The following is a 115343-nucleotide window of genomic DNA, read 5'->3' on the forward strand; positions in this document are numbered from 1 at the left end:
TGATCAATTAGAATTAATATCTTCTTTTCAAACCGCTATTGAAGCGAATTCATTTTTAAAAAAAAATACAATCGATTTAGTTTTTCTAGATATTAACTTACCTGACATCTCTGGATTAGACTTTATAAAAACAGTTCAAAATCCACCACAAATAATAATTACAACAGCCTATCCTGATTACGCCTTAGACAGTTTTGAATTAGATACAATTGTAGATTATCTGGTAAAACCATTCTCTTTAGAACGTTTTTTAAAAGCTATTAGTAAAGCCGAAAAACGTTACCAATCAGAAAGTAATTATTCAAATTCTGAAACTATATTTCTAAATATTGATAAGGCTTTACACAAAGTAAAGATCGAAGACATTTTATACATAGAATCTGACAGAAACTATTTGACTTTTGTTACCGAAAAACAAAAACTATCTGTAATTGATTCTTTGAAAAATTGGACAGAAAGTTTGAGTAAACATCAATTTATTCAAGTCCATAAATCTTATTTAATAAATCTAAAAAAAGTAGATAAAGTAATTGGAAATATACTTTATATAAAAGAACAAAAAATTCCTATTGGTAGAACTTATAAATCTAATTTTATAAATACTATTCAATAACTGCTACTTCCCTACTTTATCATGTACTTTGGTAGGTTCATGATTGTTCCAAACCGTTAAAATATCGGTAGCAACACTTGCTCCACTTCCTGCCGCAATAGCAAACTGACTACGCCAACCAGCAATGGTTCCGCAAACATATAATCCTTCTTTTATTAAGTGATTAAAGTTTCGTAATTGTATGCGATCTTTCATGGCGTTGGCACGAATATGACGCTCAACATATTGCTCTAATCCAGCTATTTCAAAAGGTTTTGCATAATTCAAAGCAACTACAGCTATTTTGGTGAGATACTCATTTTTATTGGTAATTACTTTATATCCTTGCTCATCTTCTAAAACAGCTTGTACTTTTTCATTTTCAATCTGATTCACTTCAGGATATTGTTCCGCCAGTTGCTTTTTCCCTTGTTCTAAAATATCTTTTCCTAAAGTACCCGCAGGTAATCCTAATACATTATTAAACAACGCATTTTGTAAATGCGATGTTCGCTGATGCATAATTATTCCTACCTTTTTATCTTTTGCATAAGCTTTAGTATGAGCTGAACCTAATACCATAGCGCATTGCATACCCGCAACACCACCTCCAATAACTAAACAATCAAAAATCATTACGCAAATAACATTTTAATATTGGCAGCAAAAAGTTTTACTGCAATCGCTAATAAAATTACCCCGAACACCTTTCTAATAATTTTAATTCCGTTAGGTCCAATAAATTTTTCTATTCTCGAAGATGTTTTCAATACTATGTAAATCAATAAAACATTTAATAAAATGGCTATTAAAATGTTTTCAAAAGCATATTCAGCACGTAACGATAATAACGTTGTTAAACTACCAGGACCTGCAATTAAAGGGAATGCTATTGGAAAAACTGATGCGTTTAAAGCCTCCTCTTCATCTTCTTTATAGAGCGTAATTCCTAAAATCATTTCTAAGGCAATAAAAAATAAAATAAATGCACCTGCTACTGCAAACGAATTCACATCAATACCAATAAGACCTAATAACCGTTGTCCTAAAAACAGAAACACGATCATAATTACTCCAGCAATTACCGAAGCTTTTTCTGACTGAATATGACCAACCTTTTTTCGTAAATCGATAATAATAGGAATATTACCTATAATATCAATTACTGCAAATAATACCATAAAGGCTGTAACGATTTCTTGTATGTTAAAATTCATAATTATAAGGTTTTCGAAAACAAAAGTAGATAAGTAAACTTACAAACTACTATTTTTGCATTTAAATATACATTAAGTTTGCTTTAATAGAGCAAACAATTTTTAGTAACTTTTATAATACCATATGTTTCAATTAGGAAAAACAATTGTGTCGGAAGATATTATTGAAAAAGAATTTGTTTGCAACCTATCTGCTTGTAAAGGTGCTTGTTGTATTGATGGTGATGCTGGCGCTCCTTTAGACAAAGAAGAAACAAAAATTTTAGAAGAAATATACCCTAAAGTAAAACCCTTTTTACGTAAAGAAGGTATCGAAGCTATTGAAAAACAAGGCACTTGGATTACCAGCGATTTTGGTGAGTTAGAAACTCCTTTAATTAATGATGCTGATTGTGCTTATGTAATTTTTGATGAAAAAGGTACTGCTTTATGTGCTATTGAAGAAGCATACAACCAAGGAATAGTAGATTGGAAAAAACCTGTTTCTTGTCACTTGTATCCTGTTCGTGTAAAAGATTACAGTGAGTTTTCTGCTGTAAACTATCATAAATGGGAGATTTGTGATGATGCTTGCTCTTTAGGTGCCGAATTACAAGTACCTGTTTATAAGTTTGTAAAACAAGCTTTGGTAAGAAAATTCGGACAAAACTGGTACGATGAACTTGAGGTAATGGCGGAAAGCAAAAAAAAGTAGTTTAAAATGTTTACCTCATTTTATTTTCAACACTAACTTACGAACTATAAAACGAAATAAAATGAAAACAAGAACATTAATTAAATCGGCAGTGTTATTATTAACTATAATAGCGTGTTCTAACAATTCTGAACAAGAACTCCCTGATGATTTTAAAAACCAAACTACCATGAAACAAAAATTTGCAGGTAAAAGCGCCAGTGAAGAGCCTAATCAAGACAACACGTATTTTGAAGAAGATGTACACGCTTACTACATCGAAAACACACTAACAAAACAATATCTGTTAAAAAAGGAATTAGTAGCTCAAATAGAAGAAGGTAATGATGAAGCTATTGAACAATTAGAGCAACTTCAACAAGAAATTAAATTAAACGAACAGATTAAAAAGTATTTATTTGGTGTACGTCCTCCTAAACTACCTGGTTTTCCACCTCCACCAAAACCTTGTGATGAAAAAGAAATCAACTGTAAATTACCTTTAACTAATATTCAATATTTATTATTGACTCAAAACTCTGAAAACATTTCAGTTACTATTAAAACTATTGAAGGAGAAACTATTGGAACAAATGAAGGACTATTTTCAGCAGATAATTTTGATGGATATCCAGCTACAACTTTAGTAAGAGAAAATTATTCTGGTGAAGTAGTTCTAACTATTACAAAGTTCTTTCCTTTTATGGAACAAGAAATAACTTACCAAGTCAATGCTATAATTGAAAAATAAATAGTTTAATATACTTTGACTATTTATAAGGTTTTAAAGTCAAATCACACAAAATTATAACATTACATATTTAAAATTAGTAGTTTAGTAGCTCAACAACCTACTGAAATGAGAACTAAACTACTTTTTTTATTTCTTACCCTACATTCTTTTTTTATCGTATCTCAAAACGATTCTATTAATATAAAAAAGCTAGAAACTGAATTTTATAAGGCATATCCACACATATATTCAAATCAAGATAGCGCTTATATTTACTTTAATAAAGCACTTACTATTTCTCAGCAAGAGAAATGGCATGACCAAAGTGCAAATATTCTTTCTTATATAATATTTACGAGTAGTTATCATTATAATTTGCCTGTAATGAAAAATAATCTTGATAATTTAGGTTCATTACTTATAACTCAGAAAGATTCTTTAAAAAAACAAAAAGTTTATCATGTTGCTAACTCTCTTTATCAACTTAATTTAGGAAATTATTATTATAAACTTAAAGATTATAAAAGGGCTAAACCTTGGTTTCTACAACTTAAAAACGAGTTAAAATCGGCTAATACAACGCAAGAGAATATTGATAAACTACATAGTGTTTATTCTTTTTTAGCTGTAATTTATACAAATGAAAACAAATACGAATTAGCCAAAAATTATTGTAACAAAGCTCTACAGCTTTTAAACAATTATCCTGATTTCTTTGAAGACATCTCTTCTAAAAAAATGCTATTAAATAATTATTTGGCTAAAATTTATAGCAATCAAAAACAATACGATTCAGCTATAAATTTACTAGAGAAATCCGTTAATTTTTATCAAACCAAAAAAACTTCAGACTATACTAACTCCTTAATTTCTTCTTATCAAGCATTAATCAATAATTATATACTTTCTAACAATTCTGAAAAGGCTTTAAGCTTACTTCAAAAATCAGAATCTAGTTATCGTAAAAATGATCCTTTTTATAAAGTTCTTCAAGAATTGTATGGTGACATTTATTTACAGCAACAAAACTTTGACAAAGCATTGCTAACCTATCAAATTTCATTAAAGTTGTTTAAAACCTACAGAAATAATAAAAAGCATATTGATATTGCTTTAATTTATAAGAAAATTTCAGAGGTATACATAAAAAACAAACAATTCGATAAAGCTTATATCAACATACAAAATGCCTTACAAAACTGTACATTTTCTTCTACTTCTTTTTCGGACGAAAATCCGTTAATCTCTAATCTCATTACCAATAGTGACGTTCTAGAAATACTACATACCAAAGTAATTGTTTTAACTGGGTTGTATAATAAAAATCAAAACATTTCTTTTTTAAAAAAAGGATTACAAACTAGTTTACTTGCACTCGATATTTTAGATATTTTAAAGCCTACTTTAGAAAATAAAAATGACAAACAATATTTAATTGACAAAGTATATCCGCTTTACGAAACTACTTTAAATCAACTACATATACTACATCAAAAAACAAATGACAAGAAGTATTTAGACACTGCTTTTACTGTTTTAGAAAAAAGTAAGTCAACACAATTATTAGAAGCTGTAAACCTATCAAAAGCTATAAAGTTTAAGAATATCCCTGAACAAATTATAGACAGAGAACAGCAATTATTAGCAACTATTAACAGTATTGAAACAGCTATTTTTACTTCAGAAAGCACAGAAGAAAAGTATCAAAAACTTAACACCGCTAAAGAACAATATAACTCGTTTTTAGATTCTGTAAAAGTTACATATCCTAAATACCATAAACTCAAATACGATTATACGACTATTTCTTTAGAAACCGTTTTAAACAACACTAAAACTAATGAAGCTAAGGTTTCTTATTTCTTCGGAAAACACTACATATATATCTTTTCGATAACGAAAAAAAATATTGACTTTTCACGGATTGTAAATTCAGAATCTCTTCAAAAAGAGTTAACGACTTTTTACGCAACAGTTTCTAACTACAAAAAAAAATACAATCCAACCTTAGGGTTTAGTTTATACAAAAAACTTCTTCCTTTAAATGTTCGAAATAAAACTTTACTAACTGTTGTACCAGATGGTTTTCTAAACTACATTCCTTTTGAAGCTTTGAGCACACAAAATCAAAATAATAGTTATTTAGTACAAAATGCAGCCACTGTCTACGAAAACTCTTTTACATTATTAAATGAACAAGAAAAACTAACACATAATAATGAAGAAAATACAATTTTAGCTATTGCGCCAGAGTTTTATAAAACAAGTTCTAAAAATGTAACTAGAGCAGATTTTACGCCATTAATTTTCAATAAAAGAGAAGTACGGAATATTGCTTCTGTTTTTAATACTGATACTATTTTGGGTAAACAAGCTTCGTTATTAAAATTGAAAAACAGGTTCAGTAAGTATCCTATTTTACATTTTGCCACCCATGCTTCGGCAAATGATGAGTTTCCTGATTTTTCATATTTGGCTTTTACTCCAACAAAAAATGAAGCAAATTTATGGTATGTAAAAGATATTTATAATACAGAATTAAAAGCTAATTTAGTAACGCTTAGTGCTTGCCAAACAGGTATTGGAAAATTAGAAAAAGGAGAAGGAAACATTAGTTTAGCTAGAGCTTTTTCGTATGCCGGTGTTGGAGCTTTAGTGAAAAGTTTATGGAAAGTAGATGATAAATCTTCTTCTAAACTTATGAGTGATTTTTACAAAGAATTAAGTTTAGGAAATAATAAAACTACTGCTTTACAAATAGCAAAAAACAATTATTTAAAGAATACTGTTAAAGAGTTAAGTCATCCTTTTTTTTGGGCAGGGTTTGTTCTTAATGGAAACCCCCAAGCAATTGCAAATTCACCTACAAACTACGTTGTATGGGTTATTGCTCTAATATTTATAATTCTATTTCTTTTTAGAAAGAAATTAGTTCAGTTTTTTAAGTAACTCTTTGGCTTCTTCTTTCTTAAATTCTTGGTTAGACAACACTACTTTTTCTAGCCATTTTTTTGCTTCTGGTTTATTATCAGAATTCAAATTTGCTAAGGCTAAATACCAAAAAGTTTGGGTTTTATATTTAGGATTCGTTTCTAAATAGTTATTAAAAGTATGTATTGCTTCTTCTGTGTTTTTAGTCTCTAATAATGAAATCCCTTTGTATAATAACAAATCATTTGTTTTAGTCTCTTTATACGCTTCAGTAAACAAACTTACTGCCCTAGTATAATTATTAGTTTCATATGCTAAAAAAGCATCGTTTGTTAAGCTTGAATTATCATCTCTCACTAATGGATGTATTACATTTTCATATGGTGTATAATAAGTATTATATAATTCTTGATTAGACATCATACTCTCTTTTACCAACAGTAAATAGCTAAAACTTGCTAGTAATATTATTACTGAAGCAGCTGCCAACCACTTTCTTGAAAACCCTTTCCTTTTAGTAGTAATGGTCGTATTTTCTAAATTTTGTAATTCTTTCTTTAAGCGTTCTCTTTCATTACTTTTTATAGCAAATTGAACATCTTTTTGATATTGAAATTCCTTTTGAAATTCAGAATCATTAGAGAGTAAACTATCAAACTCTTTTTTTTCTTCGGCAGATAAACTGTCTTCGAAATACTTATCTATTAAGGGGAACTTAGAAATCATTAATAATACTTTTTAACTGTTTTAAACATCTTGACTTTTGGCTTTTTACTACATTCTTATTTTCATAATTTAAATGATCAGTTATTTCATCAATCGTAAAACCTCTATAGTAAAAAAGATGCAATACTTCTCTACATTTTTTACCTAGCTTTTGTAACCCCTCTTTTAATTTCAGCTGTTGTTCATTAGCCTCTTCATGGTAAGAAACCTCAACAACAGCTACTTCTTCTTGAGGAGCAACATGTAAAATCGTTCTGTTATTTTTCCTTGCTTTTTCGTACATCATGTATTTACCAATTCCGAACAAATAGGTTTTTAAAGAGCTTTTTAAATCATCTAACTTACCTTTAATTGCTTGTTCTTGTATAGCAATTATTGCGTCTTGATAACAATCTAAAGCATCTTCGTTATTCACAGAAAATTTCTTAGAAAAAGCCAAAAACTCGGTTCTATACATTGTATAAACCTCTTTTAACGCTTTTGTATCTCCTTGTTTAAGATGCAAAACAATATTGCTCTCACTCATTGATGTATATTTTTTTTAAAGGTAAACATTTCTGCAAAAAATAATTTTTAAAATAAATGTTAACCTTTTTGTTTTTAAAGCATAAATAGTAAAACTCACTAATTATGAAAACAAATAAAACAATAACAAGTCTGGTATTTCTATTCTTTTTAATAGGAATTAACACAAGTGGTCAAGCACAATTTTGGAAAAAACTAACTAAAAAAGTTCAAAAAAAAATAGAACAAAAAGTAGAAAACAAAATTGATAAAGAAACCGACAAAACAATTGATAATGCTTTAGAAGGAAATAACGAAAAAGAAAAAACCGTAGAAAAAAAACCTCAACAACAAAACACAGTTACTAACGAAAACTTTAAAAGTAAAGGAGTCGCTTCTATAAACCATTCGAATGAATTCGGAATGGTAAACATTAACGAAATTGATAAAGTTACCGTTACAAAACAAGGAAATACCTATCGCATATATGGTAATTGGATTACTACAGGAATAGATGTTTTTGATGGATTTTCTATTGAACTTAAAAATGTAGAAAACACAAAACAGCTAAATTCTAAAACCTTTAAAATTCCTGAAGAAGCGACACTCCATTTAGGGTATGAATCTCAGCCAAAAGGAAGTTATGAAGGTGAATCATCTGGCAAAGGTCAAAGTTATGATTTAAAAAACGGAAGTATTTCTGTAAACTTTCAAAAGGATAAAAACTTCAGCTTCAACTTTAATGGAAATGCCGATTTAACTGTAGGATACCGAAAGGTTAAAAACCAAGATTATGAAGAACCTATAAAACAAAATGCACAGGTTTCTGGTAATGGAAACATAAATAATCCAATATTTAAAATTGAAAAAAGTTTTAATACTTCTAATAAAACTAAAAACAAGGAAGTTTCTGATGCTGAGATTGAAAAAATGATGCAAAAGGCTTCTCCAACAGTTAATATTCCTAGCTCATTTTCATTCAATAAAAGTATTGAATTAGAAATTACAGATAATGCTGGAAAAAAGTTTCCTATTGAATTTTTATTAGGTAAATATCCCGATATCTACGGAATGTTGGTTGCTACTAAAGAAATGAAAGGGCAAGGAAAAGTTACTATGGTAATGACACCAAAATCATCTACTATGTTTATGAACATAGCTGGTATGAAGATGAAAAAAACTACTTCGTTAGATCAAATAGGGCAACAATTTAAAGGATCTCAAAACATTCCCGATGCAAGTGATTATTCTTACAAAAAAACAGGTGCTACCAAAACAATTCTAGGTTATACATGTCATGAATATAAAGTAACCTACAATCATGAAGGAAATAAAGGAACTGCAAGCCTATGGATTTCTAAAAAGTTTCCAATTCAAAATAAAGAATTACCAATGTTGGGTATGAAAATGAACAATCCGTACTTCTCTGGTTTTGTTTTAGAAATTAATTCAACTCATCAAGGTGAAAACTACAACATAAAAGTTACCAATATTTCTAATAAAAATGTAACAATTAACACTAAGGATTATAGAAACATGGGGTTCTAAACCTGCAATCATTTTTAAAATAAAAATTATGAAATCAATATTCAAAATAACCGTTTTGTGTTGTTTATCTGTACTTTTTGTGTCTTGTTTTGGCGATAAAAAAACAGCTATTGGCACAGACTTTAACGATACTTCTTTTGTAAATAAAAGCTTCAAAAACAATAAAGTCAATTTTTCGAATTTAAATAACAGCTGTCAATTTGTATCTAAAAATCAAATTGCAAAGCTCTACAATGTCACTGAAGATAAAGTACAAATTATAGGAAATGAATTATCTAAATCTTGTACAATTCGCGTATTAATTTCTGATAATAATTTCGACTTTTTAACTGGCGCTATTTCTTTTTATAAAACTCCAGATAAACTAGATGACGGAAGTACTTGGGTAGATTCTTGGCAGCTAAAAAAAGGACTATCTAAAAGTTCTGTTTGGATAAAAAACATGGGGAAAGCTGCATTATACAACGCTAAAAAAAGAACGCTCTTTATTAAGTTTAACAACTACACTATGGAACTTATAGCTCCTGGTTCTGACTTCAACCAAATAGAAAAAGCTAAAAAAAGAGATTACAAAACTATTGCCTTAACCTTAGCTAAAAACACACCACTTTTAAACTAAACATCATGAAAAAATACGCTTTAATTATAATCCTATCCTGTCTAAACCTTACGTTGTTTGGGCAACAAAAAAAATACTTTTTAGAAATTACTTTTTATGATGGAGACTTTAAAGGAACACATGTTTTCTATCCTGAAAAAGGTAATTATATGAGTCAGATAAACCTAGAATATTTCGAAGGAACTAGCAATTTAAATGCGTCAAAATTGATTGCCGATAACGGAATGCAAATTCATTATATAAACCGTCATTTTAAAGGTGAAGCGACTCTAGGAAAACACAATGCAAAAAAATACACTTCTGGTTGTGGTAGTTTTAATTTTATTGATATAAAAAACAATCAACCATATAAAAAAATTGATGGTGATTTTTCAGGATGTACCTCAACTACCATAACCAAAGTTAGCAACTGGAAAAAAGGAATTGTAAAAAACAAACGTACTGTTTCTGGAAATTTCACTGACACTGTAACTTTTAAATACAGAATGGATAATGGAAGTAAAAAAACCATAAACACTAAGGTTAGCGTAAAATTTAAAGCACGAGAATCAAGACGATTTTAAATAATAGAAATTATGAAAACAAAAATATTTTTATGGCTCTTAGTTATATCTTTTGCTGTAAATGCCCAAATAGATAATACTCAAACATGGGAGCTTTTTTATCCAGGAGTTAAACTAACATATCACATTAATGCCTGCGCTAATAACGAACCCGAACCTAATACAAATGAATACTTTTGGTGCGATGGCCCAGATAGAGTTGTTGTAGAAAGTTTTGGTCTTACTCATGGAAACGTAATCGCATCACACGAATTTAAATTCAATAATGAAGATTATGTTGTTTTTACCACCACTAAAGGGATTTCAATTTACAATAACACACATAAAAAATGGAGAAATCTTCCTTTTGTTGCTTTTCAAGGAGATAATGTAGTTACTCAGTTTTTTGGTGCAATAGACGACGGAAGTGGAAATATTATTTTCCACGGAGCAAACAAAGGAACCTTTAAATACGATTTAACTGAAAACAAAATTACCCAGATAAGTAATAAAAATAATGCTTTTGAAAAATTCAAAAAGAATGAAAATGAAGGTAATTTTCAAAATAGTATTTGGGCTATAGCACATGAAGGAAGTATTTTAATGAAATATCATAATAATGTTTATACCGAATATAATATCTCGTCTGGAAATAAAATAAAAGGAATAGACATTGCTTCTGATGATAAAGTTTATTTAGCAGTAGATAATGAAGGTGTTGTTGTTTTTAATCCTTCAAACAATACTACAACTACAATTTCTGAAGCAGAAGGTTTACCTTCTAAATTCTTACAAGATTTAGATTTTGATTCAAACGGTAATTTATGGATTGCCTACAGAGGTAATAATAACTCAGAAATTGGTGTTGCTAAATGGGATATTGACAATAACACTTTTGAAAAGTTTGAACGTCAAATTGGTAATACCAAAATTCGCTTTAACCGTGTAGAAGCAGTAAATAACGAAATATGGTTAACATCAAATGTAAGTACTAACAACTTAGCAGGAGTACATGTATTAACATTAGACAGTAGTAATAATCCTAACTGGAAGCATTATGATGAAGCTTTTTTTCAAGAAAAAGGTTTTATACAACATTTTTTTAACTACGGAATTCATAGAGGCATCTACGATTTCTCTTCATACAAAAATAAGCTTTATATGTCTACGACTGGTAATGGAACCATAACTTATGAGAATGGAAAATGGAATCATTTTAATTCATTAAAAAACAATATTCCTACAGGAAACCAAAGAAAAATAGGATACTTAAAACAAGATAAAACAGGTGGTGTTGTATTTAATACTCACACAACAAATAATGCTGGAAAAGATCTTTTAGTAATATCGAAGCTTAAAAATGGAGTTATAGAGAATTATCCTTTAGGTAAGGGAGTGTTTCCTGTAACAGTATTTATAGAAGATGGTCAGGTAGATGAAAATGGAAAAATATATGGTCAATACCTTATTAATAAAAACGGCAGTTCATCAAATGAGTTTTCTGTTTTAAACTACCCTTCTTTCAATAATTTACTAGAAGGGTACTCTCTTAATTTAACTGATAGATATGCTGTAGAAGGATTTAATAAATGGTATTTTGATAAAAATAAAGGCGGTCGATTAACGAATTTAGATACAAAAGCTACCTATACTTCAAACAACTCTAATTTTAATTTTAAAACAACATCTTTATCATACTTAACAGAATCTAGAGATGAACGTATTTGGTCTATTTCATCTCATGGAATACAGTGGTATGACCCTATAAGTGATACTAAAGGAGAGTTTACACTTGATAATTTAAACTTAAACAATCATTCAGAAATTGGCTTAATACATAAATTACTCTTTGGTGTAAATGCTAATGAAATGTGGTTAATTGGTAGAGATGGTGTTATCTTTATTAAAGATAATGCAGAGGTTCATAAACTATTAAAAGCGGATTATACTACATTAAACTATATTCGTGATGCGAAAGTAGATGCTAATAATAATCTTTACACTATTAGTTCTACAGGGATTTTGAAAATTTCTAACGTCGCTAATTCATCACCTACTATTAAAGAATTTAAGCACACAAATGTTGAAGGCCCAGAAATTATCAATTTTACAAAAATTACGATTGATAATGATGGAAACAAATGGCTTACTTCTAATAGTGCTTTACCTAAATTATTAAAATTTAAAGAAGTTAACGATGCTGCTGGTGTAGTAAATGGAGCTCAAACAAGTAATTTACGAGGAAAAGTATCAGGAAAAGTATTTGCCGACATTAATGAAAATGGAGTTTTCGATGCTAACACAGATACGCCCGTTTCAAATCAAGCTTTAAACGTCCAAAATGGAAACTCTTCATTTATTGTCTATACAGATAGCCAAGGATTTTATTCTTTTCCTGTATACGTTGCCAACCAAACTTATAAAATGGCAATAACTTCTACCGATGGCTTTTCATATTCTTCAAAAAGAATTTATAAAACTGATGTTGGTAATTTAGACCAAGACTATTCTAACATTAATATTCCATTAGTTATTGAAGATACCAAGAGTTTATACATTAAAGGTTCTCCTAAAGAAGGAGCTTGGGGTTTTACACGAGACGGTTTTGAAAATCGCTTTGTTTCTGCTATCGCTAATACCTCTAGTACTAAAACTTTTAACAATGTAAAACTAAGATATCAATTTATAAATACGAATTCAAACGCTACAAATTATAGTATTAACGACGTATCTTCTATTATTATTCACAAATTAAAAAACAACTCGAATAGCCATATTATTAATAAAGTTGCTATTAGTCCTGGTAGAAAACAATTATGGAATGTTAATTTAACTGACAATCAATACACAAAAACAACTGATAATTCACCGACTTTTACCGAAACGAATAACGAAAGAACCAAAACGTTAGAAATTGAATTAGGTAATATAAATCCATACGAAACATTTATTGTAGAAATTTTAACTACAGTATTTGACCCAACTGCTATTGGAGATGATATTCAATACGGACCAACAGCAATTTCTTCTTCTAATTGGGAAAATGCCACAAGTGGAAAAAATCAAAATTCTCAAAATAATTGGATAGATACTACTCCAGAAAGTACAGATACTAGAGCAGGAAGAAACGAAGATTTTTCACCTTATATAGAACCAGACGATGTATATCAAGATGAAGATGATGTGTATAGAGAACCTGATGAAGTTTATAGTGATTCACCATATTTTACACCCGTTTTTAGTTCTTACGACCCAAATGATAAATTAGTTACACCTGGTGTGCCAGATAAATTAAACGAAGTAGATATTGATAAAAAATGGCTTACCTATACCGTAAGATTTCAAAATAATGGAAATTTCTCAGCAAAGGATATTTATGTATTAGATACTATTGATAATGATTTAGATAAAAATTCTTTTCAATTTATAGAAAGTAGTCACAACCTTAAAATATCAGAAGTAGGTAATGAAACCAAGAGTATAAAAAAATTCTTTTTTGAGAATATATTTTTACCAGACAGTTTATCTAATCCCGATGGAAGCCAAGGCTATTTTAAATATAAGATAAAAGCAAAAAAAGATATTCCTGAAAACACAATTGTTGAAAACACAGCATATATCTATTTTGATCAAAATCCTCCAATAATTACGAATACAATACAGAATAAGTTTAGAACTCCTGCCACTGCATCAACAAATCAAGTTACATTAAAAGAGCAAACTTTTCTGTATCCAAACCCTGCAAAAGATTTGGTGAAGATTCAATTAAAAAATAATGAGGTAATTGAAGACGCTACTTTGTATAACCTTATGGGACAACTAATCTATCGGAAAAAAGAAAACCAAAATCAGCTAATAGAAATCCCCCTCCATCAATTTTTATCAGGAATTTACTTGGTAAAAGTTAAAGCCGAAAACAAAATTTATACTCAAAAACTAATAGTTGAATAATAGTAGTTTTTAATTTGTTTTCATTTATTCAATGATAGCCTCACAAAAAAGTGAGGCTTTTTTTATTCGAAATGTTAACCTTAAAAAATTAAACACACTAACTCATGTAATAAAATTATAAACTATAAAAAAATGAAAAAATTAACATTTACTGTTTTATTCTTAATCCTTAGTGCAACAGCTTTTTCACAAACAAAACTTGGTGCGCAATTAGTGTATGGTACAAATACCGAGTTTGGTGCTGGTGCCAAAGCTATTTTTAGCATTACAGATAAAATTAACCTATCTCCAAGTATTAATTATTACTTCGGAAAAAGCGCTGCAGGTGTTGCTAGTACTTCTTTCTTTGAAGTTAATGCTGATGCACATTACTCTTTTGAAAGTGACGATAAGTTAACCTTTTATCCACTTGTAGGATTAAACTATACCCGTTCAAAAGCATCAGTATCTGTTCTTGGTGTAAGTGCTTCAACTTCATCTTTTGGTGTAAATCTTGGTGGCGGATTAAACTATGATTTGTCCTCTTCTATCACTGGTTTAATAGAAGCTAAATATGTACTGGGTAATTTAGACCAGGCAGTATTTACTGCAGGTGTTCTTTTCAACTTATAATCTAATTCTAAATAAAAACAAATTATGAAAACATTAAACAAACTATCGTACTTATTAATTTTAGTAATCAGCTTTTCATTAATTTCTTGTGGAGGGAATGATGAAAACGTACAAGAAGAAGAGCAACTTTCATCAGTAGTAATGAAAGATTTTAAAGAAAAAGTTAGTGCAATGCAGCTTCCTTCAACAATGCAAAATTCAAGCAATCAATATGCCCAACAAGCTAATGCTCAATTTAACGCTGTAAAAGGATTGTCTCAAGGCTATATAACTTTATTAACAATACCTGCAACAGCAACTTCTAGCTCAGTAAACGATAATTTACAAGCTAAAAGTGCTAGTAACTCAAAAACCTATACTTGGACAGCTAATGGTGTAACAATAAAATATATTATTTCTGAATCTTCAGATAGATATACTTTTAGTTATACTACAACATACAATGGTACAAGTACAAAACTAATGGACGGATATCAGTTAAAAAACGGGAGTTATGCTGAAGCAAAATTATACGATAACAATACTGTAGTTGGTACTCTTAAATGGTGGGTGAATGGTGACGTTGCTAAAATTGAAATTAACAGTGACAACATCAAACTTGTTTTAGAAACCAACACCAAAAACAAATCAGGATTTATTAAAGTATACGAATATTCTAACTTAGTTGAAGAATTTATATGGAACACTGACGGAAGTGGAACGTATAAGAATTACAACACCAATGAAACACATTCTTGGTAAACTTTATTAAAACATCACATAAAAAAACCTAACCGAAATGGTTAGGTTTTCTTTTTATTTATTCATTAGGTCTTCTATCTCATCAACTTCAATAGGTATGTTACGCATTAAGTTAAACGGCTCTCCTTTTTCTTGAATTACCACATCATCTTCTAAACGAATTCCAAAACCTTCGTCTGGCAAATAGATCCCTGGTTCAACAGTAAACACCATGTTTTTTTGCATTGGTTCATGAAGTAAACCATAATCATGCGTATCTAAACCAATATGGTGAGAAGTACCATGCATAAAATACTTTTTATATGCTGGCCAATTAGGATCTTCGTTTTGAACATCAGCTTTATCTAATAAACCTAATCCTAATAATTCTGAAGTCATAATTTTACCAACCTCAACATGATAGTCTGCCCAAATAGTTCCAGGTACTAGCATTTTTGTAGCTTCATCTTTCACTTTATTTACAGCATTGTACACTGCTTTTTGTCTATCAGAAAAACGACCAGAAACTGGTATTGTACGCGTCATATCTGCTGAGTAGTTTGCATACTCTGCACCAACATCCATTAAGATTAACTCACCTTCTTTACATTGTTGATTGTTTTCAATATAATGTAAAACATTGGCATTATTTCCTGATGCTATAATTGGTGTATAGGCAAATTTCTTAGATCTGTTTCTAATAAACTCGTGAATGTATTCTGCTTCAATTTCATATTCCCAAACTCCAGGTTTTACAAAATCTAATACACGTCTAAATCCTTTTTCGGTAATATCACATGCTATTTGCATTAAATCAATTTCTGCTTGATCTTTTACCGAACGTAAACGTTGTAAAATAGGATTGCTTTTTGCTACCGAATGTGCAGGATATTTATTTAATAACCACTTTGTAAAACGTGCTTCTCTAGTTTCAGTTTCAACAGTAGCTCTGTAATGCTCGTTGGTATTTATGTAAACAGTATCTGCCAAAGCCATCATTTCAGCTAATACTTTTTCTAAGTCTTGTAACCAAAAAACAGTTTTTATACCACTTGTTTCAAATGCTTTTTCTTTGGTTAATTTCTCACCTTCCCAAACAGCAATATGTTCATTTGTTTCTCTTAAGAATAATACTTCTCTTAAGTTTTCTTTTGGGCAATCAGGAAAGACAACTAAAATACTTTCTTCTTGGTCTACACCACTTAAAAAGAAAATATCTCTATGTTGTTCAAAAGGTAAAGTACTATCTGCACTTACCGGATAAATATCGTTTGAATTAAAAACTGCTAAACTATTTGGCTTCATTTGCGCCATAAAGTTTTTACGGTTCTTAATAAATAAGTCTTTATTAATAGCGTGGTATTTCATAATCGTTAATTAAAGTAATATTATTGACTCAAAAATACGGAAACAAATTGTGCAAATATTAGCCATTTGGCACTATTTTATTAGCTTTCTAATTCTACTCATATGCCGATTAGAAATTCCTAAAAAAGAAGACAAATAATGTAATGGAACTTCTTGAAGTAAATTAGGTTCGTTCTGCAACATCTTTTTGTAACGTTCTTCTGGAGTAAGCGTTAGTAAATCAATTCTATAATTATCAATTAAAAAAATTTGATTTTCAATTAAGTTAAAATAAAACTGATGAAAGGCTTTATTATTCTTTAACAAGCTTTTAAAATCGTTACTTTTTATTACCCAAAGCCTACAGCTACTCAATGCTTTAATGTTTTTTCTTGAAGGAATTGTATGTAAAAAGCTTTGCAGAGCAGCAGTACACGAGTTTTTTAATGCCAAATAAGTAGTTTTCTCATTTCCATCTACGTAAATAGCGTGTTGTAAAATACCTTCTTCTAAAAAACAGAAATAATTACAAACATCGTTTTCTTGTACTAAGAATTCATTCTTCTTCAAAGAAAGAAACTCAAAAGAGTTCACAATTTCTGGAATTAAAATTTCTAACGAAGCGGAATCAATTATTTTAGATAAATATTCTGTTAGTTTTTCATTCGATTTCATTTTCAACAAATCAATTATTTAAAATAAAGGTATAAAAAAAGGATGCTTTTCAGCACCCTTTTAATGTTTTTACACGAACTTTTATTTAGACATAGCTCCTTTAATTAATCCGATAATTACCATTAATACTCCTCCACCAACGCCACCACCGGCAATACTACCTACAATACCTCCAAGGTCTATACCAAGCATATCCAAAAGTTGTGCTCCTAAACCTCCTCCAAGAATTCCAACTACAGAATTCCATAAAGTACCCATAGAGTATTTTTTTAATAAAGCTCCAGCTAAATTTCCGCCAACAGCGCCCGTAAGCAAACTGATAATTAATTCCATATAAACAAAGTTTTAAATAGTTAATTCAGAATAAATTAACGAAAAATAAATTAGTAAAACAAATAAAATCAACTATTTAGAATTTCACCTATATGAAACAATGCGTCTCCCATATTAATGATTGGAAAGTTATTTTTTGCAATAATATAACCGCTCGTAGGGGCTTTTACTGGGAATTTAGTTTCTCCGTAAGTGTCCATAATATTTCCTAAAAGTTGTCCTTTTTCGACCTTAGCTCCGTTTTTAATTGTAGCATTAAAAATTCCTGCAACTTTAGCACGTATCCATTTTCGTTTATGCAACTCAACACTTGGTTTTGCATTTGGAACGACTACTTCTTTACTAATCATGTTAAAATGATGTAGAATACGAAGTGTACCATTGATTCCCTCTTGAATTGAACACTCATCTAATCGTAACGATTCTCCTCCTTCGTAAACTATTACGGGTATATTATTTTTAAAACATTCATTTCTAAAAGACTTTGCTATTAGTTTAGAACCAAATGTTAGTGGTGCATTAAAAATATTGGCAAGTGCTTTTCCTCTTTCATCTTCTGGAGTATAACGAATTTGTGGATAATTACTTCGTTGTGCTCCTCCTGTATGAAAATCAATAGCAAAATCTACATTCTGAGTTAGTTCTTTCATTAAGTAATATGCCATTCTACTTGCTAATGATCCTCTTTTTGATCCTGGAAAACTTCTATTTACATCTTTTCCATGCATATCTCTAGAAAGATTCAAAAATCCAAAAACGTTTAACAACGGAACAACAATTACGCAACCCCTATAAATTTTATACGATTTATCAATAAGCATTCTTCTTACCAACTCCACGCTATTTACCTCATCTCCATGCAACCCTCCTTGTAATAGAACAGTAGGTCCAGGTTCTTTTCCATTAAAAATATAAACAGGAATTTCAATAAGTGTTCCTGTTGGTAATCTATCTACAGGAATTTTTATCAATCTTGATTCTCCTAATGCTATTTTCTCTCCTCTAATTTCTACGAGGTTGTTTTTAAACTTTTTGCCGAACATTCTTCTTCTAAAAATTTAACTATTGCTTTTGCAATATTATCTCCTGTATATGCTTCTATTCCTTGTAAACCTGGGGTTGAATTAACTTCAATTAGTAATGATCCTCTTTTAGAGCGAATTAAATCTACTCCCGCAACAGGTAACCCTAAATGATGAGCAGCTTTAATAGCAATTGCTTCTTCTTCTTCAGTTAATTCAACTTTAGAACCGCTTCCCCCTCTATGAATATTCGAGCGAAAATCATCGTCTACTCCTTTACGTTTCATTGAAGAAACCACCTTTCCTCCTACTACCAAAACTCTAATATCTTCGCTATTACTTTCCTTTATAAACTCTTGCAATAAAATACTCGTATTGGTACTGTACATCGTATCTATAATAGATTTTGCCGACTTCTTAGATTCTGCTAAAATGACCCCAGAACCGTGAGTTCCTTCTTGAAGTTTAATAATTATTGGAGCTCCTCCTAACAAATCGATTTGCTCACCAATGTTTTCAGGATTTACCGAAAAAACCGTGTTGGGTATTGGTATGTGTTTACGATTCATTATTTGTAATGTTCGCACCTTATTTTGAGCTCGTAAAATGCCTAAAGACCGTGCTGTACTGTAAACTCCATTCATTTCAAACTCTTTAACAACTGCTGCTCCATGTCGAGTTGCCGATGCTCCAATTCTAGGAATAATTATATCAACATCGTCTATAATATTCTTTCCTTCATAGATAATTTCGGGTTTTCCTCCACTAAGTTTTATAGAGCATTTTAAATGATTTACAACTTGTACATTGTGTCCTCGTCGTCGAGCTTCTTTATATATTCTCTGCGTTGAGTAAATATAATCTCCAACCGAAAGTATAAAAATGTTCATAGCTAAAAATAGTTGCTTACTCACAAATCTACTCTTTTTATTCTTAACAAATTGGCAAAAAATGTTGTATGGTTGTTAATTTTTTTGATTTGATTTTATCTTGTAGTAATTTCATCAATTCTTAAACAAACCAACTAATGAAAAAACTTTACACTGCAATTCTTGCAACATATTCTTTAGCAACATTAGCACAACAACCCGCTACTTCTTCCGAAGTAATAAAAAAAGCATTACAACAAAAAGAAGCCTTAACACAAACGTCACTTGTTAAAAATATTCCTTTTGAAAATATCGGACCAACAGTTATGAGTGGTCGTGTGGTTGATATAGCTGTAAACCCTAACAATCCAACCGAATTTTACGTGGGATACGCTTCAGGAGGGCTATGGTACACCAATAACAACGGAACAACTTTTACATCTGTCTTTGATAATGCACCGACTCAAAATATTGGAGATATTGCTGTTGACTGGAAAAACGGAACTTTATGGGTAGGTACAGGAGAAAACAATTCTTCTCGATCTTCATATGCGGGTATTGGTATTTTAAAATCTACTGATAAAGGTAAAACTTGGGAAAATGTTGGCTTATTCGACTCTCAACATATTGGTAGAATTGTTATCAATCCAAACAATCCGAACGAAATTATTGTGGGAGTTTTAGGTCATTTATATTCTCCTAACAATGAAAGAGGGATTTACAAAACTACCGATGGTGGTAAAACATGGAAAAGAACCTTATTTATAAATGACAGTACTGGAATTATTGACCTTGCTATGGCTCCTAATAATTTTAATGTTTTATATGCTGCCTCTTGGGAGCGAGACCGCAAAGCATGGCATTTTGACGGTGACGGAACGAACTCTAGTATTTATAAAAGTACAGACGGAGGAAATACTTGGAAGAAAATTTCTGAAAATAACGGATTTCCAAACGGTAATGGTGTAGGAAGAATCGGTTTAGATGTTTTTGATGAAAACACTGTATATGCTTTTCACGATAATCAATTCCGAAGAAAAAAGGAAAAAAAGAAAAAGTCTGATTCTAATGCGCTTACCAAAGATGATTTTAAAAACATGACGGTAACCGAATTTTTAGATTTAAAAGATAAAAAACTAAACACCTATTTAAAACTTAATGGGTTTCAAGAAAAATATAGAGCTGCCAATGTAAAGCAAATGGTACGTTCTGGCGATGTAAAACCTGCCGATTTAGCAAGCTACTTAGAAAATGCCAACTCATTATTATTCGATACTCCTGTGATTGGAGCAGAAGTTTTTAGAACAGATAACGGGGGGAAATCTTGGGAAAAAACTCACGAAGGATATTTAGATGATCTTTATTATTCATACGGATATTATTTTGGTGAAGTTCGTGTAGACCCTCAAGACAAAAATGGTATTTATGTATTGGGAGTTCCTATTTTAAAATCGAAAGATGGTGGGAAAACATTCATTTCAATTAGTAAAGAAAATGTACATGCCGATCATCAGGCATTGTGGGTAAATCCGAATAGAAAAGGTCATTTAATTGATGGAAACGACGGTGGATTAAACCTTTCTTACGATGACGGAGAGAGTTGGACAAAACTAAATGTTCCTTCTGTGGGGCAGTTTTATTCTGTGTATGCCGATAATCAAAAACCATATCGTGTATATGGTGGATTACAAGACAACGGAGTTTGGGTTGCAAAACACACCGCAAAAATTGATAAAAGTTGGAAACAAACTGGTGAAAACCCATATAAGTCGTTAATGGGTGGTGATGGAATGCAAGTAGCTGTTGACGATAGAAATCCAAATATTGTGTATACAGGATATCAATTCGGGAATTACTTTAGAATTGACAGAGAAACTGGTAAACGAAAGTATATTCAACCAAAACATAAATTAGGAGAAAAGCCATATCGCTTCAATTGGCAAACACCTATTTTACTTTCAAAACACAATCAAGATATTTTATATTTAGGAGGAAATAAATTACACCGTTCTTTAAATCAAGGAAATACTTGGGAAACAATTTCAAATGATTTAACCAAAGGAGGTAAAAAAGGAAATGTGGCTTATGGTACACTTACTTCTATTTCAGAAAGTCCTTTCCAATTCGGAGTATTATATGTAGGTTCTGACGATGGTTTGGTACATTTATCAAAAAACGGTGGTGGTACTTGGGAAAATATTTCAAGCTCTTTCCCTAAAGATTTATGGGTAAGTAGAGTAATTGCTTCTAAACATAAAAAAGAGCGTGTTTATGTTACGCTAAATGGATATCGTTGGGACGATTTTACGCCATATGTTTTTGTTTCTGACAACTACGGAAAAACATGGAAAAATATTGGAAGTTCAATTCCAGTATCACCCGTTAATGTAATTAAAGAAGATTCTAAAAACGAAAATGTTCTATATATAGGAACCGATAACGGATTGTATGTTTCTTTAGACAAAGGAACTACTTGGCAACCGTTTACCAAAAACTTACCCAATGTTGCTGTGCATGATTTGGTAATTCAACCACAAGCAAAACATTTAGTGGTAGGTACTCATGGTAGAAGTATTTACAAAGCAAACATTGCTCCGTTGCAAGAATTTAATTCAGTAATAGCGAAAAAAGATGCGCATATTTTCAAGGTAAATCCTATTAGAAAAAGTAATTTCTGGGGAAGTTCTTGGAGCAAGTGGTTACAACCAAATACGCCTAAATTATCTATCTCTTTTTACAGTAATACCGCTAAAGAAGTTAGTGTAAATGTTTATTCAAAAGATATTTTGGTGAATAGTTTTAAAACGAAAGCTGTAAAAGGGTTTAACGAAACCATTTTCGATGTTTCTTTTTCAGAAAAAGGAAGAAAAAACTATATAAAACAACATAAAGACACACCAATTAAAAAAGCCAAAAACGGAAAATATTACTTGCCAAAAGGCACTTACACTGTACAAATAAGAGATTCTAAAGAAACTTTTAAGGTAAAGTAAGTACTTTTGTCGTTGTAATAAATAGTACACCTCTTAAAACAATTTAATTTGGGAATAATACAAGTAAATAATATTCGTCTTTTTACTAATCATGGATGTTTAGATGAAGAAGCAAAAATAGGTTCAGAATATCGAGTTGATCTTGAAATTAAAGCCGATTTACAAAAATCTGCCAATACAGATGAGCTTTTAGATACTGTAGATTATGTACATCTAAATCATATTGTAAAAGAAGAAATGGCTATACGTTCTAAGTTATTAGAACATGTAGCAAAACGCATTATTGATCGCATTTTCAAGGAAATACCTTTGGTAGATTATGCAAAGATTGGAGTTGCTAAATTAAATCCTCCTATTGGCGGAAATGTTTCTGAAGTAGTTATTATTTTAGAAGATGAGCGTAAAAAGTAAAAAAAGCTTGCAGTAAACAAGAAAAAATGTAAATTTGCAGTCCTAATTAAAAGGTGCCGTGGCCGAGTGGCTAGGCAGTGGTCTGCAACACCATGTACAGCGGTTCGAATCCGCTCGGCACCTCAAAAAGCCTTGATAACATAATCGTTATCAAGGTTTTTTTATTTATATATCTTTTTTCTATTTAGCTTTCGGTAAAAAAATCTTTTATTCAGTAAAAATTAACGAATAAGAAGACATTTATATATAACAAGTTAGCAAATATCAAGACCCAAAATACTCAATAATAGGTATTGACTAAAAACAGTAACTTCCTTATAATTGAAAATTAAATACTTCTAAAATGAAAAAGCTCTTTTTTATCTTACTTGGAATTCTATTCTCTACTTCTAGTTATGGACAGTCTAAAAATGGAAAAGCAGCAAACAACTGGGATGAATGTGTAGCTCTATCTCAAACTGAATTTAAAAACTCATGTTTAGGAGATGATCGAGAAAAAGAATTGCTATCACCACACGCAACTATAACCAATAATTGTGATCAAAAAATAAAAGTGGTCTGGGAATATAATGGTAAAGTTAAACCAAATGGAAATGCTGTAACAAACGGAACAGTATATATAAAACCAAATAAATCTAAAGTAGTTTATGTATGTAATGCTATTGCAAATGGAGGTACAATACAAGTTACAAACGTAGAATCTGCTGACTCAAATTACACATCAAATTCAAACAATAATTCTTCTTGGAACGAAAACACAAGTGCTTTAAGTGATGAAAGTAAAAATTACATAAAAAACTCAGGAAACTACAATTATGAATCCATCTACGAGAAGCGCAGAAAAGAAGCCGAAGCAAGAAAGCTAAAATATCAAAGAGAAAGTAATAGACAGCAAAGATTAGAAGAACAAAAAAAACTAGAAAGAGAAAGAATGAAGAGAGAATTTGAAAGACAAGATAAAGAGAACGTTAAAAATTATAAAAATGCTGTAAATAAATTTAATAACGTATTAGAAGGTATGGCTAGAGCTAAAGAAAATCAAAGAAAGTTTGAAGAACGAGAACTTAAAAGAATAGCCGAAAAAAAACGTTTACGTAAATTAAGATGGGAGGAAGAAGAACGTAGAGAAAAAGCCGAAAGAAAAAGAAAAGAGAAAATCAAAAACTCTAAAAAAGAGTTTATGAATACTCTTTCAGATGCAAAAATACCATTGAGTTACCCAAATGCTACTGCCTATTTTATAATCATAGCAAAAACAGGCGAAGAGAGTATAAAATTGTCAAAACTTATTTTATATAAAAATTCTAACAACCAACTACCGTATAAGCAAGACGTTATCAAAAAATTCAAAAACAAGTACCGACTTAATAATATTTATATTCAAGGACCTTTTACTTCTAAAGCATTGCAAGAAAGAGAATATCAAAATATAAAAGGTTATGCTCGTTCAAGCTATATTAAAGTTGGTAATGACATAAACTTCTCTTATGGTACAAAAGGAAAAGCCAAAGTAAATTCTAATACAGACTTTTGGGGTAAAAAAAAGAAAACAACTACTAAAAAAACAAAAAAGAAAGATTTTTGGAATTAAAAACAAGTTAAGAATGAAAAAAAACATCTTTATTATAATCAGTTTAATTGCTTCAGCTACTATAGCTCAAACTAACGAACAATTTGCACAATCTTATTTTTTAAAAGCACAAGAGACATATAGCGAGGGTAATAACAAAGCCTCTTTAGAAAATTTAGATAAAACAGTAAAATACCTAGGCAATACAAATCCAAAAATTGAAGCTCTTTATGTAAAAATAGAAATAGCGAATAACAATTACATTAGTGCAGAAGAACACTTAAAAACGTATTTTGATACAGCTGACACTGACCATAGTGATTATAATAACATGTTATCGCTTATGATAGATGTTAAAGAAAAGGCAACTGCTCAGAAAATTGAAGTTAAAAAACAAGAAGAAAAGAAGAAAAAAATTGAAGAATATTATAAAGAGTACTATAAGAAATATGGCCCTGATGTTCCTTTTGCAATTATAGAATTCCCTCCAGTATATCCAGGTTGCATAGGAGATAGAAAACAAATGGCTTCTTGCTTTAGTTCAAAAGTTAGAGAATTTTTAAATATTAATTTTGATAAAACTCTAGCAAATAAGTTAGGACTTTCTAGCGGGAAAAAAAAAGTTTGGTTAAGTTTTAGAGTTGGACCTGAAGGTAAAGTAGTAGACATCAGAGCTAGAGCTCCCCACCCTAGTTTAAAAAAAGAAGCTATTAGAGCGGCAAGAGCTTTACCTATCATGAAACCCGCAAATCATAATGGAAAACAAGTTGGCATGAAATATTCTGCTCCTATTAGTTTTACTGTTGATTAAAATTAATTTGATAAGTAGAGTAATATTGGCTATAAGTAATTGCTTGTTCTTTCTTTTTTCTGAAAACCCTTACAGGCTTTCAGTTTAGTGTGTACTTGCAAAGTTTAATATAAACCACACAACTACTCATAGCCGAGACCATCCAACAAACACATAACCCATCTCAAAAGAAAAGCATATCAAAATTCTGGTATGCTTTTTTAATTTTCCTTAACAAAAAAAGTCGTTAAAATTCTGCATCTTTGTAGCTATGCGAATTTATCCTATAGAAACAGGTAATTTTAAATTAGATGGAGGTGCTATGTTTGGTGTGGTTCCTAAATCTATTTGGCAAAGAACAAATCCTGCCGATGAAAAGAACATGATTTCTATGAGCATGCGCTGTATGCTTATTGAAGATGGAGATCGACTTACTTTGGTTGATACAGGAATTGGCAACAAACAATCCGACAAATTCTTAGGGTATTATTACTTATTTGGCGATTTTTCGTTAGATACTTCTTTAGCAAAATACGGTTTTCATAGAGATGATATTACCGATGTGTTTTTAACACACTTACATTTTGATCATTGTGGTGGTGTAATTCAATGGAATAACGACCGAACGGGATTTATGCCTGCATTTAAAAATGCTAAGGTTTGGAGCAATGAACGTCATTGGAACTGGGCAGTAAAACCAAATGCTCGTGAAAAAGCATCATTTTTAAAAGAAAACATCAATCCTATTGAAGAAAATGGTCAATTAAACTTTATTCATAGAAATGCAAAAGACCAAGTTGGTTTCGATGTATTGTTTATGGATGGTCATACCGAAAAACAAATGCTTCCGAAGATAGAATATCAAGGAAAAACTATTGTTTTTATGGCAGATTTACTACCTACCGTTGGTCACATTCCATTACCCTACGTTATGGGATACGACACAAGACCTTTACTTACTTTAGAAGAAAAAAGAGTGTTCTTAAACGAAGCTGCCGACAAAGAATTCTATTTATTTTTAGAGCACGATGCATACAATGAACTATGTACTGTGCAGCATACCGAAAAAGGAGTTCGCTTAAAAGAGAGTTATAAATTTACAGATATATTTAATTAAGATAGAGAGATTATGAGAGTTTTAAAACCAGTGTTTTACTCGGCAGTAGCTATTGCTACTTTGGCAAGTTGTAAATCAACGCACAAAATCCCTGTACCAACAGGACCAAATACAGTGGTTAATATTCCTGCTAAAAAAGCAGAGTTAACTAAATTCCAAAAAGAAAACTGGCAACATTTAGATTTAGCTACCGATTCTATTCCTGGAATGAGTGTAGATAAAGCGTATGAGTTTTTAAATGGTAAAAAAGGAGTTGAAGTTGTTGTTGGAGTTGTTGACTCTGGTACAGACTTAAAGCACGAAGATTTAGTAGATGTTGCTTGGGTAAACAAAGATGAAATTGCTGGTAACGGTATTGATGATGATAAAAACGGTTACGTAGACGATATTAACGGTTGGAACTTCTTAGGTGATTCTTATAAAGAACATTTAGAGTACGAGCGTATTTTAATGAATCCATCAATTGCTGATGCTGAAACTTTAGAAGAAGTAAAGAAGTATCAAGCAGAAAAAGTTGAAGGAGCTAAGAAAAATAAGGAGCGATATGGAGCAATGCGAAAGAGAATTCTTGCTGCAGACAAAGCTATTAAGAAACAATTAGGAAAAGATAAATATACTTTTGAAGAAGTAAAAGCTATTAACTCTAACGATCCTGATTTAATTCAAGCTAAAGGTGTAGCTTCTTTTGTAGAAAGCATTGGTCGTACTATGGATGCAGTTCCAGACGAATTAAAAGGATTAATAGAAAGCGCTGAAAAAACAATTAACGGAGATAATTTAAAAACTGATTACCGTAAAGTTGTTGGAGACAACGCTTATGACATTAATGATAAACCAGGTTCTGGTAATGGTAATACTGGACATTCAGAAAAAGGTGAAGCTCATGGGTCTCACGTTTCTGGTATTGTAGGTGCTTCTAGAGATAATGGTAAAGGAATGAAAGGTGTAGCTAATAACGTAAAAATTATGGCGGTTCGTTCTGTATCTGACGGAGATGAGTACGATAAAGATGTTGCTTTAGGTATTCGTTATGCGGTAGATAATGGTGCTAAAGTAATTAACACAAGTTTTGGTAAAGGATTCTCTCCTAACAAAGAGTGGGTTTACGATGCTATTAAATATGCTGCAGATAAAGACGTATTAATCGTTAATGCTGCTGGTAACGACGGAAAGAATATTGATGTTGAAAAAACATTTCCTAACGATGCTCCAGATTTAGCTAATGAAATTGCAGACAACTTCTTAACTGTTGGTGCAATGAGTGCTAATTACAATAAAGATTTACCTGCTGGTTTCTCTAACTACGGTAAATTAAATGTAGATGTATTTGCTCCTGGTGTTCAAATTTATTCTACAACACCAGAAGGAGAGTACAAGAAATTTAACGGTACTTCTATGGCATCTCCAAATGCTGCAGGTGTAGCTGCTTTAGTTCGTTCTTACTATCCACAATTAAGTGCGAGTCAAGTAAAACACATTTTAATGAACTCTGGTACTAAAATTGATTTTGATGTTGTAAAACCAGGATCAAAAACAAGAGAAAATCAAGATGGTGAATTAGTTCCTTTCTCAGAATTATCGGTTTCTGGTCGTGTTGTTAATGCATACAATGCATTAAGAATGGCTGATAGAATGGTAAACGGAAGAAAATAATTCTTTTCACTAAACTATAAATTAAAAGAGCATTCTTTAGTAATGCTCTTTTTTTGTTAAAGCAATTATGCAGTTAGAATTTGACAAGCAATTAAAAGAACTTACAATAAAAGACGATGTACCAATGTATTCAAAAGTCGTCCTCTTTTTAATGTCTATAAATATTGTAAATTTAGGACTTCAATTATACTCGATGAGTTTTGAAAAAAATGAAGTTATTTATTCGGTTTTATCAACAGTAACTATTATTTCTATTGCAGTAATCGTATTTTATTTTTTTAAAAAATCTTGGAAAACAAAATATAAGCTTGCTGAAATAAACGGTGTTGAAACAAAAAAAATGTTTGGTAGAGATCGTATTTCATTATTATTAAAAAATGGTAGAAAACGAAGTTTTCAAGCTCTTAAAACCGACAAAGACGTTACAAAACTTAAAAAGACTTTGTCTAGTATGGGAATAAAGTCTGTATAAAATAATTACATGAACACTAAAAATTAAATGAACGAATGAAAAAAATACTACTGGGAATATCATTACTATCGGTATTTGCTTGTGCTACTACAAATAAGAAAGTGGCCAATACAAATGCTCCGGAAAGCAAACCGACATCTGCAGGATATTGGCAACAACATGTGGATTATACTATGGATATTGACATGGATGTAAAAACATATCAATACAAAGGAAAACAAAAGTTAGTGTACACCAATAACTCACCTGATGCGTTAAATAAAGTGTACTATCACTTATATTTTAATGCCTTTCAACCAGGGTCTCAAATGGATGTTCGTTCAAGAAACATAAAAGATCCCGATCGTAGAGTTGGTGACCGTATTAGTAAGTTAACTCCTTCTGAAATCGGTTATATTAAAGTAAACTCTTTAAAACAAAATGGTTCGGCAGTTAAACACGAAACTGTAGGTACTATTTTAGAAGTTACTTTAAACACTCCTATTCAACCAGGAGAAAGCGTTACTTTCGATATGTTATTCGATGCTCAAGTACCAAAACAAATTCGTCGTTCGGGTAGAAATAGTTCAGAAGGTGTTGCTTTATCTATGACGCAATGGTATCCTAAAATGGCTGAATATGATTTTGAAGGTTGGCATACTCCTCCGTACTTAGGAAGAGAATTCCACGGAGTTTGGGGTAATTTTGATGTTACACTTCATATTGATAAAAGCTATACTGTTGGTGGTACTGGTTATTTACAAAATCCACAAGAAATTGGTCATGGTTATGCAAAAGAAAACACTCCTTTAAACTTACCAAAAGGAAATAAATTATCATGGCATTTTAAAGCTCCAAACGTACACGATTTTACTTGGGCTGCAGACCCTAATTATGAGCACGATGTATTAACAATGGAAAATGGTATTGTATTACATTTCTTATACAAGGATAATTTAGAAAGAAATTACTTAGCAAACTGGAAACAATTACCAGGAAAAACTGCTGAGTTAATGGAATATTTCAGCAAGCATATTGGTCCGTATCCATATAAGCAATACTCAGTTATTCAAGGTGGAGATGGTGGTATGGAATACGCAATGTGTACTTTAATTACTGGGCAACGCAAATGGGGAAGCTTATTTGGAGTTACAGCACACGAATTAGCGCACACTTGGTTTCAATTTTTATTAGCAACTAACGAAAGTAAACACCCTTGGATGGATGAAGGATTTACTACCTATATTTCTAACAAAGCTGAAAACGAAATTTTAGGAGAAAGAAAAGAAAATCCGCACAAAGGTTCATATAACTACTATAATTACGTAGTAAAAAATAAGTTAGAAGAACCGCTTTCTACCCATGCAGATAGATACCATACTAACATGGCTTACGGAATGGGAAGTTACTCGAAAGGAAATATTTTCTTATCTCAGTTAGAATACATAATCGGTGCTGAAAATGTAGCAAATACATTAAAAAAATATTATACAGATTTTGTATTTAAACACCCAACACCAAACGATATTAAGCGTACTGCAGAAAAAGTTTCAGGTATTCATTTAGATTGGTATTTAAACGAGTGGACGCAAACTACTCATAATATTGACTATGGAATAAAATCGGTAAACGGAAAAGAAATTACCTTAGAGCGTATTGGTAAAATGCCAATGCCTATCGATGTAGAAGTAACATACACAGATGGTTCTAAAGAAATGTTTAACATTCCATTACGTATGATGCGTGGTGAAAAACCATCTTCTGCAACTAAATTAAAAGATTGGACATTTGCACATCCAACTTATAGCTTTAACGTTTCTAAAGATGTAAAGAGTGTAGAGATTGATCCTTCTAAATTAATGGCAGATGTTAATTTAGAAAACAATACTTTTTCTTCAGCTAAGTAAAAAATAAAAATTAGCACAGTTTTAACCCAAGAAATAATATCTTGGGTTTTTCTTTGCACTAAACGTAACAAAAATGAAAATTACTAACAGAAGTCTTCACAGAGATTTAGCTTATTTTTATGTAGGTCTTATTATTGCCTTTTCTTTCTCTGGTATTATTTTAAACCACCGTCAAGATTGGTATCCTATGAATTATACCTATGAAAACAAACCATTTACCTTAGAAATTCCTTCGGAAGAAAAGCAACTTACCAAAGGATATATTACAGAAAAAACTAAAGATGTTGGTAAATATGATGGTCATCGTGTTAGAGACGGAAAAATTAGAGTATACTTTAAAAACAACATCATTTTTGATGCAGATGCAACAACAGGAAAAGGCTCAATTGAATACAAAAGAAAAGTACCAATTATTGGTCATTCTATGTACTTACATAAATCGACCAATAACTTTTGGATTTGGTATTCAGATATTTTTGGTGTTGCTATGTTAGTTATTGCCATAACAGGAGTTTTAATTCCACTTGGTAAAAAAGGATTTAAAGGAAGAGGTTGGAAATTAGCTGTTGCTGGCATGTTATTTCCGCTACTATTCTTATTTTTATTTGCATAACAAAATCTATGGAACAAATTACTCTTGATATTAGCTTACCAACTATTGTTGATGTTTTATCAATAGCAACTGCGTTAATGTTAGGAGTTTTGTTTTGCACTTTACAATCAAAAAACAGAAGAGCTAATTTATTTTTAGCTTTGTTTTTATGGTCTTTAACTTTTGAAGTTTTTCAAGCTTTTTTGGCTGGTATTAACTTTAAAAATATTGAAATTACTGTCATACAAACTTCATTAGCTACCATACCTTTATTGTTATTATATGTAAAATCTACATTACATCAAAAAGTAACTTTTAAATCATTGGCTTTATTTATTCCTTTTATATTCTTTAATCTTTTAGAAATTCATGAGGAAGAGGTAAAATATTTTGAATATTTATTCAATATTTCATTATTGATTTACATATTAAATCTTTTAAAAAAACATCAGTCAAATATTGTAGAATATTACTCAGATATTGAAAACAAAACACTGCAATGGATTAAAACTATCGTTTATATATTTCTTTTTTTTCATGCTTTTTGGATTATAGAAGATATTGTTGGTTTTAATAACGATTCTATTGTTTTGTATTTTGCATATACCTCTTCAATACTCACTTTTTTTATGATTTATTGGATAGGTTATAACGGATTTACACAACAAGAAATCTTCACATCTTCGGTATTTGAAACAGTCATAAATACTAGAGAAGAAACTACAACAAATACAAAAAGTAATTTTGATAATGTTGTAGCTATTATCAAAACTCAAAAACTATACTTAAACAGTAATTTAAACTTACGGTTTCTATCAGAAAATGTTCAAATTAAAGAGCGAGAACTTTCTAAACTAATCAAAGAACATACTCAAAAAAACTTCTATCATTTTATCAATCAATTTAGAGTAGATGAATTTAAAAAATTAGTCTCATCTCCAAAAGCTTCTCAACTTTCTTTATTGGGGTTGGCACAAGAAGCTGGTTTTTCATCTAAATCTACTTTTTATACTGCTTTTAAAAACCTCGAAGGAATTACTCCAAAACAGTATCAAGATCAGCTTAAAAAGTCCGAATAACTGTAACTCGGACTCATACGAATAGCCAAAACATACTTTTGGACATAGTTTTGCGATTCATTAGTTAAACAAATAAGTTAATGAATTTAAAACGCAGAATTATGATTAAAAAAATGTTCACCCTAAGCGCTTTTATAGTAATAATAGTTGTTTCTAGTTGTATTTCATGTTCTAAAAACGATACTATAATAGGTGTAAATCCAAGCGATACAAACTCCTTAGAAGCATACTTAAAAGCAAACGCAGATTATGTACATAACATTAATGGTTTTTATATAGTAGGTAGTGCTACAAAACCAAAAGAAGCATCTCCAAGTACAACAACTGGTAAAGATATTTTTGATCATAGTATTCGTTTATTCAGTAGTTTTTTAGATCAAAATAACGATGGAATAATTGATGATGATAAAAAAGAACTTAATAAATGGTTAGCTCAAAAGTTAGTTTTTATTTCTGGTCCATTATCTATGGTTGACAAAATATCTGAATCTAATCAGGTAGCAGGAAAAGGATTATATGGTATGAGTATGCAAACTGACAATTGGCCTTATGTAAAAGGGTACAATGGTAAAGGTTGGACAATAAACAAGCTTATTTCATCTACTTGGAGACCCAATAATATGAATGCATTATGGGAAGAAGTTTTTCATACCATTACCGAAGCTTATAGTAGAGTAGATTCTGAATTTAAATTTACAACTGGAGGTGCATTACGTACTTATATGGACGATGATATTAACGCAAAAACATATGATATTTCTGAGCAAAATGCTGCTGAAAATGGTAATTATGATAAAGTTACAGCTGTAAACGAATATATACACCAAATCTGGGCTATCAATTTTGCAGGTCAAAACCAAAGTTTAAACTCGCATCAAAAAAAGGCTTTAGAATTTATGAAGAAAAAAAATGTGCCTATGAGTGTAAATGCTAATTATTCTAAAATGTTAGGAACAAAAATTAAATAATATAAAAATCAATATATGAAATTATTAAAAAACATATCTCTTATAGCCTTAAGCATATTTGTAATAGGATGCATATCATGCTCTAACAATAACGACATTGCTGGTTCAGGAACAATAAACGAAGGTAATGACCCAAATTTTAAAATTGTAAAAAATACAGATGCTGCTTTTTCTAATTTTCCTAAAAAAATAACAGTTTTCGATATTCCTATCTATGCTGTTTCTGGTGTAGAAGATGTAAAACTTTTACACGCAGCAAATGTAATGGCTCAATATTTAGATAATAATGAAGACGGAACTGTAGACAATCCAACGGTATTAAATACCATGAAAGCAAATAAGGCATTTTTATTCATGTGGAAAAGTCAATCAGACATGAATAATATGAATCCACCAAACGGATATACAGGTCAAGATTTAGGGGCAGATGAAACAAATCCAACTTATGTTTCTAGTGGTAAAAAAGGTAGGTTCGATGCTTCTTTAGAAGAAGTATGGCACTTAATTACACATGCAGGGTATTCAAAAGCATATCCGAACGCTTTAGGTGAAAACGCAGGAACTACACTTACCAATGCTATGGATAAAGCTAGAGGAGGAAAGTTTACAAGTATTCCTAGTTCTTATCCAGCTGGAGCTTGGTATACTTACGACGATTCAACTTGTACTTACGATTGTCAAGCAACCGAATACTTTTATTGGGCTATGACCTCTATTTTAGGAGCTCAAGACACTCGTTTAAATGAAATTCAGCAAGAATGGAAATTAAACACAAAAGCTAAGGTACAAGCTACCGATAAAGATGTTTACGCACTTTTAACAGATGCACAATATAAATTCCCAACTGTTTTACCAGACGGAACTTATAAAAGATAAAGTAGGGTTTTATTAGTTTCAATTGTTTCTTTTAAAAGAAATAATTGAAACTATTTTAAAACTCAAAAAATGATTAAAAAAATACTTTTTTTTCTGCTTTTCTATTCGGCTTTTTTACACGCTCAAGATTATAAAGAAATAATTCAAAAAGGAACTTATACACTTTCAGAAATTCAAAAAAAAGCTAATGCTTATTTCAAGTTGAAAGGTAAAGGAAGAGGTTCTGGCTATAAGCAATATAAAAGATGGGAATATAATGCTATTAGGCTACAGTCTGAAGAAGGAAAGCTACTATCTAATCATTATTATGCTCGAGAATTTTCTCGTTTCAATTCTTATTTAAATAAATCAAGAAGTAAATCTCAATCTCCTTCTGGTTTATGGGAACAATTAGGTCCTACAAACTACACAAATGGTGATGGAGGTTATAACCCTGGGGTAGGAAGAATAACTTCAATAGCTATACATCCAAATAATTCTAATATTATAATTATAGGTGCTGAAACTGGTGGTGTATGGAAGTCTACTGATAAAGGCAATACTTGGAATCCTTTAAGCGACCAATTTTCTACTATGAAAGTATATGCGTTAACTATAGACCCTCAAAATCCTGATATTTACTTTTGGGGATCTGATCAAGGAAAAATTTACAAATCAAATAATGCAGGAAACACATGGCAGCAGTTAACTACTATTGGTCACAATAAGGTTAATAAAATTTTAATTCAACCTAACAACAATCAAAAGGTATTTGCTTCTGTTAAGGGTTCTGGTATTTTTAAATCAAATAATGGAGGAAGTTCTTGGAGCAGAATAATTTCTTCAGAAGATAATGGCTTTGATATTGAATTTAAACCTGGAGATTTTAACACTATTTATGCTTCTGGTGAAAAATTTCATAAATCCTCCGATGGAGGAAATTCTTGGACTACTATTTCTGGTTTTGATAACACAGGAGTTAAAATGATAGGAGTGTCTCCTGCCAACAAAAATATAGTATATGTTCTTGAAGCTAAAAATAGTTCTAGTTCTTTTAATGCTATATACATCTCTAATAACAGTGGTACTAGTTTTATAAAGAGAAATCACTCTGATAAAAATTACTTTGGTTATGCTGTAGAAGGAAATGATTTAGACGTTGGGCAAGCTCCAAGAGATATGGCTATTGCTGTATCTCCTACAAACAGTAATGAAGTACATATCGCAGGAATTAATAGCTGGCGTTCTTTAAATGGTGGTATATCATTTTCACCAACATCTAATTGGAATTTACAAGGAGCACAAAATTCAAACCTAGGATATTGTCATGCAGATGTAGACGATTTATTGTTTAACGGAACCGACCTTTATGCTGTTACTGATGGAGGAATTTTTATAGCAACCAAATCTGCTGAAGCCATTACTACTAATTATTATAAAGATATAACCTCTGGTTTAGGAATACATCAATTCTATAAAATAGGAATTAGTCAAACAAATCCTGTAGTAATTTCTGGAGGTTCTCAAGATAATGGTACCACTGCATTTATAAATGGAAATACGTGGAAACATTGGGTAGGTGCAGATGGTATGGAATCTTTTATAGATAAAAAAAATAAGCAAATCTTTTACGGAACTCAACAGAGTGGTGCTTTGGTTAAATCAATCGATAATGGTGATTCATATGAAGAATTAAATGCTCCTGAAAAAGAAGGTAATTGGATTACTCCTTTTGAACAAGACCCTATTCTTAATAATACTATATATGCTGGATATACTAAAGTATATAAATCTACAGATGGAGGCTCTAACTGGAATAGTATTTCTCAAACTTTTGATCTTCCATTAAATCAATTAAAAATTGCATCATCTAATAATAAGATAATGTTTGCTTCTTTAGATGAAACTCTTTACAAAACTACTAGCGGATCTGGTAATTGGACTGAGATTAAAGGATTTAAAGGAACCATTAATTCAATTGCAATTAACCCTAGAAACCCAAATAAGGTAGCTATAGCCACTACAAGTGACGATAAAGTTTATATAACCACAGATGGAGGGAATACTTGGGTAGCTAAAAAAACCGGACTACCAAATTTAGCTGCTCTTTGCTTAGTTTGGCAAAACAACAATAACGATGGTCTTTATCTTGGAATGAATTACGGAGTTTATTATACAGACAATACGCTTAATGAATGGAAACCTTTTTCTAATTTACTACCAAATGTTATGGTTAATGAATTAGAAATTAATTATGCCGATAAAAAACTATATGCTGCAACCTATGGTAGAGGAGCTTGGAGGACACCTTTATATGATAGTGAAACTTTATCGACAACTAAAGTGAGCTTATTAAACGATATAAACGTTTATCCAAATCCAACAGCTTCAAATATCACAATTAATTGGAAGCTGTTGGATAAAGCTGAGATAAGATTATTTAATATTAGTGGTCAATTAGTACATCTTAAAAAGAATGTCCTTTTAAATAATTATAAAATAAATGTTGAGAATTTACCTACTGGAGTTTACTTTTTAAGAATTAACTCAGTTAAAGGAATCTTAACTAAAAAAATTATTAAAAAATAAATTGTAACTATTTTATTGAATTAGCGTCAAACTTATAGTTCTAATTAAAAGCTTACTCTTCTAACATAAGGAAGAAATTGAGAGAGTAAGTATATTTATGGAAAACAACTCCATATACCTTATCTAAAAATGATAGGTGTATGGAGTTTTTTTATGTTTAATTTTAAAATAATATCAAATGAAAAAATTAATAATTGGTCTTGCAATTTTTTTAACTATTGGAGTAATAACATTTTTTGTTTTTCCTCAAGTTTACTTTTCAACAAGTTTAGGACAAAGAATAATGATGAAATTAATGGGAGAACAAACTGCAAAGTTTCACTTTAATCCAACATCAAAAACTAAAGACACTTTATTTATGAAAGGAGTTATTTACTCAAACACACTTAAAGATATTAAAGAGGTTTTAGATGAAAATCCGCAGGTAACAACTTTGGTTATGCAAGAAGTTCCTGGTTCTATAGATGATGAAATTAATTTACTAGCGTCAAGAGAAATTAGAAAAAGAAATATAAACACATATATTCCTAAAGACGGTATGGTAGCTTCAGGAGGAACAGATATGTTTTTAGCTGGTGCATTAAGAAATGCTCACAAATCAGCTAAAATAGGAGTTCATTCATGGTCAGATGGCGAGAAAGGAGGCAATGAATATCCTAAAGACGATTCATCTCATAAAAAATATTTAGACTATTATAAAGAAATGGATATTCCAACAGACTTTTACTGGTATACATTAGATGCTGCTGATGCAGACAATATTCACAATATGACTAAAGAAGAAATTAAAAAATACAATATTTTAAAGTAGGGTAAACTCATTTTTATCTGTTATATAATAAAGCACGGTCTTTATTGTAAGTTATATTTCATCACTGAAGAAGAAATTGGAAATATAATTTTTACCCCTTTGTGTTTAAGCACATACTTCAGTAATTTCTATAAAAGTTATTACTAAAGTATGTGCTTTTTTTATGTGTAATTTTTAAAAATCTATATAACATGAAAACAAAAAAATCATTCATTGTAGTTATAATACTAAGTATAATATTTTTAAGCTGCAGTAATAATAACGATACAATCGTTCCTAATTCTAAGACAGTTTTTGGAATCTTTAAAGTTTTGGATGACAAAAAAACGGTAGAAATGAACGGAACCATAAACAGTAATTCCTTAAAGAATTTTAATACTCTTTATACTGCTTACCCTACCATAAAAACTATACACATTAAAAATTGTGATGGCTCATCAGACGATCAAGTAAACCTACAATTATCTAAAAAGGTGCATGATTTAAACATAATTATTCATCTTTTAAACAATGCTGAAATTGCTTCTGGTGGAGTAGACTTCTTTTTAGCAGGCAAAAAACGAACTCGTGGTACTGGAACAAAAATTGGTGTTCATTCTTGGTCAGACGGAAAAAACGAAGCTACAGATTTTCCTGTAGGTCATGCTAATCATTTACCTTACATTAACTATTATAAATCTATTGGTTTTAGTGATGCAGATGCAAAGGCCTTTTATTACTTTACAATTAATGCAGCAAAAGCAAGTACTATACATTGGATGACAGAAGCAGAAATTAAAACATATAAAATGCTTACATCATAAAATATAACAAGCTTTTAATCATAATAAGTTTATAGAAATCACCTCAACAATTTTGCGTAATTTTGCACTTTCAATTTACTAAGAAAATGTCAGAAGAGAAGAAATCATTAAACTTTATTGAGCAAATCATTGAAGAAGATTTAGCAAACGGAATGTCTAAAGACAAATTACGTTTCCGTTTCCCTCCAGAGCCGAATGGATATTTACACATTGGTCATACAAAAGCTATTGGTATTAGTTTCGGATTAGGAGAGCATTATAATGCACCAGTAAATCTACGTTTCGATGATACCAATCCTGCTAAAGAAGAACAAGAATATGTAGATGCTATTAAGCGTGATGTTTCTTGGTTAGGATACCAATGGGAAAACGAATGTTATTCATCTGACTATTTTCAACAGTTATACGATTGGGCTGTTCAGTTAATAAAAGATGGAAAAGCGTATATAGATTCTCAATCTTCTGAAGCAATGGCTGAACAAAAAGGAACGCCAACCGAACCTGGTATTGCAGGTCCATACAGAGACAGGAGTGTTGAAGAGAATTTAGACTTATTTACACGTATGAAAAATGGTGAGTTCAAAGAAGGAACTCATGTATTACGTGCCAAAATAGATATGACTTCTCCAAATATGCTAATGCGTGATCCAATCATGTATCGTATTTTAAAGAAGGAACATCATAGAACCGGAAACGATTGGGTTATATATCCAATGTACGATTGGACACATGGTGAAAGTGATTATATAGAGCAAATTTCACACTCTTTATGTTCACTAGAATTTAAACCTCATCGTGAGTTATATAACTGGTTTAGAGACAATGTATACGAGTATAGTAAAACAGAATATCCTCAAGTACCAAAACAAAGAGAATTCTCTCGTTTAAACTTAAGTTATACAGTAATGAGTAAACGTAAGTTAATGAAATTGGTAGAAGAGGAAATTGTTTCTGGATGGGACGATCCGCGTATGCCTACAATTTCGGGTTTACGTCGTCGTGGATATACGCCTGAATCTATCAAAAATTTTATTGAAACTGTAGGAGTATCTAAACGTGAAAATGTAATTGATGTAGCGTTGTTAGAGTTTAAAATTCGTGAAGATTTAAATAAAACTGCTAATAGAGTTATGGGAGTTTTAGATCCTGTAAAAGTGGTAATAACTAATTATCCTGAAGATAAAGAGGAAATCTTAATTGCTGAAAACAATCCTGAGATGGAAGCTGGTACAAGAGAAGTTCCATTTTCGAGAGAAATTTACATCGAAAGAGAAGATTTTAGAGAAGAAGCAAACAAGAAATTCTTTAGACTAAAATTAGGAAAAGAAGTTCGTTTAAAGAACGCTTATTTTATCACTGCAAATAGTTGTACAAAAGATGCTGATGGATATATTACTGAAATTCAATGTACTTATGATCCATTAACAAAATCTGGTAGTGGTACTGAAGAAAGTAAGCGTAAAGTAAAAGGAACGTTGCATTGGGTTTCTGTAAAGCATGCTGTAAAAGCAGAAGTTAGAGCCTATGATAGATTGTTTTTAGATGAAGCTCCAGATTCTCATAAAGACAAAGACTTTATGGAGTTCATCAACCCAAGTTCTTTAGAAAAAATTGAAGCTTTTGTTGAACCAAGTTTACAAACAGCCAAAATTGGAGATAGATTCCAGTTTCAACGTTTAGGATATTTTAATGTTGATGATGATTCTACACCAGAAAAATTAGTCTTCAACAAAACAGTAGGACTACGAGATAATTGGGCAAAAAAGAACAAGTAAACAATTATAAAAAACAAAAAACCGAAGTATTAAATACTTCGGTTTTTTTATATTTTAAAGATTAATAATCTTAACCTTTTAAACTTGCTTTTAAGAATTCAGTATTCATACGAGCAATGTTTTCTAAAGAAATTCCTTTCGGACATTCAATTTCACATGCTCCGGTATTAGTACAGTTACCAAAACCTTCTAAATCCATTTGAGCTACCATGTTTTTAACACGTTCAGTAGCTTCTACTTGTCCTTGAGGTAATAAAGCATATTGAGATACTTTAGCTCCAACAAATAACATTGCAGAAGAGTTTTTACAAGTTGCAACACAAGCACCACAACCAATACAAGTTGCAGCATCCATAGCTTTATCAGCATCTTCTTTTGGAATTAAAATAGAATTTGCATCTGTAGTATTTCCTGAAGTGTTTACCGAAATATATCCACCAGCTTGTTGAATACGTTCGAAAGAAGTTCTATCAACTACTAAATCTTTAATTACTGGGAATGCTGCGGCTCTCCAAGGCTCAATAGTAATTGTGTCTCCGTCTTTAAACATACGCATGTGTAACTGACAAGTAGTTACACCACGATCAGGTCCGTGAGCTTCACCATTAATATACATTGAACACATTCCGCAAATTCCTTCACGACAATCATGGTCAAAAGCAACAGGCTCTTCACCACGGTTGATTAATTGTTCGTTTAATACGTCCATCATTTCTAAGAAAGACATATGCTCAGAAATATCCGTCACTTTATAGTCGACCATTCTTCCTTTATCGTTCGCTCCTTTTTGTCTCCAAATTTTTAGCGTAAGATTCATATTGCTCATATTTTTTTTCTTATTTGTATGAACGTTGTTTTAGTTCAATATCGTTAAACTCTAATTCTTCTTTGTGTAAAACAGCATCTGCTGGCTCTCCTTTATATTCCCAAGCCGCTACATATGCAAAGTTTTCATCATCACGTTTTGCTTCACCTTTTTGAGGACCATCTAATTCAACAGATTCTTCTCTAAAGTGACCTCCACAAGATTCAGTTCTATTTAATGCATCTTTTGCGAATAATTCTCCTAACTCTAAGAAATCAGCTACACGACCTGCTTTCTCTAATTCAGGATTCATTTCATTAGCATCTCCAGGTACAGTTACATTTTTCCAGAAATCTTCACGTAACGCTTTAATTTCTGTCATTGCTTCTTTTAAACCTTGTTCGTTACGAGCCATTCCACATTTTTCCCACATGATTTTTCCTAATTTCTTGTGGTAATAATCTACTGAATGTTCTCCTTTATTATTGATGAAGAAATCGATACGATCTTTTACAGCATTTTCAGCTTCTTCAAATTCTTTGGTGTCTGTAGAAATTTTTCCTGTACGAATATCGTCTGCTAAATAATCTCCGATAGTGTATGGTAATACAAAGTATCCATCCGCTAAACCTTGCATTAAAGCAGAAGCCCCTAAACGGTTAGCTCCGTGATCAGAGAAGTTTGCTTCTCCAATAGCATAACAACCAGGAATGGTAGTCATTAAATTATAATCTACCCAAATACCTCCCATGGTATAATGCGTTGCAGGATAAATCATCATTGGTGTTTTGTATGGATTGTCATCAACAATCTTCTCATACATTTGGAATAAGTTTCCATATTTAGCTTCAACAATTGCTTCACCTAATTCAGTAATTTTAGCAGCAGAAGGGTTTTCAATTCCTTTTAACTTTGCTTGTTCTTTACCGTAACGCTCAATTGCCGATTTAAAATCTAAATAAACAGCTTCACCAGTTGCATTAACTCCGTAACCAGCATCACAACGTTCTTTTGCTGCACGAGAAGCAACATCACGAGGTACTAAGTTACCAAAGGCAGGATATCTTCTTTCTAAGTAATAATCTCTTTCTTCTTCAGACAAATCAGTAGGTTTTTTACGACCTTCTCTAATTGCCATTACATCGTCCATATTCTTAGGAACCCAAATACGACCATCGTTACGTAATGATTCAGACATTAACGTTAATTTCGATTGGTAATCTCCCGAACGAGGAATACAGGTTGGGTGAATTTGTGTATAACAAGGATTTGCGAAAAACGCTCCTTTTTTATGAATTTTCCATGCAGCAGTAGCATTAGAACCCATTGCGTTAGTTGATAAGAAATATACATTTCCGTATCCACCAGATGCAATAACTACTGCGTGAGCTGAATGTCTTTCAATTTCTCCAGTAACTAAGTTACGAGCAATAATTCCACGCGCTTTTCCATCAACAATAACAACGTCTAACATTTCGTGGCGATTGAACATTTCAATCTTACCACGAGCAATTTGACGGTTCATTGCCGAATAAGCTCCTAATAATAATTGCTGACCTGTTTGCCCTTTCGCATAAAAAGTTCTCGAAACTAATACACCACCGAACGAACGGTTATCTAACTGACCTCCATAATCACGTGCAAAAGGAACTCCTTGTGCAACACATTGGTCGATAATATTTGCTGAAACTTGTGCCAAACGATACACGTTTGCCTCACGAGAACGGTAATCTCCACCTTTTACAGTATCGTAAAATAAACGGTAGAAAGAATCCCCATCTCCTTGATAGTTTTTAGCAGCATTAATACCTCCTTGAGCTGCAATAGAGTGTGCTCTACGAGGTGAATCTTGATATGCAAATGCTTTTACATTATATCCTAATTCGGCTAAAGTTGCAGAGGCAGAACCTCCAGCTAAACCTGTACCCACAACAATAACATCAATTAAACGTTTGTTAGCAGGGTTTACTAAATCGATATGATCTTTATAATCTGTCCACTTATCTTTTAATGGACCTTTTGGTACTTTTGAATCTAAAATTGCCATATTATTTAAGTGGTTTTATTAGTGGTTGAAATGGTGAAATAATGCAATAATGATAAATCCTACAGGAATACCAATTGCGTAAACTTTACCAAAAGTTTTCAATCCTCTTGTGTATTTGTTGTTAGCTCCAACTGATTGGAACGCAGAATTAAACCCATGCAATAAATGTAATGCTAAGAATACAAAAGCAACTACATATGCAGCAACTCTTACTGGACTTAAAAATTTATGTTGTAATTCGTGGAAATATCTAAACTCTCCATCGTGCAATCCACTCCAATCTCCTTGAATAAATTTAGTATTGATTTCTGGGAACCAAAAATCAATGAAGTGTAATACAATAAAAGCTAAAATTGCAGCTCCACTAAAAATCATATTTCTACTCATCCAAGTAGAATTAGCAGCTCCATTATTTTTAGCATACTTTACTTTACGTGCACTGTTGTTTTTAATTTCTAAAATGAATCCCATTACAAAGTGAAATACCACACCAAAAATTAATACAGGTTGCATTACATATTGAATTAATGCATTAGTACCCATAAAATGTGACAACTTATTAAAAGTTTCACCATTATCAGGAAAAATTGATGTAAGGTTAATTGCAAAATGTTGTAGTAAGAAAAACATTAAGAAAAATGCCGAAAGTGCCATGGCAAATTTTCTTCCGATAGAAGATTTTAATAATCCGCTCATTATTTTGTTTATTGATTAAATAATAAGCACAAATTTAATGGCTATACACTACTTGCACAAACTTTACGAATTCTTTTCTTAAATATTTAGAATGGGTATAAATAGAGTTTTCACTTAAATCTCCTTATTTATAATTAGATTTCACTAGGCATTTATCATTCTCCCATTTCCCTTTTAGTTTTTCTTTTGAGATAAGAGCCCCGTCACAAGTTAAAAAACGACCTTTCTTATCTTTTTTAATTACTCTTAATTTCCCTGATTTAATTGCATTGATAATTCGATATACCAGTCCTTTTTGAGATGTTTTATTTCCTTTTATAGCCAACGAAAGCCCTATTTCATTGTTAAACAGATCCATTTCAGAAGAAACTTTATCAGGAATAACTCCATCCTCTAATTTTCTCTTTTTATACGTTTGATAATTCTCTTTTTCATGCGCTTTCCCTAAACTTCTTGCAGCACTCTCACCTATTTCTTGTCGTAAACATGCCATCCAATAAGCATGACGAAAAGCATCTACCTGCCCACCTGCTCCATCTTTATCTAACAAAGGGGAGTTTTTTATAGAGTCGGAAACTCGATTTGCTTCACGTGAAACATTCAATGCTTTTTTTGCTTTAAACGGATGAAAAAACACCCACATTTTTTTAGGTCCAGAAAGATTTTTAAACTTCTGCCAGTTTGTTTGTCCAAAACTACCTATTGAAACTAAGAATAAAAGAAAGAAATACTTTTTCATCTTTTTAATTATAGTACTCAAAAATACTTCGTGTATTTTGTGTTAGCAAATTGTTTTTTTTCGACCAATAAAAAAACTATATAGATAATGGCTGTTCAAAATATAACTTCTTACGCTTATAAAGACATATTTAGTTTACAAACGGTTCAATTTGAAAAAGCTTGTGTGGTAAATAAGCCTAAACAAATAGAAAACTATAAAATATTTTGGATTAAAGAAGGAACAGGCACTTATCATATAGATTTTGAAAGTTATTCATTTAACGGAAATGTACTTTTTTTCCTTTCTCCTGGTCAAGTTTTTTCAGTTGATTCTGAAAAGATAAAAGAAGCGTATCAATTAAGTTTCAATCGTGATTTTTACTGTATTCAAACACACGATTCAGAAATATCTTGTAACGGTGTTTTGTTTAATAATGTTTATGAAACTCCTCTTGTTGCTCCTTCTGAAAAAGATGTAAAAAAGCTCAGTTTTATCATTGATTGTTTGGTAGAAGAATTTCAATTAAATGAAGCTGCACAGTATGAAATGTTACAATCATATTTAAAACAATTTATTATTCATTCAGTTCGAATTAAAAAAGAACATTCTTTTGTAAAAGAAGATTCTGAAACTAAGCTTTTTAAAGATTTTAGTTTATTAGTAGAGCAAAACTTTAAACAGCTACATAGTGTTACCGATTATGCAAATAGACTAGGGGTTTCACCTAAATCATTAACAAAACACTTTCAAAAAATAGGCTCACAAACTCCAAGTGATTTTATTAAAAATAGAATTATCACTGAAGCTAAAAGACAACTTTTATATTCTAATGAAAATGTAAAACATATTGCTTTTGAATTAGGATTTAATGATCCTGCGTATTTTTCAAGATTCTTCACAAAAGCTACAGGTAAATCTCCAAAGAAATTTCAACAAGAAAAGGAATTATTTTTTGCTTAAAAACAAAAAAACTCGCAACTTTTGGGGGCTACGAGTATACGGGGTTATTATTAAGGGAAATAAATATAGGGGATATAATTATTTCATAATCACGTTTCAAATATAAGACGCTTTTTCCTTATATTTCTTAACATATGTTAAGAAATGATTTTTTTGCATAAAAAAACTCGCAACACTTTTAGGGGCTACGAGTAGTTAGTTCTATCTTATAGGGGGAATCATATAGAGAAATGTATAATCCCTTCACTTATTATACACTACAAATATACACTTACTATTACTATTTACCTATTAACATAGGTTAATAAATTACCTATGTGCAAGTACTAGGAACTTCTGTCCATTTTTTAAGGTCTATTCTCGTCGCATCTTTGTACCAGAATTTTTAATCATTCTTTTTTGAAGAATATAAACACTTAAAAAGATGAAAGAAACACAAAATTATCAATGCCCTAATTGTTGGGGATATCAAGAATACGATGCTCAATTTCCTGAAAGAGAAATTTGCAACTGTAACAATAATAATTAATAATCTTAAAAAATATAACCATGAGTACAAGAATTGAAACATTAAATCCAGAAACAACAACTGGTGAAGCAAAAGAATTATTTAACGCTGTACAAAACAAGTTAGGTTTTATACCAAACTTAATTAAAGTTTTCGGTAACTCACCAGCTACTTTAAAAAGTTATTTAAGTTTAGGAGAATTAACCGCTAGCGGAAACTTTTCAAACAAATTTAGAGAGCAATTAGCTTTAGCTATTGCAGAAGAAAATGAATGTAACTATTGTTTATCTGCTCACACTGCTATTGGTAAAATGAACGGATTAACCGAGGCAGAAACTGAGCAAAACAGACAAGGAGTCTCTAACGATGCCAAAACTCAAGCAGGTTTAGAGTTTGCTAAACTAGTAACTAAAAATCGTGGAAACGTAACTTCAGAGCAACTTTCGGCAGTAAAAGAAGCAGGTTATAACGATAGTGACGTTTTAGAAATTGTTTTAAACGTTGTTTCTAATACATTAACAAATTATGTAAATCATATTGCTGAAACTGAAATAGATTTTCCAAAAGTTGAAGCAGGAAAATTTACTGTAAATATTTAAAAACTGTTTTGGTTTAAACGAGTAGTGTTTTAAAGTTTTACACGGGAGTTTGTCTTAAAAACACTACTCAAAATCAAAAGAAATTGTAACATCAAATTAACTTAAATAAACATGAAAAAATTAATCGCAATTGTAGTATTCGTATTAGGTTTTGCTTTTCAAGCAAACGCACAAGAAGTAAAAACTGTAAGCTTAGAACAAACTAAAGGTGAGTTTACTCAAAAGTCTATAACATTAGATGAAGGAACCTATGTTTTTGAAATTTCTAATAAAAATGTAGGACATGATGTAGGTTTTGTGTTAGCTCCGAAAGGAAAAACCGACCAAAAGCATCATATTAAAAATGCATATGTTACTTCTTTAGTTAAAAATAATAAGAAGTCTACATCAAAAAAGGTAGCATTAAAAAAGGGCGAGTATGTATATTTCTGTCCGTTAAATCCAACGCCACAATATACACTACTTGTTAAATAGGTAGATTTTAGATTAATGCTCAATCCCGCCAATTGGCGGGATTTTTGCTTATAAATTATATAATATTTCCTGTTATTTTTTTGTGAAGTCTAATTGCAAATCCGTCTGATAAACCAGCTACATAACTGCATATTTGCATAATTCTATCGTACACATATTCTTTTTCTTGCTGATATTGATCTGGTAATAAGTTCAGCACCAATTTATCGTAATTAGACATTTTGTTATCATGCTTATTGTTTAATGCAGTAACAAAAACATTTAGTAAATCGGCAATAATTTTATAACCTGCTACCTCCTTCTCTACCACTTCTTTACTCTTGTATATTTTTTCTACACAAATAGCTATAATATCATTTATTTGAGCTTCGTATTGACATTTATCTAACAATCCTCTATCAAATTCTCCTTTTAAAATAGCATCTTCATTATCTAAAAATATAGTAACAGCTTCTTCTATTAAAGAACCGATGGCAATAGCACGTAAATAAGCTGTACGATCTTTTTTATGTTGAAGCGCATAATACTTATCTCTATTAATATTCTTGGTTAGCTTAGACATGTATTCTAAAGCATAACTTTCGTCTATTAATCCAAGGTTTATACCATCTTCAAAATCGATTATTGTATAGCAAATATCATCTGCTGCTTCTACTAAATATGCCAATGGATGACGATAATACGAAACTCCAGAACTTTCTTTTTTAATCAATCCTAAATCAGAGACAATATCTAAAAATGCTTCTTTTTCGCTTTGAAAGAAACCGTACTTCTTATCTACAATATGTGGTGTTGGTTTCTTTGGTAAAGACTCTTTTGGATATTTTATAAATGCTCCTAAAGTTGCATACGATAAACGTAAACCTCCTTCGATTCCTTCTCTACTTTCAGTTAGAATTTTAAATCCGTTTGCATTTCCTTCAAAATCAATTAAATCTTGATACTGCAAGTCGGTTAACTCATTTTTATACAGAAGTCCTTTTCCTGTTTTAAAATACTCGCCAATCGCTTTTTCTCCTGAATGTCCAAAAGGTGGATTTCCAATATCGTGCATTACAGAAGCTGCTGCTACAATAGCACCAAAATCGTTAAAAGTGTAACCTAATTCTTTTAAGTTCGGATGACGTTCTAAAAGTACCTTTCCTACTTTTCTCCCTAATGTACGCCCAACTACAGAAACCTCTAAACTATGTGTTAAACGCGTATGAACAAAGTCGGTTTTAGAAAGCGGAATTACCTGTGTTTTATCTTGTAAACTACGAAATGCCGATGAAAATATAATTCTATCATAATCTACCTCAAAACCTAAACGAGTTTCGTCTTGTGCTGCTCTTTCTCTTTTTTGAGTATCTCCGTGTTTTTTTAACGATAGGAGTTGTTCCCAGTTCATCATCTTCTAAAATTTTGTCGAAAATACGAAAAAAGAGAAGCCTTTAGACCTCTCTTTTAACTTAATAATTATGCCACCTTCCAAAAAGTTTTTATCTCTCTTGCAGTATCTTTAATTTTTTCTAAAAAAAAGAATTTATTTTTGGGAGAAGAAATCATTCTACCATCAAAAACATCTAAAGAAAAACATAATTCAGGTAAAATTTTTGCTCCATAATCATCTCCAATTACCTTTAAGTATTCTTCAATTAAAAAAGATACTTTTTGAGAATCTTCTAAGCTAAACACATTCCTTTTCGATATGTGTATTTTTATTCCACCAATATATTTTTCTTCATTATATATTATAGTAAAAATAACATCTGGAGAAACTAAAACTTCAACTCCTTCTATAAAAATTGATTTTATTTTTGGTTTCTTAATAATATCTATTTTATGATTTCTTAAAATACTAGGTATTTTTATTTTCATATACCTTTGGATTGCCTCAATAGAAATAGTTTTGTTTAATATTTGCCTAGGTTTAACAGGCATCCTACTCTTAAGTCTTTCTAACCCTTCTATAATAGGTTTATTATCTCCATTGTTTGCCAATGATTTTTTAATACTAGCCCTTGAGGTTTGATATAATGATATCATAAATTTATTAGGCTCTTTTTGTTGCCTTATTATTCTTTTCTTTTTAGACTCTGTCCCTTTAGAGAAATCTACAAATTGATTGATTGAAATGAAATATTCCATAAATTATATTGTTTTTTAACTTATTAACTTTTTGTTTTTTTGTTAATAAGTCGGTTCGCAAGCCTAGAAACAAGGCCATAAAACTTGTTTTAAGCTCTTATAAAATTTAGAAAAATAACTTGGTGAAAAGAATACTGTTTTGTAAGTTTGAAGAACAAAGAAAGAGATGAGTTAATCTCAATACTCTTTTTCTTTAATAATTTTTACTCCCGTCCAAAGGAAAAAATTAAAATATTTTACCAAGAGCGATATTTCCAGTATCGCTTTTTTTTATGTTTTGTTTCTACTCTATATATTTATTTTTAAAATTTTCTTTTAAAAGAGAAGCCTTTCGACTTCTCTTTTGCTTTAAAATTAACTTACTTTCGCCCTTCAATGAAAGCATTTAATAACTATTTTTAAGAACCACACATTAAGCAGTCGTCTGGTCCTTCTGCATTTTTAGAAGCATCAACCATTGCCTTAAATTCTTCAGCACTCATTGGCTTATCTTCTTCTTTCTTTTTTACATCTAAAGTAAACTGTTTTGCATTTACTGCCGACTTAGTACGTAAGTAGTACATTCCTGTTTTTAAGCCACTTTTCCATGCATAGAAATGCATTGAAGTAAGTTTACCGTAATCAGGATCTTTCATAAATAAGTTTAACGATTGAGATTGATCGATAAAATATCCTCTATGGCGAGCCATATCAATAATATCTTTCATACTCATTTCCCAAACTGTTTTATATAAGTCTTTTAGGTCTTGTGGAATTTCTTCAATATGTTGAATAGATCCGTTTGCACGCATAATATCTTCCTTCATATTATTATCCCATAAGCCTAATTCTACTAAATCTTCTAATAAGTGTTTGTTAACAACAATGAATTCACCAGATAATACTCTACGCGTATAAATATTAGAAGTATATGGTTCGAACGCTTCGTTGTTTCCTAAGATTTGAGAAGTAGATGCTGTAGGCATTGGCGCAACTAATAACGAGTTACGAACTCCGTTTTCCATTACTTCTTTACGTAATGATTTCCAATCCCATCTTCCGCTTAATTCATCATCTTGAATTCCCCACATGTTGTATTGGAATTCTCCTTGAGACATCGGTGAACCTTCGAACGTAGAATATGCTCCTTTAGCTTTAGCAACCTCCATAGATGAAGTAACTGCTGCGAAATATAAGGTTTCGAAAATTTCTTGATTTAACTTCTTTGCTTCTTCTGATGTAAACGGTAAACGTAACATGATAAATGCATCTGCTAATCCTTGAATTCCTAATCCTACCGGACGATGGCGCATGTTAGAATTCTCTGCTTCGATTACTGGATAGTAATTGCGGTCGATTACAGTATCTAAGTTTCTAACCACTTTTTTAGTTACATCGAATAATTTTTGGTGATCAAAGAATTTATTTCCGTTTTCATCTTCAGCAACAAACATTGGTATTGCTATCGATGCTAAGTTACATACTGCTACCTCATCTTCGGCAGTATATTCCATAATCTCCGTACATAAGTTCGATGAACGAATAGTACCTAAATTCTTTTGATTAGACTTACGGTTTGCAGCATCTTTATATAACATGTATGGAGTTCCTGTCTCAATTTGAGATTCTAAGATTTTCTCCCATAAATCACGTGCTTTAATCGTTTTTCTTCCTTTACCAGCCGCTTCGTAACTTGTATATAAACGTTCAAATTCTTCTCCGTAAGTATCGTATAAGTGTGGGCACTCGTGCGGACACATTAACGTCCATTCTCCATCTTCTTGAACACGTTTCATGAATAAATCAGAAATCCACATTGCATAGAATAAATCACGCGCACGCATCTCTTCTTTACCATGGTTCTTTTTTAAGTCTAAGAAATCGAAAATATCGGCATGCCAAGGCTCTAAATACATTGCAAAAGAACCCTTACGCTTTCCTCCTCCTTGATCTACATAACGAGCTGTATCGTTAAATACACGTAACATTGGAACAATTCCGTTTGATGTTCCGTTTGTTCCAGCAATATAACTTCCGGTAGCACGAATGTTATGGATAGATAATCCGATTCCTCCTGCCGATTGAGAAATTTTTGCAGTTTGCTTTAATGTATCATAAATACCTTCAATACTATCGTCTTGCATTTGTAATAAGAAACAAGATGACATTTGAGGTTTTGGTGTACCTGAATTAAATAATGTTGGTGTAGCGTGTGTAAAATATTTTTTACTCATTAGCTCGTATGTAGCAATAGCTTCGTCTATATCTTCTTTGTGAATTCCTATAGATACACGCATTAACATTTGTTGCGGACGCTCAACAATGTTACCGTTTAACTTTAATAAGTAAGATCTTTCTAACGTTTTAAAACCAAAATAATCGTAGTTAAAATCTCTACTATAAATAATTGTTGAATCTAATTTATCAGCATTTTTCATGATGATTTCATATACATCATCTGCTAATAACGAGGCGTTTTTTCCTGTACGTGGATTTACATATTCATACAAATCCGTCATCGTTTCAGAAAAAGACTTCTTAGTATTTTTATGTAAGTTAGATACGGCAATACGAGCTGCTAATTTTGCATAATCGGGATGCGCAGTTGTCATAGTAGCGGCAATTTCTGCTGCTAAATTATCTAATTCAGAAGTTGTTACTCCGTCATAAATTCCTTCAATAACCCTCATGGCTACTTTTACCGGATCTACAATATTGTTTAATCCGTAACACATCTTTCGTACACGAGCTGTAATTTTATCGAACATTACTGGCTCTCTTCTACCGTCTCTTTTCGCTACATACATATTTTGGTTTGGTTTTAAATAAGGTTAATTTGTGTGATTTTTTGTTATTCTTTTTAATTTTTCATTTGCTTCTTTTGAAACAATATACGTCCTGTTAAAGCAGCAAGTGCTTTAATAATAAACCGCATGTAGGGGATAGCAGTATTGAAATTATTTTTTAGAAATCAGCGTCGAAACTAATACTTCCAGTTCCTCCTGATTTTACTCCCGCTTTTTGATATTCTGATACTCTTTTTTCGAAGAAATTTGTTTTTCCTTCTAAAGAAATCATTTCCATAAAATCGAACGGGTTTGTTGCATCGTATTCTTTTTCGCAACCAAACTCTAATAATAAACGATCGGTTACAAATTCTAAATATTGCGTCATTAATTTTGCATTCATACCAATTAAACTTACTGGTAAAGATTCGGTGATAAACTCACGCTCAATATCTAATGCATTTACAATAATTTCGCGAATACGTTCTTTCGGCACTTTATTTATAATGTGATTGTTGTGCAAGTGTACAGCAAAATCACAGTGCATACCTTCGTCACGAGAAATTAACTCGTTAGAAAAAGTTAAACCTGGTAAAAGCCCACGTTTTTTAAGCCAAAAAATAGAACAGAAAGATCCTGAAAAGAAAATTCCTTCTACTGCAGCAAAAGCAATTAAACGCTCTGCAAACGAATCAGACTCAATCCATTTTAACGCCCATTCTGCTTTTTTCTTAATTGCAGGAAAAACTTCTATTGCCTTAAATAACTTATTCTTTTCCTCTTCATCTTTAATATAAGTATCTATTAATAATGAATAGGTTTCAGAATGGATATTCTCCATCATAATTTGGAACCCATAAAAGAATTTTGCTTCTGAATACTGAACCTCGTTTACAAAGTTTTCTGCTAAATTTTCATTAACAATTCCGTCTGACGCAGCAAAGAATGCTAAAATGTGTTTAATAAAGTAACGCTCATCGTCATTTAATTTATTATTCCAGTCATTTAGGTCAGAGTGCAGGTCAATTTCCTCTGCAGTCCAAAAACAAGCTTGTTGTTTTTTATACCATTCCCACAAATCATTATGTTGAATAGGAAAAATAACAAAACGGTCTTTGTTTTCTTGTAAAATAGGTTCGATTACAGACATTTTTTTTGGCTAAAAGGTTGTTTTATTTTTCGTTTTCTAGGGGAAAAACAAAGATTGAAAAAATTGCTAAAAATTGAAAGTTATACTTATTCACAAATCCCTTGAAGTTTTTAACAAAACACGTTTTCATCATAAAAAAAACTAAAAAACACATTTTTTCAAAAACCTAATAACCAACTGATTAAAAATAAAAAATTAGCTTACGTAGTGATAAACACTGAGTTTCTTATTTGAGTTTTTTGCATAAAAAAAATGACGCTGTTGGCGTCATTTTTTTTAATGCTCATAGTGGTTAATTACCCCTTAAAATACCAGTATGATTTCTCTTTCAGTTTCTAAATATTGTTATTAATAACAATTTTCGAGTGCAATATACATTACAAGTCTAATTTTATAAAACAGTAATGTATAACTGGTATTTTTAAATGTATATTCCGCTTATTTTTTTACTTTTAAAACATCAGCAATAATCTGTTCTATTTGTTTTTTAGGCAATGCTCCATGTGCCATTTGCGGTTCTTCTCCTACAGGGCAAAACAACATAGAAGGTATACTTCTAATACCAAATGCAGCAGAAAGTTCTCGTTCTGCTTCTGTATCTATTTTGTAAATATCAACTTTACCTTCATATTCTTTACCTAATTCTTCAAGTACAGGAGCCAATGCTTTACATGGACCACACCAATCTGCATAAAAATCAATTAATGCCGGTTTATCTCCTTCAAACTTCCACTCTTTATTTTCCTCGTAATTAAATACCTTTTCAAAAAAGGTTTCTTTAGTTAAATTCTCTGTCATTATTAATTGTTTAGTTATTTCTTTTCCTAGAAATAAATTGAGTATAAAGGTAGTCGTTTTTATTTCCTGTTCTTACAAGATTACATTTTAGTGTTAAAATCCTCTTAAAATGTAACATTTCTCGCTTTTTTTCTTCTAATTTTGAAAGCATTAACTAACTCATTTAAATAATGAAAAAACTAATATTCCCTATTCTGGTTGCCAGTACATTAATAATATCTTGCAAAAAAACAGAACTTAAAAAAAGTATAGAAGTGAATTACCCCGAAACAGCTAAGAAACCAGTTGTAGATGAGTATTTTGGAACCAAAGTAACCGACAACTACCGTTGGTTAGAAGACGATCGTAGTAAAGAAACCGAAGCTTGGGTAAAAGCCGAAAACGAAGTAACCTTCGATTATTTAAGTAAAATACCTTATCGTGAACAATTAAAAGAACGTTTGTCTGAACTATGGAACTACGAAAAAGTGGGAACTCCATTTAAAGAAGGTGATTTTACATATTTCTATAAAAATAATGGTTTACAAAACCAATATGTTTTATACAGAACAAGTAAAGAAGGAAAAGAAGAAATTTTCTTAGATCCTAATACATTTTCTGAAGACGGAACGACATCTTTAGGCTCAGTAAGTTTTTCAAAAGACGGAAGTATTGTAGCGTATTCTATTTCTGAAGGTGGTAGCGACTGGAGAAAAATTATCGTGATGAATGCCAAAAACAAAGAAATTGTTGGCGATACAATAGTAGATGTAAAATTCTCTGGAATTGCATGGAAAGGTAACGAAGGTTTCTACTATTCTAGTTACGACAAACCAAAAGGAAGTGAACTTTCAGCAAAAACCGATCAGCACAAATTATACTATCATAAATTAAACACACCGCAAAGTAGTGATGAAGTAATCTTTGGAGCTACTCCAGAGGAAAAAAACAGATATGTAGGAGGTTACTTAACCGAAGATGATAAATATTTAATTATTTCGGCATCAACCTCAACTTCTGGTAATAAATTATTCTTAAAAGATTTAAGTGCACCTAATAGTAAATTAGTAACTGTTTTAAACAATTACGATAGCGACACTTATGTTATTGATAATCGTGGGGAAACATTATACTTAGTAACAAATTTAAATGCTCCTAATAAGAAAGTAGTTACTGTAAATGCTAAAAGTCCAACTCCAAAAAACTGGAAAGATTTCATCGCTGAAACAGAAAACGTTTTATCACCTTCTACAGGTGCAGGATATTTCTTTGCAAAGTATATGGTAGATGCTATTTCAAAAGTAAAACAATACGATTTTGATGGAAAATTAATCCGTGATGTAAAACTACCAGGTGTAGGATCTGCAGGTGGATTCGGCGGAAAAACAAACGCAAAAGAATTATATTTTTCTTTTTCTAATTACAGTACTCCTACTTCATCATATAAATTCAATCCAAAAGAAGGTACGTACGAATTATATTGGAAACCTGCTATCTCATTCAATCCTAATGATTATGAAAGCAAGCAAGTTTTTTATACATCAAAAGACGGCACAAAAATTCCTATGATTATTACGTATAAAAAAGGAACAGAAATGAATGGTAAAAATCCAACTATTTTATACGGTTATGGTGGTTTCAATGTTTCATTAACGCCATCATTTAGCATTACCAATGCAGTTTGGATGGAACAAGGCGGAATTTACGCTGTACCAAACTTAAGAGGTGGTGGTGAATACGGAAAAAAATGGCACAAAGCAGGAACTCAATTACAAAAACAAAATGTATTTGACGATTTTATTGCAGCAGCAGAATATTTAATAAAAGAGAATTACACTTCTTCAGACTATTTAGCAATCCGTGGAGGTTCTAATGGAGGATTATTAGTTGGTGCAACTATGACGCAACGACCAGATTTAATGAAAGTAGCTTTACCAGCGGTTGGAGTGTTAGACATGTTACGTTACCATACATTTACTGCTGGTGCAGGTTGGGCTTACGATTATGGAACTGCAGAACAAAGCAAAGAAATGTTCGAATATTTAAAAGGATATTCACCAGTACACAACGTAAAAAAAGAAGCATATCCTGCAACTATGGTTACTACAGGAGATCATGACGATCGTGTTGTACCAGCCCATAGTTTTAAGTTTGCTGCTGAATTACAAGACAATCAACAAGGAGACAACCCTGTATTAATTAGAATTGAAACCAATGCAGGTCACGGAGCAGGAACTCCAGTTTCTAAAACTATTGAGCAGTATGCAGATATTTTTGGATTCACATTATTCAATATGGGGTTTGAAGCATTACCAAATCCACCGAAATCAAAATTAAAGAGTTAAAGTGTAACATTTTTTTAATTTAAAGCACTAATAGAACATACAACTAACCGAATTTAAACTGTTATGGAAATTGTTTCACTGATTAAAAAAGATGAATTATTAACTAAAAAGTCTTTTGAAAAGAATTTTAATAAACTAACATTCCTTTTAGAAGTGTTGAGAACAAAAAATTTATCTAGTGAAACAATTTCTATAATTAATAAGAAGATAGAAACTATAAATTCTTTTGAAGGAAAACCTCATAAATACAGCACAAAACTAGTTGTTCAGCATCATAATATTACAGAATTAGTTCGTAAGCAACACGGATTGGTAACTGAAAAATATTATCAAAATCAATGGATGGCTTTAGGAATGACAGTTTTCGGATTACCTTTGGGAGTCATTTTTTCTACCGCTTTAGGTAATATGGCTTTTATAGGGATTTTCTTTTTACCAGGTATGTTTATAGGAGCTCAATACGGAAAACAAAAAGACAAAAAAGCGCTACAAGAAGGAAAGCAATTAATATTAAGTACTGAAAAATCATAAATCAATATACAATGAAAACCATTCACAAAGTCTTGTTTGCATCAGCAGTAGCTTCTCTGGCTATTACTTCTTGTAAAACAGACAAAAAACCTGAAGAAAAAGTCCAGGGTATCATTTTAGAAAACATGGATACATCTGTAAAACCCACAGATGATTTCTTTAGATATGTTAACGGAGCTTGGTTAGATAAAACAGAAATTCCTGCCGATAGAACTTCTTGGGGAGGTTTTGGTGAGCTACGTAAAAAAACAGATGCAGATGTTTTAGCTATTTTAAACGATGCAATCGAAAAAAGAGATTTTCCTAAAGTAAAAGATGCTAACGGAAACGAAATAGATTCAGATCAAGAAAAGGCAGTAAACTACTACCAAACTATTATGGATACGGTAGCAAGAAACAAAGCGGGTAAAGCACCTGTTAAACCTTTCCTTAAGAAAATTGATGAAATCAAGGACTTAAACGGCGTACAAGAGTTTATTACAAATATGGCTCCTTACGGTGGTGGAGGTTTTTATGGTTTTGGTGTTTTCAACGACCTTAAAAACAGTAATATGAACGCTGGTTACTTAGGTGCTGGTGGTCTTGGATTATCAAGAGATTATTATGTAGATGCTAAGGTAAAGGACAAGCTAGAAAAGTATCAAAAATTTGTAGCTAAAATGTTACAAGAGTTTGGTGATGATGAAGCTACTGCAAAGAAAAATGCAGCAACAATTGTTGCTTTCGAAAAGAGCTTAGCAGAACCAATGATGACTAAAGAAGAGCGTAGAGATACTCGTAAGATGTACAACCCAATGACTATTGAGGAACTAACTACTTTAGCTCCTACTATCGATTGGGCTGCTCACTTAAAAGGAATTGGAGTTAACGATCTTGAAAAAGTAATCGTTACAGATCCAGGTTATTTTAAGGCTATGAGTGAAACCCTTAAAAACCGTCCGGTAGAAGACATTAAATTATTATTACGTTGGAATGCTATTAACAACTCTTTAGGTTTATTATCTACTGATTTAGAAAAAGCTAACTGGGAATTCTACAGCAAAGAAATGCGAGGAGCTAAGCAACAACGTCCAAGAGATGAGCGTGCTTTAGGTAACTTAAACGGTGCTATTGGAGAAGCTTTAGGTAAATTGTATGTAGATGCTAAATTCCCGCCAGAAGCTAAGAAGAAAGCTAAGGAAATGATTGACAATGTAATGAAAGGTTTCGAAAACCGTATTGCTCAATTACCTTGGATGAGTGAAGAAACTAAGAAAAAAGCCCTAGATAAATTACATAAGTTAACTGTTAAGATTGCGTATCCAGATAAGTGGAAAGATTATTCTGCTTTACAAGTAAAAGGATTAAAAGACGGAGGAACTTATTTTGACAATGCTATTAACGTTTCAAAGTGGAATTTTGAAAAGAACATGGCTAAATTAGGTAAAGAAGTTGATAGAACTGAATGGGGAATGTCTCCTCAAACAGTAAACGCTTACTTTAACCCAGTAAACAACGAAATCGTGTTCCCAGCAGCAATTTTACAACCTCCTTTCTATAACTACAAAGCAGATGAGGCTGTAAACTACGGTGGAATTGGAGCAGTAATTGGTCACGAAATTTCTCATAGTTTTGATGATTCTGGAGCTCGTTTCGATGGTGATGGAAACCTTAAAAACTGGTGGACTAAAGAAGATTCTGAAAAATTCAAAAAAGCTGGAGAGAAGTTAATTAAGCAATACAGCGATATTATTGCTATTGACAGCATGCACTTAAACGGTGAATATACTTTAGGTGAAAACATTGGAGATTTAGGTGGTGTACAAGCTGCTTACGAAGGATTAAAAATCTACTTAAAAGAGCACGGAAATCCAGGGAAAATTGATGGATTTACTCCAGAGCAACGTTTCTTCCTTTCTTGGGGAACAATTTGGAGAACTAAAATGCGTGATGAGGCTCTTAAAAACTTAATCATGACTAACACTCATGCTCCAGGTCAATACAGAGCTTATATGCCTCTTAAAAACGTTGATGCTTTCTACGAAGCGTTTGATGTAAAAGAAGGTGATAATATGTATTTAAAGCCAGAAGAAAGAGTTAGAATTTGGTAAGGTCGCAGACCTTTTAGGCATGATTTTCTTTATAGAAATCGTCAAATAAAATTTTAAAAACCGATACAGAAATGTGTCGGTTTTTTTCATCTAAAACGTCATTGCGAACAAAGTGAAACAATCTCAACAAATAAAATTTTAAACTTCTATTTCTAAATAAATAACTGGAAGCATTACTTTTGTTTTATGCTACAAGTAAACAATATTTCATTTTCATATTCTAAAAAAAAAGAAACCCTAAACAACATCAATTTTTCTTTACAAAAAGGAGAACATTTATGTGTTATGGGAGAAAGTGGTTGCGGAAAATCTACACTGCTAAAAGCTATTTACGGATTGTTAGATTTAGATAAAGGTTCATTATTTTGGAATGATATTGAAATTTTAGGTCCTGCACATCATTTAGTTCCTGGAATGGATTTTTTTAAATACGTAGCTCAAGATTTCGATTTAATGCCATTTATTTCAGTAAGTGAAAATATTAAGAAATTCTTGTCTCGTTTTTATCCTGTAGAAGCCGAAGAAAGAACCCAAGAATTATTAAAGGTTATTGAAATGACTGCTTTTGCCAACACTAAAGTTAAAAACTTAAGTGGCGGACAACAACAACGTGTTGCTATTGCTAGAGCCTTGGCTAAAGAACCCGAATTATTGTTGTTAGATGAACCGTTTAGCCAAATAGATAATTTTAAAAAGAATTCTCTACGTAGAAATTTATTCAATTATTTAAAAGAAAAAAACATTACCTGCATTGTAGCTACTCACGATGGCAACGATGCGCTATCCTTTGCAGATACACTTATTGTTATTAGAAACAATTCTGTTTTAGCAAAAGATACGCCTCATAATTTGTATAAAAATACTACCGATAAATATGTAGCTTCACTGTTTGACGATGTAAATGAATTAACAATTAATAACGAACAATTACTGCTATATCCGCATCAACTAAAAATTGCTGAAACTTCAAAATTTAAAGCAACCGTTATTAATACTTATTTTAAAGGTTTTTATTGGTTAATAGAAGTGCATTTTAATAATCAACGCTTGTTTATAAGTCATTCTGAAAAATTACATACGGGAGAAGTTGTTTGCTTTAATATTCTTAATGAATAGCTACTATAGAAAACTCCTTTCCATTAAATAAAAATTGTTCTCCAGTCTTTTTTCCTAATAATTGTCTACCAATTGGAGATGCAGGAGAAATTGCAAAGTAATTCTTCTTATCTACGTTTAAATTACCAGCACTAATACTTAAAAAATAATTATGTGAAGTTGTAGTTATGATACTTCCTAAACAAGCAATTCTATTTTCTTCTGAAGCATTAATTTTAGCAAGTGTTTCTTTCATTTGTTGAATTCCTACTAACTGCTGACTTGCCTTTTCCATTTCTAACTGTAACATCGCTCTACCAGTTTCATGTTTATCACCAGCAGAACTTTTAGTTTCGCTTTCCAAAGCTTTTTGATTCGAGCTAATCGTAGCTTCAACAGTTGCCAATCGTTTGTTTACAAACTCTAAACATTGTAGATATAATTTTTCTTTTAAGCTCATATTACTCTAATAGTTCTCCTAATTCTTTTCCAACTAAACTGCCAATGGCAACACCCATTCCTCCTAATCGAACACCGCAATATATATTGTTTGAAAGCTGTTTAACAATCGCTTTTTTCTGATTACCAACACCCATTATTCCACTCCAACGATGGTCAATTTCAAAAGAAGTATTTGGTAAAATGGTTGTTTTTAACAACTCTTCTAATTTATTTTTAATTAAATCCGTTTCACCAAATTCAGCAGTATTTTCTCCATTAAAATCTAAATTTCTACCACCTCCAAACAAAATTCTATCGTCTATATTTCTAAAATAGTAATAGCCTTTGTCTAAATGAAAAGTTCCTTTAATATGTAGGTCTTTTATCGGTTTTGTAATTAAAACTTGAGCTCTTGCAGGTTCAACATTTTCGTTCAATAGTTTTTTTGCAAAACCGTTGGTAGCAATAAACACTTTCTTTGTTTTAAAAGAAACTGAATTGGCTTTTATTTCTACAAAATTTCCTAATTCTTCCATAGCAATTACATCGGTAGAATTAATAATTTTTACACCTAACCTCTGAACTTTAAACAATAATTCAGCAATCATTTTACCAGTATCTATCTGTCCTTCAAACTGATTTGTTATATAATTTTGATGTATGTTTTTAAATCCGAATTTATTATCATCTACAGTAAAAACGTTCGATTTAAATAATGGTTGTAATAACTCATTTATTTTTAGAGTTTGCTCTAAACAATCTTCATATAATTCTTCCTCTAAGAAAAGTTCGTATCCTTTATTTTGCTGAAAATCAATATTGTTATCTCCAAGGTTTTTCCTTAATAACTCTAATCCTTTCCAGCGTTTTTCTACTAAATTAAAAACCTCTTCTTCTGTATGAGTTTTTAAATCGTCTATCAACTCAGAAATACTACCAAAACAAGCAAAACCAGCATTTTTACTGCTTGCTCCTTGAGGTAAAACTCCTTTTTCTACAATTAAAATTTTAGCTGTAGGATATTTTTCTTTTAATGTTAATGCACAATTTAAACCTACAATTCCGCTTCCAACAATTGTAAAATCTACTTTAGTAAACCACTCTTTTAATTCCCAATAACTTAAATTCAATGTACTATGCTTTAATTATAATTAGTAACTTGGCATACAAGTTGAATTGCTAAAATAAAAACATTTGAAAGAACGATTAATATATAGTATATGAACTTACTCTATAACAACTTTATAAAACAATTTAAATTGAAAAGAACTATGAAATTAATTGCAGTATTATTTAGCATGCTTGGTTTAACACAATGTAAATCTGTTAAGTTTGATACTCAACCTCCGTTTAAAATTCAATCAGCACACGCTATAAGAATGGTAGGTGGAATGCCAGGTAATAGTAGTATTCAATTAAAAATTGCTTATACTTCTAACGATGAAGTTTCTTTTCAGGAATTATTTTACCAAAACAAAAAAACAAAGGTTTTTACAGGAGCTGAGAAAAAACAAAAGCTTGTTACAGGAACTTTTAACACATCTACAGTAAACGATAAAAATGATTTGATTCTACATAACGATCCAACTCGTGAGCTTAAAAATAAAGCTCCTGAAGAAAAATTTCCTTTTCAACTTAAAGAAAATGAAGCAGTAATAAGTTATGTTAAAAATAATAAAACCTATTATTTTAAAATAGAAGACATTAAAAACAAAAAGGTCTTTATGCCTTAAAAATTAACATACTGCGTATTAAAATCCATCTATCGTTTTAGGTGGATTTATTTTTTGGCACACATTTTGAATTTTACAAAGCATAACCGTAAAACCAACGCTTATGAAACGTATAAAATTACTATTTGCCATTTTAATTACCAGTTCAATATTCACTTCGTGTGTTGTAGATAATGGACCTATAGACGATTCTATTCCTTTAAACGAATTTATATCTAGTTATGATTTATGGTATGTAGATATTCATAGAACAACGGGTAATGGTGAAATTCCTTTTTTACAAAAAGCGTTTACAATTTCGTTCTTAAACGGTACAATGTATGCAAACAATAACATTGTTGATATAGGAAAAACAGGAAACGGTTTAGGTATAGTTACAGGTAATTACAACGGAATACGAGATGTACTTGAAATAAATCATAGATTAGATGGTGCATACGATTTTAGGGTTGTTCAATTATCTAGAGATGAAATACGATTAGACGATTTAAATAGCAACCTTAGTTATTATTTAATCGGTTATCAAAGAAATAATTTTGATTACGATAAATTATTCTACGATAATATTGAGTTCTTCTTACAAGAGTTTCTTGCTTGGGAAAGAACACATGCTGAAGGAGGCACACCAAATCCGTTTGATGATGAAAACTTTTTACAGTTTACACCAGAGAATAATACGACCTTCTCTTCATCACACGATCCGTTTGGCACGAATATTGATTATATTAAGTGGGACTTTATAGGAAGCTATATTGTCAGAAACGTTCAAGGTGTTGATGACCTAAAATATTTAACACTTAATTATGATAACGGAGATACTGAAGAGTTTGATTTAACCGTTATAAATGATGAGACGATACGTTTGTATCATGTAAACTCAAAAACAACGTACGAATATTCTGGTAGAGGATTTATTCAATACCTTAAAGGAGATAAAAAATCTACAAAACCTGCAACAAGAAACAGTAACAGAAAACGTACTAAAATAACAAGAGAAACAGTACATAAAAGAAATTAAAAATAAAGTTTGGTTAGTTGATTTTTGGTTGGTTATTTTAATAACCAATTAAAGGAACCGCTCTCACAAGGAGCGGTTTTTCCATATATAAAAACTACGTTAATTCTATATTTAACAGTTTTATTTGTTTGTTTAAAAACCTACCTTTAACCAAAACATTTTTAATGAACCCAACAGCTCTTATTACAGGTGCAACTTCTGGTATAGGAAAAGCTACTGCAGAACTTTTTGCAAAAAATAATATTCGATTAATTCTTTGCGGAAGAAGAACAGAACGTTTACAACAACTACAAAATACTCTTAGTAAAACTACCGATGTAACTACACTTTATTTTGATGTTCGTGATAACACTCAAGTAACAAATGCCATAAACAGCTTACCTGAAGACTTTAAGCATATTGATATTTTAATAAACAATGCAGGTAATGCACATGGGTTAAGCCCAATTCAAACAGGTAGTTTAGACGATTGGGATGCAATGATAGATATTAATGTAAAAGGTCTTTTATATGTTTCGAAAGCTATCATTCCTAAAATGATTGATCAAAACAGCGGATTCATAGTAAATATTGGCTCTATTGCAGGAAAAGAAGTATATCCAAACGGAAATGTTTATTGTGCATCAAAACACGCTGTAAATGCTTTAAATAAGTCAATGAGAATTGATTTAAACAAACACAACATTCGCGTATCTGGAATTCATCCTGGAGCCGTAGAAACCGAATTTTCTGAAGTTCGTTTTAAAGGAGATACAGAACGTGCAAAGAATGTTTACAAAGGATATAAAGCTTTACAAGCTGAAGATATTGCCGATATCATTCATTTTGTGGTTACGCGTCCGTATCATGTAAATATCGAAGATTTAATTGTGTATCCAACAGCACAAGCAAGTGCTACAATTTTGCATAAAAATGACTAAGTTTTCAAAAACAATAGCAGGCTGTATGACTTGGGGAGTTTGGGGAAAATCCTTAAATACTTCAGAAATGATTAACCTGCTAAATTCTTGTTTAGAAAGTGGTATTACTACTTTTGATCATGCCGACATTTATGGCGATTATACTACGGAAGCTGATTTTGGAAAAGCGCTATCAATAAGTAAAATTCCCAGAGAACATATTCAACTTATTTCTAAATGTGGAATTCAATATATTGGTAACACAAGAAACAACAGAGTAAAACATTACAGTTATTCTAAAGAATATATTATTTGGAGTGTAGAAGAATCATTAAAAAACTTACAAACAGATTATTTAGATTTATTGTTATTACATAGACCAAGTCCGTTAATGAACTCAGATGAAATTGCTGAGGCTGTTTTTACTTTAAAAGCTACAGGAAAGATAAAAGACTTTGGGCTATCTAACTTTACTCCTCTTCAATCAGAATTAATTAATCAAAAAACTGGAGTTTCTGTAAATCAAATCGAAATTTCTTTAACACGATATTCCTCTTTATTAAATGGCGATTTAGACTATATGCAACTACATAAAATTCAACCAATGGCTTGGAGTCCGTTAGGTTCTTATTTCAAAGAATCTTCAGAAAAAAACAATCGTATTCGACAAGAATTAAGTATCTTAACTAAAAAATATAATGCTACCGAAAACCAGTTGTTATTAGCATGGTTGCATCTGCATCCAACAAACATAATTCCTGTAATTGGAACTACAAATAAAGAGCGAATACGAGAAGCCGTAAAAGCAGAAAACATTGTTTTAGAAACCGAAGATTGGTTTGCCTTATTAGTTGCTAGTCAAGGACACAAAGTACCTTAAAATGATTAACAAACGTTTACTTATTAAAAACCTATTATCTCATAATGATGAGAATAGTTTTTATGATAAAAAAGAAAAATTGGCGTTAGATACCCGAGAGGGAAAAGCCAAGTTTTTAAAACACGTTTGTGCTTTGTCTAATTCTAATCCCGAAAACAACTCGTACATAGTTATTGGTATTGAAGATGAGAACAATACCATTGTTGGAGTAGATTTTTACGACGATAGTAAAATTCAAAATTTGGTGAATGCTTATTTGGTAAATCCGCCAAAAATTCAATATGAAAACGTAGCTTTTCCACGCTTACCAAGGCATAAAGTAGTAGGATTGGTTACTATTCATGCTAACCCACAACAAACTTCTTTATTAAAAGGAATTTGGAAGTATACCAAACGTACTATTTTTTATAGAAGAGGAAGTAATTCCATTCCTATTGAAGGAAGTTATGAGCTTAAAAACACCAATAAAGCATTGGTAGAAGCTATTGAAAAAAATGCTAGTAATAACATAAAACTTACACTAGATGGTGTTTTTGATTTTCTAAATAATCATAAGCCAGAATACAATCCGCAATACAAAGTATTTAATGAGCAATTCGTGCTCTGTTGGGCAGGAAAAAAGAAAATGATTCAAGGAGAAGAGTTTTTAACTCGTGTAGATATTGAGTTGATTAATGAACAAGTACGTTTGTTTTTTTCGGCTTTAGACGATGTACAAATCACTTACAACGAACAGTCTTTTATTATTACTGAATACATTTCTTTAGGTGTTGACTCTAGCGAAAAACGTTATCCTTTAGAAAAAACCATTATTCATTTTAAAGACAACGGTAAGCATGATATAGCAACCGAATTTTTATTTGAAGCACCTAAATACGATAAAAAAATTCTCCATCATATTTACAATAACAACAATAGTATTGTTCAAAAAATCTCGAAGAATATTCCACTTTCGGTAACTGAGCATGAAGACGTTTACAAACTGCCTACCTCCTATTTAATTTGTTATCTCAACGGATTTAACGATGCTCCTAAATTGCTAAAAAAAGCAAAAACATATATTAAAAATTTAGAGAATAAAACTACATATATTAAATACAAAGAAGCGATGCGAGTATTACGTAAAGTGAAGTATAATTAGAGAACTTCGCTAACAGTCTATTGTATGGTTTCGTTGGATGTTTAAGCACTATAGTTAGCAAATAAATCACAGATAGAAAGTCCTTGAGGACTTTCGTAAGTAGGCTTTAACTAGCAATAAATTATACACATTGTTAGGCACAGTATTTTTTAGCTAAATATTTCATTCATTATAGATTCAGTTTCTTGAATTCGCACATTTTCGAGCTTTTCTTTTGTTTCTAAATCTATTTTTTTCCAACCATAATAGTAATCATAAATCCAGAAATTTTCATTTTCAGAATTTGTCTGAATATAAACAGTTCCCCATTTTTTATTTTCGGCGTAACTACCATAATTTCTAGAAACTCTAAATTCTAGATTTGGTTCAGGATGTTCTTTTTTTTCAGGTAATTGTGTTAATTCAACTCCGTCCCAATATTCTTTATAATAAGCAATTTGTTCGTCTAATTTTATTTCAAGTCCAGTCAGTTTTCGATAATAGCTTGTTAAAATAATTCCAGACATATCATCAGGATGGTAAATTCCAATGCTATTAAAATATTTTGATAAATCAGAACCTTTCCATAGTCGCCAATTATTTCGCATTCCGATTCCAAGTCCGAAATGAGATTCTGAGGTGAAATCGTTTTCAGATTTTTTCTTAATTTCTAATTTCAGAGAGTCAGATAGATTAAAATCAATTTGAGTAAGAGCTTCGTCTAAATTTTTTGGAACGTAATTTTCGTTAATTACTTTTTCAGATTTTAAGGGTGTTGAATTTTTGCAACTAATTAAAATTGCTAATGCAATAAACAATGTTATAAGTAGTTTTTCTCGCATTGTGCCTAATGGGTTTTCGGCTATGTGTCGTTTTAATGACTTATAACCACTGTTAGCGAAAAATAATAGAAATTAGACTAAAAAACAAGATAAAATCTACACAAACCTCAACTTAGAAAACTGTTTATTTAGTATTTCTGCATCATCAACTTGCAACCATTTATCTAAAATGGTGGCATATACTTCTCTAAAGTCTATTTCGTATTTTAAATCGCCATTAGCATCTAAATTTTCTAAAGATGAAAGCTCATTATATAAACCAGACTTTTTTAGCTTATTACCAATTACAAATACATTATTAGCTGTACCATGATCGGTTCCTTTAGCAGCATTTTGTTGCACTCTTCTACCAAATTCAGAAAACGTAACAATTAACACCTCATCTAACTTACCAGTACGTTCTAAGTCTTTTACAAAAACTTCCATACTCTCTGCATACAACTCCAATAAACGAGCTTGTCTGTTTACTTGATTTGCATGTGTATCAAATCCGCCTAAAGCTCCATAATATACTTGTGTTTCTAACCCTGAATTGATGAATTCTGCGATGGTTTTTAGCTGTTTTCCAAAGACATTTTTAGGATATTCTCCTTTAGTAGTAGTGGTTTTACTTTTTTCGTAAATGTATTTTGCAGACGAAGAAGCATCAATCATTGTATTGTACAAATACCCTAAGTTATGTTCGCTTAAATGACTATCGTTATAATGTTCTAACACATTTGAGAAAAAAGGTTGTCTTAAAGATTGATATAACAACTTCGGATTGGTCACTGCAATTCCGTTTTGTTTATTTCCTTTTAACATCAAAGATAAACTTTCATCTACCTCAATAGCTCCATAAGGTTTAGATTTTGTGGTATCTAAAAATCGTCCTACCCAACCGCTTTGTAAATATTCGTTACTATCACTTGCAGTTTGCCAAATATCAGTAGATCTAAAGTGTGATCTATTCGGATTTGGATATCCAACATTGTTAATGATACTCAAATATCCTTTATCGTAAAATTGTTGTAAAGGAGCTAAACTTTTATGCAAACCAGCCTCCTTCGTTAAACCAATTAATTGATTGTTTTTTAAGGCAATTCCATTTCTTTTTTGATAGTAAATATCGTTTCTAAAAGGTACAATAGTGTTTAATCCGTCATTACCTCCTTTGAGTTGAATTATCACCAGTTTCTTGTTGTTAAATACCGATAAGTTTTGCTCAAATGCTTTTACAAACTGAGGAATAAAAAACAATCCTCCTGTAGCTAATCCGCTTCTTTTAATAAAATTTCTTCTGTTCATTTTCTTCGATATTTAGCATAATTGAAATTCTGGCAAGGATAATATTTGTACACAAAAATCTTTTTTAGAGACAAACTTTCCGTTGGTCAACAAGTCTGAAGTTCCTTTATTTATTGGGATCACTAACAGCATTTGTACAAGTTCTTCATTAGACTGACTTTTATAGTTTGATTCGAAAGAATTCCAATCTGCTTCCGATTTAATAAATGTTCTTCTTCGTAATCGTTTACTACTAAAATCTCTGATGTTCTCTTCTAAATCTCCTTTTTCTGAATAACTAATTTCAGCATTGTTTAATAAGACAGATGCTAATCGTAATCTGGTTACGATTGTATTACTATCAACCCATGTTTTTCCACCTTTCCAACCTGCTACATTTGGTGGTCTTAGTAGTATTTGTCCTAAAAGCTTCTGCAATAAAACACCTTGCTTTTCTTTTTGAATTGTATAAGGCACAACTTTATGAATGCTTACTAGCAATTCAACAGGTGATTTAATTTTGCTTCCAATGTTTTCTTCTGCATAAAACCAATTGGAATTGAATACAAACCTCAATAATTCAGTAATATTATAATTCGGATAGAACACAGCGATCATTTCATTTATATGCTTACTGCGAAGTATATCGTTTACAAAATATTTGTACAGTTTTTCGCAAATAAACTGGGCACATTGCTTTTGTTCAAGAATAATATCTATAATATCATCTCCATCAAAATTTCCTTGTTGTCCTAAGAATTGTTTTTCTCCATAATCGTGTTGTTTTTTTCTTAGTTTGAAATCTCCTTGAAAATTATGATTGTATCCTGTAAATGCTCTTGCACTTTCTTTGATGTCGTTTTCAGAATAATTTCCTTGCCCAAGAGTGAATAACTCCATTAATTCTCTTGCAAAATTCTCATTAGGTTGCTTCTTTTTATTCTGCTTATTGTTGAGGTATTTAATCATTGCTGCTTCTTTTGATACAGCTTTTGTAAATGCTCTAAAATCTCCTAAAGCATGTTTTCTTAACGTGTTATTATACTGTTGAATAAAACGTATATTTTTGTCTTCACACACAAAATGGTTTGCCCAAAAGAGTGTCATTTTTTCTCGTAATAATTCTTGAGTATTGAATAATCTTCGTATCCAAGTTTGGTTTAATTCAATCAACTTTTTACGGCTTATTTTCATCAACTCTTTTCGTTTCTTTTTATCACGTAAATCTTCTCTACTTAAATTATCGAGAAACGAAGTATCAATGTTTAACGGAGAATATGAGCTAGATTTTTGAAAAAGTGAATCAACAATTTCTTCTCTAGAAGTTCCTTCTAATTTATTAAGCTCTTCTGGCGTAATTCCAAAGCCAATTCTATTATATAAATGTTGTAGTTCTCTTCTATTCATACTTTTTAGACATGAAAAACTGAAAAAGGTTTAATTTATTTTATCACTTTTGAAACCCTAAAAAACTTTTTACGTTTATATGAGTGTAATCAACTTTTAAAAATGACTAAGGAACTGAAATTGTTGTTAAAGCAATGTCGTAAGGAAAATAAGAAAGCTCAGCTTAAAATTTACGATTTGTATTGTGGAGCTATGTTTACTATTGCTTCTAGATATGTCGATGCAGAAGAAGCAAAAGATATTATGCAAGAGAGTTTTTTAAACGCTTTTACTAAAATTGAAAAATATAATGATGCTGTAAGTTTTGGAGCTTGGTTAAAAAGAATTGTAATTAATCAATGTATAGATCATTTACGAAAACAAAAGTTAGAATTTGTGCCCTTAGAAAATCAAGAATTAGAAATTGAAAATGATTCTGATTGGTATTTTAAAAACACAATTACAAAAGAGCAAATAATAAAGGCTATAGAGCAAATTCCACAAAAACACCAAATAGTAATAAAACTATACCTGTTAGAGGGGTACGATCATTCAGAGATATCAGAAATATTAAAAATTCCTATAAAAACATCAAGAACTCATTTAAGAAGAGCAAAACTTGGTCTTCAAAAACTTTTAAAAGACGTTTATCATGAAGCAAGATATTAGAACATTATTTAAAGACATAGATAGTAACGAAAAAGAGCTTCCAAAAAATCATCGTGATGACTTTATTATTAAGTTAAATAAAAACTCTTCATCAAAAAGAAAGCTCACAAAATTTATTGCTGCTGCTTCGGTTTTATTAATTTTTAGTCTCTTTCTTTTTTGGAATTCCGATGAAAAACAAGAGCCAACACATCAATTAATAACACATGTAAAGCAAATTGAAGATGAATATCTTCAAAATATAGATACCGAGTGGAATAGGTTTATTGAGCTTACTAACGATCAAAAACTAATATCGAAATATAAAGTAAGACTTGATAAATTAAGTAACGAATACTCTAAGATTTCAGCTGATTTTTCAAAAAATCCAAATAATATAAATATTCTAGAAAAATTAATAAACAATTTAAAATATAGATTACAAATATTAAAAGATATTAAAGAACATATTAATTTATTAAATCAAAAAAATAACACCTATGAAACTATTATTCTATAAAGTTTGTTTAGTTTTTTTCACACTAACAACTATAAATTCTTTTGCTCAAACAACAATTTATAAGAATAGTTTTTCTGCAAAAAGTTTAGATTTTAATTTAAAAAATATACCTGTAAAGTTTATAGAGTCTAAAGATGATAAAATTCATTTTAACTTTTCTATTCATTTTAAAAATTACACTCATAAACAACAAGATTCTATAAAAAGTCTTTTTAATTTCGATATTGAAACTCGTAATAATAAACTTTTTGTAAGTATAAAATCTAAAAACAATTTAACTACTATTCAATACATAAATAGTGAAATAAAAACAAAAGAACTCTCGAAAATACTTACTAAGTATGTAAAAAGTAATATTGCTCTAAATAAAGAATATCAAACAAAACAAGATTTTTTAAATTACTTTAATACAGAAGAAAAACGAATTGAAGACTATACTAAAACACTAAAAAAAGACTATTCATTAAAAGATAATGTTTTAGTAAGCTCTCCTGATTTTATCATTTCAGTTCCTAGAAAATTACTAAGTAACTTTTACCTAAATGCAGATAATTGTAATATAAAAATGAATGATTTAACCTTAAAACAATCAAAAGTTTTTGTTAATGATAGTTCTATTAAAATTAAAAAAACAGAAAATTCAAATATCACTATTCATAACGGAACTGGATTTATAAAAGAATTAGAAAGCACCATAGCAACTCTAAGAAATAACAGTAGTTTTAAAATAGGTATACTATCAAACTCTAATTTAATTACAGAAAACACAAGGTTAAATATTGGCGAAATCACAAAATTTTCTGATATAAAAGATTACAACAGTAAATTTATTTTCAACAATTTTGGTAGTAATTTCGATACTTTTAATTTTAAAGGAGAATATTCTAATTTAAAAATTTATCCTCCAAAAAACGATTATACTTTAAAAGCTTATGGTAATTCTTGTTCTTTTATCATAAATGGAATTACTTCAAAATATGGAAACAAGAAAGGAGATAAAAAGTACCTTATGCTTAAAGTAAAACGAAAGATGAAAAAAGATTTTGCTGGTAATATTAAATTTGATGTTATTAATTCTATTATTACTTTTAAAGATTCCTGAAAAAGGAAAAGAAAAACCTCGCAAAAGCGAGGTTCTTTTTTATTTGAAGAAAAATTACTTTCCTCCGTCTAATTCATCTTGCCAATCTTTAAGCTCTTGCCATTTACCTTCATAAGCCAATTTAGCTTGTTTAGGCCATGTGGTTGGTTTGTGAATTCGATAACGCTCTCCTCCACTATTCAATACTTCTTGACATTTTTCTACCGAAGCTTCTCCTAAATCTTTCCAAGTTTTAATATCAAAATTATGGAATAACCCTTCTATTTTTGGTCCAATTCCTTCCACAATTTTTAAATCGTTTTCTTTAATTTTCTTACCAAAAACTGCTTTTGCAGCATCTGCATCAAATGGAATTAAGGTTACTACTGTAGCTCCAGCTAAAGAAGATGCTAAACTCGATTTAGCTGCTGACAAATCTGTTTCTAAATTCATTTTAGTTGCATAACACCCTTCTAAGTCGGCTTCTAATTTTGCTACTTTTGCTTTCCATTCATCAATGTTTCCGTCTGAATTATTTCCTGAAGACAATCTTCCTAAAAGATATGCTAATATTGCTGAAATTAATCCTACTAATAAAGGTATTAACCAACACGGAATGCTCATTGCTAATAAATTCATAATTCTTAAAGTGTTTATTTGATTAGTTTATTGTTACTTCTATTCTTCTGTTTTTTGCTCTTCCTTCTGGTGTTTTATTGTCTGCAATTGGTGTAGTTTGTCCTTTTGAGGAAGTTTCTATACTATTTGATAATATTCCGTTTTGTACTAAATAACCTTTAACGAAATTGGCTCTTTTTAACCCTAATTGCATGTTCGATTCTGGGTTCCCAGTATTGTCTGTGTGCCCAACTACATTTACTGTAGCTCCTAATTTATCTATACATTGCATTATATCAGCAAATTTTTGTCGTTGCTCGGAAGTTAAATTTATGGATGCTGCTCCTGTTTTAAAATTCAACATTAACGGATTTTCTTTTAACGCTTCACAAGCTACTTTAAGAGCTTTATCTGCCGCTGTACTTTCTTCTGTTCTAGTAAATACTTCAAAACTAAATGGACCTAAAAATATATTGTTTTCATCAGCGACTAACTCATCATTTAAAGCTCCATAAATATTCATCATTTTAGATGGAATTCCTTTTGAAACCATATAATTTTTTACTGAATTTGCTCTGGCTAATCCTAAATTTGGAAATGCAGAATTGTTTACCTCATCACTAGTATAAAAACCAGTAATGTTAAAACGTTTGTTTCCGTTAGCATCAAGATATTCTTTGATTTTAAAAACTCCATCGTCAATATTTGATGAAATTGAATCTAAAATTTTGTAGTCTGACTTGTTAAAATTGAAACTCTCATCTACAGAAAACGATAAATCTCCGTTGGTATCTTTAAAACTAAAAGGAAAGGTTGTGGGATTTTTAATTTCGGTTACTTCTTCTTCAACTACTAGGCTTTTTTCATGCTCTTTTTCTTTGTGGCATTGACTACAACAAAACTTGTAGTAAAGGAAAGTACCGACAAGAATGGTTAGGATGATTCCTAACAAATAACTTGCTTTTTTGCTCATGGTTAGTTTTTTAAATTATTGATTGTTAAAGTATTAAAAAAATAACAAATACTATAATTATTTTTTTTAGAGATTTTTAAGAATAATTATTAAATATCTGTTAAGCCTTAATTTTTAATGAAACGTTTCTTTTTAATAGGCGTCTTTTAGACATAACCTAATCTTAAATTAAAACTCAACACCATGAAAAAATTAATTTTTACAGTATTTGCAATTGTATTATCATTTGGAACAATTAATGCTGCCGATTTACACAAACCAACACCAAATACATCAATCGAATATCCTAAAGTTAGTACTTTTTGTAAGTTAATAACTTCTGGAAATTATGATGCAGTAAAAGCAATGGTTGAAAACGGAACAAATATTAATAGAAAATCTACCGGGTTAACTCCTTTAATGTTTGCAGCTAGATACAATAGAGTTAAAATAGCTAAATTATTAATAAAAAAAGGAGCTAGACTTAAAGTGAAATCAGACAGAGGCTATACTGCTTTAGAATTTGCAAAAATGTCTAAAGCTCATGAAACATATAAGGTTATTAAATCTGCTTTAGATAAAAAATAAACCCTCTAAATTATTTGAATTAAAAAAGGCTCTAACATTGTGTTAGAGCCTTTTGTTTTATATAAAAAATGAATTCTTATAAATCAAACTTAATTCCTTGTGCTAAAGGTAATTCGTCAGAATAGTTTACCGTATTTGTTTGTCTTCTCATGTAAACTTTCCAAGAATCTGAACCAGACTCACGTCCACCACCAGTTTCTTTTTCTCCTCCAAATGCTCCACCAATTTCAGCTCCTGAAGTACCGATATTTACATTTGCAATACCACAATCTGAACCAGCATATGATAAGAACTTCTCAGCTTCTTTCATTTCTGCAGTCATAATAGATGATGATAATCCTTGTGCTACTCCATTTTGTAACTCAATAGCGTTTTCAACATCTCCAGAATACTTCATTAAGTATAAGATAGGAGCAAATGTTTCATGTTGAACAATTTCGAAGTGATTTTCAGCTTCAATAATTGCAGGCTTTACATAACATCCGCTTTCGTAACCTTCTCCTTCTAAAACGCCTCCTTCTACTAATACTTTACCTCCTTCAGCTTTTGCTTTTTCAATAGCAGCTAAATATGTATTTACAGCATCTTTATCGATTAATGGCCCAACGTGATTGTTTTCATCTAAAGGATTTCCAATTCTAATTTGTCCGTATGCTCCAACGATAGCATCTCTTACTTTATCGTAAACTGATTCGTGAATAATTAAACGACGTGTAGAAGTACAACGTTGTCCTGCTGTACCAACAGCACCAAATACAGCTCCAGGAACAACTACTTTTAAATCGGCAGTTGGAGTAATGATAATAGCGTTGTTTCCTCCTAATTCTAATAAAGACTTTCCAAAACGTTCTGCTACTTTAGCTCCAACAATACGTCCCATTCTTGTAGAACCTGTTGCAGATACTAAAGGAATACGAGTATCAGTAGTAATATATTCTCCTACTTTATAATCTCCATTTACGATACAAGAAATTCCTTCTGGTAAGTTGTTATCTTTTAAAACTTCAGCAATAATGTTTTGACATGCTACTGAGCATAAAGGTGCTTTTTCTGAACCTTTCCATACACATACGTTACCACAAATCCAAGCTAAAGCTGTATTCCATGACCAAACAGCTACTGGGAAGTTAAATGCTGAAATAATTCCAACAACTCCTAAAGGATGCCATTGTTCACGCATTACGTGACCTGGTCTTTCTGATGGAATTACTTGTCCGTTTAACTGACGAGATAATCCTACTGCGAAATCACAGATATCAATCATTTCTTGAACCTCACCTAAACCTTCTTGATAAGATTTACCCATTTCAAAAGAAACTAACTTACCTAAAGGCTCTTTTAATTCTCTTAATTTGTTTCCAAATTGACGAACAACCTCTCCTCTTTGCGGTGCAGGAACTGCTCTCCAAGATTTAAAAGCAGAAGTAGCTGCATCCATCACCTTATCATAATCTTCTCTTGTACTTGCTACTACTTTTCCTATTAACTTACCGTCAACTGGTGAATAACTTTCAATAATTTCTCCGTTAGAGAAATTTACAGAACCTGTAGAAGTTCCATTATTTATGTCTTTTAAGCCTAATTGAGCTAAAGCTTCTTTGATACCAAAATCTGCCATTTTGTATTGTAATTTTAGTTGTTTAAATTGGAATTCAAAACTACAAATAATTTTAAACATAAATAAATTAAACAATTGTTGATTATATGTTTAATTTCAAACAAATATATCATGAAATTAACTCCTTTTTATCTTTTACTATTCTTCATTTTAATTGGATGCAAACCCAACACTGAAAAACAACCAATACACAAACAAAAAAATGAATTTGCTATTGTACTTCATGGTGGGGCTGGAACTATATTAAAAGAGAATATGACTCCTGAAAAGGAAAAAGCATATAAAAACAAACTTGAAGAAGCTATTAAAACTGGTTATGCCATCTTAAAAGATGGGGGAAAAAGTATAGATGCTGTAGAAAAAACTATACAGGTCTTAGAAGAAAGCCCGTTATTTAATGCAGGAAAAGGAGCTGTTTTTACTCATAATAAAACTAATGAATTAGACGCTTCTATAATGACTGGAAATGATTTAAATGCCGGGGCTGTAGCTGGAGTTACCAACGTAAAAAGCCCTATTGCTTTGGCTAGAAAAGTTATGACAAATTCTCCTCATGTTTTACTATCAAGTAATGGAGCTTCAAAATTCGCAAAAGAACAAGGTTTAGAAATTGTAGACCCTAGCTACTTTTATACAGAACGTAGGTTTAAATCGCTTCAAAAAATTAAAGAAAAAGAAAAAACAGAATTAGACCATGATGATAAATCTGCTTTTTATGATGTTGATATTAAAGACAGTAAATTTGGAACTGTCGGCTGTGTTGCATTAGATAAATATGGAAATATTACTGCAGGAACTTCAACAGGCGGAATGACTAATAAACGATGGAACAGAATTGGAGATTCACCAATTATTGGTTCTGGTACGTATGCTAATAACAAAACTTGTGGTGTTTCTTCTACTGGTTGGGGAGAGTATTTTATTCGTGCACAAGTAGCTCATGACATTTCTGCACAAATGGAATATAAAAATGAATCTTTAAAAGACGCTGCTAAAGACGTTATTCAACATAAACTAACTGATCTAGGAGGTACAGGAGGAATCATTGCTATTGATAAATATGGTAATATGGTTTTTGAATTTAATACTGCTGGTATGTATAGAGCTTCAGCAAATGATAAAGGAGAAATTGATATTAAAATCTATAAAAACTAAAAAAGGAGAGTTAATGTTAACTCTCCTTTTTTAATTAATGATTAATTCTTTTCAATCTTAATTATATGGATTGTTAAATTGCTCATAAGTTGTTGCTGTACAAGGTCCTTGAGTTTGAACAGACGCATATACCACATTACTGCTATTTAAATAAGTAACAGTAAACTTTTGTGTATTTCCGTTCGCCGTTACTATCACTGCATCTTTATTATCATCTTCCCATTTCCATTCACCTCCTTTTACAGGCGTACCATCTTTGGTTGTTCTTACGTATAAACCACCATCTTTGTAGAAGGCAAAAAAACCTGTTTCTTTAACTTCTACATCTCCATCACATCCACCAGTAACAGTAACTTTTGTAATGGCATGAGACCACCATTTTTGAGAACCATTAATACTTTTACCAGAAAACCCCGTTAAAGCTTCGTTTCTTTCTCCTACTGGTACTATTTCTCCTTTTGGAACGCCTTCTAATCCATTACTAGCTATATCATCATCACTACTACAAGAAAAGATTAACCCAGTTAACATTAATAAAACGAAAATTGATTTTGTTTTTTGTAAAATTGTTTTCATAATTATAGTTTTATGGTTCAAAACTACATGTAAAACTCATAAAGATAAATACCTAAAATTAGGTATTTTACTCTTCAACTAAAACTATCTTTTCTTCAAAAATATCTTTTCCGTCACTGTCTTTTCCTTTCCAAAATTTAAAAATATAATCTTCTTTTTGGCTTACTTTAACTGGAAATTTTAATTCTCTTTCTACACTAATTTCTTGACAGGTTTCTTCTAATTTTTCAAGCGTTCTAATAGCAACTATTCTTGTTGTATCTCTATACTCGTAATACAAACTATGAAAACTAAAACAAGTGTTAGGTAATGTGTATTTAACCTTAATTGTATCTACTTCTCCAAATTTAAAACTTTGTGGAGTTTCAGATTCTTGAATGGGTAGTAGTTTGTATCTGTAATCTGGATCATCTATACTACATGAAACATACAAAATTATTAAAAATACTAGTATTGTTTTTTTCATTTTTTATTATTTAAAATTTATATGATAAGCCGCTGTAAACCCCAATAGTATAAGGCCTGAATCCATTTGCAGAATTAGAAAATGTATTCATTTGTACTTTGAATATTGGGCTTATATTTAAGTTGAAATTTTTATTCAATGAGTAATTAAAATCTAATCCGAAGTTTCCACTAAAATTCACAGAATTTAAATTCGTTGCTTTTCCAACATTTCTAGTTGTATTTGAAGATTCTAGAGATAAGTTATTTTTATTTAAAAATAGCGTACTAAAACCAGAAATTAATCTCGTATTAAACTTTTCGTTTTGCAATACAGTGTATTTAACTTCTATAGGAACCTCTATATACCCATAAGTTTGCTGCAATGTAGCGTTATGAGATACAATATTAGCTCCAGATAAAACCACTGCATCACTAAGTGTTTCATTGTTAGATATGAGAAAAGAAACGTCTGAACTATAATTCACATTATTTAAATCACTACCAGTAACATTAGAAACCACTGCTAAATTATTGGCTGAAAAATCGACATTTTGTTGATAAATCCCTGTTTGCAAAGACCATTTATCATTCAACTTATAATCGACTTTAACACCAAAAGAAACCGAATTATTTCCTGATGTATTAGCCGCTAAACTTTGGTCTAAAGGAGATGCATTTGAAAAAGAATTTGCATTTAATACTCCAACAGTTGGTGTAACTGTCCATTTCTTCTTCTTATTATTAGTTACAACAACTTGAGTACTATCCAATTTTTTAAGTTCTGCGATAAAATCTTTTTTCTTATTTGTACTTAAAACAGTATTGTTTTTAGCAATTACAGTTTTGATATCTTTTTTTTCTAATTCTTTAGAAAAAATCTTTTCCATAGCGTTTTTTTGATCAGATAAAAACCCTTCACTTTTATCCTCTCTTTTTTCTTTTGGTTTTTGAGTAGCAATCTTTTTTTCAATCAAACCTGAACTAATTCTCTTTCTATCTTTTTCTGATTTATTCTTTTTATTTACTTCTTTTTTGGTTTCATTTAGTACAATTTCTGTTTGGATTGAATCTTCAACTTTTATTGGATTTTCTAATACTTTAATATCAGTTTTTAGCTCTTCAATTACTACTGGATTTTCTTCAAAAACTTCATCGTTTTTAATATTAGATTTATTGAATAATAAAATTCCAATAAGTAATGAAGCCGCAATACCTGATGCAAACCACCAAATAGGCAACACTCTTCTTTTCTTCTTTTTTTGAAGCTTATTTTCAATAGCATTCCACACCTCTAGACTCGGAGCTGCTTCAAAGTTTTTAAACTTTTCTTGAAACAATCTTTCTATGTCTTTTCTTTCTTCCATTTATGCTTCTTGTTGTAATTGTTTATAAACTTCAATCTTCTCTTTTAAAATACTTTTTGCTCTCGATAAATTAGATTTTGATGTTCCTTCTGAAATTGATAACATCGTAGCTATTTCTTTATGAGAATAATTATCTAACACATAAAGGTTAAAAACCAGTCGATATCTATCGGGTAATTCTTGAATTAACTTCAATAAAAAATCAACTCCGATGGTGTCATCATTTAACTCTAAAATAATTTCCTCCTCTACTATTTCTTCTTCTTTTATTATCTGTAAAGTATTGTTCTTTCTATATTTTTGAATTGCTGTATTTATAGTTATTCGCTTCATCCACCCTTCAAAAGAACCTTTGAAATTGTACTGATGAATTTTATGATATATCGTTAAAAAACTGTCTTGCAATGTATCTTCTGCGTCTTGTTGATTTTTAGAATATTTTAAACAAATACCAAACAACTTAGAGGCGTATAACTGATATACCTTTGTTTGTGCCTCCATGTTATTTTGGCAACATTGCTCTATGAGTTTTTTTAATTCTATAATTAATAGTTTTGCTTAAAAATAATTTAATATTTTAAGACTGCCCTACCATTTTCGCAGGTAATATATTTAGGTGTTGGTTGAACATCGCAAGTAGAAATAATTCCCCATTTTTCATTATACTCTCTTTCTTTTTGTGTGTATAACTCTACTTTTTCTAAAAATTTCTGGGTATTTATTTTATTAGAATATGCTATAAAACCTTTTGGTCCACCACATGCTTTAGATCCGTAAGCAACAAAACTCCAATCGTTTGAATCATTACAACTAATACTGTTAGCTAATGTTTCTATTTCGTGAAAAAGCTCCATTAATTCTCTATGATCTTTCTCTTGTTCTGTAAGCTCTCTTTTTACAATAAGCTTTTGTTCTGTTAATGATAAAATCCTCCAATTAAAATTTCCTGGAAAATCGTTAATAACTATTTTAACTATTGAACTTTCTAATTTCCATTTTCCTTCAGAAGTAAAAAAAGTTAAAGGAGGCGTACCGCAAAAACCTGAAGTTATTTGTTTAAAGGTTTCATTTGCTTCAAAACTAATTCCGTATGCTTCCGAAGGTAAATCTTTAACTCTAGTAAACTCAATAGATTCTCCGTTATAAGTTGCTTCTGACCATTTACCTAATAAAAGGTTTGAATCATCAATAGTAATCTCATCGTTTTTTTGACAAGAAAAAAGCATTAGAAACAAAAATGTAAGTGTAAAAATATTTTTCATAATATATTGGCTTTAAGGTAAATTAGATGAGGTTTTTTCTTCTTTTGATATAATTCTTATTAAAGTAGTTTCTATAGAAGAGGCATCTGCCGGTACTGGGTTAATCTCTTTTTCTGAAACTAACAGTTTGTACTCAAAACCCTCTTCATAATCAAACCCTTTTATTTCGTTATAAAAGAACTCCCAAGAATCATTTTCCTTTTCTTTTATTAAAAAACAACTTAGTTGAGTTATTCCTTGACAACTTCTTTTTTCTGATGCAACAATTATAGTTTTTGAATCACTCTTTTCAATATCATTTGATGTACAATTCCATAAAATAATACTCATAAATACTAAAATATATCTTTTCATATTTTCTTTGGTTTTATAAGTAGATGTATAAAAATTAAAAAGGTTGCGTTAAATACTCTTATTTTTGTAAAACCTTATGAAAAAACAAGTTTTTAACATCCAAAACGAAGAGCAGTTTACCAATACTGCATTAGCGGTTTTTAAACACCAATTCAACAACAACCGAGTATATCGTTCGTTTTGTGATTTGTTATATGTGCATCCTTCTGATGTAACTTCAATTGAACAAATTCCGTTTTTACCTATTCAGTTTTTTAAAACAAAAGAAGTCTTGTCTTCTAAAGAAATAGTTCAAGAAACTTTTACCAGTTCAGGTACTACGGGAAGTGCTACCAGTAAACATTTTGTGACGGATCTTTCTTGGTATGAAGAAAGTTATTTAAAAGGATTCGAGCATTTCTATGGAAATATTGAAGAGTATGTAGTGCTTGCATTATTACCTAATTATTTAGAACGAAAAGGATCATCGTTAATTTATATGGTGAACGATTTAATAAAACGTTCTAAACAACCTGAAAGCGGATTTTATCTTAAGAATTTAAACGAATTAGCTGAAACATTACTTACGTTAGATTCTCAAGGAAAAAAAGTGTTATTAATTGGAGTTTCTTTTGCTTTGTTAGATTTGGTTGAACAGCATAAATTTAATCTATCAAATACCATCATTATGGAAACGGGGGGAATGAAAGGAAGACGAAAAGAACTCATTCGACACGAACTACATAAAATTTTAGCTAACGGCTTTGGTGTTTCAAAAATTCATTCAGAATATGGAATGACCGAATTATTGAGTCAAGGGTATTCTAAAGGAAATGGAGTTTTTGAATGTCCTCCTTGGATGAAAATCTTAACTCGAGATACAGAAGATGCATTAACAATTTTACCTAGCCTAAAATCTGGTGGAATTAATGTAATTGACTTGGCTAATTACAATTCTTGCTCTTTTATTGCTACACAAGATTTAGGAAAAGTTTATAAGGATAATAGCTTCGAAATTATTGGTCGTTTCGACAATTCTGATATTCGTGGTTGTAACCTAATGGTTTTATAAAAATCACTTTTTCTATTTTAGGTTAATTTCATTTTTTACAAAACAGACCAACTGGTCGGTTTTGTTTTTTTTATCTATATTTGAGGAAATTAACTACAAAAAATGCCTCAAAACGGAAGGGATAAAATAGTGCATGCTGCCTTTAAACTGTTCTTACATAGTGGATATCAAAGAACAAGTTTAGCAGATATTATTAAAGCTACTGCTCTTTCAAAAGGTGCTATTTACCATCATTTTAAGAGTAAGTACGAAATATATTTAGCTACTTTAGATGAGTTTTTCTTCAAGCTATACGACAACTTTATTATAGAAGATGAATCGTTAAATCTATTTGATAGAATTAAAAATAGATTTTCATTTTTTGTAGATCTCATTGATTTTATTGAAACTGACGACGAAAACAACACCTATCCTATTAGAAGATATTTTTTATTTCAGCTTGAAAGTGAAGAAGATGATACAATAAGAGAACATGTACAATTAACACTGCAGCAATTAAAAAATGAAATTAGTGATATTGTAAAACAAGCTATTGAAAATAAAGAGATAACAGTTGAATTGCCAGTTTCAGTAATCGTTCAGCAAATACTTGCTCTAATTGAAGGAATTGCTATTCATCATTCTACAGTAAAAAATAATGCAAAAGAATTTTTACTTCAAAAATATAATGACGTTGTTATCCCTTACTTAAACCTAATTACAACATGATGCATACACAAAAAAATTGGGCAGAAAATGTACAATGGAATCCTTCAGTAGTTATATATCCATCTTCAGAAACTGAAATACAACAAGTTATTTTAAAAGCCTTAAATGCTAAAAAGAAAATACGAATTATTGGTACTGGGCATTCATTTACAGCCTTATGCGCTACTAATGAAGTTTTAGTAAGTTTAGATAACTATCAAGGAATTACCTCGGTAAATAAAGAAAAAAATATTGCTACAGTTAAAGGAGGAACCAAACTACGCTTATTGGGAGAATTGCTATTTAGTGAAGGACTAGCTATGGAAAATTTAGGTGATATAGATGTTCAATCTATCGCCGGAACTATAAGTACAGGAACACACGGAACAGGAGTAAATTTTGGTACTATAAGTACACAACTTATTGCTTTAAAATTTATTAACGGTAAAGGTGAAATTATTTCATGTTCAAAAACCGAAAATGAATCACTTTTTAAAGCAGCACAAGTTTCTTTAGGTTGCTTAGGTATAATTACCGAAATAACTATACAGTGTGTTCCTGCTTATAAATTAAAACTACAGAACAAAAAAGAAAAGCTAAATGATGTTTTAGCTACACTACCACAACGAAACTTAGAAAATAGAAACTTTGAATTTTATTGGATTCCATATACAGATACCGCTTGGACAAAAACATCTAACATTGTAGAAAATTCTGAACCCGATAAGGTTAATTTTTTTAATTATTGGACCGAATATGTTTTAGAAAACTATGTGTTTAAAGTTTTTTGCGAATTGGCTCGCGTATTTCCTTCTCAAAATAAAACAGTTGCTAATATAACTGCAGCTAGTATTAGCAATGTTAAAAAGGTATATCACAGCCATAAAGTATACGCCACACAACGAATGGTTAAGTTTACTGAAATGGAATATAATATTCCTACTGAAGCTTACCAAGATGTATTTAAAGACATTACCAAACTTGTAAATTCTAAAAAATTTAATATTCATTTTCCTATTGAAAGTCGATGGGTAAAAGGTGATGATATCTATATGAGTCCAGCATACGGAAGAGACTCTGCTTATATTGCTTGCCATGTTTATAAAGGAAAAGAATATCAGCAATATTTTAAAGCGCTAGAAGAAGTATTTAGAGCTTATGATGGAAGACCACATTGGGGAAAAATGAACACATTAACATCTGTTGATGTCGCTGTTATGTATCCAAAATACGAAACCTTTATGGAGCATAGAAAAGAGCAAGATCCTAACAATGTTTTTGTAAACACTTATATTGAAAAGTTATTAGGAATATAACTCGTTGATTTATGAACTCTTATTTTAAAAACCTAACTCAAGAACTTAAAAACTACCAAAGAGCTATTCCATGTTTATTGGTTGATTTAGATATTATAGATAAGAACATTGCTACGTTTTTACAGAACAAAAAATCGTCACATCAATTTAGAATTGTAGTAAAATCATTACCTTCTTTTGAATTGATAAGCTATCTGATGAAAAAGACAAATACCAATAAATTAATGGTATTTCATCAACCTTTTTTAACTGATTTGGTAGACAAACTAGATGAAAATGTTGATGTTTTATTAGGAAAGCCCATGCCTATAAAAACAGCTCAGTATTTTTATAAAAACTTACCTCAACAATACAACGAATTCAATTCATACAAGCAAATACAGTGGTTAGTTGATACTGAACAACGAATTGAAGAGTACATTAACTTAGCAAAAGAACTCAATCAAAGACTACGATTAAATATTGAAATTGATGTTGGTTTACATCGAGGAGGTTTTTCAACTTTACAAAACTTAGAAAAAGGATTACAATTGATTGAAAACAATCAAAAATGGGTAACTTTTTCAGGTTTTATGGGTTACGATCCTCATGTTGTAAAACTTCCCTCAATAATTCGATCTCAAAAGAACGCATTAAAATTAGCCAACGACTTTTATACAGAATGTAAGAATTTAGTGAGTAATAAGTTTCCATCACTTTGGGATAAAAACCTAACTTTTAACGGTGCAGGAAGCCCTACATTAAATCTTCATAATTCGGCTGAAAGTCCGATTAATGATATTGCTGCTGGTTCGTGTTTTGTAAAACCAACTACGTTTGATGTTCCTTCGTTAAAACAATATCAACCTGCAAGTTTTATAGCAACTCCAGTTTTAAAAACTTTTTCGAATACAACTTTACCTGGATTAGAACGATTTAAAAACTGGTTTTCTAAAAAATCGGTTTTTATCTACGGTGGATTTTGGAAAGCCGATTATTATTACCCAAAAGGAACAAAACAAAACAGTTTATTTGGTGATTCTACCAATCAAACAATGTTAAACATCCCAAAGAACACTTCCTTAAATGTTGATGATTTTGTCTTTTTACGACCCCATCAAAGTGAGTTTGTTTTTCTACAATTTGGTGAACTACTTCCAATAAGAAATGGAAAAATTCAAGCTTCATGGAATTTATTAAATAACAATTAGTTGTAATTTTCTGATAACTTCATCGACTACAACTAAAATTCTTAAAACGATGAAATATTTTACGCTTCTTTCATTTTTATTTTTTTCAGTATTTCTGAACGCACAAAAAACTGATTACAACACTAAAAAAGGATACGTAGCCGAAGGTTACGATGTCGTTTCTTATTTTAACAATACAAAACCTCTTGAAGGAAAAAAGAAGTTTACCGCCAATTATGATGGTGCAAAATTTAAATTTTCTTCACAAGAAAACTTAAACTTATTTAACGAAAACCCTACAAAATACGTTCCTCAATACGGTGGTTATTGTGCATATGCTGTTGCCGAAAAGAAAAAGAAAATGTACATAGATGCGGAGGTTTATGAAATTAGAGATGGTAAATTATATCTGTTTTATAGCTCTTGGATTGGCAGTAAATTAGGAGATTGGCAAGAAGGAGATGTTAAGAAAAGACAAGAAAAAGGAGATAAAAATTGGGAAATCCTAAAACACAAAAAAAGCGAATAGTAAGATGAAACAATTTTTAATAATATTCTTATTAGTATCTACTAGTGTTTTTGCTCAAAAAATAGATTATAACACAAAAAAAGGAGCTGTTGCAAATGGTTACGATGTAGTTGCTTATTTTAATAATAAAGCTGTAAAAGGAAACAAAAAATTGGCAACAACTTACGATGGTGTTCAGTTTAGATTTTCTTCACCAGAAAACTTAGAAACCTTTAAAAAGAATCCGACAAAATATGTTCCTCAATATGGCGGATATTGTGCTTATGCTATTGGTTTAAAAGGTGAAAAAGTATCTATAAATCCTAAAACCTTTGAAATTAGAGATGGTAAATTATATTTGTTTTACAATTCTTGGGGAACCAATACTTTAGATCTCTGGTTAAAAGAAAATCCCAAAAAACTAAAGCATAAAGCTGATGAAAATTGGCAAAAAATCAAACATAAATAATCAAAGCGCTTTCTTTTAAAGCGCTTTTTTAATTCTTACATTTGTTAGGTAAAAACTAATCTATGAACAATTTTTCATTTTTCAACCGAGCAAATATTCAACAAGAATTACAAGAAACAGAATTCGATATATTGATTATCGGTGGAGGAATTACTGGAGCAGGAATTGCTTTAGACGCTGCCTCTAGAGGAATGAAAGTTGCTTTGGTTGAAAAAAATGATTTTGCTTCGGGAACTTCTAGTAAATCAACGAAACTAATTCATGGAGGCTTACGTTACTTAAAACAATTCGATTTTTGGTTAGTAAAAGAAGTAGGAACCGAGCGTGCTATTGTACATAAATTAGCCCCTCATTTGGTGATTCCTGAAAAAATGATTTTACCGCTTATTGAAGGTGGAACTTATGGTTCTTGGTTAACTTCTATCGGACTAAAAGTATATGATGTTTTAGCTTCTGTTGAAGGTGATGATAAGCGTAAAATGCTAGATAAAAACGAAGCATTAGAAAAAGAACCTTTATTACCAGAAAACATTTTAAACGGTGCTGGTTATTATGCAGAATACAGAACCGACGATGCTCGTTTAACTATTGAAATATTAAAAACCGCAAGTCAGTACGATGCACAAATCATCAACTATACAAAGGCAGAAGAGTTTATTTATGAAAACAAACGAATAGTTGGAGCAAAGGTTACTGATGAATTCACAAAAAACAGCTACAATATCAAGGCTAAATATGTGGTTAATGCTGCTGGACCTTGGGTAGATGAATTGCGTCAAATTAATAACTCTAAAATAGGAAAACGTTTACACTTAACTAAAGGAGTGCATTTGGTGGTTCCTCATGAAAAATTACCTGTAAAACAATCAGTTTATTTTGATATTCCTGATGGACGAATGATGTTTGCTATTCCTCGTGGAAAAGTAACTTATTTTGGAACTACAGATACCAACTATCAACAAGATAAAAACAATGTGGAAACTACTGTTGTAGATGCTTTATATTTAATTGAAGCGGTAAATAATATGTTTCCTGATATTACACTTACTTTAGAAGATATTGAATCTTCTTGGGCTGGTTTGCGTCCTTTAATTCATGAAGAAGGTAAATCGGCTTCAGAATTGTCTAGGAAAGATGAAATTTTTGTTTCTGATACTAAACTAATTTCTATTGCTGGAGGTAAATTAACTGGATACCGAAAAATGGCGGAAAGAATTGTTGATATCGTAGCTAAGAAAATGAAACGTCGATTTGAAACTGATTTTGATCCAATTCAAACAGAAGATATTATACTAAGCGGTGGTCCTTTTCAGAATTATAAATCAGTAAATTTATATAGTAACCAAGTTTATAAGCGAATCCAACCTTTTGGTTTATCTAAAAAAGATGCTAGTTATTTAGTACATAACTATGGAAAACAAACCGATATTATTTTAGACAAGTTTGATGAATTAGCTCTTGAAAATATTGAAGAGCGTTTATTAAAAGCTGAAGTTTGGTTTACCATTCGACATGAAATGACTTGTACTCCAACCGACTTTTTTATGAGACGTACAGGACGTTTATTCTTTGATAAACCAAGTGTAGATGCTCATAAAGATTTTGTGGTTTCAGAATTTAAAAATCATTTTAATTTAAGTGATGAAAAAACAGCTAGTCTAAATAAAGAACTCAACGAAAAAATTGCTTTTGCAATAGCTTTTAAAAAATAAAGAGATTGTCATTCTGAACGAAGTGAAAGAATCTTATGTTTAGTAAGTTTCTTTTCGAGATTACTTCGAAATTCTGTTATTTAGATTCCTATTTTCACAGGAATGACAGTTTCAGCGGAAATTCCGATGCAACTATATTGGGAATTCTTTCTGATTAAATTTCTCGTAATAACATTCACTTCAGTTTTAAACAACCTCCTTATTTTACTTAATAAGATACAGTAACCCTATGTTAAACGAATTAGAATAATACTGATCGTTTAAATACAATTCTCCATTAAAGTTTACAATAAAATATTTTTGTAACTGAAAGTTCACTTGCCCTCTAAATCTTGTAAAATACGTTGCATAACTATCGGAAAATACCATAGCATCTACAAAGGCAAATGTTTTATCCATATCAGTATTTAACTGATATTGTAAACCTCCTCCACCAAACAGTCGTTCTTTAACCATCCAATAAGGAAAACCTTGACGTAAATCGGCAGATCCAACACTATAAGTTCCTTCTAAAGCTGGACGAATTTGATGACTTCCGTAAGCAAATACAGGATAACTTAAAGACAATGTAGATGTTAAATTTTTTTCATTATCTGAATAATAATTTCCTTCTACATAAGCTATCGCATTCAACTTATTTTTAAAGTTCTTCTCTGCATAAATTCCTACTTTATTTTTATAAATATTCTTAGTGTAGGCAGCTCCGTTTTTTACAGGTGCTACTTCATATTCTGCAGAAATAAATGTATTATCTACGTTATAATTAACTCCTGCTCCTACATGATAAAAATAGTTTTCTCTGTCAGTTTCTAGTCGTGTTCTTGCATGATAATTTAATTTGTCATTTCCTCTACGAGAACTTTCAAATTTGTATTCAATACCATAAAGTTCTTTATCTACATTTTCTACTGAATTATTGCCTTGTAAAGCACTTACCGAAGTATTAGTTGCCGAAATACTGTGTACATTTAAATTATCGGTAACCATGCTATAAGTTGCCAATCGTTCGAAAGAAGCAATGTTATCTCTGTCGGTATTAATAACCGATGAAAATGTTATCGAATTTTTACCTTCTAAAATTAATACTCTTTCTATACTATCTCTTACTTTGGCAAATAAATAAATATCCTTAGCTTTTATAAATTCGTTTTGAAGTTTTTTGCTTTGTATAGTAAATTCATAATTCAACTGTTTTCTTAACGATTCATATTCTTTAGAATTTGAATTAATAGCAGAAGCTATTTTCCAAGCATTTAAAAAGTCTTTTCTTTCTAAATACATTTGACTCATTATTTTTTTAGCTAGATCATCTGTTGGATTTTTCGATATATATTCTTTAAAATAGGCATCTAACAAAGTATATTCTTTAGCTTCAAATAACCAATATAATTTAGTATCTATAGGTATTTCATCAGTAACATCTGACCAAGCCAACATTTTATCGTAATATTTTTTATCTTTAAAATACCATGTTATTTCCTTAGCTAGGGTAACATAGTCTTTTGATGGTTTTAGTCTATATAAAATCTGATCTTTATTAGGCACTTCACTCCATAAAACATAAGAAACATAATTTGTCTTATTTTCTGAAGTTGGGTTTAGTAACACTAATTCTTTCAACTTTTTAGAAATATCAGTTACATTTTTTTCTGAATTATACTTTTTAATATACTCTTTTATAAAACTGATTTTTAAATCTTTACTTGGTGCTAATTCAGTTTTACGAACTAACCACTTTCTTGAATCCTTCTCGTTGGTGTACCAAATTGTTTTTGCAGCTTCATCAGAAAAATTAGCAATCTCAAATTGTTTGTTTTCATTAAAATAAGTATCTAAATCATACCAAAATTGCTTTTCTTTTTGCTGCCAACTACAGTAAGTTACATACGTTTTCCAATCATCTTCATTATAATTATTACTAGTAAATAATTTAGTTCTTAATAAATTAGTTTTTTGTGCTAAGCTTAACTCTTTTTTAGCTTCTTTTTGGTCTACTTTTTTATTAAATAAAGCATCATAAGATGCTAAAACTTGATTTGTTAAAAACTTATTTCTTTGAGGTGATACCATAGGAATTGTAATTTTATTCTTTTGAGTCTTTACTCCTATTAAAACTCCGTTGTGTAACGGGATTTGATGGTATTGAATTTTATTCTTTTGTAAATAATCAATCACTTTTCCTTTTTGAAAACTTGATACATACACAAACCAATCTTGATTTTTATTTCTATTCAAATTAGTAACAGAATAGTAGTCTGAATTTACATCGTGTTTATAGCTATTTAATCGAATATCTGCTACTCTTCTACCCGCTTCCTTAACATCAGTATATTTTGTAAAAGGATATGTTTTTGAATGATTTTGAAGAATCTCATCAAAAGTTGGTAACATCCCTTTCAATCCTTTTTTATTATCCTTCTTCCAGTTAAGTTCTGGTTCGTTTCGGTAACTAAAACTTCCTCTCGTTTTACTATTACTTTCATCTGGAATTTGATATACATCATCTGGATGAATAAAATGCGACCAAATACCTGTAAACAAATATGTAGATTCTTTTAAATAACGTTTATCGCTGTCTAAATAATATCCAGAAGTAACTCTAGGAAATCCGAACATATTTTTAGCATAAGGTTCTGGTTCGTATTCTCTGTCACCTCCCATTTCCTTTTCACCAGTATACACACTACACATGTATTTTATTGATGGTAAGTTTGCTTTTAAAGCCTGTACACCTACTTTATCAATATGATTTGAAGGTGGAATATAAGACACCGGTAACTCTCCATAATTATTTAATTTCCATTTCTTTTTAACCGTTTTAAGTGCAAAGCCAATGGTTTCTTTACTCCAATCTTTTTCTAATAACGAAACGTGATTGTATCCATGAATCGCCAATTCATGGTTGTTAGCTAATAAATCTTTGGTAACAATATGCGGAACAGCCATATTGTTTTGTTTTGTACGTTCCCATTCTTTAAATGAAAAAGGTGGAATGGTATTTTCTTCATAATCAAAAATGATTGTTGCTGTGTACTTAATATCATGTTTTTTAGATAGCGAAACCATATCGGGCCACCAAATATTATTCACAAATTCTTGATTTGTTACGTTGTATTCAGACTTTATAGGTTCTTTCTTTAAATCGTATATCGGGCTTGGGAAATCATCTAAAAAAATAGTAGTTACGTTAGCTACAGGATACGGAACTCCTTCTAATGTTGATAATAATGATGTAAATAAAAGTCCACGTTCATACTTAGAGATTTCTATGCTAGAATTAAAGAAAATTACTTTTCCTAAACCTATACTGCTTTTTAAAATTACAGGATATTCTGTATCATTAACAGCAGTAATCATAACCTCAACATCATTATTAAAACTACTTTTATTAAACCCAAAATGAGCTCCTTTTTCGTAAAAATTAGTATTATCGGTATTAGGTATAAATTGGTTAGTTAATTTAAATCCTTTGGCATTGTTGTTATACGAATGTTCTTCCTCATTTGCTTTTAAACCTAATAAATAATTAAAATGAGTGTCGTAAACAATGTTTGTAACTACTAACGATCCTCCATTAGCTACAAATTCAATTAATTTTTTAATAGCAGGCTTCGATATTGTTACGGTTCTATCTATACAAATCGTTTTAACAGAAGTAGGAATTGAATATTCTTTATTATTAATGTTGTTTATTGAAATTGAAGAAAACGGTAGTTTGGTATAACTACATAATTGCCTTAAGTTTTTATAAACCGAATTGTCTTTTATATTATGTTCCTCAGATAAAAAACTCACCACTGGTTGCGATGTTTCTAAGAAAAAATTACTTGTAAAAAATTCATTTCCTGCTGAAGAATTATCAGACATTCTGTTTGTTAATTCTTCGTTTAATGATCCATAGTTCCCTGTAAACAAACTTATTACCAATATGATAATTGTTGTTTTTGCCGATAAAAATACCCTCTTCATGATTTCCTAGGTTTAAAAAAACATCTCGCTTATTTTGCTGCTGTTTTCCGTGTTAATGATTTCGTAAACTTTAAGCCTTGGGGTTTGGGTATACAATCTTATTTTGCGACCTCTCTTTTTTAATTCTGAAAGAAGATTCGCATTATTTTGGAGTTGGTTATTTGGAATTGAAATTCCGGTTCTTATTACATCTTTATCTATATCAGAAATTTCAAAAACAAATACTTTACTTGTTAAAATAATCTCTGGGTGAGCTTCTAAAAACGATTTGTTTTCTTTGTTTTTATGATATAAATAATCTCTTTCTAAGTACTCAGAATTAAACTCTGAATAATTAATAAAGTAATGTTTCTTGTTTCCTATTAGCGCTACCTTATTAGTATTTACCACAGAATAAGTAAATGGTAAATGCGTGGTAGTAATTTGGTTATATGCTTTTAGTATTTGTCTGTTCGTTTCGTTTGAAACTGGTGCGCTACTTACAATTTCTTGTTGAAAAAAAACTGTTGAAAATGCTATAGCAATGGCTAATACTCCGCTAAGTACTTTCGATACTTTTTTGTTTTTAAACGATAGTACTTTAATGATTTGAATACTGTTTAATGCTATAACTATCGGTGTTAAAACACTAAAAATTAGTAATAAAATATCTTTATCAATAAAATCGATATTGATAAAAAATAATATCACTACAGCTTCGTATAGCAACGAAAAAATAACCAATACTTTATTCTTTTGATTTTCAATTTTAGTACTTGATAATCCTATAATACTTAATAAAGCAGTGAGCTTAATAATAGTTTCATAAGGCACTAATAAATGTGATAAGTTAGAAAACTGATTTACTTGTAATAAGCTACTCTTTAAGAAGTAAAAAGCATTAAAAAACTCGTATTTATAAAACACAAAAAAGCTAAATAATAGCGTTAAACTACTTACTAAAACAGTAAATAATAACGTAACTTTTTCTTTTGTTTTTTTTATATAATTTAAAACTATAACAACACTTAATGCTACAAGAATTAAAATGAGTGTGTAAGAAAAGTTTAAAAGTAAACTACTTATTAAAACAATATTTAGGTATATTATTTTGCTTTTAAACGATTGTTTAAAACCTTGTTTGTTTATTAAAAAAACAATGGCTGGTAAAATTAAAATAAGTACAGAAAATATAAACTGATGCTTTAGTAAATAACCAATATTAATTGGTGTAAAAGTATAGCCCAAAGTGAAAATTAATGAAGCCATTATTGGCAACACCAATCCTGTTTTTTTACTTGCTTTTTTAACTACCCAAAAAATAAGAATACTTAATGCTGTAACTTGTATTAATCCAAACATTTGCAATGCGTTTTCTGGACTTATCTTAAAAGCATTACTAAACAAGTTTATAATGGCATAATGACCTATTTCAGAATAATCTGGACTAAACCAAACCTGGTTATTTAAGTCGTTAATCTTTATTAAATCTTCAAACCAAGTTTCTGAAAATAAGTAGATGTCATTTTTATAAAATTGTACTCTACTAAAAAATGTTATTAATACTATTATTGAAGTTATGCTAAAATCAGTAATCTCTTTTTTATTGAATTTAGAATCTTTATTTTTTTCTTTCAAATACGTTATTCTATCTGAACTTTCAACAAAAGCTATCACTTTTAAAAGAAGATAATTAAACTTCTCTTTTAACTCTTTATATATTCTTACAGGAGATTTATATTGGTTGTAATCAAATACAAAAAATATAAAAAGTAAAACAGTATAATTGAATATATTAAAATTATGAATTATGATTAACAGATACACAATTATTAAACTAACTGCTAAATATTTACTTAAATAGTACACTAAAAAATCGGAGAATAGTAACTCCTTTTTTTCTAGTTTTTTCTTAATAACATAGCATAACAAGATTATAATATATAACCTTAAAGAACTTGTGTATATGTTATTAAATAGCATCATAATTGCTGTTAATTAAATGTTGGTTTTTGTTGTAAATCTATTTGTCCTACAAAAAGAGACCATTTATATTTTTTTAGTTTCTTTTGAATTTTTTTATACATTTTTAAATCATTGGTATACTCAATAAGTAAAAACGGAATTTGATACTCTTCTTCTATTTTTTTTATAGACTTAATTAGTTTTCTTGACTCTTTTTCTTCTCGTAAACGATACCTTTTTTTAGAAAAATCGTAGTTAGTTATTACAGATTCTATTGCTATTGAATCAATAAAATCATGAGTAGTACTTACCATATCTAAGCCTGCATTTTGCATTAAATAAGCATTAGGAAAATTAGTAACTATTTTGGCTAAGAATATGTATAAGTGTTTCTTTAATTGCTTTTGTTTACCCCAAGTTCCATAATTGTCTATATTATCTAAAAACAATCCATCGAACCCTTTGGCTAGTTTCTTTTCAATATTTTTTAATAGAATATTTTGTAATCCTTCTTTACTTAAATCTAAAAAATAACTGTCCCAAATAGCATTTTTCCCTGGTAATACATAGTTCTTAGCTTCTTCATAGTATGATACATATTTATCTAATTCTCCTAAGCTTATATAGCATAATACTTTTTGATTATTCTCTTTTATTTTTAGTACTTCTTCTTTGGTATAGTATGCTTCTTCTAAGATTACATACTTGTAATTTTTTATCTCATCCACTGCGATTTTTCCGTAGCATAAAAACACATTCTCTACTGCATTAGCAAAACCTTTAGAAATAAAGAATATGGTTGCGAGTAATATGTAATTTTTAACATGAAGCATAGTAATAATAATCTACATTTTTAAATACTTTTATATTCTCTTTTAAACTTAGAGCCGTAAATACTACAGAACCTATTAACATACCATAAACACTATAATCGTAAGCTATTAATTTGCTTAAAATAAAGCCTATAATAATGTTTACAATAGTTGCTATAATTAACAATTGAAGTACTTTTTTTTGCTGTTTTAAAGTGATCAAATAGGAAGCATTTAACATACCCCAACACATAAAAAAATATCCTATAATTCCTGCTTGAGCTACTTGAGTATTGAGTGGATTTAAAGGAATCGTAAAAAAATGATTATACCCATATTCACCATAAATAAAATACTGAACTATTACAAAAATTGGAGCTGCAGTAATAAATAACAACGAAGTATTTTTTAAGTATAAATCGAATAGTTTTTCTGAATAATTAGATGAATTTATCAAACTTGTAGTGTGCTGTTCTTTGTTCAATAATTTTACAAAAGAAACACTACTGTATTCTAAAGATCCTGCTAATAAAAGGAAGAAAATTATAGCGATATCCATTCCTATTTCATAATCTTTTTCATAATAAATAGGAAAAAAGAAATTACTCACTTTATAAGAAGACCAAGCTAAAATCCTATCAATAAAAAAGTAAATATTAATAATTAAACCATATAAAAAGTAGTTGTAATTATTGTATAATAAAGCGCTTAGTTTGTAATCTTTTTTTTCATACTTAATATCTAATCTTTTAAAATAAAATAATAGAAATACTACGGTAATTACTATTGCTAACGAAAGTCCTAAAAAGTGAACTCCGTAAATATTTATACTCGTATATGTAAATAATAGTATACCGAAAAAAGTTGCTATTCCTGTAGAAATTAATATTAAAATTCGGGCTTTTAATACATGTAAAGGAGCGAATACTAGAAATAAAACACCAATTAAAAAAGCATAGATTGATGTTACCAACATCATACTATTCGGGAAAATAGAAAACAAAAAATTAACCGTTAAAAGAAACAGAATTCCCAAAGCAATACATAAAATCCCTTTTTTAAGAAGATAAAATGTTATTTGTTTTACCATCGCTAAATCTTCGCTATAGTAGTATGTTGAAATTTCTTTTCCTATAACTTTTATAAAACCTCCACTTAAAATCATTCCTAAAATAACTCCCAAAACTACTGCGGTGGACTGTACTTGATTAAAGCCTGTAAAAACATACAATGCAAATCCAAACAACACAATAGTTACTAATTGAATTGCTATTGCTAATAAATGAGAAGTACCTAAAACATAGTGTTTAAAAAACTGATATGCTTCATAAATAAAATCAGTTCTTTCTTCTTTTTGGTTACTTATAAATTCAATTTCTTTAGCATTTTTCACCTCTTTTTCTGAATTCGAAGTGAGCTTCGCAAATAACTTTTTAGCTAAATGTCTTATATTTTCTGTACCATAATCAGACTGTACATCTTTATCTCTAATACCAAAAGATTCTATAATAGCCACAACAGTATCAACAGAAACTGGTACACCAATTTTATGTTGAATTTGCTTTTGCAACAAGATTATATTTTTATTGGTATTTCTAGACATTACACAACTTTTAAATATTCGTAAACTCCTTTATTTAATGCTATTAATTCGTCATATTCATTTTGATAAGCCTTAATTATTTTGTCTATCGTAAAATGTTCTAAAACACGTTTTCTAGCATTTTCTCCCATTTTCTTTCGTAATTGTTCATTTTGAAGTAAAAAAACTACTTTACTTGCCAATGCTTTGTAATCTCTAGCTTTACAAACAAAACCAGTTTCTTTGGTAATAGCTTCTGCTACTCCACCAACATCGGTTGCAACAACAGGAATAGCACAACTCATAGATTCTATTACGGTATATGGAAAACCTTCGGAAATAGAAGTTAAGATAGAAATATCGCCCTCTAAAAAGGCTTTATTTGGCGCACTATGGTGGCCAGCTAAAACAAAGTTGTTCTCAAGATTAAACTCTTTAATTAACTCTTCACACTGTTGTGTATACTCAGGTTCGGCATTTTTATCACCATAAACTATAAACTGAATATTATTAATAGTTTGTTTAACCTCATTACATGTTTTAATCATCGTTACTATGTCTTTTAGAGCAAAAATTCTTGCTATAGCAACAACAGTTGGAATATTTTTAAGAGGAGTTGGTTTTTCTCCAGGAACAAATCGGTTTTCATCTATTCCGTTGTAAATAACTTTTGAATTTTCTTCTAAAACACCGTAACCAAACTCCCATTTTGTATTGAATTTACTTACCGATAAAACTTTATCTGATCGTGTATAAGCTAGTTTAGCAATGTTTTGAGAACATTTAATCATTAAACTTTTTAAGAAAAATGAAAAATAAGAACTGTTTACATAGATCATTTTTTCTCGGATAAAAATTCCGTGTTCGGTAGCAACAATAGCAGCACCGTGTTCTTTTTTAGCAATTAAAGCAGGAATAATAGGAAAACCAGTTAAAGTAATATGAGTAATGTCTACTTTAGGGACAGGTATAGAAAGCGTTAAAAGCACTCTATAAATCCATCGTAAACCAAAAGTTACATCGTTTAAATTAATTTTTTCTGATGACTCTAATGAAGTATTAGAAAGTAAAAGGTTTTTAAAAAATGAATAAACTATATGACTCGATAATGTAGTTTTAAAATCATACTTTTTAAAGTAAGAGTATAACTTATAAATTGATTTTTCTAATTGATTTAGATTACAATCATCACTTATTAAATTTTCTATAAAAACAGAAAAAGTATCGATAAATTTAGACTTAATTATCTTGGAAGAAGTAGCTAATTTTTTCTGTAAAATTTCTTCGTAGCTAACTCCATAATCTATAAAATCAAAAGGCTCATAAGGAGTCCATAAAGGAAGTTGAATTATTTCCTTTACATTGTTACTAACCTCATATTTTGGTTTTAATTCTAGGCTAGCATTTAGTGAATACAAATAAAAATCTGTTTCACTAACCATGTTGCATAAAGTATGCGTCCAGCTAGATACACCACCATAGTTATATGGATAAGTTCCTTCCGTTATAAGTAGTACTTTCTTATTCAAACTTTAAAATTTTAATAAGAAAGGGGATACTTTAAAATATTTAAAAGGGCAGGTTTACCCAAATGTAATAATATCTTACATCGCCTACAAGGGTGTTTTCCCCCTCATATGAAAATAATTTACCCTAATTTAAGATCCATAAGTATAGCAAAAGTTTCATTTACATCACGTTCTTTTACTACAATTGTCATTTCATGAGTAGTGGAAATAACTTCTTGTACTGCAATATTTGCCCAAGCAAATTGTTTTAAAATGAAATAGTAAATACCCGATTGTTCTAAATTTTCTTTCGGAAGTTTTATTGTTATTGAAGCTAAATCATTCACATTATTTATTAGCGTTTCTTTTTTAAAAATTTCTTCAACAAAAGGTTGTAAATTCTTACTGGTTACAATATTTGTTTCAAAAATTCCTTGAGAAACAGTTAAGAAATAATCATTGCTATCGGCAGATTTGCTTAAAATTTTAGCTATTTCTTTTAATAATGAAGGTGTATTTCTAAAAGTATAATCACATAGGTCTGAACGTACAATAACATCACCTAAATCTAATGCTAAACGCTTAATATTTTTACGAACTCTTAATTCATTGGCTGGAGATAACCTGTTAATAGCCATCATTACTGCACCTACTTTTACCTCTTTTTTTAATAATTTAGAAACTTCTGGTAATATTTCTCGTGCTAACGACGATACATTAATTAACTTTTCATTTAAAGCTTCTTCTATAAAAGGAGTTTTTCTAATGGTGATTTCTACAGCTTCTTGAATTGTTTTCATCTTAAAAGTATATAATATTTACATTTTGTTTAAATTTAAACAAAATGTAAATATACACTTATTTTAAGTTTAATTTTACTAAATATTTATTACTGTAATAAATTTAAAAAATATGTTTGAAAATTATTTTTTTAGATTAAATTTGTTTGCTAATGGATATTAATCCACTAGTTATTAAATCTTTAAGAAGCGTTAGAAAGAGTATAAAACTTCTCTTGTAGAAGACTTAATAGTTTATTTTTTCAAACAACTAATCTAATCTATTTGTTAACTTTAAAAACTCGTCTTTCGCTTCTTTTTTATCGTACAAAACATTGTATACTGCATCTATAATTGGAGTTTTTGCACCGTTTTTCTCATTGAGTTTATAAGCACTTTTTGTAGCGTAATATCCTTCGGCAACCATACTCATTTCAAACATGGCAGATTTTACAGTATATCCTTTACCAATCATATTACCAAACATTCTGTTTCTACTAAAAACCGAATATCCTGTAACCAATAAATCTCCTAAATAAGCCGAATTATTAATGTTACGTTTCATTTTATGTACTTTCTTAATAAAACGTTTCATTTCACGAATAGCATTACTCATTAATACCGATTGGAAATTATCTCCATATCCCAAACCATGAGCAATACCAGCAGCAATTGCATAAATATTCTTCAGCATTGCTGCATATTCGGTACCAATAATATCGTCTGATATTTTTGTTTTTATATACCTTCCTGCGATATACTTACTTAAGTCTTTTGCTTTTTCTTCATCTTGACAAGCAAGAGTTAAATATGAAAGACGCTCCATAGCAACTTCTTCTGCATGACACGGACCAGTAATTACCCCAATATTTTCAAAAGGAACATTATGAAGATCATGAAAATGCTCCCCAACGATTAATCCACTTTCTGGTACAATTCCTTTAATTGCTGAAAAAACAATTTTATTTTCTAAAGAAATAGTTAATTTTTCTAATTCAGTTTTTAAAAAAGCTGATGGAATTGCAAATATTAACACATCGTAATTATCAACAATATAATTCATATCATCAGATAGATCTAATTGCTCTGGGTGCAATTCAGCTGAACTTAAATAACTAGGATTATGTTTATTACGTTTTATATGTTCTATGGCATACACACTTCGCATATACCAACCTATAGTAGTTAAATTTTCTGATAACATTTTAACAATAGCAGTAGCCCAACTTCCTCCACCAAGAACCGCTATTTTTGGTTGTGTACTCATAGTTTGTTTGTTTGATATACAAAATTAAGAAAACTAAATTCGGTTTAAAACTTAAGGGTGTTATATTTGATAATTGAAAATTCATTTGAAATGAAAATTTATTGCTTTTGTCCTAAGTGTAAAAAAGAAACATCTATAAATTGTAAATATGAAACGAAAACCCGATTTCTTATGCATCAAGGAGAGGCTACCTTAATTATTTGTGATAATTGTATGGTGAAAACTAAGGTTGATAATAAAAATTTCTTTGCTAAAGAATCTAAAATTAGATTATTAATAGCTTTTTTAATTCTACTAGCTGGAACACCTTTAGTTTATTTTTTAATCAAAGATTATATATCTAATTCTTCTATCAAAATAATTGGTTTAATCGCTATACCTAGTTTTATTTATTCAATTTTTAGAAAAGAAGAACTTAACAGAGTAAGAACATTTAATAACGGATAATATGAACGTACAAATTATAAATAAATCAAAACATCAAATACCTGCTTACGAAACTGAAGGATCTGCAGGAATGGATTTACGCGCTAACATAGATGAAGCTATAGTTTTAAAACCATTAGAAAGAGCTATTATAAAAACAGGTTTATTTATTGCTTTACCTGTTGGATTTGAAGCACAAGTTCGTCCTCGTAGCGGACTCGCAGCCAAAAAAGGAATTACAGTTTTAAATGCTCCTGGTACTGTTGATGCTGATTATCGTGGTGAAATAGGGGTGATTTTAGTAAACCTTTCTAATGAAGATTTTACAATAAACGATGGAGAACGTATTGCACAATTAGTAATTGCAAAACACGAACGTGTAAATTGGCAAGAAGTAAGTATTTTAGATGAAACTGAACGTGGTGCAGGTGGATTTGGAAGCACGGGAGTTTAGCCTTTTGATTAACAGTTAAACATTTAATTTCTTAAATACTGATAAAGTATTTTTAATAATAATGTGACTATTTATTAGTAACTGTTTCTAAATATTGGATAGCAAAATTTTGTGTATCTTTTAAAGCATAATTAAAACAAATTACAATATGACAGCTAAAGAAAAATACCAATCAGTTTTAGATTTAGGACAAGAGTTAAACATACAAAATGGTGATGTACAGCATGAAGGAAATCTTTTAAAAGTTTTTGGAACTGCCAATACACAATACGAAAAAAACTTACTTTGGGATGAAATTAAAAAAGTAGGTGGTGATAACCCTACCGATATTATGGCAGATATTAAAGTTGCTGACGAAAGTGTTTTTCACAGACATACTGTAAAAAGTGGAGATACTTTAGGAAAAATAGCAAAGCACTATTATGGTGATGCCATGAAGTACAAAGAAATTTTTGAGGCAAATACGAACATCTTAAAAAATCCAGATGTAATTCATCCAGATCAAGAGTTAGTAATTCCTAACTTATAAAAGTAAATTTTTACTTACAAAAAACACCTCATTAATATAAAGCTAATGAGGTGTTTTTTATTCTACTTTTTATAAATTTCTTTACCGTTAAACACAGTTAAAACTACTTTGGTTGTATTAATTTTATTGGGTGTAATTTCAAAAATATCTTTATCTACTACAACAAAGTCTGCTAATTTTCCTGCTTCTAAAGAACCAACTTTAGTTTCTTGTCTCATTGTATAGGCTCCATTTATCGTATATGCTTTAATAGCTTCTTCTAAAGAAATGTTTTGAGGCGATCGAGTTACAGCATTTTGAATTCCTACAAAAGGATTAAGAGTACTTACATTCCAATCGCTACTTAAAGTAACTCTAACTCCAGCGTCTTGTAAAGATTTAATTGGTATTAAATTTTGTGCTAAAGTATTTCCTACTAAATCAGCATTTTCGTGCCAATGATTTGGTTTTGTAAAATCTCCTGCTACTTGTGCATCAGCAGTTACATTAAGTGTCTTAAACCGACTGATATCAGATTGATCAATCATTTCAACATGAGTTAAACGATGTCTCCCATTCGATGTTCCTATTTTTTCAATAGCATTTAATGCTTCATGAACTCCTCTGTTTCCTATCGCATGAATATGAAAATCGAATCCTACTGATGCTAATTCTTGAATATATTTTGCAATTCTATTTTCTGAAAAATAATTCAATCCGTTATTAGTTGGTAGCTCAAAATAATCTTCAAGATAGTTCGTATGTAAAGCTGCTGTTGTATTATGTGTTATTCCATCTGAATACAATTTTATTTGATTAATTTTTAATAAACTGTTTTCATCATTGGAAAATAAACTTTTTAAAACTGCTATTTGATTTATATCATCTTCTGCTGGATATGCCCATAAACCAAGATTAAATCGTGCTGTTAATTTTCCATCTTTTTCTAAATCTTTCCATGTTAAATGTTGCTCTCTTTTCCAATATGTTCTAGCATCTGATACCGAAGTAATTCCGTTTTTTGCTAATTTTGGCAATACATAATTTACCATTCCATCGTACTCTCCATTGGCATCATTTAGTGATGATATTGCTTGTTGAAAAACTATATCTCCTGCATTATCTATTAAAATTCCATTAAGTTCTCCATTATCTTTCATAATAATTCCTCCTTGAGGGTTTGAAGAATTTTTAGTGATTCCTGCTAGTTCTAAAGCTTTAGAATTTACCCACATAGAATGTGATGTTTGTTCCATAATAATTACTGGTCTGTCTGAGACAGCATCATCAATAATTTCTAACGGATTTCTTTGTGCATCGAATAACGTATTTATGGAATGACCAAAACCTATTAACCATTCAACATCTGGGTTATTTCTGGCGGCTTTTTTTATAGTGGCTATATAGTTTTCGGCATCGGTTTCTGCTTCATCTAACTCAAAAGAAGTTGTGGTAGCTCCTACTTCCATAGGGTGCATATGAACATCGTGAAAACCTGGTAATACTAATTTTCCTTTTAAATTAATTCTTTGTGCATTCTTTTCAACCTTTTGTTCTGCTTCTGAATTACTTCCTATAAAAACAATTTTATTCTCTTTTATAATCATTGCTTCTGCCCAAGGGATATTAAGATTTACTGTATAAATTTTAGCATTGTAATACAGTTTTTGATTGCTTGAAATTATAGGTACAACTTCTTTACTACTACAAGCTTTAGAGGTTAATACAATACTTAATAAGATTATTAATAGTTTCATTTTTTTCATTTTAAAACTGATGTTTAATCAGCCTTTTAAGGGAATATAAATTTCTGTTTCAAAATCGTTTTCATGTTCTGTATTTCCTTCGTGTTTTTTATAAATTTCTATAAATGGCTTTTCTGATAATTCTTTATTTGTAGAAAATAACCATTTACTAAAAATTTTATCATACGTTTTTGAAATACTTGCATACGATCCTATATGTGTAAATACTGCGTATTCTTGCTGTGGAATTGTTTTTACTTTGAATTTTTTATTAGGTATTGTAAGTTCATCATCTATTACAATACACGCATCGTAATCGTATTGAATAGTTTCTGATAAAATTGGTTCATCCCAAATAATACCAAAACATTCGCTATTTTTTACATTAACATTTAATTGTTCTGCTTCTTCTAAAAATAAATTCCAAAGTGTATCTAACTTATTACTATAATAGTCTCCTTTAAAGGTAGTAAACAGTACTTTTTTTTGTGGTAAAACAGTAATTTTTTCTTCAAAAAAAGGCATGCTTTCTAATTTATTAATTGGCTCTTTTTGAAATAATTCTTCTTTTTTATTTCTATACATTGCAGGCGAAATTCCGAAGTGTTTTTTAAATGCTTTACTAAAAGTATATACATCTGCATAACCTATTGATTCTGCTATAATTTTAATTTCTTCATTAGAATACATTAACATTTTAGCTCCGTTTTCTACCTTAATTCTACTTAAATAAGCTCCTATAGTTTCGTTATAGTTTGCTTTGAATACACGCTGTAAATTTCGGTACGAAAAATTAGATAACTCTTCTAATTCTTTAATTGAAATCTTAGCATTGTATTGGGTCCTTAAATAGGAAACTACTTGTTGTAACCGGTTTTTATAGAATTCTTTAGTTTCCATATTGCAAATGTATAACGAGCTAACTGTTTTACTTTTGTCTTAAATTGACAAGCTTTAAAATACGAAAAAAGCTGTTGATAAATCAACAGCTTTTAAATAGTAATAGTTTGAACCTCTAATTTAAACTTAGATACTTAATCTTGATTTTCAATAGCTTCTTTAATCTTGTTTTCTAGTTCTTCCATTAACTCAGGGTTGTCTTTAATAATTCCTTTTACAGAATCTCTACCCTGTCCTAGTTTAGTATCTCCATAACTAAACCAAGAACCACTTTTCTTTATAATTCCGTATTCTACACCAATATCTAATACCTCTCCTACTTTAGAAATACCAGCTCCGTACATAATATCAAATTCTGCTAATTGGAATGGTGGTGCAACTTTATTTTTTACAATCTTAACTTTGGTACTGTTACCAACTACTCTATCGCCATCTTTAATTTGTGTTCTACGACGAATATCTAAACGAACTGAAGCATAGAATTTTAATGCATTACCACCCGTTGTAGTTTCTGGGTTACCAAACATTACTCCAATTTTTTCACGTAATTGGTTAATAAATATAACTGTACAGTTTGTTTTACTAATTGTTGCTGTTAACTTACGTAGTGCTTGTGACATTAAACGAGCATGAAGTCCCATTTTAGAATCTCCCATTTCTCCTTCAATCTCAGATTTTGGTGTTAATGCAGCAACCGAGTCAATTACAACAATATCAATTGCTCCTGAACGAATTAAGTTATCAGCAATTTCTAAAGCTTGCTCACCATGATCTGGTTGAGAGATAATTAAGTTATCAACATCTACTCCTAAGCTTTCTGCATAAAAACGATCAAACGCATGTTCTGCATCAATAAAAGCAGCAATACCTCCTGCTTTTTGTGCCTCTGCAATTGCATGTATTGTTAAGGTAGTTTTACCTGATGATTCTGGTCCGTAAATTTCAATAATTCTACCACGAGGATATCCTCCTACACCTAAAGCTAAATCTAGTCCTAAAGATCCAGAAGAAATAGCATCTACATCATCTACTTGGGTATCACCCAACTTCATTACTGTTCCTTTTCCGTAAGTTTTATCTAGCTTATCTAACGTAAGTTGAAGCGCTTTTAGTTTCGCTTCTTTTTCTTTATCTGCTGCCATAAATCGTGCTAATTATTTTATAAAATAAGAGTTGCTAAGTTATGAAAAACTGATGGTAATTTACTAGCTTTTTACGAATCAATATTAGTAATTTTGAAGTTCTTATTTTTTATCAATGCAAACCCATCGTCATTTTATTATTTACAAACCTTATGGTTTTCTTTCTCAGTTTATTACCAATCAAAAAAAGGTAAAACATAAATTGTTAGGAGAATTAAATTTTGATTTTCCTGAAGGAACCATGGCAATTGGTAGATTAGACGTAAAATCTGAAGGTTTATTATTGTTAACTACCAACGGAAAAGTAAGTGATTTTATTACTACAAGAGGAAAGGTAGAAAAGGAATATTACGTACAGGTAAACGGACAGATTACAGAAAAGGAAATCAATCAACTTAAAAATGGAGTTGAAATTGGTTTTGATGGTAAAAAATATACGACCAAACCTTGTAAAGTTCGTTTAATTGAAACGCCTGATTTACCTACTCGTTCTAAAAAAATTAGAGACGATCGTCACGGACCAACTTCTTGGGTTTCAATTACCTTAACTGAAGGTAAATTTAGACAGGTTCGTAAAATGACATCGGCAGTAGGTTTTCCAACACTTCGTTTAGTTCGTATTCGTGTTGGGAATATTTTGTTAGGAAAAATGCAGTCTGGAGATGTTATTGAGGTTGAAAAATTAGTTTAACTTCTCACCATTTTAATATGCGGAATTCCATCTTCTAAATACTCCTCTCCTATTTTTATAAATCCGTGAGACTTGTAAAATTTCTTTAAATAGACTTGTGCAGAAATCGTAATTTTTGAAGTTTTATAATTATCAACAATAGCATTGATAGAAGCTTTTATTAAATCGTGACCGTAACCAAATTTACGTTCAGTATCTTTTACTACTACTCTACCAATACTTGGAGTTTCGAAATAATCTCCACTATTAAATAAACGTGTATAGGCTACAATTTTTCCTTCTTTATTCCCTATAACATGTAAAGCTTTTTGGTCCTTTCCATCAATATCTTGATATACACAATCTTGCTCTACAACAAAAACTTCAGAACGTAATTGAAGAATTTCATACAATTCTGAAGTTGTTAATTCTTGAAATGTTTTTACTATAAAGTTCATTAACAATTACACGGTATTTTATTAACTCTATTGGTATGACGCCCTCCTTCAAACTCGGTAGTTAAAAATAGTTGCACAAAACCTAAAGCTTGTTGTAAAGACACAAAACGAGCAGGTATTGTCAAAATATTAGCATCGTTGTGTTGACGTGTTAAAGCTACCAATTCGTTATTCCAACATAAAGCAGCTCTAATTCCTTGGTGTTTGTTAGCCGTCATTTGTGCACCATTACCACTTCCACATAAAATAATACCCATTTCTGCTTGACCAATTTCAACAGCTTCAGCAGTTGGATGAATAGCATCTGGAAAATCCATACTATCATTTGTATTTGTTCCAAAGTTGATTACTTTATGTCCTAACTCTTCTAAAAGTTTAATGATTTCAAACTTGTATTCGGTACCCGCGTGATCGTTACCAATAGCAATTGTCATAATTTGTTGATTTTAATTTAGTTGTGTTTCACAAAAATACCACTATTAACGGTTATCAACAGTAATTAACAATGCTTTTTTTAGGAATCTTAATAACTCACTGTAAATTAACGTATTGCAGTAATTAAATAAATTGTTAAGAACTAATAGGATGTTTTTAAAAATATATTTGACTTTTTACAAAAAATTTACAATACAAGAACTAAAGTTAATTATGCAACTTTTTTTTTGAGTTTTTAATGAACATTTATCAACAGTAATTTTACAGTTTATTTACAGTAAAAATGAAATTAACTATTCATAAAATTACGTGAATTACTGTTTATAAGTTTTGTTAATAACTATAAAATATAATTGATTTTTAATCATTTAGTATATGAATAACTTGTTTATGGTTTTTAATAAATGACAAAAACAAAAATTAATTATAAAACTTACACTACATATTCACAAGCTATAATAACAATCATTTCTTTTTTTAAATTTTTAAAATATCTTTTTATAATAATATTAAGTGTTGATAACTGTTTATAAACTCAGCTTAATTTAAAATTGAATTCTAAATAATAGAATAAAACTAATAACTAGTATCTGTAAATGGAATGTGATAAGATAAAGGTAAATGCGTTTTAAGGCTGTTTATACGGCTTTCTTTTCGCTTTTTAAAAGATAAGTAGAGTCTTGGACTACTTTTAATGAATCTTCCTTAGGTTGCTCTTTTTTTAAGGTACTGTTTATACTTACTACAGTAACTATAATTCCTGTAATAAATATACCTATAAAAAGTGCTATTATTTTACGTAAGTTCTTCATTATTAGTAAGCCTTCTTATAGTAAAGACGAACTATTTTAACAAACGTTACATTTTTATTAAGATTTTTTTAACTATTTCTAGGTAATTGAGTTGTTTTTTAGTTTTGAATTGAAGATGTTTATGTAGGAACAACAAAGTTTATAGCTTTAGATATGATTGATACTTTTACCATTCCTGTGTTTATTAACTCTCCATCTGCTTGAATATAAGTAGGTTGTTTACCTTTGGTAGGAGTTATTAACAATGAATTTGTTTTGGTAGTAACTACTTTAGTATGTTTTAAGATAGCTCCCGAGTACAATCCTTTCAAATTAAATATTAAATCGAAGAAAGTTAAGTTTTTAGCAATGGTTATATCAAATAAGCCGTCGTTAGATTTTTTATAATCAGTGAGTTGCATTCCACCGGCAGAATATTTACAAATACCAAACAATGTCATTAAACATTTAGTTTCAATTTTTTCATTGTTAACATCAATTGTAAAATGTGTTTTTTTATAGAAGAATAATCCAGCTACACCACTTAAAAGATAAGCTATAGGACCAAAACGCTTTAAATTATTCAACTTGTTAACAACATATCCGTCATAACCAATACCGGCAACGTTATTAAAGAAATTTATTTGGTTGTTTTGAGTTTCTAACTTACCAATATCTTGTAAAATAGTTTGGTTATTAACAATATTAGTTATTGCTTTTTCTATATTATTAGGTTGAATTCCGTAGGTCTTTACCCAATCATTTCCAGTACCTATAGGTATTACGGCAACTGTAATTTCTTTTGAATTTGCATAGTTCTGAGTCATTACTCCGTTAATAACGTGATGTAAAGTTCCATCGCCACCAACAGAAATAATTTTAGTAAAACCTTGTTGAATTGCTTTATGAACTAATTCAATTTCATGTTTATGGTACGCTGTTTGTTTATAACTGAAAGAAATTTCATTTTTATTTAATTCTTGCTGAATTTCATTCCAAATAGCTTTGAAATTTCCGTTTCCAGCCTTAGGATTTACAACAACAAACCATGAATTATTCATACTAAAGAAATTTTTAAGGACGGGAAATGTACGAAAATAGATTTGATAAAGAATATTTAATAAACAACGCTAAAATTATTCGTACTTTGTCAACAATTATTATTGAAGAACGATTTTATGACTAGAAAGAAAAAAATTTACAAAAAGAAAGGAAAGATCATTAAAGATTTAACCCGCAACATTTTTAAAATTCTTAACGAAGACTCCAATAAATCTTACAACTACAAACAAATTGCCTCTAGAATGGGAATTTCTGATACTGACGGAAAAACCCAAATTCTAAAAAAATTAGTTGAACTTACAGGAACCAAAAAAGTTATTGAAACCGATAGAGGTAAATATCAAATTAATGAAGATAGAAATTATCATATTGGTATACTAGATGTTACCTCAAATGGTAATGCTTATTTTATTTGTGACGATTTTGAAGAAGATATTTTTGTTCATTCTGTGAATTTAAACAAAGGTTTACATGACGATACTGTAAAAGCCTATGTCTACACAAAAAGAAGAAGTAAAAAGTTAGAAGCCGATGTAGTTGAAGTTATCAATAGAGCAAAACAAGAATTTGTTGGTAGACTACAAATGAGCAAAAACTTTGGTTTTGTATTGCCTAATAGCAATAAGATGTATGCTGATATTTTTATAGCTAAAAGTAAGTTAGGAGATGCAGAACACGGAGATATGGTATTGGCTAAAATTACCGATTGGCCCGATAATTCTAAGAATCCTTTTGGAAAGATCGTACAAGTCTTAGGAAAACCAGGAGAACACAATACAGAGATTCATTCAATTTTATTAGAATATGGTCTTCCGTATGAATTTCCTAAAGAAATTGAAGAAGAAGCTTCACAATTACCTATTGAAATTACTGAAGAAGAAATCGCTAAACGTAGAGATATGCGTGCTGATTTAACCTTTACAATAGATCCTAAAGATGCAAAAGATTTTGATGATGCTTTGTCTTTTACCAAATTAGAAAATGGTAATTACGAAATAGGAATTCATATTGCTGATGTATCTCATTACGTACAACCAAAAACTAAGTTAGATGATGAAGCTTATGATAGAGCAACATCGGTTTATTTGGTAGACAGAGTTGTACCTATGTTACCAGAAATGTTAAGTAACGGAGTATGTTCTTTAAGACCAGAAGAAGAAAAATTAACCTTTTCTGCTGTTTTCGAAATGAACGAAAAAGCTCAGATTATTAACAAATGGTTTGGTAGAACTGTAACGTATTCAGACAAGCGATTTGCTTATGAAGAAGCACAAGCAATCATAGAAACTAAAAAGAATGTAATTCCAAAAGAAGTTTCATTAACAGGAGAAAGTTATGAAGTTGCCGAAGACATTGTTGAAGCTACCTTAAAATTAGATGAATTAGCTAAAAAACTTCGTAAGAAACGTATGAGAGCAGGAGCAATTTCATTTGATAGAGTTGAAGTAAAATTCAATTTAGATGAAGATGCAAACCCAACAGGAGTATACTTTAAAGAAGCTAAAGACGCTAATAAACTAATTGAAGAATTTATGTTATTAGCTAACAGAAAGGTAGCTGAGTTTGTAGGTTTATCTGAAGGGAAACCAAGTAAGAATACATTTATTTACAGAGTTCATGACGAACCAGATGTAGATAAATTAGCATCGTTACAAAACATTGTTAGTAAATTTGGATATAAAATAAATACTGAAACTCGAGAAAAAACTACTTCAAGTTTAAACAAATTACTTTCTGATGTTCATGGTAAAGGAGAAGCTAATATGGTAGAAACATTAGCAATTCGATCGATGAGTAAAGCTGAGTATACAACTCAAAATATTGGTCACTACGGATTAGCATTCGATTATTATTCACATTTTACATCGCCAATTAGACGTTATCCAGATGTGATGACACATCGTTTACTACAACACTATTTAGATGGCGGTAAATCGCCTAAAATGGAAGTGTATGAAGAAAAGTGTAAACATTCATCTAAAATGGAAGAATTAGCTTCTAAAGCCGAAAGAGATTCTATTAAGTACATGCAAGTAAAATATATGCAAGATCATAAAGATGAAGAGTTTGAAGGTGTTGTATCTGGTGTTACTGAATGGGGAATTTATGTAGAAATTAAAACCAACAAGTGCGAAGGAATGGTTCGTATTCGAGATATTAAAGATGATTACTACATTTTTGATGAAAAACAATATGCTGTTGTTGGTCAATCAACCCAAAATATAATTCAGTTAGGTGATGAAGTTGTAGTTAAGGTAAAACATACCGATTTAGAACGTAAGCATCTCGATTTTGATTTAATTTCTCATTAAAAATTAACTAATCTGCCACAATAAAAAATAAAAAACGTCTTTATAGTAATGGTATAACTATTGTTATAAGTATAACAATGCAAATACAAGTAACATGAAAAAGTTAGTATTTTTAAGTTTGTTTTTGATGACTGTATTAGCATCAGCTCAAACAACAATAACAAAGAATTTAGGAGATTTTTCAATATTAAAAGTATACAATGGTATTGATATAGAACTCGTAAAATCTGACAAACAACAAATAGTTGTTACTGGTGAAAAGTCTGAAAAAGTTAAAATAAAATCAGATGATAACACATTAAAAATATCGTTACGTTTTCCTGAAACAACAGCAGAAGGTAAAGTAAAAGCTACTCTTTATTTTAATAAAGAAATAGCAATTATTGATGGTAATGAAGGTGCTACTATAACCGGTAAAAACTTTGAGCAAAATAAAATTGAAGTAAAAGCTCAAGAAGGGGCTTTTATTAATTTAGTTGTTGATGTTAAGCATTTAAACGTTAAAACGTCATCTGGTGGAGTTATAAAATTAAGTGGAAATGCTAAGAATCAAAACGTAAAAGCTGATTTAGGTGGTACTTACCACGGATTTAAACTAATGGTTTCAGATGTTTGTAATGTAAAAGCAGGTTCAGGTTCTAAAGCAGAAGTACAATCTGGTGAAACATTACATGCTAAAGTTTCTTTTGGAGGAAGTATTTTTTACAAAGGAGAACCAGAAGTTTTTAAAGATAAAAAAGTAATTGGAGGAGTAATTGAACACCGAAGTTAATTTTGTATCTTTGTAGCGTAAAATTTTAAGAAAATGATTTCAAATACACTTTTTTTAGGAATACCTGGAGGTTATCAAGTGGTAATAGTAATTGTAGCCATTTTATTATTATTTGGTGGTAAGAAAATTCCTGAATTAATGCGTGGTATAGGTTCTGGTATTAAAGAATTTAAAGATGCTACCAAAACTGAAGATGATAAAATAGAAGAAAAAAAATAAAAAAACTCTACAATAAATTTATTGTAGAGTTTTTTTTGTTATTCACAGCAATATGCTTGGGTAGAAGCACAAGCATGATTTTCCCAAAGACAAGATGTATCAACTCCCCCTATTTTTTGACACCGTGCCATAACCCATTCACCTTCTTCTTTTTTTAAATTTTCTGCAGCTAAACTTCTACTACCACCAGTAGCATACATATAATAGGTATTCCAAAACCCACATCCTTTATTTGATATTTTAAAAGTTGTTTACTATTAAATTTTTGTTCATATGGTGTTGTTATTTCTTTCATCGCAAATAATAAAATATTAAAATTTGTATTAGTAAATAATTTATTATTATAATTAATGATTCCAGTATACATATCGGAAACTACATAAGGTTTATTGTTAACTATTGATAACTTAAAATAACTATGATTTTTTATTGTTAAAAAATTATTACTAAATTGAAATGTGTATTTCGAAAGATCTACACTCTTACCGTTAATAAAAAAGTTTTTTTTAGTATTAAAATTATATTCTATTGTATTTGACTCTTTTTTAACAATAACATTAGTTACTCCCATTTTAAAAAAATCATTAGATATATCTGATGTATTTTTCTTAAGTTTTATATGTTTATTTAATTCTAATTGTTGATCTATTTCATCATTTTGAGTACAAGAAATAATTGTTAATGTTGTAAATAGTGTAATGATTAATTTTTTCATTTTTATAAAATAAATTACAAATAAAACAGGAAGTACACCTACTAAGTAAGTATACAAAATATAGGTTAGGTAACTTATATTTTGCATTCTTTTCTTTATATATGTCTGCACCATACCATAATATGCTACCTACCACAAATAAACTAACAAAGATTAATAACAAATTCTTGCCAATCGTCCATTTATCTTCATTAAAAAAATCTTTAAATATTAAAGCAGGAACGAACATCATAAAGAATGCTCCAAAAGAAGTTATTATTCCTACAACTAAGGTATATTCTAAGAGTATGCTTCCAAAGCTTGATAGAGAAAATGGTTTAAAAACATATAAATAAAGAAAAACAAACAACCCTAAAATTAAACTTGTTTTTAACTTAAATTTAATTGAAGGGTTGAAGTAATATGGTGTAGTCAGCTAATTTATTAACTGCTTCATATAACCAATATTTTACAATTTAACTGCTGTACCCGATGCGGTTACCATGAGCATTCCACCATTAGGTCCAACAGTTTCATAATCTAAATCAATAGCTATAATAGCATCTGCACCCATTTGTTGAGCTCTGTATTGCATTTCTTTCATAGCACTATCTTTAGCTTCTCTCAGTACTTTCTCATAAGAACCAGACCTACCTCCTACAATATCTCTAATTCCTGCAAAAAAATCTTTTATAAAGTTTGCACCAATAATGGTTTCACCAGTAACAATTCCTAAATATTCTCGTACTGGTTTACCTTCAAGTGAGTTTGTTGTTGATACTATCATTTATATATCTTTATTTTTCTTATTTTCTTTAGCCTTTTTCATTGCTTCGCCAATTTGATTACTAGCAGCAAAACTTGCTACCATATCGTTTAGCATTTGGCTTCCTGCTTGTGGTGAATTTGGTAATAAAATTAAATTACTATTAGTATCTGCACCTATAGATTGTAATGTGTCGTAATGTTGTGTAACAACTATTAAAGCAGATGCTTCTTGTGAGTTAATTCCTACTTTATTTAATACTTCTACCGATTCTTCTAAACCACGAGCAATTTCACGTCGTTGATCAGCAATACCTTGTCCTTGTAAACGCTTACTTTCTGCCTCGGCTTTTGCTTTTTCTACTATTAAAATACGTTGTGCATCTCCTTCGTACTGAGCTGCTACTTTTTCACGTTCAGCAGCATTAATACGGTTCATTGCTTCTTTTACTTGAGAATCTGGATCAATATCTGTAACTAAAGTTTTAATAATATCATAACCATAAGTCATCATAGCTTCGTTTAATTCAGATTTTACAGCAATGGCTATATCATCTTTCTTTACAAAAACGTCATCTAAACGCATTTTAGGAACTTCTGCACGAACTACATCGAAAACATACGAAGTAATTTGATCGTGCGGATAATCTAGCTTATAAAAGGCTTCATATACTTTATCTTTAATCACTTTATATTGTACAGAAACTTTTAATTTCACAAATACATCGTCTAAAGTTTTTGTCTCTACAATAACATCTAATTGTTGAATTTTTAAACTTAATTTACCAGCAATTCTATCTACTAATGGAATTTTTAAATGTAAACCAGATTGTCTTATACTATGAAACTTACCAAATCGTTCAATTATACCAGCAGTTTGCTGTTTAATGATGAAAAATGAGGACAATAATAGTATGAGTCCAAAAAATAATAAAGGTGCTAAAAAGAACATAATTTTTAGTTTTAATAGTTAATTTATAAATATAATGAAAAGTAGCATTTACTATATGACGCAAAAAAATGGTTTTGTTACAATTTTATAAAGTTATATTTGCCTAAAATCAATTATTATGGAACTTATACAAGCTCATATCACAGAAATTTTAGTGTTACTTTTTCTAACGGTTACTTTTTTACAATCGGGTATTGATAAGGTAACAGATTGGAAAGGTAATGTATCTTTTATTAAAGAACATTTTAAAAATTCACCATTAAAAAATAGTGTTGCACTTTTGTTGGCTGTAATTTTAGTTTTAGAATTATTAGCAGGTGCTTTTATGTTCGTCGGAATTTTTCAATTAGCAACTGTTGGATCTAATTCTATGGCATTGTTAGGAGTTGAACTTTCAGCTTTGTGTTTAATCTTTTTATTAATTGGTCAACGATTAGCAAAAGATTATGCAGGTGCTATGACATTAGCAGTTTATTTTATAATTGCAATTTTTGGTGTGTTTTTATTAAATAAATAAAATTTATATTAAAATTTAATTATAATAGATTTTAGTAATTTAAAACCTCTTAAAAACATCGTTTTTAAGAGGTTTTATTATTTTTATAAGGTATTTCTATATCTAATATTGCAAAAACGTTTTAAAACTAATTAAAATAAGAATTTACTTATTTTTTAGTATATAAATATGAGAAGAATATTCTTTTGTTTTTATTGCTTTTAAATTTGATTGTAATCCGATAAAGAATGCTTTAAAAGGATTTGATTTTCCTGTTTTATACTTTTCGCTTAAAAGAGAAACATAAAAAGAATCAAAGTACATAGGAAGTGTTTTTTCAACTTTTAAGTTTACTTGATTAAATAAAAGTTGAATTGATGTTTTTGAAAAATGCCAAAGGTGTCTTGGTACATCATAAGCAGCCCAAAAGTTTTTATAGTACTTTGCATCGTAACTTTTATAATTAGGTACTGCAATTATTAAGACACCGTTTTCTTTTAAGAAGTTTTTTAATTTGTAAATGTATTCATTTAAATTTGGTACATGTTCTAATACGTGCCAAAGAGTAATGATATCAAATTTTTTATTTTCTAGATCATTAATAGTTTCTTTTAAATGAATATCTTTTTTGAAAGCAATTTCTCTTGCAGATTTAGATGGTTCTACTCCTACTACACTCCATTTATTATTTTTACAAACTTTTAAAAATTCACCAGTACCAGCACCAATATCTAAAATGTCTTTTTCGTTAGTATTGAATGAATTTATAAGTTTGAGTTTTTTGTTAAGTGTATATTTTTTTACAATTTGATATATTTTATCAAATAATGATTTGTTACTATCTGTATGAGAAATATACGAATCACTTTCGTAATAATCTTTTAAATTAGTTGGTACTGGAGAAGTAACTAACATTTCGTATTTTGAATTGTACATTACTTCATAACTCTCATTAGATACTACATGATCTATACAATTCAATAAAGGATTTAGATCCTTATAATACTCACTATCTTTATTCAAATTCATCTTTTTAAAAATTGTTCCTCGTGGAACAATTAAATTTTATGAGCGCAATATTACGTAAAAAATAAAAACGTTCCACATGGAACGTTTTTATTTTTATTTGAGTTATTAAGATTTCTTTATCTACCCATGTAAACAAGTAGTACAGAAATATCACTCGGAGATACACCACTTATTCTACTTGCTTGTGAAATACTCGTAGGTTGAATTTTTGATAATTTTTCTCTAGCTTCATATGATAATGATTTTACTTTAGAATAATCAAATGAAGATGGAATAGGAACGTTTTCTAATCTGTTTAATT

At 30.2% G+C, this 115343-nt stretch carries 110 protein-coding genes and 1 tRNA gene (2 of these 111 running past the window's edge); 60 read left to right on the forward strand and 51 right to left on the reverse strand.

What is annotated here, in order from left to right; genetic code table 11:
- Nucleotides 1–613, forward strand: partial view of a LytR/AlgR family response regulator transcription factor gene (locus WH52_RS04520; RefSeq protein WP_086029741.1) — the 3' portion only. It extends 68 nt beyond the left edge of the window; the window shows 613 of its 681 coding nt (coding positions 69–681); its start codon lies off the left edge, out of view; it ends in the stop codon at nt 611–613.
- Between the two features lie 3 nt (nt 614–616).
- On the opposite strand, the gene WH52_RS04525 is transcribed toward WH52_RS04520, so the two are convergent.
- Both WH52_RS04525 and WH52_RS04530 read right to left on the reverse strand, forming a co-directional pair.
- Entirely contained in the window at nt 617–1228 is a 612-nt protein-coding gene (locus WH52_RS04525; protein ID WP_086029742.1) for an NAD(P)/FAD-dependent oxidoreductase, read from the reverse strand.
- Nucleotides 1228–1809 carry a MarC family protein gene (locus WH52_RS04530; RefSeq protein WP_086029743.1) on the reverse strand — a complete coding sequence of 194 codons (582 nt, stop codon included), beginning with the start codon at nt 1807–1809 and terminating at the stop codon, nt 1228–1230. The genes WH52_RS04525 and WH52_RS04530 overlap by 1 nt, the downstream gene beginning before the upstream one ends.
- 124 nt (nt 1810–1933) lie before the next feature.
- On the opposite strand from WH52_RS04530, the gene WH52_RS04535 reads away from it, so the two are divergent.
- The 3 genes from WH52_RS04535 (at nt 1934) to WH52_RS04545 (ending at nt 6164) form a co-directional block, all read left to right on the forward strand.
- Nucleotides 1934–2503, forward strand: a complete 570-nt coding sequence (locus WH52_RS04535) for a DUF3109 family protein (RefSeq protein WP_086029744.1) — start codon at nt 1934–1936, stop codon at nt 2501–2503.
- Between the two features lie 61 nt (nt 2504–2564).
- Entirely contained in the window at nt 2565–3233 is a 669-nt protein-coding gene (locus WH52_RS04540) for a hypothetical protein (protein WP_086029745.1), read from the forward strand.
- Between the two features lie 108 nt (nt 3234–3341).
- Nucleotides 3342–6164: a CHAT domain-containing protein gene (locus WH52_RS04545; protein ID WP_086029746.1), complete on the forward strand. Its 2823-nt coding sequence runs from the start codon at nt 3342–3344 to the stop codon at nt 6162–6164.
- On the opposite strand, the gene WH52_RS04550 is transcribed toward WH52_RS04545, so the two are convergent.
- A complete protein-coding gene (locus WH52_RS04550) occupies nt 6144–6872 on the reverse strand; it encodes a tetratricopeptide repeat protein (protein WP_086029747.1) in 729 nt (242 codons plus the stop codon). The genes WH52_RS04545 and WH52_RS04550 overlap by 21 nt on opposite strands.
- Complete coding sequence (locus tag WH52_RS04555) at nt 6862–7398, reverse strand: RNA polymerase sigma factor (RefSeq protein ID WP_086029748.1); 537 nt, start codon at nt 7396–7398, stop codon at nt 6862–6864. The genes WH52_RS04550 and WH52_RS04555 overlap by 11 nt, the downstream gene beginning before the upstream one ends.
- Nucleotides 7399–7502: 104 nt before the next feature.
- On the opposite strand from WH52_RS04555, the gene WH52_RS04560 reads away from it, so the two are divergent.
- The 6 genes from WH52_RS04560 to WH52_RS04585 all read left to right on the forward strand — a co-directional run bounded on the left by WH52_RS04560 (nt 7503) and on the right by WH52_RS04585 (nt 15389).
- Entirely contained in the window at nt 7503–8924 is a 1422-nt protein-coding gene (locus WH52_RS04560) for a hypothetical protein (RefSeq protein WP_086029749.1), read from the forward strand.
- A gap of 28 nt (nt 8925–8952) precedes the next feature.
- Nucleotides 8953–9543: a hypothetical protein gene (locus tag WH52_RS04565; RefSeq protein WP_143592051.1), complete on the forward strand. Its 591-nt coding sequence runs from the start codon at nt 8953–8955 to the stop codon at nt 9541–9543.
- 5 nt (nt 9544–9548) lie between these two features.
- A complete protein-coding gene (locus tag WH52_RS04570) occupies nt 9549–10106 on the forward strand; it encodes a hypothetical protein (RefSeq protein WP_143592052.1) in 558 nt (185 codons plus the stop codon).
- Nucleotides 10107–10118: 12 nt separating this feature from the next.
- Nucleotides 10119–14036, forward strand: a complete 3918-nt coding sequence (locus tag WH52_RS04575) for a DUF7619 domain-containing protein (protein ID WP_086029752.1) — start codon at nt 10119–10121, stop codon at nt 14034–14036.
- 132 nt (nt 14037–14168) lie between these two features.
- On the forward strand, nt 14169–14648 hold the full coding sequence (locus WH52_RS04580) for an outer membrane beta-barrel protein (protein WP_086029753.1): 480 nt from the start codon (nt 14169–14171) through the stop codon (nt 14646–14648).
- A 24-nt stretch (nt 14649–14672) separates the two neighbouring features.
- Nucleotides 14673–15389, forward strand: coding sequence for a hypothetical protein (locus WH52_RS04585; RefSeq protein ID WP_086029754.1), 717 nt, complete (start codon nt 14673–14675; stop codon nt 15387–15389).
- A gap of 54 nt (nt 15390–15443) precedes the next feature.
- On the opposite strand, the gene WH52_RS04590 is transcribed toward WH52_RS04585, so the two are convergent.
- The 5 genes from WH52_RS04590 to WH52_RS04610 all read right to left on the reverse strand — a co-directional run bounded on the left by WH52_RS04590 (nt 15444) and on the right by WH52_RS04610 (nt 19659).
- Nucleotides 15444–16736: an aminopeptidase P family protein gene (locus tag WH52_RS04590; RefSeq protein ID WP_086029755.1), complete on the reverse strand. Its 1293-nt coding sequence runs from the start codon at nt 16734–16736 to the stop codon at nt 15444–15446.
- Between the two features lie 72 nt (nt 16737–16808).
- Nucleotides 16809–17390, reverse strand: coding sequence for a Crp/Fnr family transcriptional regulator (locus WH52_RS04595; RefSeq protein ID WP_086029756.1), 582 nt, complete (start codon nt 17388–17390; stop codon nt 16809–16811).
- A gap of 81 nt (nt 17391–17471) precedes the next feature.
- Nucleotides 17472–17723 (reverse strand): hypothetical protein, encoded by a 252-nt coding sequence (locus WH52_RS04600; RefSeq protein ID WP_086029757.1) that lies wholly within the window; start codon nt 17721–17723, stop codon nt 17472–17474.
- A gap of 68 nt (nt 17724–17791) precedes the next feature.
- On the reverse strand, nt 17792–18766 hold the full coding sequence (locus WH52_RS04605) for a succinylglutamate desuccinylase/aspartoacylase family protein (protein ID WP_086029758.1): 975 nt from the start codon (nt 18764–18766) through the stop codon (nt 17792–17794).
- Nucleotides 18733–19659 (reverse strand): RimK family alpha-L-glutamate ligase, encoded by a 927-nt coding sequence (locus WH52_RS04610; RefSeq protein WP_317041837.1) that lies wholly within the window; start codon nt 19657–19659, stop codon nt 18733–18735. The genes WH52_RS04605 and WH52_RS04610 overlap by 34 nt, the downstream gene beginning before the upstream one ends.
- Nucleotides 19660–19772: 113 nt before the next feature.
- Between WH52_RS04610 and WH52_RS04615 the strand changes: the two genes are divergently transcribed.
- From WH52_RS04615 to WH52_RS04695, 17 genes are all read left to right on the forward strand, one after another.
- Entirely contained in the window at nt 19773–22607 is a 2835-nt protein-coding gene (locus tag WH52_RS04615) for a VPS10 domain-containing protein (RefSeq protein ID WP_086029760.1), read from the forward strand.
- A 48-nt stretch (nt 22608–22655) separates the two neighbouring features.
- Nucleotides 22656–23018: a dihydroneopterin aldolase gene (gene folB, locus WH52_RS04620; protein WP_086029761.1), complete on the forward strand. Its 363-nt coding sequence runs from the start codon at nt 22656–22658 to the stop codon at nt 23016–23018.
- Nucleotides 23019–23070: 52 nt separating this feature from the next.
- Nucleotides 23071–23141, forward strand: a tRNA-Cys gene (locus tag WH52_RS04625).
- 220 nt (nt 23142–23361) lie between these two features.
- Nucleotides 23362–24609, forward strand: a complete 1248-nt coding sequence (locus tag WH52_RS04630) for a hypothetical protein (RefSeq protein WP_086029762.1) — start codon at nt 23362–23364, stop codon at nt 24607–24609.
- 13 nt (nt 24610–24622) lie between these two features.
- Entirely contained in the window at nt 24623–25399 is a 777-nt protein-coding gene (locus WH52_RS04635) for an energy transducer TonB (protein WP_086029763.1), read from the forward strand.
- A gap of 250 nt (nt 25400–25649) precedes the next feature.
- Complete coding sequence (locus WH52_RS04640) at nt 25650–26495, forward strand: MBL fold metallo-hydrolase (RefSeq protein ID WP_086029764.1); 846 nt, start codon at nt 25650–25652, stop codon at nt 26493–26495.
- 12 nt (nt 26496–26507) lie between these two features.
- Nucleotides 26508–28148, forward strand: coding sequence for a S8 family peptidase (locus tag WH52_RS04645; protein ID WP_086029765.1), 1641 nt, complete (start codon nt 26508–26510; stop codon nt 28146–28148).
- A gap of 67 nt (nt 28149–28215) precedes the next feature.
- Nucleotides 28216–28620, forward strand: a complete 405-nt coding sequence (locus tag WH52_RS04650) for a hypothetical protein (RefSeq protein WP_086029766.1) — start codon at nt 28216–28218, stop codon at nt 28618–28620.
- 35 nt (nt 28621–28655) lie between these two features.
- Nucleotides 28656–30506 (forward strand): M1 family metallopeptidase, encoded by a 1851-nt coding sequence (locus tag WH52_RS04655; RefSeq protein WP_086029767.1) that lies wholly within the window; start codon nt 28656–28658, stop codon nt 30504–30506.
- 73 nt (nt 30507–30579) lie between these two features.
- Complete coding sequence (locus WH52_RS04660) at nt 30580–31119, forward strand: PepSY-associated TM helix domain-containing protein (protein WP_086029768.1); 540 nt, start codon at nt 30580–30582, stop codon at nt 31117–31119.
- An 8-nt stretch (nt 31120–31127) separates the two neighbouring features.
- Nucleotides 31128–32177, forward strand: coding sequence for a helix-turn-helix domain-containing protein (locus tag WH52_RS04665; RefSeq protein ID WP_086029769.1), 1050 nt, complete (start codon nt 31128–31130; stop codon nt 32175–32177).
- Between the two features lie 113 nt (nt 32178–32290).
- Nucleotides 32291–33145, forward strand: coding sequence for a hypothetical protein (locus WH52_RS04670; protein WP_233131515.1), 855 nt, complete (start codon nt 32291–32293; stop codon nt 33143–33145).
- Between the two features lie 15 nt (nt 33146–33160).
- A complete protein-coding gene (locus WH52_RS04675; protein WP_086029771.1) occupies nt 33161–34021 on the forward strand; it encodes a hypothetical protein in 861 nt (286 codons plus the stop codon).
- A 69-nt stretch (nt 34022–34090) separates the two neighbouring features.
- Nucleotides 34091–36589: a T9SS type A sorting domain-containing protein gene (locus WH52_RS04680; RefSeq protein WP_086029772.1), complete on the forward strand. Its 2499-nt coding sequence runs from the start codon at nt 34091–34093 to the stop codon at nt 36587–36589.
- A gap of 178 nt (nt 36590–36767) precedes the next feature.
- On the forward strand, nt 36768–37400 hold the full coding sequence (locus tag WH52_RS04685) for a hypothetical protein (RefSeq protein ID WP_086029773.1): 633 nt from the start codon (nt 36768–36770) through the stop codon (nt 37398–37400).
- Between the two features lie 191 nt (nt 37401–37591).
- The gene (locus tag WH52_RS04690; RefSeq protein WP_086029774.1) at nt 37592–38203 is read left to right on the forward strand and encodes a hypothetical protein; all 612 of its coding nucleotides are present in this window, start codon (nt 37592–37594) and stop codon (nt 38201–38203) included.
- A gap of 86 nt (nt 38204–38289) precedes the next feature.
- Complete coding sequence (locus tag WH52_RS04695) at nt 38290–39978, forward strand: glutamine--tRNA ligase/YqeY domain fusion protein (RefSeq protein ID WP_086029775.1); 1689 nt, start codon at nt 38290–38292, stop codon at nt 39976–39978.
- A gap of 70 nt (nt 39979–40048) precedes the next feature.
- Here WH52_RS04695 and WH52_RS04700 read toward each other — a convergent pair whose 3' ends face one another.
- The 4 genes from WH52_RS04700 to WH52_RS04715 form a co-directional block, all read right to left on the reverse strand.
- Nucleotides 40049–40804 carry a succinate dehydrogenase/fumarate reductase iron-sulfur subunit gene (locus WH52_RS04700; protein ID WP_086029776.1) on the reverse strand — a complete coding sequence of 252 codons (756 nt, stop codon included), beginning with the start codon at nt 40802–40804 and terminating at the stop codon, nt 40049–40051.
- A 10-nt stretch (nt 40805–40814) separates the two neighbouring features.
- Entirely contained in the window at nt 40815–42830 is a 2016-nt protein-coding gene (locus tag WH52_RS04705; protein WP_086029777.1) for a fumarate reductase/succinate dehydrogenase flavoprotein subunit, read from the reverse strand.
- Nucleotides 42831–42848: 18 nt separating this feature from the next.
- A complete protein-coding gene (locus WH52_RS04710) occupies nt 42849–43526 on the reverse strand; it encodes a succinate dehydrogenase cytochrome b subunit (RefSeq protein WP_086029778.1) in 678 nt (225 codons plus the stop codon).
- 124 nt (nt 43527–43650) lie between these two features.
- Entirely contained in the window at nt 43651–44265 is a 615-nt protein-coding gene (locus tag WH52_RS04715) for a DUF6973 domain-containing protein (RefSeq protein WP_086029779.1), read from the reverse strand.
- An 87-nt stretch (nt 44266–44352) separates the two neighbouring features.
- On the opposite strand from WH52_RS04715, the gene WH52_RS04720 reads away from it, so the two are divergent.
- The 3 genes from WH52_RS04720 (at nt 44353) to WH52_RS04730 (ending at nt 46788) form a co-directional block, all read left to right on the forward strand.
- Nucleotides 44353–45207, forward strand: a complete 855-nt coding sequence (locus WH52_RS04720; RefSeq protein ID WP_086029780.1) for a helix-turn-helix domain-containing protein — start codon at nt 44353–44355, stop codon at nt 45205–45207.
- A 549-nt stretch (nt 45208–45756) separates the two neighbouring features.
- Nucleotides 45757–46314, forward strand: a complete 558-nt coding sequence (locus WH52_RS04725) for a carboxymuconolactone decarboxylase family protein (RefSeq protein ID WP_086029781.1) — start codon at nt 45757–45759, stop codon at nt 46312–46314.
- A 111-nt stretch (nt 46315–46425) separates the two neighbouring features.
- Nucleotides 46426–46788 (forward strand): cupredoxin domain-containing protein, encoded by a 363-nt coding sequence (locus tag WH52_RS04730; protein ID WP_086029782.1) that lies wholly within the window; start codon nt 46426–46428, stop codon nt 46786–46788.
- Nucleotides 46789–46843: 55 nt separating this feature from the next.
- Here WH52_RS04730 and WH52_RS04735 read toward each other — a convergent pair whose 3' ends face one another.
- From WH52_RS04735 to trxA, 5 genes are all read right to left on the reverse strand, one after another.
- On the reverse strand, nt 46844–48178 hold the full coding sequence (locus WH52_RS04735) for a deoxyguanosinetriphosphate triphosphohydrolase (protein ID WP_086029783.1): 1335 nt from the start codon (nt 48176–48178) through the stop codon (nt 46844–46846).
- A gap of 68 nt (nt 48179–48246) precedes the next feature.
- Nucleotides 48247–48918 carry a hypothetical protein gene (locus WH52_RS04740; protein ID WP_086029784.1) on the reverse strand — a complete coding sequence of 224 codons (672 nt, stop codon included), beginning with the start codon at nt 48916–48918 and terminating at the stop codon, nt 48247–48249.
- Between the two features lie 398 nt (nt 48919–49316).
- Nucleotides 49317–51704, reverse strand: coding sequence for a ribonucleoside-diphosphate reductase subunit alpha (locus tag WH52_RS04745; RefSeq protein ID WP_086029785.1), 2388 nt, complete (start codon nt 51702–51704; stop codon nt 49317–49319).
- Between the two features lie 157 nt (nt 51705–51861).
- Complete coding sequence (locus WH52_RS04750; protein ID WP_086029786.1) at nt 51862–52833, reverse strand: ribonucleotide-diphosphate reductase subunit beta; 972 nt, start codon at nt 52831–52833, stop codon at nt 51862–51864.
- Nucleotides 52834–53271: 438 nt separating this feature from the next.
- On the reverse strand, nt 53272–53631 hold the full coding sequence (trxA, locus tag WH52_RS04755) for a thioredoxin (protein WP_086029787.1): 360 nt from the start codon (nt 53629–53631) through the stop codon (nt 53272–53274).
- A gap of 170 nt (nt 53632–53801) precedes the next feature.
- Between trxA and WH52_RS04760 the strand changes: the two genes are divergently transcribed.
- The 4 genes from WH52_RS04760 (at nt 53802) to WH52_RS04775 (ending at nt 59692) form a co-directional block, all read left to right on the forward strand.
- Nucleotides 53802–55955, forward strand: a complete 2154-nt coding sequence (locus WH52_RS04760; RefSeq protein WP_086029788.1) for a prolyl oligopeptidase family serine peptidase — start codon at nt 53802–53804, stop codon at nt 55953–55955.
- Nucleotides 55956–56018: 63 nt separating this feature from the next.
- Nucleotides 56019–56486: a hypothetical protein gene (locus WH52_RS04765; RefSeq protein ID WP_086029789.1), complete on the forward strand. Its 468-nt coding sequence runs from the start codon at nt 56019–56021 to the stop codon at nt 56484–56486.
- A gap of 11 nt (nt 56487–56497) precedes the next feature.
- Nucleotides 56498–58576, forward strand: coding sequence for a M13 family metallopeptidase (locus WH52_RS04770; protein WP_086029790.1), 2079 nt, complete (start codon nt 56498–56500; stop codon nt 58574–58576).
- A gap of 186 nt (nt 58577–58762) precedes the next feature.
- Nucleotides 58763–59692 carry an ABC transporter ATP-binding protein gene (locus tag WH52_RS04775; RefSeq protein ID WP_086029791.1) on the forward strand — a complete coding sequence of 310 codons (930 nt, stop codon included), beginning with the start codon at nt 58763–58765 and terminating at the stop codon, nt 59690–59692.
- Here the strand turns inward: WH52_RS04775 and WH52_RS04780 are convergent.
- The gene (locus WH52_RS04780) at nt 59682–60131 is read right to left on the reverse strand and encodes a GreA/GreB family elongation factor (RefSeq protein WP_086029792.1); all 450 of its coding nucleotides are present in this window, start codon (nt 60129–60131) and stop codon (nt 59682–59684) included. The genes WH52_RS04775 and WH52_RS04780 overlap by 11 nt on opposite strands.
- Before the next feature lies 1 nt (nt 60132).
- Nucleotides 60133–61242 (reverse strand): NAD(P)/FAD-dependent oxidoreductase, encoded by a 1110-nt coding sequence (locus tag WH52_RS04785; protein ID WP_086029793.1) that lies wholly within the window; start codon nt 61240–61242, stop codon nt 60133–60135.
- A gap of 141 nt (nt 61243–61383) precedes the next feature.
- Here WH52_RS04785 and WH52_RS04790 point away from each other — a divergent pair, with 141 nt between their 5' ends.
- The 5 genes from WH52_RS04790 to WH52_RS04810 all read left to right on the forward strand — a co-directional run bounded on the left by WH52_RS04790 (nt 61384) and on the right by WH52_RS04810 (nt 65783).
- Nucleotides 61384–61845, forward strand: a complete 462-nt coding sequence (locus WH52_RS04790; protein WP_143592054.1) for a hypothetical protein — start codon at nt 61384–61386, stop codon at nt 61843–61845.
- A 103-nt stretch (nt 61846–61948) separates the two neighbouring features.
- A complete protein-coding gene (locus tag WH52_RS04795; RefSeq protein WP_086029795.1) occupies nt 61949–62863 on the forward strand; it encodes a hypothetical protein in 915 nt (304 codons plus the stop codon).
- 164 nt (nt 62864–63027) lie between these two features.
- On the forward strand, nt 63028–63783 hold the full coding sequence (locus tag WH52_RS04800) for an SDR family NAD(P)-dependent oxidoreductase (protein WP_086029796.1): 756 nt from the start codon (nt 63028–63030) through the stop codon (nt 63781–63783).
- The gene (locus WH52_RS04805; RefSeq protein ID WP_086029797.1) at nt 63776–64642 is read left to right on the forward strand and encodes an aldo/keto reductase; all 867 of its coding nucleotides are present in this window, start codon (nt 63776–63778) and stop codon (nt 64640–64642) included. The genes WH52_RS04800 and WH52_RS04805 overlap by 8 nt, the downstream gene beginning before the upstream one ends.
- A gap of 1 nt (nt 64643) precedes the next feature.
- Nucleotides 64644–65783: an ATP-binding protein gene (locus WH52_RS04810; RefSeq protein WP_086029798.1), complete on the forward strand. Its 1140-nt coding sequence runs from the start codon at nt 64644–64646 to the stop codon at nt 65781–65783.
- Nucleotides 65784–65932: 149 nt separating this feature from the next.
- Here the strand turns inward: WH52_RS04810 and WH52_RS04815 are convergent, their stop codons facing one another.
- From WH52_RS04815 to WH52_RS04825, 3 genes are all read right to left on the reverse strand, one after another.
- Nucleotides 65933–66604: a DUF6794 domain-containing protein gene (locus WH52_RS04815; protein WP_086029799.1), complete on the reverse strand. Its 672-nt coding sequence runs from the start codon at nt 66602–66604 to the stop codon at nt 65933–65935.
- 96 nt (nt 66605–66700) lie between these two features.
- Nucleotides 66701–67891 carry a DUF1501 domain-containing protein gene (locus tag WH52_RS04820; protein WP_086029800.1) on the reverse strand — a complete coding sequence of 397 codons (1191 nt, stop codon included), beginning with the start codon at nt 67889–67891 and terminating at the stop codon, nt 66701–66703.
- 12 nt (nt 67892–67903) lie between these two features.
- Complete coding sequence (locus WH52_RS04825) at nt 67904–69277, reverse strand: DUF1800 domain-containing protein (RefSeq protein ID WP_086029801.1); 1374 nt, start codon at nt 69275–69277, stop codon at nt 67904–67906.
- A 102-nt stretch (nt 69278–69379) separates the two neighbouring features.
- Between WH52_RS04825 and WH52_RS04830 the strand changes: the two genes are divergently transcribed.
- The 3 genes from WH52_RS04830 to WH52_RS04840 are packed head-to-tail and all read left to right on the forward strand — an operon-like array spanning nt 69380 to nt 71526.
- On the forward strand, nt 69380–69925 hold the full coding sequence (locus tag WH52_RS04830) for an RNA polymerase sigma factor (RefSeq protein ID WP_086029802.1): 546 nt from the start codon (nt 69380–69382) through the stop codon (nt 69923–69925).
- Nucleotides 69909–70424 carry a hypothetical protein gene (locus WH52_RS04835; RefSeq protein ID WP_086029803.1) on the forward strand — a complete coding sequence of 172 codons (516 nt, stop codon included), beginning with the start codon at nt 69909–69911 and terminating at the stop codon, nt 70422–70424. The genes WH52_RS04830 and WH52_RS04835 overlap by 17 nt, the downstream gene beginning before the upstream one ends.
- Nucleotides 70405–71526 (forward strand): hypothetical protein, encoded by a 1122-nt coding sequence (locus tag WH52_RS04840; RefSeq protein ID WP_086029804.1) that lies wholly within the window; start codon nt 70405–70407, stop codon nt 71524–71526. The genes WH52_RS04835 and WH52_RS04840 overlap by 20 nt, the downstream gene beginning before the upstream one ends.
- 54 nt (nt 71527–71580) lie before the next feature.
- Here WH52_RS04840 and WH52_RS04845 read toward each other — a convergent pair whose 3' ends face one another.
- Nucleotides 71581–72144: a hypothetical protein gene (locus WH52_RS04845; RefSeq protein ID WP_086029805.1), complete on the reverse strand. Its 564-nt coding sequence runs from the start codon at nt 72142–72144 to the stop codon at nt 71581–71583.
- Nucleotides 72145–72166: 22 nt separating this feature from the next.
- Nucleotides 72167–73096 carry an OmpA family protein gene (locus WH52_RS04850; RefSeq protein ID WP_086029806.1) on the reverse strand — a complete coding sequence of 310 codons (930 nt, stop codon included), beginning with the start codon at nt 73094–73096 and terminating at the stop codon, nt 72167–72169.
- 183 nt (nt 73097–73279) lie between these two features.
- Between WH52_RS04850 and WH52_RS04855 the strand changes: the two genes are divergently transcribed.
- Entirely contained in the window at nt 73280–73663 is a 384-nt protein-coding gene (locus tag WH52_RS04855) for an ankyrin repeat domain-containing protein (RefSeq protein WP_086029807.1), read from the forward strand.
- Nucleotides 73664–73739: 76 nt separating this feature from the next.
- On the opposite strand, the gene amaB is transcribed toward WH52_RS04855, so the two are convergent.
- Nucleotides 73740–75281: an L-piperidine-6-carboxylate dehydrogenase gene (amaB, locus tag WH52_RS04860; protein ID WP_086029808.1), complete on the reverse strand. Its 1542-nt coding sequence runs from the start codon at nt 75279–75281 to the stop codon at nt 73740–73742.
- A gap of 111 nt (nt 75282–75392) precedes the next feature.
- Here amaB and WH52_RS04865 point away from each other — a divergent pair, with 111 nt between their 5' ends.
- Nucleotides 75393–76436 (forward strand): isoaspartyl peptidase/L-asparaginase family protein, encoded by a 1044-nt coding sequence (locus tag WH52_RS04865; protein WP_086029809.1) that lies wholly within the window; start codon nt 75393–75395, stop codon nt 76434–76436.
- A gap of 57 nt (nt 76437–76493) precedes the next feature.
- Here WH52_RS04865 and WH52_RS04870 read toward each other — a convergent pair whose 3' ends face one another.
- The 6 genes from WH52_RS04870 to WH52_RS04895 form a co-directional block, all read right to left on the reverse strand.
- Nucleotides 76494–77012, reverse strand: coding sequence for a hypothetical protein (locus WH52_RS04870; RefSeq protein ID WP_086029810.1), 519 nt, complete (start codon nt 77010–77012; stop codon nt 76494–76496).
- Nucleotides 77013–77079: 67 nt separating this feature from the next.
- Nucleotides 77080–77478: a hypothetical protein gene (locus WH52_RS04875; protein ID WP_086029811.1), complete on the reverse strand. Its 399-nt coding sequence runs from the start codon at nt 77476–77478 to the stop codon at nt 77080–77082.
- Between the two features lie 10 nt (nt 77479–77488).
- A complete protein-coding gene (locus tag WH52_RS04880; protein WP_086029812.1) occupies nt 77489–78823 on the reverse strand; it encodes an outer membrane beta-barrel protein in 1335 nt (444 codons plus the stop codon).
- Nucleotides 78824–79366 (reverse strand): RNA polymerase sigma factor, encoded by a 543-nt coding sequence (locus WH52_RS04885; RefSeq protein WP_086029813.1) that lies wholly within the window; start codon nt 79364–79366, stop codon nt 78824–78826. It abuts the gene before it with no gap.
- 26 nt (nt 79367–79392) lie between these two features.
- Nucleotides 79393–80085 carry a hypothetical protein gene (locus tag WH52_RS04890; protein ID WP_143592056.1) on the reverse strand — a complete coding sequence of 231 codons (693 nt, stop codon included), beginning with the start codon at nt 80083–80085 and terminating at the stop codon, nt 79393–79395.
- Nucleotides 80086–80097: 12 nt separating this feature from the next.
- On the reverse strand, nt 80098–80439 hold the full coding sequence (locus WH52_RS04895; RefSeq protein WP_086029815.1) for a DUF4377 domain-containing protein: 342 nt from the start codon (nt 80437–80439) through the stop codon (nt 80098–80100).
- A gap of 76 nt (nt 80440–80515) precedes the next feature.
- Here WH52_RS04895 and WH52_RS04900 point away from each other — a divergent pair, with 76 nt between their 5' ends.
- The 7 genes from WH52_RS04900 (at nt 80516) to WH52_RS04930 (ending at nt 87351) form a co-directional block, all read left to right on the forward strand.
- Nucleotides 80516–81490, forward strand: coding sequence for a LuxE/PaaK family acyltransferase (locus WH52_RS04900; protein ID WP_086029816.1), 975 nt, complete (start codon nt 80516–80518; stop codon nt 81488–81490).
- A 102-nt stretch (nt 81491–81592) separates the two neighbouring features.
- Complete coding sequence (locus WH52_RS04905) at nt 81593–82198, forward strand: TetR/AcrR family transcriptional regulator (protein ID WP_086029817.1); 606 nt, start codon at nt 81593–81595, stop codon at nt 82196–82198.
- The gene (locus tag WH52_RS04910) at nt 82195–83493 is read left to right on the forward strand and encodes a D-arabinono-1,4-lactone oxidase (protein ID WP_086029818.1); all 1299 of its coding nucleotides are present in this window, start codon (nt 82195–82197) and stop codon (nt 83491–83493) included. Before WH52_RS04905 ends, WH52_RS04910 begins: the two co-directional genes overlap by 4 nt.
- Nucleotides 83494–83504: 11 nt before the next feature.
- Entirely contained in the window at nt 83505–84683 is a 1179-nt protein-coding gene (locus WH52_RS04915) for an alanine racemase (protein ID WP_086029819.1), read from the forward strand.
- 49 nt (nt 84684–84732) lie between these two features.
- Nucleotides 84733–85191 (forward strand): YHS domain-containing (seleno)protein, encoded by a 459-nt coding sequence (locus tag WH52_RS04920; protein WP_086029820.1) that lies wholly within the window; start codon nt 84733–84735, stop codon nt 85189–85191.
- Between the two features lie 4 nt (nt 85192–85195).
- Nucleotides 85196–85639 carry a YHS domain-containing (seleno)protein gene (locus tag WH52_RS04925; RefSeq protein WP_086029821.1) on the forward strand — a complete coding sequence of 148 codons (444 nt, stop codon included), beginning with the start codon at nt 85196–85198 and terminating at the stop codon, nt 85637–85639.
- A gap of 62 nt (nt 85640–85701) precedes the next feature.
- On the forward strand, nt 85702–87351 hold the full coding sequence (locus WH52_RS04930) for a glycerol-3-phosphate dehydrogenase/oxidase (protein WP_086029822.1): 1650 nt from the start codon (nt 85702–85704) through the stop codon (nt 87349–87351).
- Between the two features lie 204 nt (nt 87352–87555).
- Here the strand turns inward: WH52_RS04930 and WH52_RS04935 are convergent, their stop codons facing one another.
- From WH52_RS04935 to WH52_RS04965, 7 genes are all read right to left on the reverse strand, one after another.
- The gene (locus WH52_RS04935; protein WP_086029823.1) at nt 87556–91320 is read right to left on the reverse strand and encodes a DUF2194 domain-containing protein; all 3765 of its coding nucleotides are present in this window, start codon (nt 91318–91320) and stop codon (nt 87556–87558) included.
- Nucleotides 91321–91332: 12 nt separating this feature from the next.
- The gene (locus WH52_RS04940; protein WP_143592058.1) at nt 91333–92976 is read right to left on the reverse strand and encodes a hypothetical protein; all 1644 of its coding nucleotides are present in this window, start codon (nt 92974–92976) and stop codon (nt 91333–91335) included.
- Nucleotides 92977–93293: 317 nt separating this feature from the next.
- Nucleotides 93294–94097: an endo alpha-1,4 polygalactosaminidase gene (locus tag WH52_RS04945; protein WP_086029825.1), complete on the reverse strand. Its 804-nt coding sequence runs from the start codon at nt 94095–94097 to the stop codon at nt 93294–93296.
- Entirely contained in the window at nt 94084–95679 is a 1596-nt protein-coding gene (locus tag WH52_RS04950) for a hypothetical protein (protein WP_086029826.1), read from the reverse strand. The genes WH52_RS04945 and WH52_RS04950 overlap by 14 nt, the downstream gene beginning before the upstream one ends.
- Nucleotides 95679–97187, reverse strand: a complete 1509-nt coding sequence (gene pelF / locus WH52_RS04955; protein ID WP_198938375.1) for a GT4 family glycosyltransferase PelF — start codon at nt 97185–97187, stop codon at nt 95679–95681. The genes WH52_RS04950 and pelF overlap by 1 nt, the downstream gene beginning before the upstream one ends.
- Before the next feature lie 119 nt (nt 97188–97306).
- The gene (locus WH52_RS04960; protein WP_086029827.1) at nt 97307–97966 is read right to left on the reverse strand and encodes a hypothetical protein; all 660 of its coding nucleotides are present in this window, start codon (nt 97964–97966) and stop codon (nt 97307–97309) included.
- Nucleotides 97967–98216: 250 nt separating this feature from the next.
- Entirely contained in the window at nt 98217–99212 is a 996-nt protein-coding gene (locus tag WH52_RS04965; protein ID WP_086029828.1) for an NAD(P)H-dependent glycerol-3-phosphate dehydrogenase, read from the reverse strand.
- Nucleotides 99213–99383: 171 nt separating this feature from the next.
- Here WH52_RS04965 and WH52_RS04970 point away from each other — a divergent pair, with 171 nt between their 5' ends.
- From WH52_RS04970 to WH52_RS04980, 3 genes are all read left to right on the forward strand, one after another.
- Nucleotides 99384–99659, forward strand: coding sequence for a hypothetical protein (locus WH52_RS04970; RefSeq protein ID WP_143592059.1), 276 nt, complete (start codon nt 99384–99386; stop codon nt 99657–99659).
- Nucleotide 99660: 1 nt separating this feature from the next.
- Nucleotides 99661–100092, forward strand: coding sequence for a dUTP diphosphatase (gene dut / locus WH52_RS04975; RefSeq protein WP_086029830.1), 432 nt, complete (start codon nt 99661–99663; stop codon nt 100090–100092).
- A 148-nt stretch (nt 100093–100240) separates the two neighbouring features.
- Nucleotides 100241–100621 carry a LysM peptidoglycan-binding domain-containing protein gene (locus WH52_RS04980; protein ID WP_086029831.1) on the forward strand — a complete coding sequence of 127 codons (381 nt, stop codon included), beginning with the start codon at nt 100241–100243 and terminating at the stop codon, nt 100619–100621.
- Between the two features lie 62 nt (nt 100622–100683).
- Here WH52_RS04980 and WH52_RS04985 read toward each other — a convergent pair whose 3' ends face one another.
- From WH52_RS04985 to recA, 3 genes are all read right to left on the reverse strand, one after another.
- Nucleotides 100684–102357, reverse strand: coding sequence for an amidohydrolase (locus tag WH52_RS04985; RefSeq protein WP_198938377.1), 1674 nt, complete (start codon nt 102355–102357; stop codon nt 100684–100686).
- A gap of 27 nt (nt 102358–102384) precedes the next feature.
- Nucleotides 102385–103245, reverse strand: a complete 861-nt coding sequence (locus WH52_RS04990; RefSeq protein WP_086029833.1) for an AraC family transcriptional regulator — start codon at nt 103243–103245, stop codon at nt 102385–102387.
- Between the two features lie 134 nt (nt 103246–103379).
- Entirely contained in the window at nt 103380–104387 is a 1008-nt protein-coding gene (recA, locus tag WH52_RS04995) for a recombinase RecA (RefSeq protein WP_086029834.1), read from the reverse strand.
- Nucleotides 104388–104502: 115 nt separating this feature from the next.
- On the opposite strand from recA, the gene WH52_RS05000 reads away from it, so the two are divergent.
- A complete protein-coding gene (locus WH52_RS05000; protein ID WP_086029835.1) occupies nt 104503–105078 on the forward strand; it encodes a pseudouridine synthase in 576 nt (191 codons plus the stop codon).
- Here the strand turns inward: WH52_RS05000 and WH52_RS05005 are convergent.
- The 4 genes from WH52_RS05005 to WH52_RS05015 form a co-directional block, all read right to left on the reverse strand.
- Nucleotides 105075–105515, reverse strand: coding sequence for a GNAT family N-acetyltransferase (locus tag WH52_RS05005; protein ID WP_086029836.1), 441 nt, complete (start codon nt 105513–105515; stop codon nt 105075–105077). The genes WH52_RS05000 and WH52_RS05005 overlap by 4 nt on opposite strands.
- The gene (gene rpiB, locus WH52_RS05010; RefSeq protein ID WP_086029837.1) at nt 105515–105949 is read right to left on the reverse strand and encodes a ribose 5-phosphate isomerase B; all 435 of its coding nucleotides are present in this window, start codon (nt 105947–105949) and stop codon (nt 105515–105517) included. Before rpiB ends, WH52_RS05005 begins: the two co-directional genes overlap by 1 nt.
- A 639-nt stretch (nt 105950–106588) precedes the next feature.
- Nucleotides 106589–106762 (reverse strand): hypothetical protein, encoded by a 174-nt coding sequence (locus tag WH52_RS14865; protein WP_158091353.1) that lies wholly within the window; start codon nt 106760–106762, stop codon nt 106589–106591.
- A 119-nt stretch (nt 106763–106881) separates the two neighbouring features.
- On the reverse strand, nt 106882–107802 hold the full coding sequence (locus tag WH52_RS05015) for a diacylglycerol/lipid kinase family protein (protein ID WP_086029838.1): 921 nt from the start codon (nt 107800–107802) through the stop codon (nt 106882–106884).
- Nucleotides 107803–107919: 117 nt separating this feature from the next.
- Here WH52_RS05015 and rnr point away from each other — a divergent pair, with 117 nt between their 5' ends.
- The 3 genes from rnr to WH52_RS05030 all read left to right on the forward strand — a co-directional run bounded on the left by rnr (nt 107920) and on the right by WH52_RS05030 (nt 111106).
- Nucleotides 107920–110115 (forward strand): ribonuclease R, encoded by a 2196-nt coding sequence (rnr, locus tag WH52_RS05020; RefSeq protein WP_086029839.1) that lies wholly within the window; start codon nt 107920–107922, stop codon nt 110113–110115.
- 94 nt (nt 110116–110209) lie between these two features.
- Nucleotides 110210–110887, forward strand: coding sequence for a head GIN domain-containing protein (locus WH52_RS05025; RefSeq protein WP_086029840.1), 678 nt, complete (start codon nt 110210–110212; stop codon nt 110885–110887).
- A 33-nt stretch (nt 110888–110920) separates the two neighbouring features.
- Nucleotides 110921–111106, forward strand: coding sequence for a Sec-independent protein translocase subunit TatA/TatB (locus WH52_RS05030; RefSeq protein WP_086029841.1), 186 nt, complete (start codon nt 110921–110923; stop codon nt 111104–111106).
- Nucleotides 111107–111275: 169 nt separating this feature from the next.
- On the opposite strand, the gene WH52_RS05035 is transcribed toward WH52_RS05030, so the two are convergent.
- Nucleotides 111276–111821 carry a hypothetical protein gene (locus WH52_RS05035; RefSeq protein ID WP_143592061.1) on the reverse strand — a complete coding sequence of 182 codons (546 nt, stop codon included), beginning with the start codon at nt 111819–111821 and terminating at the stop codon, nt 111276–111278.
- A 101-nt stretch (nt 111822–111922) separates the two neighbouring features.
- On the opposite strand from WH52_RS05035, the gene WH52_RS05040 reads away from it, so the two are divergent.
- Nucleotides 111923–112156, forward strand: a complete 234-nt coding sequence (locus WH52_RS05040) for a hypothetical protein (RefSeq protein WP_143592063.1) — start codon at nt 111923–111925, stop codon at nt 112154–112156.
- A gap of 113 nt (nt 112157–112269) precedes the next feature.
- On the opposite strand, the gene WH52_RS05045 is transcribed toward WH52_RS05040, so the two are convergent.
- Both WH52_RS05045 and WH52_RS05050 read right to left on the reverse strand, forming a co-directional pair.
- Nucleotides 112270–112587 (reverse strand): heavy metal-binding domain-containing protein, encoded by a 318-nt coding sequence (locus WH52_RS05045; protein WP_086029844.1) that lies wholly within the window; start codon nt 112585–112587, stop codon nt 112270–112272.
- Nucleotides 112588–113517 carry an SPFH domain-containing protein gene (locus WH52_RS05050; protein ID WP_086029845.1) on the reverse strand — a complete coding sequence of 310 codons (930 nt, stop codon included), beginning with the start codon at nt 113515–113517 and terminating at the stop codon, nt 112588–112590.
- 118 nt (nt 113518–113635) lie between these two features.
- Here WH52_RS05050 and WH52_RS05055 point away from each other — a divergent pair, with 118 nt between their 5' ends.
- Nucleotides 113636–114034: a DoxX family protein gene (locus tag WH52_RS05055; protein WP_086029846.1), complete on the forward strand. Its 399-nt coding sequence runs from the start codon at nt 113636–113638 to the stop codon at nt 114032–114034.
- Between the two features lie 144 nt (nt 114035–114178).
- Here the strand turns inward: WH52_RS05055 and WH52_RS05060 are convergent, their stop codons facing one another.
- Both WH52_RS05060 and mnmG read right to left on the reverse strand, forming a co-directional pair.
- A complete protein-coding gene (locus tag WH52_RS05060) occupies nt 114179–115042 on the reverse strand; it encodes a class I SAM-dependent methyltransferase (RefSeq protein WP_086029847.1) in 864 nt (287 codons plus the stop codon).
- A gap of 116 nt (nt 115043–115158) precedes the next feature.
- Nucleotides 115159–115343 carry the final stretch of a tRNA uridine-5-carboxymethylaminomethyl(34) synthesis enzyme MnmG gene (gene mnmG / locus WH52_RS05065; protein ID WP_086029848.1) on the reverse strand. The gene runs 1693 nt beyond the window's last position, so the window shows 185 of its 1878 coding nt (coding positions 1694–1878); its start codon lies beyond the right edge, outside the window; it ends in the stop codon at nt 115159–115161.

Origin of the sequence: Tenacibaculum holothuriorum (assembly GCF_002120225.1) — a bacterium.
Classification (GTDB): Bacteria; Bacteroidota; Bacteroidia; order Flavobacteriales; family Flavobacteriaceae; genus Polaribacter; species Polaribacter holothuriorum.

Bases quoted from the DNA above. Each gene is read 5' to 3' on its own strand.
- WH52_RS04525 (WP_086029742.1), bottom strand. From the start codon at position 1,228: ATGATTTTTGATTGTTTAGTTATTGGAGGTGGTGTTGCGGGTATGCAA.
- WH52_RS04530 (WP_086029743.1), bottom strand. From the start codon at position 1,809: ATGAATTTTAACATACAAGAAATCGTTACAGCCTTTATGGTATTATTT.
- WH52_RS04535 (WP_086029744.1), top strand. From the start codon at position 1,934: ATGTTTCAATTAGGAAAAACAATTGTGTCGGAAGATATTATTGAAAAA.
- WH52_RS04540 (WP_086029745.1), top strand. From the start codon at position 2,565: ATGAAAACAAGAACATTAATTAAATCGGCAGTGTTATTATTAACTATA.
- WH52_RS04545 (WP_086029746.1), top strand. From the start codon at position 3,342: ATGAGAACTAAACTACTTTTTTTATTTCTTACCCTACATTCTTTTTTT.
- WH52_RS04550 (WP_086029747.1), bottom strand. From the start codon at position 6,872: ATGATTTCTAAGTTCCCCTTAATAGATAAGTATTTCGAAGACAGTTTA.
- WH52_RS04555 (WP_086029748.1), bottom strand. From the start codon at position 7,398: ATGAGTGAGAGCAATATTGTTTTGCATCTTAAACAAGGAGATACAAAA.
- WH52_RS04560 (WP_086029749.1), top strand. From the start codon at position 7,503: ATGAAAACAAATAAAACAATAACAAGTCTGGTATTTCTATTCTTTTTA.
- WH52_RS04565 (WP_143592051.1), top strand. From the start codon at position 8,953: ATGAAATCAATATTCAAAATAACCGTTTTGTGTTGTTTATCTGTACTT.
- WH52_RS04570 (WP_143592052.1), top strand. From the start codon at position 9,549: ATGAAAAAATACGCTTTAATTATAATCCTATCCTGTCTAAACCTTACG.
- WH52_RS04575 (WP_086029752.1), top strand. From the start codon at position 10,119: ATGAAAACAAAAATATTTTTATGGCTCTTAGTTATATCTTTTGCTGTA.
- WH52_RS04580 (WP_086029753.1), top strand. From the start codon at position 14,169: ATGAAAAAATTAACATTTACTGTTTTATTCTTAATCCTTAGTGCAACA.
- WH52_RS04585 (WP_086029754.1), top strand. From the start codon at position 14,673: ATGAAAACATTAAACAAACTATCGTACTTATTAATTTTAGTAATCAGC.
- WH52_RS04590 (WP_086029755.1), bottom strand. From the start codon at position 16,736: ATGAAATACCACGCTATTAATAAAGACTTATTTATTAAGAACCGTAAA.
- WH52_RS04595 (WP_086029756.1), bottom strand. From the start codon at position 17,390: ATGAAATCGAATGAAAAACTAACAGAATATTTATCTAAAATAATTGAT.
- WH52_RS04600 (WP_086029757.1), bottom strand. From the start codon at position 17,723: ATGGAATTAATTATCAGTTTGCTTACGGGCGCTGTTGGCGGAAATTTA.
- WH52_RS04605 (WP_086029758.1), bottom strand. From the start codon at position 18,766: ATGTTCGGCAAAAAGTTTAAAAACAACCTCGTAGAAATTAGAGGAGAG.
- WH52_RS04615 (WP_086029760.1), top strand. From the start codon at position 19,773: ATGAAAAAACTTTACACTGCAATTCTTGCAACATATTCTTTAGCAACA.
- WH52_RS04630 (WP_086029762.1), top strand. From the start codon at position 23,362: ATGAAAAAGCTCTTTTTTATCTTACTTGGAATTCTATTCTCTACTTCT.
- WH52_RS04635 (WP_086029763.1), top strand. From the start codon at position 24,623: ATGAAAAAAAACATCTTTATTATAATCAGTTTAATTGCTTCAGCTACT.
- WH52_RS04640 (WP_086029764.1), top strand. From the start codon at position 25,650: ATGCGAATTTATCCTATAGAAACAGGTAATTTTAAATTAGATGGAGGT.
- WH52_RS04645 (WP_086029765.1), top strand. From the start codon at position 26,508: ATGAGAGTTTTAAAACCAGTGTTTTACTCGGCAGTAGCTATTGCTACT.
- WH52_RS04650 (WP_086029766.1), top strand. From the start codon at position 28,216: ATGCAGTTAGAATTTGACAAGCAATTAAAAGAACTTACAATAAAAGAC.
- WH52_RS04655 (WP_086029767.1), top strand. From the start codon at position 28,656: ATGAAAAAAATACTACTGGGAATATCATTACTATCGGTATTTGCTTGT.
- WH52_RS04660 (WP_086029768.1), top strand. From the start codon at position 30,580: ATGAAAATTACTAACAGAAGTCTTCACAGAGATTTAGCTTATTTTTAT.
- WH52_RS04665 (WP_086029769.1), top strand. From the start codon at position 31,128: ATGGAACAAATTACTCTTGATATTAGCTTACCAACTATTGTTGATGTT.
- WH52_RS04670 (WP_233131515.1), top strand. From the start codon at position 32,291: ATGTTCACCCTAAGCGCTTTTATAGTAATAATAGTTGTTTCTAGTTGT.
- WH52_RS04675 (WP_086029771.1), top strand. From the start codon at position 33,161: ATGAAATTATTAAAAAACATATCTCTTATAGCCTTAAGCATATTTGTA.
- WH52_RS04680 (WP_086029772.1), top strand. From the start codon at position 34,091: ATGATTAAAAAAATACTTTTTTTTCTGCTTTTCTATTCGGCTTTTTTA.
- WH52_RS04685 (WP_086029773.1), top strand. From the start codon at position 36,768: ATGAAAAAATTAATAATTGGTCTTGCAATTTTTTTAACTATTGGAGTA.
- WH52_RS04690 (WP_086029774.1), top strand. From the start codon at position 37,592: ATGAAAACAAAAAAATCATTCATTGTAGTTATAATACTAAGTATAATA.
- WH52_RS04695 (WP_086029775.1), top strand. From the start codon at position 38,290: ATGTCAGAAGAGAAGAAATCATTAAACTTTATTGAGCAAATCATTGAA.
- WH52_RS04700 (WP_086029776.1), bottom strand. From the start codon at position 40,804: ATGAGCAATATGAATCTTACGCTAAAAATTTGGAGACAAAAAGGAGCG.
- WH52_RS04705 (WP_086029777.1), bottom strand. From the start codon at position 42,830: ATGGCAATTTTAGATTCAAAAGTACCAAAAGGTCCATTAAAAGATAAG.
- WH52_RS04710 (WP_086029778.1), bottom strand. From the start codon at position 43,526: ATGAGCGGATTATTAAAATCTTCTATCGGAAGAAAATTTGCCATGGCA.
- WH52_RS04715 (WP_086029779.1), bottom strand. From the start codon at position 44,265: ATGAAAAAGTATTTCTTTCTTTTATTCTTAGTTTCAATAGGTAGTTTT.
- WH52_RS04720 (WP_086029780.1), top strand. From the start codon at position 44,353: ATGGCTGTTCAAAATATAACTTCTTACGCTTATAAAGACATATTTAGT.
- WH52_RS04725 (WP_086029781.1), top strand. From the start codon at position 45,757: ATGAGTACAAGAATTGAAACATTAAATCCAGAAACAACAACTGGTGAA.
- WH52_RS04730 (WP_086029782.1), top strand. From the start codon at position 46,426: ATGAAAAAATTAATCGCAATTGTAGTATTCGTATTAGGTTTTGCTTTT.
- WH52_RS04735 (WP_086029783.1), bottom strand. From the start codon at position 48,178: ATGAACTGGGAACAACTCCTATCGTTAAAAAAACACGGAGATACTCAA.
- WH52_RS04740 (WP_086029784.1), bottom strand. From the start codon at position 48,918: ATGGAATATTTCATTTCAATCAATCAATTTGTAGATTTCTCTAAAGGG.
- WH52_RS04745 (WP_086029785.1), bottom strand. From the start codon at position 51,704: ATGTATGTAGCGAAAAGAGACGGTAGAAGAGAGCCAGTAATGTTCGAT.
- WH52_RS04750 (WP_086029786.1), bottom strand. From the start codon at position 52,833: ATGTCTGTAATCGAACCTATTTTACAAGAAAACAAAGACCGTTTTGTT.
- trxA (WP_086029787.1), bottom strand. From the start codon at position 53,631: ATGACAGAGAATTTAACTAAAGAAACCTTTTTTGAAAAGGTATTTAAT.
- WH52_RS04760 (WP_086029788.1), top strand. From the start codon at position 53,802: ATGAAAAAACTAATATTCCCTATTCTGGTTGCCAGTACATTAATAATA.
- WH52_RS04765 (WP_086029789.1), top strand. From the start codon at position 56,019: ATGGAAATTGTTTCACTGATTAAAAAAGATGAATTATTAACTAAAAAG.
- WH52_RS04770 (WP_086029790.1), top strand. From the start codon at position 56,498: ATGAAAACCATTCACAAAGTCTTGTTTGCATCAGCAGTAGCTTCTCTG.
- WH52_RS04775 (WP_086029791.1), top strand. From the start codon at position 58,763: ATGCTACAAGTAAACAATATTTCATTTTCATATTCTAAAAAAAAAGAA.
- WH52_RS04780 (WP_086029792.1), bottom strand. From the start codon at position 60,131: ATGAGCTTAAAAGAAAAATTATATCTACAATGTTTAGAGTTTGTAAAC.
- WH52_RS04790 (WP_143592054.1), top strand. From the start codon at position 61,384: ATGAAATTAATTGCAGTATTATTTAGCATGCTTGGTTTAACACAATGT.
- WH52_RS04795 (WP_086029795.1), top strand. From the start codon at position 61,949: ATGAAACGTATAAAATTACTATTTGCCATTTTAATTACCAGTTCAATA.
- WH52_RS04800 (WP_086029796.1), top strand. From the start codon at position 63,028: ATGAACCCAACAGCTCTTATTACAGGTGCAACTTCTGGTATAGGAAAA.
- WH52_RS04805 (WP_086029797.1), top strand. From the start codon at position 63,776: ATGACTAAGTTTTCAAAAACAATAGCAGGCTGTATGACTTGGGGAGTT.
- WH52_RS04810 (WP_086029798.1), top strand. From the start codon at position 64,644: ATGATTAACAAACGTTTACTTATTAAAAACCTATTATCTCATAATGAT.
- WH52_RS04815 (WP_086029799.1), bottom strand. From the start codon at position 66,604: ATGCGAGAAAAACTACTTATAACATTGTTTATTGCATTAGCAATTTTA.
- WH52_RS04820 (WP_086029800.1), bottom strand. From the start codon at position 67,891: ATGAACAGAAGAAATTTTATTAAAAGAAGCGGATTAGCTACAGGAGGA.
- WH52_RS04825 (WP_086029801.1), bottom strand. From the start codon at position 69,277: ATGAATAGAAGAGAACTACAACATTTATATAATAGAATTGGCTTTGGA.
- WH52_RS04830 (WP_086029802.1), top strand. From the start codon at position 69,380: ATGACTAAGGAACTGAAATTGTTGTTAAAGCAATGTCGTAAGGAAAAT.
- WH52_RS04835 (WP_086029803.1), top strand. From the start codon at position 69,909: ATGAAGCAAGATATTAGAACATTATTTAAAGACATAGATAGTAACGAA.
- WH52_RS04840 (WP_086029804.1), top strand. From the start codon at position 70,405: ATGAAACTATTATTCTATAAAGTTTGTTTAGTTTTTTTCACACTAACA.
- WH52_RS04845 (WP_086029805.1), bottom strand. From the start codon at position 72,144: ATGAATTTATTAGCAATGAGCATTCCGTGTTGGTTAATACCTTTATTA.
- WH52_RS04850 (WP_086029806.1), bottom strand. From the start codon at position 73,096: ATGAGCAAAAAAGCAAGTTATTTGTTAGGAATCATCCTAACCATTCTT.
- WH52_RS04855 (WP_086029807.1), top strand. From the start codon at position 73,280: ATGAAAAAATTAATTTTTACAGTATTTGCAATTGTATTATCATTTGGA.
- amaB (WP_086029808.1), bottom strand. From the start codon at position 75,281: ATGGCAGATTTTGGTATCAAAGAAGCTTTAGCTCAATTAGGCTTAAAA.
- WH52_RS04865 (WP_086029809.1), top strand. From the start codon at position 75,393: ATGAAATTAACTCCTTTTTATCTTTTACTATTCTTCATTTTAATTGGA.
- WH52_RS04870 (WP_086029810.1), bottom strand. From the start codon at position 77,012: ATGAAAACAATTTTACAAAAAACAAAATCAATTTTCGTTTTATTAATG.
- WH52_RS04875 (WP_086029811.1), bottom strand. From the start codon at position 77,478: ATGAAAAAAACAATACTAGTATTTTTAATAATTTTGTATGTTTCATGT.
- WH52_RS04880 (WP_086029812.1), bottom strand. From the start codon at position 78,823: ATGGAAGAAAGAAAAGACATAGAAAGATTGTTTCAAGAAAAGTTTAAA.
- WH52_RS04890 (WP_143592056.1), bottom strand. From the start codon at position 80,085: ATGAAAAATATTTTTACACTTACATTTTTGTTTCTAATGCTTTTTTCT.
- WH52_RS04895 (WP_086029815.1), bottom strand. From the start codon at position 80,439: ATGAAAAGATATATTTTAGTATTTATGAGTATTATTTTATGGAATTGT.
- WH52_RS04900 (WP_086029816.1), top strand. From the start codon at position 80,516: ATGAAAAAACAAGTTTTTAACATCCAAAACGAAGAGCAGTTTACCAAT.
- WH52_RS04905 (WP_086029817.1), top strand. From the start codon at position 81,593: ATGCCTCAAAACGGAAGGGATAAAATAGTGCATGCTGCCTTTAAACTG.
- WH52_RS04910 (WP_086029818.1), top strand. From the start codon at position 82,195: ATGATGCATACACAAAAAAATTGGGCAGAAAATGTACAATGGAATCCT.
- WH52_RS04915 (WP_086029819.1), top strand. From the start codon at position 83,505: ATGAACTCTTATTTTAAAAACCTAACTCAAGAACTTAAAAACTACCAA.
- WH52_RS04920 (WP_086029820.1), top strand. From the start codon at position 84,733: ATGAAATATTTTACGCTTCTTTCATTTTTATTTTTTTCAGTATTTCTG.
- WH52_RS04925 (WP_086029821.1), top strand. From the start codon at position 85,196: ATGAAACAATTTTTAATAATATTCTTATTAGTATCTACTAGTGTTTTT.
- WH52_RS04930 (WP_086029822.1), top strand. From the start codon at position 85,702: ATGAACAATTTTTCATTTTTCAACCGAGCAAATATTCAACAAGAATTA.
- WH52_RS04935 (WP_086029823.1), bottom strand. From the start codon at position 91,320: ATGAAGAGGGTATTTTTATCGGCAAAAACAACAATTATCATATTGGTA.
- WH52_RS04945 (WP_086029825.1), bottom strand. From the start codon at position 94,097: ATGCTTCATGTTAAAAATTACATATTACTCGCAACCATATTCTTTATT.
- WH52_RS04950 (WP_086029826.1), bottom strand. From the start codon at position 95,679: ATGTCTAGAAATACCAATAAAAATATAATCTTGTTGCAAAAGCAAATT.
- WH52_RS04960 (WP_086029827.1), bottom strand. From the start codon at position 97,966: ATGAAAACAATTCAAGAAGCTGTAGAAATCACCATTAGAAAAACTCCT.
- WH52_RS04965 (WP_086029828.1), bottom strand. From the start codon at position 99,212: ATGAGTACACAACCAAAAATAGCGGTTCTTGGTGGAGGAAGTTGGGCT.
- WH52_RS04970 (WP_143592059.1), top strand. From the start codon at position 99,384: ATGCATCAAGGAGAGGCTACCTTAATTATTTGTGATAATTGTATGGTG.
- dut (WP_086029830.1), top strand. From the start codon at position 99,661: ATGAACGTACAAATTATAAATAAATCAAAACATCAAATACCTGCTTAC.
- WH52_RS04980 (WP_086029831.1), top strand. From the start codon at position 100,241: ATGACAGCTAAAGAAAAATACCAATCAGTTTTAGATTTAGGACAAGAG.
- WH52_RS04985 (WP_198938377.1), bottom strand. From the start codon at position 102,357: ATGAAACTATTAATAATCTTATTAAGTATTGTATTAACCTCTAAAGCT.
- WH52_RS04990 (WP_086029833.1), bottom strand. From the start codon at position 103,245: ATGGAAACTAAAGAATTCTATAAAAACCGGTTACAACAAGTAGTTTCC.
- recA (WP_086029834.1), bottom strand. From the start codon at position 104,387: ATGGCAGCAGATAAAGAAAAAGAAGCGAAACTAAAAGCGCTTCAACTT.
- WH52_RS05000 (WP_086029835.1), top strand. From the start codon at position 104,503: ATGCAAACCCATCGTCATTTTATTATTTACAAACCTTATGGTTTTCTT.
- WH52_RS05005 (WP_086029836.1), bottom strand. From the start codon at position 105,515: ATGAACTTTATAGTAAAAACATTTCAAGAATTAACAACTTCAGAATTG.
- rpiB (WP_086029837.1), bottom strand. From the start codon at position 105,949: ATGACAATTGCTATTGGTAACGATCACGCGGGTACCGAATACAAGTTT.
- WH52_RS14865 (WP_158091353.1), bottom strand. From the start codon at position 106,762: ATGAAGAACTTACGTAAAATAATAGCACTTTTTATAGGTATATTTATT.
- WH52_RS05015 (WP_086029838.1), bottom strand. From the start codon at position 107,802: ATGAATAATTCATGGTTTGTTGTTGTAAATCCTAAGGCTGGAAACGGA.
- rnr (WP_086029839.1), top strand. From the start codon at position 107,920: ATGACTAGAAAGAAAAAAATTTACAAAAAGAAAGGAAAGATCATTAAA.
- WH52_RS05025 (WP_086029840.1), top strand. From the start codon at position 110,210: ATGAAAAAGTTAGTATTTTTAAGTTTGTTTTTGATGACTGTATTAGCA.
- WH52_RS05030 (WP_086029841.1), top strand. From the start codon at position 110,921: ATGATTTCAAATACACTTTTTTTAGGAATACCTGGAGGTTATCAAGTG.
- WH52_RS05035 (WP_143592061.1), bottom strand. From the start codon at position 111,821: ATGAAAAAATTAATCATTACACTATTTACAACATTAACAATTATTTCT.
- WH52_RS05040 (WP_143592063.1), top strand. From the start codon at position 111,923: ATGTCTGCACCATACCATAATATGCTACCTACCACAAATAAACTAACA.
- WH52_RS05045 (WP_086029844.1), bottom strand. From the start codon at position 112,587: ATGATAGTATCAACAACAAACTCACTTGAAGGTAAACCAGTACGAGAA.
- WH52_RS05050 (WP_086029845.1), bottom strand. From the start codon at position 113,517: ATGTTCTTTTTAGCACCTTTATTATTTTTTGGACTCATACTATTATTG.
- WH52_RS05055 (WP_086029846.1), top strand. From the start codon at position 113,636: ATGGAACTTATACAAGCTCATATCACAGAAATTTTAGTGTTACTTTTT.
- WH52_RS05060 (WP_086029847.1), bottom strand. From the start codon at position 115,042: ATGAATTTGAATAAAGATAGTGAGTATTATAAGGATCTAAATCCTTTA.